The 108,361-nt window shown below is 73.3% G+C and carries 78 protein-coding genes and 8 pseudogenes; 46 read left to right on the plus strand and 40 right to left on the minus strand.

What is annotated here, in order from left to right; translation table 11 throughout:
- From FF36_RS37990 to FF36_RS40375, 4 genes and pseudogenes are all read right to left on the minus strand, one after another.
- Positions 1 to 2,070 (minus strand): polyketide synthase dehydratase domain-containing protein (locus FF36_RS37990; RefSeq protein WP_242422518.1); only part of this gene is annotated, 2,070 nt, incomplete at both ends.
- A gap of 25 nt (positions 2,071 to 2,095) precedes the next feature.
- Positions 2,096 to 4,665 (minus strand): annotated as a pseudogene (locus tag FF36_RS39990) (type I polyketide synthase); the annotation flags it as partial.
- 111 nt (positions 4,666 to 4,776) lie between these two features.
- Positions 4,777 to 15,081 carry a type I polyketide synthase gene (locus tag FF36_RS14950; protein WP_082121929.1) on the minus strand — a complete coding sequence of 3,435 codons (10,305 nt, stop codon included), beginning with the start codon at positions 15,079 to 15,081 and terminating at the stop codon, positions 4,777 to 4,779.
- Positions 15,082 to 15,484: 403 nt separating this feature from the next.
- Positions 15,485 to 16,249, minus strand: coding sequence for a Kelch repeat-containing protein (locus FF36_RS40375; RefSeq protein ID WP_313949839.1), 765 nt, complete (start codon positions 16,247 to 16,249; stop codon positions 15,485 to 15,487).
- Between FF36_RS40375 and FF36_RS40380 the strand changes: the two genes are divergently transcribed.
- From FF36_RS40380 to FF36_RS14965, 3 genes are all read left to right on the plus strand, one after another.
- Positions 16,242 to 16,760 (plus strand): hypothetical protein, encoded by a 519-nt coding sequence (locus FF36_RS40380; RefSeq protein ID WP_313954349.1) that lies wholly within the window; start codon positions 16,242 to 16,244, stop codon positions 16,758 to 16,760. The genes FF36_RS40375 and FF36_RS40380 overlap by 8 nt on opposite strands.
- A gap of 629 nt (positions 16,761 to 17,389) precedes the next feature.
- The gene (locus tag FF36_RS14960; RefSeq protein WP_044885684.1) at positions 17,390 to 19,315 is read left to right on the plus strand and encodes an ABC transporter ATP-binding protein; all 1,926 of its coding nucleotides are present in this window, start codon (positions 17,390 to 17,392) and stop codon (positions 19,313 to 19,315) included.
- A 220-nt stretch (positions 19,316 to 19,535) separates the two neighbouring features.
- On the plus strand, positions 19,536 to 21,383 hold the full coding sequence (locus tag FF36_RS14965; protein WP_052681132.1) for an MDR family MFS transporter: 1,848 nt from the start codon (positions 19,536 to 19,538) through the stop codon (positions 21,381 to 21,383).
- Positions 21,384 to 21,388: 5 nt separating this feature from the next.
- On the opposite strand, the gene FF36_RS14970 is transcribed toward FF36_RS14965, so the two are convergent.
- The 4 genes and pseudogenes from FF36_RS14970 to FF36_RS14980 form a co-directional block, all read right to left on the minus strand.
- Positions 21,389 to 22,510: a lysylphosphatidylglycerol synthase transmembrane domain-containing protein gene (locus FF36_RS14970; protein ID WP_236706441.1), complete on the minus strand. Its 1,122-nt coding sequence runs from the start codon at positions 22,508 to 22,510 to the stop codon at positions 21,389 to 21,391.
- On the minus strand, positions 22,510 to 23,339 hold an 830-nt coding region (locus FF36_RS38010; protein ID WP_242422520.1), incomplete at its 5' end, for a glycosyltransferase family 4 protein. The genes FF36_RS14970 and FF36_RS38010, both read right to left, overlap by 1 nt.
- Positions 23,340 to 23,355: 16 nt before the next feature.
- Positions 23,356 to 23,811 (minus strand): annotated as a pseudogene (locus FF36_RS38015) (glycosyltransferase family 4 protein); the annotation flags it as partial.
- A 352-nt stretch (positions 23,812 to 24,163) separates the two neighbouring features.
- The gene (locus tag FF36_RS14980) at positions 24,164 to 24,979 is read right to left on the minus strand and encodes a mycofactocin-coupled SDR family oxidoreductase (protein ID WP_044885685.1); all 816 of its coding nucleotides are present in this window, start codon (positions 24,977 to 24,979) and stop codon (positions 24,164 to 24,166) included.
- Positions 24,980 to 25,197: 218 nt separating this feature from the next.
- Between FF36_RS14980 and FF36_RS14985 the strand changes: the two genes are divergently transcribed.
- Both FF36_RS14985 and FF36_RS14990 read left to right on the plus strand, forming a co-directional pair.
- Positions 25,198 to 25,833 carry a TetR/AcrR family transcriptional regulator gene (locus FF36_RS14985; RefSeq protein WP_044885686.1) on the plus strand — a complete coding sequence of 212 codons (636 nt, stop codon included), beginning with the start codon at positions 25,198 to 25,200 and terminating at the stop codon, positions 25,831 to 25,833.
- A 278-nt stretch (positions 25,834 to 26,111) separates the two neighbouring features.
- Positions 26,112 to 26,843, plus strand: coding sequence for a TIGR03086 family metal-binding protein (locus FF36_RS14990; protein WP_044885687.1), 732 nt, complete (start codon positions 26,112 to 26,114; stop codon positions 26,841 to 26,843).
- Here the strand turns inward: FF36_RS14990 and FF36_RS14995 are convergent.
- A complete protein-coding gene (locus FF36_RS14995) occupies positions 26,828 to 27,277 on the minus strand; it encodes a hypothetical protein (RefSeq protein ID WP_044885688.1) in 450 nt (149 codons plus the stop codon). The two genes, FF36_RS14990 and FF36_RS14995, sit on opposite strands and share 16 nt — an antisense overlap.
- A 293-nt stretch (positions 27,278 to 27,570) precedes the next feature.
- On the opposite strand from FF36_RS14995, the gene FF36_RS15000 reads away from it, so the two are divergent.
- Entirely contained in the window at positions 27,571 to 27,780 is a 210-nt protein-coding gene (locus FF36_RS15000) for a DUF4236 domain-containing protein (protein ID WP_044885689.1), read from the plus strand.
- 17 nt (positions 27,781 to 27,797) lie between these two features.
- On the opposite strand, the gene FF36_RS15005 is transcribed toward FF36_RS15000, so the two are convergent.
- On the minus strand, positions 27,798 to 28,928 hold the full coding sequence (locus FF36_RS15005; protein WP_044885690.1) for a PP2C family protein-serine/threonine phosphatase: 1,131 nt from the start codon (positions 28,926 to 28,928) through the stop codon (positions 27,798 to 27,800).
- 83 nt (positions 28,929 to 29,011) lie between these two features.
- The gene (locus FF36_RS15010; protein WP_044885691.1) at positions 29,012 to 30,517 is read right to left on the minus strand and encodes an amidase; all 1,506 of its coding nucleotides are present in this window, start codon (positions 30,515 to 30,517) and stop codon (positions 29,012 to 29,014) included.
- 586 nt (positions 30,518 to 31,103) lie between these two features.
- On the opposite strand from FF36_RS15010, the gene FF36_RS15015 reads away from it, so the two are divergent.
- From FF36_RS15015 to FF36_RS39995, 3 genes are all read left to right on the plus strand, one after another.
- On the plus strand, positions 31,104 to 31,766 hold the full coding sequence (locus FF36_RS15015) for a hypothetical protein (RefSeq protein WP_044885692.1): 663 nt from the start codon (positions 31,104 to 31,106) through the stop codon (positions 31,764 to 31,766).
- A gap of 150 nt (positions 31,767 to 31,916) precedes the next feature.
- Positions 31,917 to 32,225, plus strand: a complete 309-nt coding sequence (locus FF36_RS15020) for a GlsB/YeaQ/YmgE family stress response membrane protein (RefSeq protein WP_044885693.1) — start codon at positions 31,917 to 31,919, stop codon at positions 32,223 to 32,225.
- Positions 32,226 to 32,849: 624 nt separating this feature from the next.
- The gene (locus FF36_RS39995; RefSeq protein ID WP_255355822.1) at positions 32,850 to 32,984 is read left to right on the plus strand and encodes a hypothetical protein; all 135 of its coding nucleotides are present in this window, start codon (positions 32,850 to 32,852) and stop codon (positions 32,982 to 32,984) included.
- Positions 32,985 to 33,368: 384 nt separating this feature from the next.
- Here the strand turns inward: FF36_RS39995 and FF36_RS32820 are convergent, their stop codons facing one another.
- Positions 33,369 to 33,794, minus strand: a complete 426-nt coding sequence (locus FF36_RS32820) for a class I SAM-dependent methyltransferase (protein ID WP_236706443.1) — start codon at positions 33,792 to 33,794, stop codon at positions 33,369 to 33,371.
- 248 nt (positions 33,795 to 34,042) lie between these two features.
- A complete protein-coding gene (locus FF36_RS15030) occupies positions 34,043 to 35,638 on the minus strand; it encodes a mechanosensitive ion channel family protein (RefSeq protein WP_044885694.1) in 1,596 nt (531 codons plus the stop codon).
- Between the two features lie 306 nt (positions 35,639 to 35,944).
- Between FF36_RS15030 and FF36_RS15035 the strand changes: the two genes are divergently transcribed.
- The 8 genes and pseudogenes from FF36_RS15035 to FF36_RS15065 all read left to right on the plus strand — a co-directional run bounded on the left by FF36_RS15035 (position 35,945) and on the right by FF36_RS15065 (position 43,636).
- The gene (locus tag FF36_RS15035; RefSeq protein ID WP_242418915.1) at positions 35,945 to 36,508 is read left to right on the plus strand and encodes a GNAT family N-acetyltransferase; all 564 of its coding nucleotides are present in this window, start codon (positions 35,945 to 35,947) and stop codon (positions 36,506 to 36,508) included.
- A 363-nt stretch (positions 36,509 to 36,871) separates the two neighbouring features.
- Complete coding sequence (locus tag FF36_RS15040) at positions 36,872 to 37,714, plus strand: SCO2525 family SAM-dependent methyltransferase (protein ID WP_242422521.1); 843 nt, start codon at positions 36,872 to 36,874, stop codon at positions 37,712 to 37,714.
- Positions 37,715 to 37,746: 32 nt separating this feature from the next.
- Positions 37,747 to 39,188, plus strand: a 1,442-nt coding sequence (locus FF36_RS38020; protein WP_242422523.1) for an SCO2524 family protein, incomplete at its 3' end; no start/stop codon positions are given.
- A 1-nt stretch (position 39,189) separates the two neighbouring features.
- Positions 39,190 to 39,597 (plus strand): annotated as a pseudogene (locus FF36_RS38025) (SCO2524 family protein); the annotation flags it as partial.
- On the plus strand, positions 39,594 to 40,514 hold the full coding sequence (locus FF36_RS15050; RefSeq protein ID WP_044885695.1) for an SCO2523 family variant P-loop protein: 921 nt from the start codon (positions 39,594 to 39,596) through the stop codon (positions 40,512 to 40,514). The pseudogene FF36_RS38025 and the gene FF36_RS15050, both read left to right, overlap by 4 nt.
- A 45-nt stretch (positions 40,515 to 40,559) precedes the next feature.
- Positions 40,560 to 41,558, plus strand: coding sequence for an SCO2522 family protein (locus FF36_RS15055; RefSeq protein WP_052681135.1), 999 nt, complete (start codon positions 40,560 to 40,562; stop codon positions 41,556 to 41,558).
- A gap of 1 nt (position 41,559) precedes the next feature.
- Positions 41,560 to 42,642, plus strand: coding sequence for an SCO2521 family protein (locus FF36_RS15060; protein WP_044885696.1), 1,083 nt, complete (start codon positions 41,560 to 41,562; stop codon positions 42,640 to 42,642).
- Between the two features lie 13 nt (positions 42,643 to 42,655).
- Positions 42,656 to 43,636, plus strand: a complete 981-nt coding sequence (locus tag FF36_RS15065; protein WP_052681136.1) for a hypothetical protein — start codon at positions 42,656 to 42,658, stop codon at positions 43,634 to 43,636.
- A 7-nt stretch (positions 43,637 to 43,643) separates the two neighbouring features.
- On the opposite strand, the gene FF36_RS15070 is transcribed toward FF36_RS15065, so the two are convergent.
- The 4 genes and pseudogenes from FF36_RS15070 to FF36_RS15080 form a co-directional block, all read right to left on the minus strand.
- Complete coding sequence (locus FF36_RS15070; protein WP_044885698.1) at positions 43,644 to 44,285, minus strand: GNAT family N-acetyltransferase; 642 nt, start codon at positions 44,283 to 44,285, stop codon at positions 43,644 to 43,646.
- 63 nt (positions 44,286 to 44,348) lie between these two features.
- Positions 44,349 to 44,751, minus strand: a 403-nt coding sequence (locus tag FF36_RS38030; RefSeq protein ID WP_277912939.1) for an acyl-CoA dehydrogenase family protein, incomplete at its 5' end; no start/stop codon positions are given.
- Position 44,752: 1 nt separating this feature from the next.
- A pseudogene (locus FF36_RS40385) lies at positions 44,753 to 45,551 on the minus strand (acyl-CoA dehydrogenase family protein); the annotation flags it as partial.
- A 98-nt stretch (positions 45,552 to 45,649) separates the two neighbouring features.
- Positions 45,650 to 46,897 (minus strand): acyl-CoA dehydrogenase family protein, encoded by a 1,248-nt coding sequence (locus FF36_RS15080; protein WP_044885700.1) that lies wholly within the window; start codon positions 46,895 to 46,897, stop codon positions 45,650 to 45,652.
- A 500-nt stretch (positions 46,898 to 47,397) separates the two neighbouring features.
- On the opposite strand from FF36_RS15080, the gene FF36_RS15085 reads away from it, so the two are divergent.
- Positions 47,398 to 47,613 (plus strand): hypothetical protein, encoded by a 216-nt coding sequence (locus tag FF36_RS15085; RefSeq protein WP_044885701.1) that lies wholly within the window; start codon positions 47,398 to 47,400, stop codon positions 47,611 to 47,613.
- A gap of 18 nt (positions 47,614 to 47,631) precedes the next feature.
- Here the strand turns inward: FF36_RS15085 and fxsT (FF36_RS38040) are convergent.
- The 4 genes and pseudogenes from fxsT (FF36_RS38040) to FF36_RS15095 form a co-directional block, all read right to left on the minus strand.
- On the minus strand, positions 47,632 to 49,628 hold a 1,997-nt coding region (gene fxsT, locus FF36_RS38040), incomplete at its 5' end, for an FxSxx-COOH system tetratricopeptide repeat protein (RefSeq protein ID WP_242422524.1).
- Position 49,629: 1 nt separating this feature from the next.
- A pseudogene (locus FF36_RS38045) lies at positions 49,630 to 51,316 on the minus strand (TIR domain-containing protein); the annotation flags it as partial.
- Position 51,317: 1 nt separating this feature from the next.
- Positions 51,318 to 51,564 (minus strand): annotated as a pseudogene (locus tag FF36_RS40845) (nucleotide-binding protein); the annotation flags it as partial.
- Between the two features lie 8 nt (positions 51,565 to 51,572).
- Positions 51,573 to 53,171 (minus strand): TIR-like protein FxsC, encoded by a 1,599-nt coding sequence (locus FF36_RS15095; protein WP_052681138.1) that lies wholly within the window; start codon positions 53,169 to 53,171, stop codon positions 51,573 to 51,575.
- A 469-nt stretch (positions 53,172 to 53,640) separates the two neighbouring features.
- Between FF36_RS15095 and fxsA the strand changes: the two genes are divergently transcribed.
- From fxsA to FF36_RS15105, 3 genes are read left to right on the plus strand one after another with little or no spacing between them, the layout of a single operon-like run.
- Positions 53,641 to 53,838 (plus strand): FxSxx-COOH cyclophane-containing RiPP peptide, encoded by a 198-nt coding sequence (fxsA, locus tag FF36_RS32050; protein WP_110431453.1) that lies wholly within the window; start codon positions 53,641 to 53,643, stop codon positions 53,836 to 53,838.
- Between the two features lie 50 nt (positions 53,839 to 53,888).
- Positions 53,889 to 55,091, plus strand: coding sequence for an FxsB family cyclophane-forming radical SAM/SPASM peptide maturase (locus FF36_RS15100; protein ID WP_044885703.1), 1,203 nt, complete (start codon positions 53,889 to 53,891; stop codon positions 55,089 to 55,091).
- 2 nt (positions 55,092 to 55,093) lie between these two features.
- Complete coding sequence (locus FF36_RS15105) at positions 55,094 to 56,941, plus strand: HEXXH motif domain-containing protein (RefSeq protein WP_242418921.1); 1,848 nt, start codon at positions 55,094 to 55,096, stop codon at positions 56,939 to 56,941.
- Here FF36_RS15105 and fxsT (FF36_RS15110) read toward each other — a convergent pair.
- Complete coding sequence (fxsT, locus tag FF36_RS15110) at positions 56,936 to 59,482, minus strand: FxSxx-COOH system tetratricopeptide repeat protein (RefSeq protein ID WP_242422526.1); 2,547 nt, start codon at positions 59,480 to 59,482, stop codon at positions 56,936 to 56,938. The two genes, FF36_RS15105 and fxsT (FF36_RS15110), sit on opposite strands and share 6 nt — an antisense overlap.
- Positions 59,483 to 60,306: 824 nt before the next feature.
- On the opposite strand from fxsT (FF36_RS15110), the gene FF36_RS15115 reads away from it, so the two are divergent.
- Positions 60,307 to 62,406 (plus strand): nSTAND1 domain-containing NTPase, encoded by a 2,100-nt coding sequence (locus FF36_RS15115; protein ID WP_044885706.1) that lies wholly within the window; start codon positions 60,307 to 60,309, stop codon positions 62,404 to 62,406.
- Positions 62,407 to 62,512: 106 nt separating this feature from the next.
- Positions 62,513 to 63,919: a glutamate decarboxylase gene (gene gad / locus FF36_RS15120; protein WP_044885707.1), complete on the plus strand. Its 1,407-nt coding sequence runs from the start codon at positions 62,513 to 62,515 to the stop codon at positions 63,917 to 63,919.
- Between the two features lie 30 nt (positions 63,920 to 63,949).
- On the opposite strand, the gene FF36_RS15125 is transcribed toward gad, so the two are convergent.
- Complete coding sequence (locus tag FF36_RS15125) at positions 63,950 to 65,833, minus strand: AMP-binding protein (protein WP_044885708.1); 1,884 nt, start codon at positions 65,831 to 65,833, stop codon at positions 63,950 to 63,952.
- Positions 65,834 to 66,012: 179 nt separating this feature from the next.
- On the opposite strand from FF36_RS15125, the gene FF36_RS15130 reads away from it, so the two are divergent.
- Positions 66,013 to 67,215: a CaiB/BaiF CoA transferase family protein gene (locus tag FF36_RS15130; RefSeq protein WP_044885709.1), complete on the plus strand. Its 1,203-nt coding sequence runs from the start codon at positions 66,013 to 66,015 to the stop codon at positions 67,213 to 67,215.
- Positions 67,216 to 67,516: 301 nt separating this feature from the next.
- On the plus strand, positions 67,517 to 68,308 hold the full coding sequence (locus FF36_RS15135; protein ID WP_044885710.1) for a VOC family protein: 792 nt from the start codon (positions 67,517 to 67,519) through the stop codon (positions 68,306 to 68,308).
- A 68-nt stretch (positions 68,309 to 68,376) separates the two neighbouring features.
- Here FF36_RS15135 and FF36_RS15140 read toward each other — a convergent pair whose 3' ends face one another.
- From FF36_RS15140 to FF36_RS15150, 3 genes are all read right to left on the minus strand, one after another.
- Positions 68,377 to 69,537 carry a GntG family PLP-dependent aldolase gene (locus FF36_RS15140; RefSeq protein ID WP_199865397.1) on the minus strand — a complete coding sequence of 387 codons (1,161 nt, stop codon included), beginning with the start codon at positions 69,535 to 69,537 and terminating at the stop codon, positions 68,377 to 68,379.
- Positions 69,538 to 69,615: 78 nt separating this feature from the next.
- The coding region (locus FF36_RS15145) for an LLM class flavin-dependent oxidoreductase (RefSeq protein WP_277912940.1) at positions 69,616 to 70,716 on the minus strand (1,101 nt) is incomplete at its 5' end.
- Between the two features lie 70 nt (positions 70,717 to 70,786).
- The gene (locus tag FF36_RS15150) at positions 70,787 to 71,416 is read right to left on the minus strand and encodes an LUD domain-containing protein (protein ID WP_044885746.1); all 630 of its coding nucleotides are present in this window, start codon (positions 71,414 to 71,416) and stop codon (positions 70,787 to 70,789) included.
- Positions 71,417 to 71,532: 116 nt separating this feature from the next.
- Here FF36_RS15150 and FF36_RS15155 point away from each other — a divergent pair, with 116 nt between their 5' ends.
- From FF36_RS15155 to FF36_RS40000, 3 genes and pseudogenes are all read left to right on the plus strand, one after another.
- Positions 71,533 to 72,024, plus strand: coding sequence for a winged helix-turn-helix transcriptional regulator (locus tag FF36_RS15155; protein ID WP_242418924.1), 492 nt, complete (start codon positions 71,533 to 71,535; stop codon positions 72,022 to 72,024).
- A gap of 384 nt (positions 72,025 to 72,408) precedes the next feature.
- Positions 72,409 to 73,561, plus strand: a 1,153-nt coding sequence (locus FF36_RS15160; RefSeq protein ID WP_242422531.1) for an MFS transporter, incomplete at its 3' end; no start/stop codon positions are given.
- 1 nt (position 73,562) lies between these two features.
- Positions 73,563 to 73,896: pseudogene (locus tag FF36_RS40000) on the plus strand (MFS transporter); the annotation flags it as partial.
- Here the strand turns inward: FF36_RS40000 and FF36_RS15165 are convergent.
- From FF36_RS15165 to FF36_RS15175, 3 genes are all read right to left on the minus strand, one after another.
- On the minus strand, positions 73,810 to 74,895 hold the full coding sequence (locus FF36_RS15165; RefSeq protein WP_110431456.1) for an ABC transporter substrate-binding protein: 1,086 nt from the start codon (positions 74,893 to 74,895) through the stop codon (positions 73,810 to 73,812). The pseudogene FF36_RS40000 and the gene FF36_RS15165 overlap by 87 nt on opposite strands.
- A gap of 332 nt (positions 74,896 to 75,227) precedes the next feature.
- A complete protein-coding gene (locus FF36_RS15170; protein WP_044885748.1) occupies positions 75,228 to 75,698 on the minus strand; it encodes an NUDIX domain-containing protein in 471 nt (156 codons plus the stop codon).
- A gap of 137 nt (positions 75,699 to 75,835) precedes the next feature.
- Positions 75,836 to 77,842, minus strand: coding sequence for an ABC transporter ATP-binding protein (locus FF36_RS15175; RefSeq protein ID WP_044885713.1), 2,007 nt, complete (start codon positions 77,840 to 77,842; stop codon positions 75,836 to 75,838).
- Between the two features lie 39 nt (positions 77,843 to 77,881).
- Between FF36_RS15175 and FF36_RS35460 the strand changes: the two genes are divergently transcribed.
- From FF36_RS35460 to nudC, 4 genes are all read left to right on the plus strand, one after another.
- The gene (locus FF36_RS35460) at positions 77,882 to 78,145 is read left to right on the plus strand and encodes a hypothetical protein (protein ID WP_157871718.1); all 264 of its coding nucleotides are present in this window, start codon (positions 77,882 to 77,884) and stop codon (positions 78,143 to 78,145) included.
- A 471-nt stretch (positions 78,146 to 78,616) separates the two neighbouring features.
- On the plus strand, positions 78,617 to 79,402 hold the full coding sequence (locus FF36_RS15180; protein WP_044885714.1) for an enoyl-CoA hydratase/isomerase family protein: 786 nt from the start codon (positions 78,617 to 78,619) through the stop codon (positions 79,400 to 79,402).
- 108 nt (positions 79,403 to 79,510) lie between these two features.
- The gene (locus FF36_RS15185) at positions 79,511 to 81,187 is read left to right on the plus strand and encodes a PQQ-binding-like beta-propeller repeat protein (protein WP_044885715.1); all 1,677 of its coding nucleotides are present in this window, start codon (positions 79,511 to 79,513) and stop codon (positions 81,185 to 81,187) included.
- Positions 81,188 to 81,324: 137 nt separating this feature from the next.
- Entirely contained in the window at positions 81,325 to 82,329 is a 1,005-nt protein-coding gene (gene nudC, locus FF36_RS15190; RefSeq protein WP_044885716.1) for an NAD(+) diphosphatase, read from the plus strand.
- Between the two features lie 84 nt (positions 82,330 to 82,413).
- On the opposite strand, the gene FF36_RS15195 is transcribed toward nudC, so the two are convergent.
- Entirely contained in the window at positions 82,414 to 83,268 is an 855-nt protein-coding gene (locus FF36_RS15195) for an SAM-dependent methyltransferase (protein WP_044885717.1), read from the minus strand.
- Between the two features lie 272 nt (positions 83,269 to 83,540).
- Between FF36_RS15195 and FF36_RS15200 the strand changes: the two genes are divergently transcribed.
- A complete protein-coding gene (locus tag FF36_RS15200; RefSeq protein ID WP_052681139.1) occupies positions 83,541 to 84,212 on the plus strand; it encodes an NIPSNAP family protein in 672 nt (223 codons plus the stop codon).
- Positions 84,213 to 84,259: 47 nt separating this feature from the next.
- On the opposite strand, the gene FF36_RS15205 is transcribed toward FF36_RS15200, so the two are convergent.
- The 6 genes and pseudogenes from FF36_RS15205 to FF36_RS41470 all read right to left on the minus strand — a co-directional run.
- Entirely contained in the window at positions 84,260 to 85,561 is a 1,302-nt protein-coding gene (locus tag FF36_RS15205; protein WP_082121932.1) for a DUF2399 domain-containing protein, read from the minus strand.
- Positions 85,558 to 86,706 carry a TIGR02678 family protein gene (locus FF36_RS15210; protein ID WP_044885718.1) on the minus strand — a complete coding sequence of 383 codons (1,149 nt, stop codon included), beginning with the start codon at positions 86,704 to 86,706 and terminating at the stop codon, positions 85,558 to 85,560. The genes FF36_RS15205 and FF36_RS15210 overlap by 4 nt, the downstream gene beginning before the upstream one ends.
- Positions 86,706 to 88,247, minus strand: coding sequence for a TIGR02677 family protein (locus FF36_RS15215; protein ID WP_044885719.1), 1,542 nt, complete (start codon positions 88,245 to 88,247; stop codon positions 86,706 to 86,708). Before FF36_RS15215 ends, FF36_RS15210 begins: the two co-directional genes overlap by 1 nt.
- Positions 88,244 to 92,422 (minus strand): TIGR02680 family protein, encoded by a 4,179-nt coding sequence (locus FF36_RS15220; RefSeq protein ID WP_157871719.1) that lies wholly within the window; start codon positions 92,420 to 92,422, stop codon positions 88,244 to 88,246. Before FF36_RS15220 ends, FF36_RS15215 begins: the two co-directional genes overlap by 4 nt.
- 134 nt (positions 92,423 to 92,556) lie before the next feature.
- Positions 92,557 to 93,107 (minus strand): nitroreductase family protein (locus FF36_RS15225; RefSeq protein ID WP_277912941.1); only part of this gene is annotated, 551 nt, incomplete at its 5' end.
- Between the two features lies 1 nt (position 93,108).
- Positions 93,109 to 93,207: pseudogene (locus tag FF36_RS41470) on the minus strand (hypothetical protein); the annotation flags it as partial.
- Positions 93,208 to 93,301: 94 nt separating this feature from the next.
- Between FF36_RS41470 and FF36_RS15230 the strand changes: the two are divergent.
- From FF36_RS15230 to FF36_RS15280, 10 genes are all read left to right on the plus strand, one after another.
- Positions 93,302 to 94,024, plus strand: a complete 723-nt coding sequence (locus FF36_RS15230) for a TetR family transcriptional regulator (protein WP_242422529.1) — start codon at positions 93,302 to 93,304, stop codon at positions 94,022 to 94,024.
- 158 nt (positions 94,025 to 94,182) lie between these two features.
- Complete coding sequence (locus tag FF36_RS32825; RefSeq protein WP_052681140.1) at positions 94,183 to 95,058, plus strand: UGSC family (seleno)protein; 876 nt, start codon at positions 94,183 to 94,185, stop codon at positions 95,056 to 95,058.
- Positions 95,055 to 96,170, plus strand: coding sequence for a hypothetical protein (locus FF36_RS15240; RefSeq protein WP_236705859.1), 1,116 nt, complete (start codon positions 95,055 to 95,057; stop codon positions 96,168 to 96,170). The genes FF36_RS32825 and FF36_RS15240 overlap by 4 nt, the downstream gene beginning before the upstream one ends.
- A 142-nt stretch (positions 96,171 to 96,312) precedes the next feature.
- On the plus strand, positions 96,313 to 97,101 hold the full coding sequence (locus tag FF36_RS15245) for a TetR/AcrR family transcriptional regulator (protein ID WP_044885722.1): 789 nt from the start codon (positions 96,313 to 96,315) through the stop codon (positions 97,099 to 97,101).
- Between the two features lie 62 nt (positions 97,102 to 97,163).
- Positions 97,164 to 97,370, plus strand: coding sequence for a ribbon-helix-helix domain-containing protein (locus FF36_RS15250; protein WP_044885723.1), 207 nt, complete (start codon positions 97,164 to 97,166; stop codon positions 97,368 to 97,370).
- Position 97,371: 1 nt separating this feature from the next.
- Positions 97,372 to 97,716 carry a VOC family protein gene (locus FF36_RS15255; RefSeq protein ID WP_044885724.1) on the plus strand — a complete coding sequence of 115 codons (345 nt, stop codon included), beginning with the start codon at positions 97,372 to 97,374 and terminating at the stop codon, positions 97,714 to 97,716.
- Between the two features lie 114 nt (positions 97,717 to 97,830).
- Positions 97,831 to 98,076 (plus strand): AbrB/MazE/SpoVT family DNA-binding domain-containing protein, encoded by a 246-nt coding sequence (locus tag FF36_RS15260; protein WP_044885725.1) that lies wholly within the window; start codon positions 97,831 to 97,833, stop codon positions 98,074 to 98,076.
- Between the two features lie 250 nt (positions 98,077 to 98,326).
- Positions 98,327 to 98,479: a PIN domain-containing protein gene (locus tag FF36_RS35960; RefSeq protein ID WP_199865399.1), complete on the plus strand. Its 153-nt coding sequence runs from the start codon at positions 98,327 to 98,329 to the stop codon at positions 98,477 to 98,479.
- 250 nt (positions 98,480 to 98,729) lie between these two features.
- Positions 98,730 to 99,173 (plus strand): Zn-ribbon domain-containing OB-fold protein, encoded by a 444-nt coding sequence (locus FF36_RS15275; protein WP_044885727.1) that lies wholly within the window; start codon positions 98,730 to 98,732, stop codon positions 99,171 to 99,173.
- Entirely contained in the window at positions 99,170 to 100,300 is a 1,131-nt protein-coding gene (locus tag FF36_RS15280; RefSeq protein WP_044885728.1) for a thiolase family protein, read from the plus strand. The genes FF36_RS15275 and FF36_RS15280 overlap by 4 nt, the downstream gene beginning before the upstream one ends.
- An 81-nt stretch (positions 100,301 to 100,381) precedes the next feature.
- Here FF36_RS15280 and FF36_RS15285 read toward each other — a convergent pair whose 3' ends face one another.
- Positions 100,382 to 102,199, minus strand: a complete 1,818-nt coding sequence (locus FF36_RS15285) for a DEAD/DEAH box helicase (RefSeq protein WP_110431454.1) — start codon at positions 102,197 to 102,199, stop codon at positions 100,382 to 100,384.
- Positions 102,200 to 102,275: 76 nt separating this feature from the next.
- Between FF36_RS15285 and FF36_RS15290 the strand changes: the two genes are divergently transcribed.
- A complete protein-coding gene (locus FF36_RS15290) occupies positions 102,276 to 103,814 on the plus strand; it encodes an acyl-CoA dehydrogenase family protein (RefSeq protein WP_339325606.1) in 1,539 nt (512 codons plus the stop codon).
- Between the two features lie 145 nt (positions 103,815 to 103,959).
- Here FF36_RS15290 and FF36_RS15295 read toward each other — a convergent pair whose 3' ends face one another.
- Both FF36_RS15295 and FF36_RS15300 read right to left on the minus strand, forming a co-directional pair.
- Entirely contained in the window at positions 103,960 to 104,373 is a 414-nt protein-coding gene (locus FF36_RS15295) for a hypothetical protein (RefSeq protein ID WP_044885729.1), read from the minus strand.
- 182 nt (positions 104,374 to 104,555) lie between these two features.
- Positions 104,556 to 105,407 carry a DUF72 domain-containing protein gene (locus FF36_RS15300; protein ID WP_044885730.1) on the minus strand — a complete coding sequence of 284 codons (852 nt, stop codon included), beginning with the start codon at positions 105,405 to 105,407 and terminating at the stop codon, positions 104,556 to 104,558.
- 276 nt (positions 105,408 to 105,683) lie between these two features.
- On the opposite strand from FF36_RS15300, the gene FF36_RS15305 reads away from it, so the two are divergent.
- Both FF36_RS15305 and FF36_RS15310 read left to right on the plus strand, forming a co-directional pair.
- On the plus strand, positions 105,684 to 106,310 hold the full coding sequence (locus FF36_RS15305; RefSeq protein ID WP_044885731.1) for a cysteine hydrolase family protein: 627 nt from the start codon (positions 105,684 to 105,686) through the stop codon (positions 106,308 to 106,310).
- 8 nt (positions 106,311 to 106,318) lie between these two features.
- On the plus strand, positions 106,319 to 106,915 hold the full coding sequence (locus tag FF36_RS15310) for a TetR/AcrR family transcriptional regulator (protein ID WP_044885732.1): 597 nt from the start codon (positions 106,319 to 106,321) through the stop codon (positions 106,913 to 106,915).
- Here the strand turns inward: FF36_RS15310 and FF36_RS32835 are convergent.
- On the minus strand, positions 106,884 to 107,753 hold the full coding sequence (locus FF36_RS32835) for a class I SAM-dependent methyltransferase (RefSeq protein ID WP_236705861.1): 870 nt from the start codon (positions 107,751 to 107,753) through the stop codon (positions 106,884 to 106,886). The two genes, FF36_RS15310 and FF36_RS32835, sit on opposite strands and share 32 nt — an antisense overlap.
- Positions 107,754 to 108,361: the final 608 nt, after the last annotated feature.

Consider the following 108,361-nt stretch of genomic DNA (forward strand, 5'->3'; position numbering starts at 1 on the left):
GTGGGCGAGGGTGCCGAGGCCGCCGGTGATGAGGACGGTGCCGTCGGGGTCGAGATCCCAGCCCGCCGGGTCGGCGTCGTCCGAGGCCGGGGCGGTCGCGGCGCGAGCCAGGCGTGGGGCGTGGATGGTGCCGCGGCGCAGGGCGAGCTGGTTCTCGCCGCTGGCCAGGGCGGTGACGAGCGCGGCCGGGAGGGCGGTGGCGGATCCCGGGTCGCGGTCGGTGTCGAGCAGCAGGATGCGGTCCGGATGCTCGTTCTGCGCGGTGCGCACCAGCCCCCACAGGGGTGCGGTGGTGAGGTCGACGTCCTCGCCGGCGATGCTGACCGCGCCCGAGGTGAGCAGGGCGAGGGGCACCTCGGCCCAGCGGGGCTCGGCGAGCCAGCGTTGCAGGAGCGCGAGGGTGTCCGCGGCGGCGGCCCGCGTCAGCGCCGGAACCGTGGCGGGGTCCGCGGCCGAGTCGGTCGCGGCGGGGGACGCCGCGCGGGGAGCGACGACGACCAGATCGGGCACCGCGGAGCCGGCGTCGATCCGGGCGGTCAGCTCGTCAAGGTCTGCGACGATGTCGACGTTGCGACCGGCCGAGCGTAGCGCCGCCGCGACCGGGGCCAGGTCCGGGTCGGCGACCGGACCGACGAGGGCCCAGGGACCGGCGGCCGACCCGCCCGCCGTCCCCTGGCCGACGCTGCCTGTCTCGGAGCCACCGGTCGGGGAGCCACCGGTCGGGGAGCCACCGGTCGGCACGGCCGGGAGTTCCGGCCAGGTCAGAGCGAACAACGCGTCGTGCCGGGGTCCGGGCGCCGAGCGGATCTGCTCGGCGGTGACCGGACGCAGCGCCAGGCCGGCGACGGACACGACCGGGGCGCCGGTGCCATCCACCGCGGTGAGGGTGATCTGGTCCGGGCCGCTGACCCGCAGGCGGACTCGCAGCCCGCTGGCGCCCGACGCGTGCAGCCGCACTCCGCGCCACACGAAGGGCAGCCGGGTGCGCCCGGCGCCCGTACCGCTGCCGTCCGCGGGTCCCGCGGAGTCCGCCGGGCCGGCGAGGGCCGTCGCGGCGTCCGGCAGGCCGGTCAGGTGCAGTGCCGCGTCCAGCAGCGCGGGGTGCAGACCGAAGGCGCCGGCGCGGTCGAGGGCGTCCGCGGGCAGGGCGACCTCGGCAAGCAGGTCCTCGCCGTCCCGCCACGCCGCTCGCAGACCCTGGAAGGTCGGACCGTAGGCCAGCCCGGCCGCGGCGAACGACGGGTAGAGATCGCCGGTGTCGACCCGGACGGCGCCCGCGGGTGGCCACACCGCCGACGACCCCGCCGATGACCCCGCTGTCGACCCCGCCGGCGATCCTCCGGCGGCGTCCGCCGCGCCGTCCGCCGCCTCCGGGGCGCGTAGCACCCCGTGGGCGTGTCGGTTCCACGGTGCCTCCGCGGGCGCGTCCTCGGCCCGAGTGTGGATGCTGACCGGCCGGCGACCGCCGCCGTCGGGTGCACCCACGGTGAGCTGCACCTGGAGCCCGCCGCGTTCCGGCAGCACCAGCGGCGCCTCGACGATCAGCTCCTCGACGACGGGCACGCCCGTCTCGTCACCCGCCCGCACCGCGAGCTCCACCAGAGCCGTGCCCGGCAGCACGACCGACCCGAACACGACGTGGTCGGCCAGCCACGGGTGAGTGCGCAACGACAGCAGACCGGTGAACACCGCCCCGTCCGAGTCCGCGAGCCGCACGGTGGCGCCGAGCAGGGGATGGCCGGCGGAGCCCAGCCCCAGCCCGGCGGCGTCGCCGCTGGGCGAGGTGGACGAGGCGTCCAGCCAGAACCGCCGCCGCGCGAACGCGTAGGTCGGCAGGTCCACGTGCTCATGGCCGGATCCGGCGTAGACCGTCGCGGCGTCGAGGCCGGCCCCGCGGACGTACGCCTGCGCCAGCGAGGTGTGGATCTTGGTGAGGTCGCCGGTGTCGCGGCGCAGGGTTTCGGTGATGGCGACGGGGCCGGGGAGGTCGGGGGTGGTGTCGAGGGTTTCGGCGAGGGCGGTGGTGAGGACGGGGTGGGGGCTGATCTCGATGAACAGGTCGTGGCCGNCNNNGAGCAGGGCGCGGGTGGCNGNNTCGAACAGGACGGGTTGGCGCAGGTTGGTGTACCAGTAGTCGGCGGTGAGGGTGGTGGGGTCGATCCAGTCGGCGGTGACGGTGGACAGGATGGGGATGGTGGCCGGCTGGGGGCGGATGGGGGCGAGCGCGGTGAGCAGTTCGTCGCGGACCGCCTCGACCCACGCCGAGTGCGAGGCGTAGCCCACCGGGACGTCTCTGGTGCGGATGCCCTCGGCCCGCAGGCCGGCGACGAACTCGGCCAGCGCCTCGTCGCTGCCGGCGATGGCGGTGCTGGTGGGGCTGTTGAGGACGGCGACGGACACCGGGGCGGCCCCGTCGCGGAAGCGGGCGAGCCGCTCGCGGACCTGGTCGGCGGGCAGGTTCACCCACACCACCGCCCCCGGATCGGGCAGCGCGCCGAGGATCTGTCCACGCAGGGCGACCACGCGGGCGGCGTCGTCGAGGGTGAGGGCGCCGGCGATGTGCGCGGCGGCGATCTCGCCCTGGCTGTGCCCGACGACGGCGTGCGGGTGCACCCCGTGGTGCTGCCAGAGCCGGGCCAGGGCGACCAGCACCGCGAACACGGCGGGCTGCGAGACGTCGACGCGGTCGAGGGTGGGCGCGCCGGGCCGCTGCTGCAGGACGTCGAGCAGGTTCCAGTCGATGTACGGGGCCAGGGCGGCGGCGACGGTGTCGAGGTACCCGGCGAAGACCAGGCTGGTGGCGAGCAGCTCACGGGCCATCCCGGGCCACTGGCTGCCCTGGCCGGGGAAGACGAACACGGTGGTGGCGGTGGTGTCGGCGACGCCGCGCACGATGCGCGCGCCGGTGGTCGCGCCGTCCGGCGTCGCCACCCCGGCGATCACCTCCACGCCGGCCGTCCCCGCCGTCCCCGCCGCTCCGGCCGGCCCGCCGGAACCGGCGGCCAGGGCGGTGAGCCCGGCTCGGAACCCGGCCGGATCCTCGGCGACGACCACCGCCCGGTGCTCCAGCGCGGCCCGGGTGGTGGCCAGCGCCCGGCCGACGTCGACCGGGGCGAGCCCGGGATGCGCGTCGACGAACGCCGCCAACCTGCCCGCCTGCCCGCCGAGGGCCTCGGCGGTGCGCGCCGACAGCACCCAGGGCAGTGCCCGACCTCGGACGGCTGGGTCGGGGCCCGCGTCGTCGTCCCCGACCGCCGCGTCCCCGCCCGCCGGGATCGGGCCCTGTTCGAGGATGAGGTGGGCGTTGGTGCCGCTGATGCCGAAGGCGGAGACGGCGGCGCGCCGGGGTCGGTCGGGGGTGGTGGGCCAGTCGGCGGGTTCGGTGAGCAGGGTGACGGTGCCGGGGGACCAGTCGACGTGGGGGGTGGGCGCGTCCACGTGCAGCGTCTTCGGTAGCCGGCCGTGGCTCATCGCGCCGATCAGCTTGATGATGCCGCCGACGCCGGCGGCGGCCTGGGAGTGGCCGATGTTGGATTTGAGGCTGCCGAGCCGGAGGGGGCGGTCGGCGGGGCGGTCGGCGCCGTAGGTGGCGAGGATGGCCTGGGCTTCGATGGGGTCGCCGAGGGTGGTGCCGGTGCCGTGGGCCTCGACGGCGTCGACGTCGGCGGGGGTGAGGCCGGCGGCGGTCAGCGCCGCGCGGATGACCCGCTGCTGGGACGGCCCGTTCGGCGCCGTCAACTGGCTGGACGTTCCGTCGGAGTTCACGGCGCTGCCGCGGATCACCGCGTGGATGCGGTGGCCGAGCCGCTGGGCGTCGGACAGCCGTTCCAGCACGAGCAGGCCGACGCCTTCGGCCCAGGCGGTGCCGTCGGCGGCGGCGGCGAACGGCTTGCACCGCCCGTCCGGGGCCAGCCCGCGCTGGCGGGAGAACTCCACGAACATGCCCGGCGATGACATGACGGTGACGCCGCCCGCCAGGGCCAGGGTGCATTCCCCGCCGCGCAGCGCCTGGGCGGCGAGGTGGATCGCGACCAGCGACGACGAGCAGGCGGTGTCCACCGTCACCGCCGGGCCCTCCAACCCCAGCGCGTAGGCGACCCGGCCCGACGCGACGGAGGTCGTGCTGCCGGTGAGCACGTATCCGTCGACCCGCTCGGGGGTCGGCTGGTGCAGCCGCGGGGTGTACTCCTGGGCGATCACCCCGGCGAACACCCCGGTCGCGGAGCCGCGCAGCGAGATCGGGTCGATCCCGGCCCGCTCCACGGCCTCCCAGGCGGTCTCCAGCAGCAGGCGCTGCTGCGGGTCGGTGGCGAGGGCCTCCCGCGGGGAGATCCCGAAGAAGGCGGCGTCGAACTCCGGGGCGTCGTGGAGGAACCCGCCCGACCGGGCATAGGTCCGCCCGGGCTGGTCGGGGTCGGCGTCGTAGAGCCCGTCGACGTCCCACCCGCGGTTCGTCGGGAACGGGCCGGTGACGTCAAGTCCCTCGTCGACGACGCGCCACAGGTCCTCCGGCGAGCTCACCCCGCCCGGGAAGCGGCAGCTCATCCCGACGATCGCGATCGGCTCGCGGCGGGCCGCCTCCTGCTCGCGTAGCTGCTGGCGGGTCTGGTGCAGATCGGCGGCGACCCGGTTGAGGTAGTCGCGGAGCTTCGCTTCGTTCGCCATGTGCGGTATCAGCCTTCTCGATGCGCGGAGTCGGGGCGGACCGGAGAGCACGTGCTGCCGGGCGCGGTGCGGGGGGCGCCGACGGCGCGCGGCCGGCGGGGGCTGGGCGGGTCAGGAAATGCCGAGCTCTCGGTCGATGAAGTCGAAGATCTCGTCGTCGGTGGCGCCGGAGATCTGCTCGGTCAGCCGGGTCGCGTCGGCCTCGTCGTCGTCCGCCGCGGTGCCGGTCGGCTGTGCGGCGGCCGGCATCGCGGCCAGCAGCGCCCGCAGCCGGGCCACCGCGTCGGCGCCCTGGGGCGTCGACGCCGCCGGGCCGGTCAGCGCCGCCTCCAGCCGGGAGATCTCGGCGTCGAGGTCGACGGGTGCGGGCCGCTCGTCCGAGGGCCGCCCGCCCAGGAGACGCCTGTCTGCAGACAGGGTGTCCCGCAGGTGGGCGGCCAGGATGGCCGGCGTCGGGTGGTCGAACAGCAGCGTTGTCGGCAGGCGCACGCCGGTCTCCCGGGCGAGCCGGTTGCGCAGCTCGATCGCGCTCAGCGAGTCGAAGGCGGACTCCAGGAAGCCGCGATCTGGCCGGATCGCCGCCGCCGAGGCGTGGCCGAGGATCTCGGCCGCGGTGGTCCGGACCAGGGTGAGCAGCGCCCGGCGCTGCTCGTCGGGGCCCTGCCCGCGCAGCCGCTCGACGAGGGCCGCCGCCCGGTCTGCCGCCGGTGTGCCCGCCGCGCCGGCCGGGGTCGCCGCACCGGCCGCGCCGGCGCCCACGGCCCCACCCGCGCCGGCGGTGGAACGCTGCGACGGCACGTGGACCAGCCCGCGCAGCAGCCCGCCGCCAGCCGGGCGGGCGGCGCCGGCCGGGTCCAGCCGCGCCGGGATCAGCAGCGGTTGCGCGCCGGCGGCCGTCCCCGCCCCGGCCGCCCCCGCCCCGTCGAGGGCCAGGTCGAACAGGGCGAGCCCCTGCGCGGTGGACATCGGCGCGATGCCGGTGCGCGCCAGCCGCGCCAGGTCGGCCGGGGCGAGCTGCCCCGCCATCCCCCCGGCCTGCGCCCAGTGGCCCCAGGCCAGCGACACGGCCGGCAGCCCCGCCGCGCGCCGGTGGTGGGCCAGGGCGTCCTCGAACGCGTTCGCCGCGGCGTAGTTGCCCTGCCCGCCGTTGCCGAGCAGCCCGGCGACCGAGGAGAACAGTACGAACGCGGCCAGGTCCAGCCCGGCGGTGGCCCGGTGCAGCAGCCAGGCCCCGTCCACCTTGGGACGCAGCACCCGGTCCAGCGTCGGGTCGTCGAGTGACGTCACCACCCCGTCGGCGAGTACCCCGGCGGTGTGCACGACGGCGGTGAGCGGATGGTCGGTCGGCACCGCCGCGACCAGCCGGCGCACATCGTCGGGGTCGGCGACATCGGCGGCGACGACCGTGGCCGTCGCACCCGCCTCGGCGAGCGCGGCCCGCACGGCCTCGGCGCCCGGGGTGGCCGGGCCGCCGCGGCTGGCCAGGAGCAGGTGCCGCACACCGTGGTGGGTGACCAGCCGGCGGGCGACGAGCGCGGCGAGCGCCCCGGTGCCGGTGATCAGCACCGTTCCCGCCGGGTCGAGCGGCGCGGGCAGCGTCAGCACCAGCTTGCCGGTGTGCCGGGCCAGGCTGAGTTGGCGCAGCGCCTGCGGCGCGTGCCGGACGTCCCAGCTTGTCGTCGGCAGCGGGCGCAGGGCCCCCCGGGTGAACAGGTCCGCGAGGTCGGCGAGCATCTCGCCGATGCGGGCCGGGTCGACCTCGAACAGGTCGAACGCCTGGTAGGAGCCGCCGTCGAGGTCCGCGGCGACGGCCGCTGGGTCCCGCAGGTCGGTCTTACCCATCTCGACGAACCGCCCGCCCGGCGCCAGCAGCCGCAGCGAGGCGTCGGTGAACGGCCCGGCCAGCGAGTTGAGCACGGCGTCGACCCCGCGGCCGCCGGTCGCGGCGCGGATGGCGTCGGCGAAGTCGAGGGTGCGCGACGAGGCGATGTGGGTGTCGTCGAGCCCCTGCCCGCGTAGCACCGGCCACTTCGCCGGGCTTGCCGTGCCGAACACCTCGACGCCCCAGTGCCGGGCGAGCTGCACCGCCGCCTGGCCCACCCCGCCGGTGGCGGCGTGCACCAGCAGCGACTCGCCGCGGCGCAGCCGGGCCAGATCGGCCAGGCCGTGGTAGGCGGTGAGGAAGGCGACGGGGACGCCGGCGGCCTGGCTGAACGACCAGCCCGGCGGGATCGCCGTCAGCAGCCGGCGGTCCGTGACCGCGAGCGGGCCGAGGGTGCCCTGGACCAGGCCCATCACCCGATCTCCGGGCGCCAGGTCCGACACCTGCGCGCCGACCTCGACCACGACGCCGGCGCCCTCCGCGCCGATGCGCGCCCCGCCGGGATACATCCCCAGGCCGATCAGCACGTCCCGGAAGTTCAGCCCGGCGGCGCGCAGCGCGAGGCGGACCTCCCCCGGCGCCAGCGGCCGGTGCGCCGCCGGCTCGGCCAGCAGGGCGAGGTTGTCCAGCGAGCCGGCGGCGGTCACGTCGAGCCGCCAGGCGTCGGTGCCGGCCGGGGGGAGCAGCGCCGGCTGCGTGCCGAGCGGGGCCAGCAGCGGCACGCGGATCTCCCCGTCGCGCACCGCGAGCTCGCTGTGCTCGGCGGGCCGCGCGGCGAGCAGGGTGAGCGCGGCGCGGACGGCCTCCCGTGAGGAGTCGCGGCCGTCGACGTCGAGCAGCGCCACCCGGTCGGGGTTCTCCGTCCGCGCGCTGCGGACGAGCCCCCAGAGGCCGGCCGCGGCGAGGTCGGCGACATCCTCCCCGGGGCCCGTCGCCACGGCCCGCTCGGTGAGGATCACGAGACGGGATCCGGTGAACCGCTCGTCGCGCAGCCAGTCCTGCAGCAGGTGCAGGGCCGCCCGGACCGTGGCGTGCGCCGCCGGGACCGGATCGGCCTCCCCGGCCGCTGCCGCGCCGGCAGGGGTTGAGCCGGCAGGGGTTGAGCCGGCTCGGGGTGCGCCGGCAGGGGTTGCGTCGGCTGGTGCCGACTCGACCGCGGTCGGTCGGTGGATGACCAGGGCGGGCGCCTGGCCGTCGGCGCCGATCGCCGCCCGCAGCGCGGCCAGGTCCGGCAGGAGACGCAGGTCCGCCGGCTCGGGCGGCGCCGCGGTCGGGCCGCGGTCGGGAGCCGCCAGGTCGACGGGTCGCCGCGCCCCGATCACCACCCAGCCGCCGGCGCGGTCGCCGTCGCCGTCGCCGGGGGTGCGGTTCGCGTCGGCGGCAGGGTCGGCCGGGGGCACCGCCTGCCAGTCGAGCCGGAACATCGCGTCGCCCCCGCCGCGGCCGGCGACCGCCCGGCCGGCGTCGGCCAACACCTGCGCGGCCACTGGGCGCAGGGTCAGCCCGCCGATCGTCACCACCGGCTCTCCGGCCGCGTCGGCGACGGCCAGCCGCGCCGTGTCCGGGCCGGTCGGGGAGACCCGTACCCGAAGCGACGCGGCACCGCGCGCGGCGAGCGTCACGTCCTGCCAGGTGAACGGCAGTCGGATGCGGCCCGGGCCGTCGTCGGCCGACCGGTCGCCCTCGCCGGCGGCCTCGGCGCCGGGCAGCAGCCCGACGACGGCGTGCAGCGCCGCGTCCAGCAGGGCGGGATGCACCTCGAACCGATCCCGCCCACCGGCCGCGTCCGGCAGCGTGACCTCGGCGAGCACGTCGTCCCCGTGGCGCCAGGCCGCCCGCAGGCCGCGGAAGGCCGGTCCGTACTGGTATCCGCCGCCGGCCAGCCGCGGGTACAGGCCCGAGACGTCGAGCGCGACCGCGTCCGGCGGCGGCCATGCCCCGCCCCGGTCGCCCGCCGCGGCGCCCACGGCCGGTTCGGCGCTGTCCTGCGCCGTCGCCCCGTCACCCGTGGTGCCGCCGCTATCCGCCGCGGCGCCGTCGTCCGCGCGCAGGAAGCCGGTGGCGTGTCGCTGCCACGGGCCCGGGGGGTCGGTCTGGTCGGCGACCGGACGGGCGTGGATCGTGACCGCCCGGCGCTCGACCCCCTCGGGCGCGCCGCCGCCGGCCGGATCGGCCGGACCGACCAGGACCTGGACGTCGAGCGCCCCGGATGCGGACAGGGCCAGCGGGGCGGTGAGCGCGAGCTCCTCCACCCGGCGGGCGCCGCAGTAGCGGGCCGCGGTCAGTGCGAGGTCCAGCAGCGCGGTTCCCGGCAGCAGCACCGTGTCGCGCACGGCGTGGTCACCCAGCCAGGGCAGCGCGGCCGGGTCCAGCCGGCCGGTCAGCGCCAGGCCGCCGTCGGCCAGTTCGACCGCGCCGGTCAACACCGGGTGCTCCGGGCCGACCCCGCCCGTCTCGAGGCCCGGGCGGCCCGACGTCCCGGTCGGGGCGTCCAGCCAGTAGCGCTGTCGTTGGAAGGGGTAGGTGGGCAGGTCCGTGTGGCGCGGCCGGCGGCCGGTGAACGCCGCCGACCAGTCGACGGCGACCCCGTCGACGTGCAGCCGGGCCAGCGCGGTGGTGAACGAGCGGACCTCCGGGCGGTTCGCGCGCAGCAGCGCGACGACCCTCGGCGCCGGGCCGGCGGCCGCATCCGGGGTCGGCGCCGCGTCGACGACGGACTGTTCCGCGACGGACTGTTCCGCGAGGGCCTGTTCCGCCAGGGCGGAGAGCACCGCGTCCGGGCCCAGCTCCACGTAGGTGGTGACGCCCAGGTCGGCCAGCGTGCGGATCCCGTCGTGGAAGCGGACCGTCCCCCGCAGGTGGCGCACCCAGTAGTCGGGATCGGTCAGCTCGGCGTCGGTCGCCACCCGTCCCGTGACGTTCGAGATGATGGGGATCGTCGGCGGGCGCAGCGTCACCCCGGCGACGACCTCGCGGTACTCGGCGAGGACCGGGTCCAGGTGGCCGGAGTGGAACGCGTGGCTGACCCGCAGGCCGCGCACCCGGTGGCCGGCGTCGCGCCAGCGCCGCCCGATCTCCTCGACGGCGTCACGATCGCCGGAGACGACCACCGAGCGTGGCCCGTTGACCGCCGCGACGCCGATGGTCCCGGCCGCGCCGGCGAGCAGCCGGCCGATCTCCTCCTCGGTGCCCTCCAACGCGGCCATCGCGCCGGTCGCGGGCACGCTCTGCATGAGCCGGCCCCGCGCGGCGACCAGCGTGGCCGCGTCCGGCAGGGACAGCACGCCGGCGAGGTGGGCGGCGGTCAGCTCGCCGACGGAGTGGCCGATGAGGTGGTCGGGCCGCAGCCCGTAGGACTCCGCCAGCCGGTACAGCGCGACCTCGAGGGCGAACAGCGCGGGCTGGGTGAAGGCGGTGGCGTCCAGCTCGTCGGCCGCCGCCGACCCGGGCTCGGCGAACATGAGCTCGCGCACGGACCGGCCGACCGCGCCGTCGAGATGCGCGGTGACCTCGTCGAGCGCGGCGGCGAAGACGTGCGACGCGGCGTACAGCTCCCGCCCCGCGCCGGCGCGCTGGCTGCCCTGCCCGGTGAACAGCAGCGCCGTGCGGCCCGCCGGCCCGGCGACGCCGGAGACGACGTGCGCCGCCGTGTCCCCGGCGGCGAGCGCCAGCAGTCCGGCGCGGTGCTGCTCCGGGCCGTCGCCGACGACGATGGCCCGGTGCGCGAACAGGGTCCGGGTGGTGGCCAGGGCGTGGCCGACGTCCGCCGCCGAGGGGCCGCCCGGCTCCCCGGCCGAGGCGGCGACGTGCTCGGCGAGCTGCGCCGCCCGCGCCCGCAGCGCCGACTCCGAGTGCGCGGAGAGCACCCAGGGCAGTGCGTCGGGACCGGGGCCAGCGCTGGCGGTCTCGGCTGGTTCGCCGTCAGCTGGTTCGCCGTCGGTTGGTTGGCCGTCGGCCGATCCGGCGTCGGCCGGTCGCCCGTCGGCTGGTGGACCGGAGCCGGGCTCGGCGGCGTCCTCGGGGGCCTGTTCGAGAATGAGGTGGGCGTTGGTGCCGCTGATGCCGAAGGCGGAGACGGCGGCGCGCCGGGGTCGGTCGGGGGTGGTGGGCCAGTCGGCGGGTTCGGTGAGCAGGGTGACGGTGCCGGGGGACCAGTCGACGTGGGGGGTGGGCGCGTCCACGTGCAGCGTCGCGGGCAGGCGGCCGTGCCGCAGCGCCTCCAGCAGCTTGATCACGCCGGTGACGCCGGCGGCGGCCTGGGTGTGGCCGATGTTGGATTTGAGGCTGCCGAGCCGGAGGGGGCGGTCGGCGGGGCGATCGGCGCCGTAGGTGGCGAGGATGGCCTGGGCTTCGATGGGGTCGCCGAGGGTGGTGCCGGTGCCGTGGGCCTCGACGGCGTCGACGTCGGCGGGGGTGAGGCCGGCGGCGGCCAGGGCCGCGCGGATGACCCGCTGCTGGGACGGCCCGTTCGGCGCGGTCAGCCCGTTGGAGGCGCCGTCGGAGTTCACCGCGCTGCCGCGGACCACCGCGAGCACGCGGTGACCCAGCCGGCGGGCGTCGGACAACCGCTCGAGCACCACCACGCCGACGCCTTCGGCCCAGGCGGTGCCGTCGGCGGCGGCGGCGAACGGCTTGCACCGCCCGTCCGGGGCCAGCCCGCGCTGGCGGGAGAACTCGGTGAACATGCCCGGCGTCGGCATGACGGTGACGCCGCCCGCCAGGGCCAGGGTGCACTCCCCGCCGCGCAGCGCCTGGGCGGCGAGGTGGATCGAGACCAGCGAGGACGAGCAGGCGGTGTCCACCGTCACCGCCGGGCCCTCCAGCCCCAGGGTGTAGGCGATCCGGCCGGAGACGACCGAGGTCAGGCTGCCGGTGAGCACGTAGCCCCCGTAGCCGTCCGGCGCCTCGACGAGCCGCGGGCCGTAGTCGTGCGGGGTGACGCCCGCGAACACGCCGGTGGCGGTCCCCCGCAGCGTGACCGGGTCGATCCCGGCCCGCTCCAGGGCCTCCCAGGACGTCTCCAGCAGCAGCCGCTGCTGGGGGTCCATCGCGGTCGCCTCCCGCGGGGAGATCCCGAAGAAGTCCGCGTCGAACTCGGCGGCGTCGGGCAGGAACCCGCCGTGGCGGGTGTAGGAGGTGCCCGGCCGGGTGAGGTCCGGATCGTGCAGGGCGGTGAGGTCCCAGCCGCGGTCGGTCGGGAACGGCCCGATCGCGTCCACCCGGGCTTCCAGCAGATCCCAGAGCTGCTCCGGTGAGCGCGCGCCGCCCGGCCAGCGGCCCGCGGCCGCCACGATCGCGATCGGCTCGTCGCCCGATCGGCCCGGACCGTCCGGCCCGGTCGCTCCGACGACCGTGGCCGGCTGGTCGGTGCCGGTCAGCGCCGCGCGCAGGTATCCGGCGAGGCGTCGCGGGGTCGGGTAGTCGAAGGTCAGCGTGGTCGGCAGCGCGACCCCGGTCGCCGCCGCCAGCCGGTCGCGGAACTCCACGGCGCTCACCGAGTCGAACCCGAGGTCGGCGAAGGTCCGGTCCGCCTGCACGCTGCCGGCGGTGTGACCCAGCACGATCGCCAGGCTCGCGCCGATCACGTCGAGCAGCACCCGGTCGGCCTCCGGCGCGGGCAGCCCGGCCAGCCGGCGGGCGAGCGCGGAGCTCGGGGCCGCGCCGCCGGCCGCCGGCGGTGTGCCGGGTCCGGCGTTCGCGTCCGTCGGCCGCGTGCCGGGTCCGGCGTTCGCGTCCGTCGGCCGCTCGGGCACGTCCACCTCGAAGGTCCGACGCTGGAACGGGTAGGTGGGCAACGGGACGCGCCGCGCCCGCGCCGGGTACGCCGCGGCCAGGTCCACCGCGCCCCCGGCGACGTGGACCTCGGCCAGCGAGCGGAGGAACCGGTGCAGCCCACCGTCGTCTCGGCGCAGCGTCCCGACCACCGCGGCCGGTGCCGCGCCGCCGCCCGAGGCCGAACGCGCCGCGTCCTCGACGATCGCCCGGATGCCGCCGGTCAGCACCGGATGCGGGCTGACCTCGACGAACGTCCGGTGGCCGGCGGCCAGCGCGGCGCGCACCGCCGCGTCGAAGCGCACCGTCCCGCGCAGGTTCGCGTACCAGTAGCCGGCGTCGAGCCGAGACGTGTCCACCGCCTCGCCCGTGACCGTCGAGTAGAACGTGACGTCGCCCGATCGCGGCGTGATGCCCGCCAGCAGGTCCAGCAGCGGCGCCTCGACGGCCGCCACCTGCGGCGAGTGCGAGGCATAGTCCACCGGGATGCGCCGCACGTCCACGCCGTCCGCGGCGTAGCCGGCGATGAGTTCGTCCAGCGCGGCCGGGTCGCCGGAGACGACGGTCGACGACGGGCCGTTCACCGCCGCCACCGCCAGCACGGCGTCCGGGCCGCCGAGGCGCTCGAGCACGGCCGCCGCCGGCAGCGGGATCGACGCCATCGCCCCGGTCCCCGCGAGCTCCCCCAGCACCTGGCTGCGCCGGGCCACCACGGCCGCCGCGTCGGCCAGCGTGAGCGCGCCGGCCAGGTGGGCGGCGGCAATCTCGCCCTGGGAGTGCCCGATCACCGCGTCCGGCCGCACCCCGTACGAGCGCCACACCGCCGCCAGCGCCGTCATGACGGCGAACAGCGCCGGCTGCACCACGTCCACCCGGTCCAGCGGCGGCGCGCCCGTGGCCCCGGCGAGCACGTCGGGCAGCGACCAGTCGACGTGGGGGGCGAGCGCCTCGGCGCAGGCGGCGATCCGCTCCGCGAACACCGGCGAGGTGGCGAGCAGCTCGCGGGCCATGCCGGCCCACTGCGACCCCTGCCCGGGCAGGACGAGCACGACCCCGCCGCGGTCGGCGGCGCCGTCGGGCGGGCCCGTGACGAGCGCGGCGTCCTGCTCGCCGTCGCGCAGCCGGCGCAGGGCGGTGAGGAACTCCGCCGGGCTGGTGGCGACCACGACCGCCCGCCGTTCGAAGGCCGTGCGGGTGGTGACCAGGGAGTGGCCGACGTCGACCGGGTCGAACGCCGGCCGCGGCGCGGCGGGGGCGGCACCGTCCGTGCCGTCCACCGGCTCGGACCGGTCGGCCGGCGGCTTGTGGGCGGCTGGCAGTTCGTGGGCGGTCAGCAGGTCGTACAAACGCCCGGCCTGCGCGCGCAGCGCGGCCTCGTCGCGGCCCGACACCGGCCACGGCAGCGCCTGCGCTGCCTCGCCCGGACCCGCCCCGTCCGCGATCTCGGCCGGCGGGGTCTCGGCCGGCGGGGGCTCGGCGACGATGAGGTGGCAGTTCGTCCCGCCCATCCCGAACGAGCTCACGCCGGCGACCAGCGGCCGGTCCCCGGCCGGCCAGGAGCCGTGGTCGGTGTGCACCCGCAGCCGCAGCTCGTCGAACGCGATGTCGGGGTTGGGGGTGGCGAAGTTGAGGCTCGGCGGCAGCTCCCGGTGCGAGATCGCCAGCACCGTCTTGAGCAGGCCGACGATGCCGCTGGCACCTTCGAGATGACCGATGTTCGTCTTTGCCGAGCCGACGTGCAGCGGCGCGTCGGCGGGCCGTCCGGCGCCGAACGCGCGACCCAGCGCGGTGGCCTCGATCGGGTCCCCGACCGGCGTGCCCGTCCCGTGCAGTTCCACGTACTGGATGTCGCGGGGCTCGACGCCCGCCGCCCGCGCGGCCTGGCGCAGGACCCGAGCCTGGCCATCCTCGCTGGGCAGGGTCAGGCCGTCGGTGGCGCCGTCGCTGTTGACCGCGCCGCCGCGGATCACCGCGTGGATCGTGTCACCGTCCGCGAGGGCGGAGGAGAGCCGCTTGAGCAGCACGATGCCGCCGCCCTCGCCGCGCACGTACCCGCTCGCCCGCGCGTCGAAGGTGTAGCAGCGGCCGTCCGGGGACAGCGCACCGAACCGGTCGGCGGCGTCGGTGCTGTCCGGCACGAGGTTGAGCTGTACGCCGCCGGCGAGCGCGAGGTCGCACTCGCCCAGGCGCAGGCTGTCCGCCGCGAGATGCACGGCCACCAGCGACGACGCCTGGGCGGCGTCCACCGTCAGACTCGGGCCGCGCAGGTCCAGGGTGTAGGAGACCCGGTTGGCGATGATCCCCCGGCTCTGCCCGGTGAGGGTGTGCCGGGTGACGGCGCCCGGGCCGGCGCGCAGCACCCGGGTGGCGTAGTCGCTCGTGATCGCGCCGACGAAGACCCCGGTGCGGCTGCCGGCCAGCGTCGCCGGGCGCAGGCCGGCCTCCTCGACCGCCTCCCAGGCGAGCTCCAGCACCAGCCGCTGCTGCGGATCGAGCTGCGCGGCCTCCCGCGGCGCGATGCCGAAGAACTCCGGCTCGAATCCGTAGACGTCGTCGAGGTGAGCGCCGAAGGCGGCGCCGAGCCGGCGGGGAACAGCTGGGCCGCGGTCGACCGCGTCGCCGCCGGCGCGCAGCAGGCGCCAGAACGCCGCCGGGTCGGGCGCCGCGGGCAGTCGGCACGCCAGGCCCACCACCGCAATCGGGTCTCCCGCTCCCCGGGGGGTGTCGTCAGCGTTCGCGGACACGGCTGATCCACTGCTCATCGCTGGGGCGCTCCTCGTCGTGAACGTTCAGACCCCCGACGCGCCGCCCTCGGACGGCACATTTCTCGGGAACGTCTGCCAGCGTAGGAGCACGGACTAACAACTGACTTTAGATCCGCTAAAGGTAATTTCCGTCGTACGGTTACGGGAATTTTCGGGCTACTGAGGGAACGGCTTCCGCGGTGTCGTGACAATCATTCACGGAAGGACCTGTCGGCCGGTTTTCCGGCGGCTTCACGAATACCCGCCCGGCCGCCGCGGAATGCGTCCGTTCCCGCCGCGTCCGTCCCCGTCGTGGAATGCGTCCGTTCCCGCTGCGGCCGACCGGTCGCGCGGCTCGTGGTTGCCGCCGGGTGGGGCGGCCGGCGCCGTGCCGACCGCCCCACCCAGGTGGGTCGGGGACCTACTCGCTCAGGGCCCCCACCGTGTCCAGGACGTCACCGCCGGCCGTGCCGCCCAGCACGTACACCCGGCCGTCACCGCCGGTGGTCGCGGCGGCGTCCGCCCGCTTGGCGGCCGCACCCGTGGGGCCGGCGGTCCACTGGTCGTCGTCCGGGGAGTAGACCTGCACCGCGTCGGTGACGTCGCCACCCGCGTCCCGGCCGCCGACGACGTACACCCGTCCGTCCGGCCCGGTGGCGCCGGCGGCCTGGGTCACCCCGGTCGGCAGGTCGGACACCTGGGTCCAGGATCCGCTGCCACCCGTGCCGGGCGTGTAGGCGTACACGCCGGATGAGGCGCGGCCGGTCGGGCCGCCACCCGCCGCGCTGCCACCGGCGGCGAGGATGCGGCCGTCGGGCAGAGCGGTGAGGACCGGTGCCGTGACGGGGGTCGGCGGCGCATCCGCCGTGGTCCAGCTCGCGGCGTCGGGGTCGTAGATCGCCAGCGTGTCGCCGTCGAGGACGTAGATCTTCCCGTCGGTCGCGCGGGTCGCCCGCGGCTCACCCATCGGCTTGGGCAGCGCCGTCCCGCTCGTCCAGGTGCCGCTGGACGGCGTGTAGACCTCGACGGTGTCCGTCGGGTCGTTCCCGGCACCGGATCGGCCACCGATCGCGTAGATCCGGCCGTCGGTGCCGGTCGCCGCGGCGAGATGCGTCCGCGGGGTCGGCAGGCCGGCCGCGTCCGTCCAGGCCTTCTTGCCCGGATCGAAGACCTGGACGGTGCCCACCGGCGCGGCGGCCGCGCCGGGCGCCGCACTCGGCGAGCCGGTGCCGGTCGGCGACCCGCTCGGCGTGGCCGACGACGGGGTGCTCGGCGTCACCGACGACCCGCCGGTGGGCGAGGAGGTGTCGGTGGGCGAGGAGGTGTCGGTGGACGAGGAGGTGGCGGTGGGCGAGTCGGTGGAGGGCGGTGCGCCGTTGCCGCCGGGCGCGTTCGGCGCGTTGGACAACGGGCCGAACGTCGGTTCTCCGGTCAACGCGCCCGGGATGATCGTCGAGGTGGTGGTCGGACCGCCCGCGGGCGCCGTCGGCGACCCCGTCCGGGTCGAGGTCGGCGTTGAGGTCGGCGTCGAGGTCGACCCAGACGAGGTCGAGGTCGAGGTCGGGGAGGGAGTCGAGGTCGGGGAAGCAGAGGCGCTCGACGGGGAGGCGCTCTGGGTGGGCGAGCCGGTGGCCGAACCCGACGCGCCGCCGGCGCCGCCCGCGACCCCGGCGGTCTCCTGGCCGCCGATCGCATAGATCCGCCCGTCGCAGCCGGTGGTGGCGGCGAGGTGGGCGCGGGGAGCGGGCAGGGCGGTGACGGTCTGCCAGCTACCCAGCGGACCGGCCGTCGACGGGTAGGACGGGCAGCCGCCGCCCGCGGGGCTCGAAGCGGCGGAGCTTGAAGCGGCGGAGCTTGAAGCACCGGGGCTCGTGGTGGCGGCGCTCGCGGTGGCGGGGCTGCCCGTCGGCCCCGGGCCGCCCGGGGCGCCGGTCGGTGTCGCGGCGGCGCCCGTGCCGAGCAGGCCGGGCGAGGCGAGCGCCGCCGTCAGGGTGGCGGCCAGGACGAAGGTGCGTGACGGGCACCGACGTGACGTGCGGGACCAACTCATGGGTTCCCCCTCTTCAAGCCCGCGTCCGCGGACCCGACCGGCGGGTGGATCGCGTGGATGGATGGCGTCGCGGGGCCGGACGGCCCGAGCGACCGGCTGACCGGGCTTGTCGTGGCCGTGGGAACCAGCCGGGTGGGCAGGGGCGTCCGTGCACAGAACAGGCTACGGATTGTGTTCCCTCTGTTTCAGAATGTAAGCTGCCCGTCGCGGGTGGTTGTGGTGAGGCCGCCTCGGGCCGCCCGAGGCCCGCCGCCCGCGGCCGCATAGCCTCTCCCCGTGCCCAGCCAGCCGCCGCCCGTCCCGTCGAGAGTGACTGTCCTGCACGCCCGCGTGCTCGCCCGGCTGACCGGCGCGGCCGAGGCCCGGCGCAGCGAGCGCTTCTTCGCCGACCAGGGGCGGGTCGTGGCCGCTCTCGTCGGCCTGTCCGTGCTCGGGTCGGCGGCGGTCGCCGCGGGGCCGTTCATCCTGCGCCACCTCATCGACACCTCGCTGCCGACCGGCCGGGTGCGCGACCTCGCCGTCCCCGTCCTGCTGCTGTGCGCCGTGCTGGTGTTCGAGTCGACCGTGCTGTCCCTGCGGATGGCGCTCATCGCCCGGCTCGGCGGGGTCGTCTCCGTGCGCATCCGCCAGACCGTCAACGCCCACCTGCAGCGGCTGCCGTTCGCCTTCTTCCCCCGCAGCCAGCAGGGCGAGGTGATGACGGTGATGTCCTCGGATGTCCTGGCCGCCCAGAACGCGATCTCCGCGACCGTGCAGGCGGTCATCTGCCGGCTCGCGGACATCGTCGTCGGCACCGCCGTCGTCTTCGCGCTGGACTGGCGGCTCAGCCTCGCGGTAATGGTGTTCGCCCCGGCCACCCTGGTGATCATCCGGTCCGGGCGGCGCCGCCTGGCCGCGCTGTCGCAGCGCCAGCGGGAACTCGACGGCCAGCTCATGGCGCAGGTGTCCGACACCGCGTCGGTATCCGGGGCGCTGCACGTGCGGCTGTTCGACCGGGTCGACTACGAGTTGCAGCGGTTCGACGCGGCCGGCGCCGAGTTGCTCGCCGCCGCCCGGGAACAGGCCCGGCTCACCTCCCGGGTCCGGTTCCTGGTCAATCTCGGCATCGTCGCGACGATGACCGCCGTGGTCACTCTCGGCGCCTGGCTGGTCTCCTCCGAGCGGACGACGCTCGGCACGGTCGCCGCCCTCGGCGGCGCGTTGCTGGTGTCGTTCGGCCCGCTGTCCTCCGCCGTCGACCTGCGCTCCGAGCTGGCCGGCGCCGGGGCCTCCTTCCGTCGGATCTTCGCCCTGCTCGACGTGCCCGAGGACGAGGCCGCAACGATGCTCGCCGGGCCGCCGACCGCCATCGCCGTGCCCCGGCCGCTGGCCCCGGCCCCGAGCTCGGGCGTGGGTGCGGCCGCGGTACCGGTGGGCCTCGACCTGGCGCTCGACGAGGTGTGGTTCGCCTACGACCAGGCCGTGCCGGAGCCCGCGCGGGCGGCGGACGCCGCGGCGCGCGAGCGCCCCGGCCCCGACGACCCGTCCTGGAACCTGCGGGGGGTGACACTGCGGGTCGCGGCTGGGACGACCACGGCCGTCGTCGGCGCCAGCGGCGCGGGCAAGACGACGATCGCCTACCTCGCCAGCGGGGTGCACCGCCCGCAGCGAGGCCGGGTCCTGCTCGGCGGCGTGCCGCTCGACGCGATCCCGCCGGCCCGGCTGCACGCGGCGATCGGCGTGGTCCCGCAGGATCCGCACCTGTTCCACGACACGATCGCGGCGAACCTCCGCTACGGCCGGCTGGACGCGACCGACGACGAGCTGCGGGCCGCCCTCGACGCGGCCAGCCTGTCCGCCCTGCTCGACCGGCTGCCCGAGGGGCTGGCGACCCGGGTCGGCGCGCGGGGCTACCGGCTGTCCGGCGGCGAGCGCCAGCGGCTCGCCATCGCCCGCGTCCTGCTGCAGTCGCCGCAGGTGCTGGTTCTCGACGAGGCGACGTCCGCGCTGGACACCGTCTCCGAGGCCGCGGTCCGCACGGCGCTGGACCGGCTCGCCGTCGGCCGGACCTGCCTGGTGATCGCCCACCGGCTGTCGACGGTGATCGACGCCGACCGCATCTACGTCATGGACCACGGCCGCGTCGTCGAGGACGGCACCCACCGCGACCTGCTTGCCGACGGCGGTGCCTACGCCCGCCTCTACCGGCCGAGCGCCGTGTGACCGGCCGGGCCGGGATCGACGGTGCGGTCGACGCTGCTGTCCCGTGCCGGGTCGTGGGACGGCGGGCCCCGCGCGGGGCAGGATGGCTTGAAGCGTCGTGGGCGGAACGTGGTTCAACGCCCGCGGGAGGAGCATTCCGGTAGTGGATCCGGTGTGGTCGGCGCCGTCGTGGCACCCGTCGACCCGGACCGCGACCGGCAGGTCGAGAGGAGACACCCGCATGACCTCCACTGCCGGGAAAGCCACTGCCGCCGGTGGCATGGATGCCGCCGGTGGCACGGACGCCGCCGGTGGCATCGACGCCGGTGAAACCAACGCCGCCGGGCCCACCGCGCACGGCGGCTACTCGCACCGCCAGATCATGGTCATCCTCTCCGGCCTGCTGCTGGGGATGTTCCTCGCGGCGCTGGACCAGACGGTCGTCTCCACGGCGATCTACCGGATCGGCGAGAGCCTGCACGGGCTGACCGCGCAGGCGTGGGTCACCACCGCCTTCCTGATCACCTCGACGATCGCCACCCCGCTGTACGGCAAGCTGTCCGACCTGTACGGGCGCAAACCGTTCTTCCTGTTCGCGATCGCCGTGTTCATCACCGGCTCGGCGCTGTGTACCTTCGCGACGTCGATGTACATGCTCGCCGCGTTCCGGGCGGTGCAGGGCATCGGGGCCGGCGGCCTGTTCTCGCTCGCCCTGGCGATCGTCGGCGACATCATCCCGCCGCGGGAGCGGGCGAAGTACCAGGGCTACTTCATGGCGGTGTTCGGCACGTCCAGCGTCCTCGGACCCGTCGTCGGCGGCGCGCTGGCCGGCCAGGACACGCTGCTCGGCGTCGCCGGCTGGCGGTGGATCTTCCTGATCAACGTGCCGATCGGCATCGGCGCGCTCGTCGTCGTCGCGCGGGTCCTGCACATCTCCCACGAGCGCCGCGAGCACCGCATCGACTACCCCGGCGCCCTGACGCTCATCGTCGCCCTGGTGCCGCTGCTCATCGTCGCCGAGCAGGGCCGCGAGTGGGGCTGGGGCGCGGGCTCCTCGCTGGCCTGCTACGCGATCGGGCTGGTCGGCATCGCCGCGTTCGTGGTCGCGGAGCGGCGCGCGAAGGACGATGCCCTGCTGCCGCCCCGGCTGTTCCGCAACGGGGTCTTCGCCGTCGGATCAGCCCAGTCGGCGATCATCGGGATCGGCATGTTCGGCGGGATCACCCTGATCCCCCTCTACCTGCAGCTCGTCAAGGGGAACTCGCCGACCAAGGCCGGCCTGCTCACCCTCCCGCTGGTCCTGGGCATCATGCTGCTCTCGCTCGTGGCGGGACAGATCACCGCGCGGACCGGCCGTTACAAGATCCTGCCCGTGATCGGCTCGGCGCTGCTCGTCGTCGGGATGCTGTTGCTGTGGCGGCTGTCGGCCGACAGCAGCCTCGTCTACGTCGATCTGGCGATGTTCGTCGTCGGCGCCGGGCTGGGCCTGAACATGCAGACGATCGTCCTGGCGATGCAGAACGCCGTGCCGCCGCGGGACATCGGGGTGGCGACCTCCTCGACGACGTTCTTCCGGCAGCTCGGCGGCACCCTCGGCGTGGCGGTGTTCCTGTCGATCGTGTACTCGATCGTCGGCTCCCGGATCACCTCCGCGTACGCGGACGCGCGCGGCACGGCGGCGTTCGACGCGGCCGCGCGCAGCCATCCCGACCAGCTCAAGGTGCTCGGGTCGGCGTCCTCGGGTGGCTCGGGCAGCCTCAACGACACCTCGTTCCTCCACGGACTCGACCCGGTGCTGACCCACCCGTTCAAGGCCGGCTTCACCGAGGCGATCACAGTCGCCTTCCTGGTCGGTGCCGCCGTGCTGGTCCTCGCCTTCGTGCTGTCCCTGCTGCTCAAGGAGGTGCCGCTGCGAGAGACCGGCGCGGCCTTCGCCGACCAGCCGGCCGCGCCGGACGGGACCGCCTCCCCGGCCCCGAGCGGCACCGGTCCCGAGGCCGCGGCGGCCGGTCCCGAAGCTGCGGCGGCCGGTCCTGAGGCCGCGGCGGCTGGTCCCGCGCGGTCCGACGGTCCGCGCGTCGGCGGCTAGCCCGCTTACAAGTGGCCGCGGCGGACCATCAGCGCCAGCACGCAGGCCGAGGGTGCCATCGGTAGCCACACGGTGACCAGCCGGTAGCCCAGGACCGCGGCGAGCGCGACGGCGGGGGACTGCCCGGCGGCGATGATCGCCGCGGTGAGGGCCGCGTCCAGCGAGCCGAAGCCGCCCGGCGAGGGGACCAGGGCCGAGGCGGCGCTGGCGGCGAAGTACAGCGCGAAGACCGCCCCGACGCCGAGCGGGAGGTGCAGCGCGCGCATGATCGCCCACAGGGTCGCGGCGTGTAGCAGGGGGATGGCCGCCGAGCCGCCCCACAGCAGGGCCGCCCGGCTCGGCGAGCGGATCGTGGAGCGCATCGACCGTAGCTGGTCGACGACTCGTGCCCACACCCCGTGCGCCACCCGGCGGGCCGCCGGTACCAGCCAGCCCAGCAGCGCGGCGACGGCGACGGCCGCCGCGGCCACCGCGACGCCCAGGGCCACCGGGCCGCCGTCCGGCAGCCGGGTGGAGTCCACCGGCAGGAATCCGCCGGCCAGCAGGACGGCCAGCACGGCGAGATGGGTGGTGACCCCGGCGGTGGCGTCGAGGCCGACCGCCGTCAGGGACTCCCGCAGGGAGAAGCCGTGCCGGTGCAGGAAACGCAGCTTCACCGCGCCGACCCCGAACCCGGCGGGCAGCACGTGATTGGCCACGCTGCCCGCCACTTGGGCGGCGAGCAGCCGGCGGACCGGCAGCGACCGCGGCACCGTCCCCTGCTGGCAGGCCGCGCCCGCGACCCAGGTGAGCTGGGCGACGGCGACCGCGCCCACCAGCCAGAACGGATGGGCGCTGGCCAGCGCGTCGATGCCGGTCCGCACGGTCGACCACGACCGCACCAGCCACACCGCCGCCACCAGCGGCGCCGCGCAGGCCAGCAGCGGGCGAACCAGCCAGAACCGGCCGCGGCGGGGCGCGACGGCCACCGCCACGGCGCCGCTCGGGCCGGCGAGGACGAGGTCCCCGCCCGGCACCACGGGCGCGGCTGCCCCGGTCCGGGCGATGACCGCCGCTGGGGCGGCGTCGAGGGTCGCCAGGGGCAGCGCCCCGCCGCCCACTGCCGCCGCCTCCGGTGCCTGGCGCATCACGGTCCTCCCGTCCTGGCGTCGGCGTGGCTCTGGCCCATGTCGACCCGGTCTGCCCCGGTGCCGTCCGGGATGACGCCATCCGGAGCGATGCTCCCCGACATGTTCTCGTCGAGGGCTCCGCGACGCGCCCGTGACAGTTCACCCGAGTGTCGCGTGACCGCGTCGAGATCGGAACCCGAGCCGCCCGCGAGCAGCCCGGCGAGGCGTCCGGCGAGCCCGCCCCAGCTCCAGGCCTCGCGCATCCATTCCCGCCCGGCCAGGCCCATCCGAGCGGCCCGGTCGGGGTCGTCGAGCAGCTCCACGACGGCCCGGGCCACGGCGGCGGTGTTCCGGCCGTCGACGACCTCGCCCGTGCGGCCGGGCAGGACGACGTCGGGCGCGCCGCCCTGGGCGCCGGTGATGACGGGCAGCCCGCTGGCCGCCCCCTCCAGGGAGGACAGGCCGAGTCCCTCCAGGTCCAGGCCGAGCCAGCGGGTGCGAGACGGCATGGCGAACACGTCGGCGGCGTCGAGGTAGGCGGGCAGCTCCTCCTCACCGACCGCGCCGGCGAAATGCACCTCGTCGGCCACCCCCACCTGTCCGGCGAGGCGGCGCAGCCGGCCCTCGGCGGGTCCCTGCCCGACGAGCAGCAGCCGGGCCCCCGGATGGCGGCGCCGCACGGTGGTCCAGCCGCGGATGAGGGTGTCCTGCCCCTTGCGCGGCACCATTCGGGCCACGCAGATCACGACCGGGCGGTCCGACCAGCCCAGGGCCCGGCGGATGTCGGCCCCGCCGGCGCCCGGCCGGAAGCGGCGGGTGTCGACGCCGCCGGTCAGCCGCGCGAGGGNGGTGCCCGGCGGGGNGACGGCGACCAGCCGGCGCCGGGTGAACGCGGTGAGGTACGTCAACACGTCGGCGCGGGCGGCGACGGTGCGCACGAGCGACCAGCCCACCGGCAGCCGGGACCAGGCGACCTCGTGCCCGTGGCTGGACGCCACCACCCTGGTGACGCCCGCCTCGCGCAGCGTCGGGCCGAGCACCCCGTACGGCGCGGCGGTGGGGAACCAGACGGCGTCACAGCCCTCGCTGCGCACCAGCGAGCGCAGCAGGCGCCGGGACCGCGGCGAGGTGAGGATCCGCTCACCGGCCCGGACCACGGGGAAGGGCAGTGTGCGGTCGAACTCCTCGGCGCCGGGCGCCGCCGGCGCGACGACGACGACCCGGTCGGCGGGCAGGCCGGCGGTCAGGTGACAGGCGAACGTCTGGATGCCGCCGAGGACCGGGGGGAACTTGTCCGCCACCACCAGCGTCCGCGGCAGGTCGACGGCACCCGCGGGGCCGGTCGACCGGGAGCCGGGCGGCGCCGCGGGTGCGGGCACGATGCCCGCCGGCGGCGCGGACTCGTCCGGCCCCGCCGGGCGGGGAGTCCGCCTCACGCGGCGTCCGGCCAGCGCAGTTGTGCGGCATGCGGCGGGGGGTGGCAGGCGTCGTCCCGTTCGACGGGCAACGACGGCAGTCGGCGACCATCCATGAGGGGAGATGATTGCAGGCGGCCGGTGTGAGCTGGATGAGTGCCGCGAATGGGATGCGCCCCGCGGCGGTGGGCTGGCGGGCTGTGGCGTGGCGTGGCAGGTCGGGCGGTGGTGGACGGGCTCGCGTGGACGGGCTCGCTCAGCGCACCGCGAAGCCGGCGTCGATCGGCAGCGCGACGCCGGTGACGTACTTCGCGGCGTCCGAGACCAGCCAGGCCACCGTGTCGGAGATGTCCTCGGGCTGGAGGATCTCGATGGGCAGCGCGTTCTGCATCGCGGCGGTGGCGTTGTCCGACTCGGCGAGCAGCTTCGCCATCGACTCGTTCATCGTCATTCCGGTGGCGACGCCGGTCGGGTGGATGGTGTTCACCCGGATCCAGTGCTTGGCCAGGTCGTTCGCGAGTACCTGCATGAGCCCGACCAGGCCGCGCTTGGCCGCCGTGTACGCCTGCGGGCCCGCGTCCGGACTGCCCGTCCCCTTCAGGCCCGCGCTGGAACTGGTCAGGACGATCGCCCCACCGCGGCCGCCCTCGATCAACGCCGGTAAGGCGGCCCGCACCGTCTTGAAGACGCCGGTGAGATTCGTGTCGATGACGTCCTGCCACTCGGTGAACGGGTCCTTTTCCGGCGACAGCCGGATGATGCCGGCGTTCGCGATGACGATGTCCACCCGGCCGAACTCGGTGAACCCCTCCTGGAAAGCGGCGGAGAGCCCGGCGAAGTCCCGCACGTCCGCCTGGCGGGCGACGATCCGCCCGCCCAGCTTCTCGACGAGCTCCACGGTTTCGGCGAGATCGGCCGCCGAGGCGTTCGGATAGTCCATCGACGCGATGTCGGCGCAGATGTCCACGCCGATGATGTCGGCCCCTTCGCGGGCCAGCCGCACCGCGTGCGCCCGCCCCTGCCCGCGGGCGACTCCGGTGATGAAGGCGGTCCTGCCGTCGAGTGTGCCCATCCGGCACTCCTTCCGGAAACTGAATTCCTGGCATCGGTGTAGCGCAGGTCACAAACGTTATTGCGGACACTGATCGTCCGCAAGGGCTGCCGCCGGCCGCCGCGCGATGATGGACCCCGGACGGCGGGTGACACCGCTGGCGGACGGCGACACCGCTGGCGGACGGCGACACCGCCGGCGGACGGGGACACCGCCGGCGGACGGGGACGAGGAGACCGATGGTGCAGACGACGACGGGGCAGGCCGTGCGCGGGCGGCCCCGGGATCCGGACCTGCAGGCGCGGGTCCTCGACGCGGCGTTGGCCGAGTACGCTCGGTCCGGCTGGGCGGGCTTCACCATGCACGCCGTCGCCGGGCGCGCCGGGGTCGGCAAGTCGTCGATGTACCTGCGGTGGCCGACCAAGGAACAGCTCCTGGTCGACGCGATCGACGCCTACACTCGCCCGCTCGTCGTTGACCACGACACCGGCTCGCTGCGCGGGGACGTGCTCGCCCTGGCGTCGAGCCTGCTGGCCCACTTCCTCGACCCGATGGGTTGGGTGACGGTGCGCATCGCCGTGGACGCCGCCGTCGAGTCCTTCGATCTGGGCGGCTTCCACGAACGGATCGTCACGAAGCACAACGACGCGGCCCAGCGCATCGTCGACCGGGCGATCGGCCGCGGCGAGCTGCCGGCGGGGGTCGACGGCCGGCCGCTGCTCGAGGGCCTGTTCGGTGGCGTGCTCATGCACGCCCTGGCGATGCCGCCCCACGAGCACGCCGCCGCCCGGGGCGCCCTCGCCGCGCACGTCACGCCGCTGGTCGACCTGCTGCTGCGCGGAGTCGGCCCGGCCGCGACCCCCACGGGCGGCTGACCCGGAACGAGGCCGCGGCGCCGCAACGCGGGCACCAGGCCGTCGGCGATCTCGGCGACCACACGGCGGTGCACCGGCGTGGCGAGCAGGAGCCCGTCCCCGCCGACGCTCCGACCTCACCCCCGGCGGGACCACCTGACCCGGACCGGGCGGTGCCGGTTGTACGGCCGCACCGTCCGGGTAGGCACAGAGACAGGGCAGGACAGGGCGGCGCCAGCCGCGGCCCGGGCGCATCGGCTCGTGGGCTGTCGGCCATGCGGCGCGGAAGGAGCACGACGATGGTGGGCACGCTTACCGTCACGGAACGTCGCAGGTGGCTCGACTGGGCGCTGGACATCTTCGACACGCAGGTGCGGGCCGTGCCACCCGGGTCCTGGGCGGCGCCGACACCGTGCGGACAGTGGGACGTGCGGGCGCTGGTCAACCACCTCACCGTCGAACATCTGTGGGTTCCGCCGCTGCTGGCCGGTCTCACCCGGGAGGACATCGGCACCCGGTTCGACGGGGACCAGCTCGGGGACGATCCGGGCGCGCGCTGGACGGTGACGGCCCGCCGCAGCCGGGACGCCTGGGACCGGCCGGAGGCCTGGGCGTCTATCCCGATGTTGTCGTTCGGACCCACCCCGGCGGACGAATACGCCTTCCAGCTCACCGCCGACCTGCTCATTCATGCCTGGGACCTGGCCCGGGCGATCGACGCCTCGGGCCGGCTGCCCGGCGACACCACGTCGGCGCGGACCGTCGGTAACAACCGCGAGCTCGTGCGCTGGGTCCACGACAGCCTGCGCCGCCAGATCGACGCCTGGCGAGTCGTCGGCATCTTCGCCACACCGGTCTCGGTGCCGGACGACGCCGACGAGTGGACCCGGCTGATCGCCCTCACCGGCCGCTCACCGCACTGGCAGCCCGGCCTCGACGCCGGCCAGCCTCTCGACGCCGGGCAGCCTCTCGACGCCGGGCAGCCTCTCGACGCCGGTCAGCACCTCGACGGTGGTCAGCACAGGGGGTAGATGAGGATCGGTGCTCCCGCCCCGCCGGCCGCAGCGGTGGGCGGAGCCGAACAGCTACGCAGCGGGGCCGGGGTCGTCGGCGTGGGGGAGACGCCGCCGCCGGGCACCGGGTGTTTGACGGCCCCGGACGGTGCCGTCGGCGCCGGTTGCGGCGACGCCGCGAGGTCCGACGCCGCGAGGTCCGACGCCGCGAGGTCCGAGGACGGCCGCGTCGCCACCCCCGCGCCGTCGTCCGCGCCGAGGCGACCGATGGCCGCGGACAACGCCCTCGCCGACCCGGCCGAGCCGCCGCCGTCGCGCCCCCAGCTCACCTGCACACCGGACACCGCGATCAGGCCGCCGACCGCGAACGCGGCCACCGCGCTCATCACGACGACCAGCACGACGAGCAGCCGCAGGGTGCCGCGGTCCGGTGAGCCCGCCGCAGCGCTCATCCGCGCCCCCGGCGACCCGAAGCGCGGGCGGCCCGCGCCGCCGGTCCCGCGCCGGCGGGAAGGCGCCGGCATCGGGTGGCGATCTCGGCGTCCCTGCGCATGGGCCGACCGTAGCGGATCGAGCCGGTTGCGGTGGGACGGTGCGGCGCACGCTGCGGATGTCGGGCGAAAGACGATCCGTCGGATCGGTGCCGATTGATGGTTAGTCCGCGAAATTCGGGGAGACAAAGCCGATATCAGCGCCGCTCGTTCCTCGTCCGCTCCCTGCGACTGCCCCTTTCCGGAGGTATCTGATGGGCCTGCGATACACCCGCCGACCGCGGTACGGACCGTTTCACCTCAACGTCAGCGAGCGGGGGGTGTCCTCGGTCACGCTGAAGCTCGGGCGCGTCTCCTGGCGGGTCTGGTCGCGCAACCGCCGCGGCGGCCTGTCCAGCGTCGACCTGCCGGGGCCGTTCTCCTACCGGCGGGAGGGCCGCAGCCGCCGGCGGGCCGAGGGCTGATCCCGGCGGGCGCACCCTCAGTCGGCGGCGACCCGCGCGGTCGGGGCGGTCTTCGCGGTCGGGGCCACGATCGGGACGGGTTGCCGTTCGGCCAGCAGGATCGCGAGGTCGTCGTGCAGGGCCCCGCCGGCATGGGTTCCCACGGCGGCGATGAGCCGATCCAGAGCCTCGTCCTGGCCGCCGCCCCGTAGCAGGTCCAGGCGATCGTCCAGCGGGAAGAAGCGCCTCTGGGCGTCCCTGGCCTCGATCAGCCCGTCGGTGAACAGCAGTAGCCGGTCACCGATCTCCCAGTGCGCCGTCGTGACGGTGAACCGCTCGGCCAGCCCGAGCGGGGGGCTGGGCGAGCGCAGTTCCAGCGTCGCCGATCCGTCCGCCGAGACGAGCCGCGGCGGGTGATGGCCCGCCGAGCACATACCCAGCCGCCCGTCGGGATGGATGTCCAGGACGAGCGCGGTGACGAAGTCCTCGGGCCCGGCTTCGCGCCCCACCGCCCGGGCGCACGCCGCCGCCACCTGCTCGGGATCCAGCCAGGTCACCGCGGCCTCGCGGAAGGCGCCGAGCACCACCGAGGCCAGCCGGACCGCCGGCAGCCCCTTGCCCCGAACATCTCCGATGATCACTCGGATGCCGTTCGCGGTCGGCACGACCTCGTAGAGATCTCCGCCGACGGACGCCTCCTGCGCCGCCGACAGGTAGCGGGCGGCGAAGCCGGCCCCGTCGAGCTGGCCCGGGACCGCCGGCAGCAGCGCCCGCTGCGCGACCTCGGCGACGGCCTGGACGCGGTGCAGCTTGGAGCGCTGCCGGTCCCGGTACACGCAGATGTAGACCGCGATCGCGGACTGGACCAGGACCAGGATGATCGCGGCGATGTGCGGCTGCGTGCCGAAGCGGTGGTCCCAGAGCCCGGAGAGGATCGCCACGATCACCGTCAGTCCGCCGATGCCGGCGGTGATCAACGGTGGGCAGGCGGCGGCGAGGATCAGCGGCCCCAGGCCGAAGTACCCGGTCAGCGCGACGCCGGGTCCCAGGTCGACGACGAGCGCCAGCGTGAGCACGGCCGCCCCGGCGACGATCAGGCGCAGGTTCTCCGGCCCACCCACCGCATCGGCTCCTGCGGGCGCGGCAGGGTTCGTCCGGGCAGTTCGCATGGCTCATTCTCCCGAGCAGACCAGGCGTTCGACCACACACCCTCGCAACCCGGCCGTCGGGTGACGGAAACCTGCCCAGAAGGTCAGGCGGTAGGGACGGCGCGTTCGCCCGGGTGATGCAGGTGCCAGCGTTCGCTGTCCTCGAGCTGCGCGGCCAGGGAGATCAGCAGGGCCTCGCTGCCCGCGGGCCCCATGAGCTGGGCGCCGACCGGCAGACCGGCGGCGGTGCGCCCGGCGGGCACGTTGACGGCCGGCCAGCCCAGCACGTTCCACGGCCAGGCGAACGGGCAGGCCGCCACGATCGCCTGGTCGGTGGCCCAGTTGGTCTCCCGGTTGAGCTCGCCTACGCGCGGCGGGGGGGTCGCCGTCGTCGGCGCGAGCACCACGTCGATCCGGCGGAAGATCCGGCCGATGTTGAGCCGGGCCAGCGGCTCGGCCGCGCGGGTCAACGCCAGGAACGGGCGCAGCGCCCGGCCGGTCCGGGCGTTGGCCACGGTCCGTGGGTCCAGCAGGGACGGGTCCGGGACCCGTCCGGCCCAGTCGCGGATGCCGTCCATGGACCGCGGCAGGAAGATCGTCCCGAGCAGGCCGTAGGGCGGCTCCACCGGGACGACGTCGTGCCCGAGCCGGGCGAGCACCTCGGCCATCCGTTCCACCGCGGCGCGCACCGCCGGATCGAGGCTCGCCGGCATCCCGCTGTAGGGGCGGTGCAGCGACACCCCGATCCGCAGCCGGGGCGGGGGATGCCCGGCCGCGGACCGGAACGGCTCGACCGGCGCCGGCGCGGAGTCCCGGTCGACGGGCAGGCTGCCGGCCAGGACATCGAGCAGCAGGGCGCCGTCGGCGACGGTCCTGGTCAGCGGGCCGTAGACGGTGAGGCCGTTGAACTGCTCGCGCACGGGCGCGCTGGAGATGCGACCGCGCTGTGGCTTGATCCCGACGAGATGCGTCCAGGCGGCCGGGATGCGCACCGATCCGGCGCCGTCCGAACCGATCGCGCCGGGCACCAGGCCCGCGGCCACCGCCGCCGCCGCGCCGCCGGAGGAGCCGCCGGGGGAGTGGTCCAGATCCCACGGGTTGCGGGTCACCCCGAACGCCGGGCCCTCGGTGAACGGCCACTGCCCGAACTCGGGCGTGTTCGTCTTGCCGACGATGACAGCCCCGGCGGCCTTCAACCGCCGCACCATCTCGCTGTCCCGAGCGGCCGGGGGGAACTCGCCCGCGGCACCGAACGCCGTCGGCAGACCGGCGATGTCCGTGTCGTCCTTGATCGCGATCGGCACGCCGAGCAGGGGGCGGTGCCGGTCGGCCGCCGGTCCGCCGGGGCCGTGGGCCGATCCGCCCCGGCCACCGGTCGACCCGGCGGCGAGCTCCACGTCGGCCGCCGCCGCCTCCGCGAGTGCCTCGCGTACCCGTACCCGGCGGAAGGCGTTGAGCGTGGACTGGGTTGCCTCGATCCGGTCCAGCGCGGCCTCGACGAGCTCGTGGGAGGTCACCTCGCCCCGCGCGAGGCGGGCTGCGAGGGCGGCGACGCCGTCCAGCGGGCCGTCCCGCTCCGGATCGACGAGCATCCCAGGCGCGTCCGACATCAGCCACCCCCCTGCCGCATCGGGCCTTGCTGCCCGCACCGTAACCGACCGCGGNCCGCTCGCCCCGCCTCTCGCGCGATACCTCCCATTGTCCGCCGTCGTTACCGGTTTGGCAGAGGCATGGGGAAGGGAAGGGTTTAGTGCACGTCACGTGAGATTCGGGTCATATCGCGCGTTGTCGGACACGTGATGCGAGGGACGCCGTATCACGCACGCCACATCGTGTTATCAACATCGGGGACGGGGTACCGCCGACGGGAGAACGGATCGTGAACATCTCGCGGCGCTACCACGGGTATCCCGGTGGCCACCACCGGGTTGTCTCCCGCGGCCGCCGCGGCCCACCCGCCGGACCGCCCGACCGGATGGACCGCCCGACCGGATGGACCGCCCGCCGGTCGGCCGAACCATGGCCCGGTAAGGCGGCTCGACCCCTCTCGGGGCCGGCCGGGCCGCGCGGGCGGCGGCGACGGTGCGTCGACGCGGTAACTCGCCGCGCCGAGACCGCCAGGGCCGCGGGGATCCGCAGGCTGTCGAGATCGGAAGACCTCGAGACGAAGTAAGACGATGAGGGAGGAACCACCCGATGTCAGTGGACCCGAACGCGGCCACGCCGGACCCCGCGCCGATCACGCCGCCGAAAGGCGCGGCGCCGTCAGCCCCTGGCGGGGCCCGGCCGTCCTCGCCCGAGCCGGAACGGCCGACCAGCGCGCCCGCGCTGAACGGTCACAGCCCCGCCGCTGCGCCTTCCGCGGCCGCCACGCCTTCCCCCGCCGCCGCGCCTTCCCCCGCGTCCGATGGGGAGGGAGGATCCGGGCCGGGGGAGGCGTCGAGCACCCGGGAGCGGGTGGCGGTGGGCGCGGCCGAGGTGCGCGAGCGCGTCAGCGGCGCGGCCGCGACCCTCGCTCCGCACGTCGCCGCCGCAACCGAGCGGACCCGTGGCGCGGCGGAGAAGGCTGCTGGGACCGTGCGGGAGAAGGTCGCGGAGAACCCCCGGTTGGCCGCCGCGACGGAGCGGACGATCGGCGCTCGCGACCGGGCCGTCGGAACCGTCCGGGAGCGGCTCGCCCAGCACCCGCAGGTGAACGCCACGGCCGAGAAGACCCTCGCCACCAGCGGTAAGGCGGCCCGTTCCGCCGGGCAGCGGGCCCGGAACAACCCGCGGGCCACCGGTGGCGTGCTGGCCGGCACCGCGCTGGTGCTCCTGGTCCGCCGGGCCCGCCGGCGCCGCCGCCGCAGCGCCGACTGAGCACCGCCTGCCCGGGGTGGCTGGGTCGCCCCGTCCCTGCCCTCTTCCTCCGGTCTGTTCCCTCCGGACCGGAAAAGAGTGCGCATACCGGTGTTTATGCCGATCGGGTGCGGGGACACAGGACTCAACCACCTCGGCAGGGAGAATAAAATGGTCACATTCGTCGTCGTCATGATTCTGCTCGGTCTGGTCGCCGGCGCCGTCGCTCGCGTGGTGCTGCCCGGACCCGATCCGATCGGCATTCTCGGCACCATTGTCGTGGGCATCATCGGTTCTTTCGTCGGCGGTTTCCTGGGCTACGTCCTGTTCAACAAGGATGTCGGTGAGGGCGCGCTCCAGCCGTCCGGGATCATCGGCTCCATCATCGGTGCCATCCTGGTGCTGCTGATCTGGCGCAACGTCGGCGGCCACAGCAACAGCCGGTCGCGTGGTCGTAGCCGCCGCTACGCCCGTCGGTGACCGCACTGACCGTCGGTCACGGCGACACCCATCGGTGATCTCCGGGACTGCCGAGAAGCCGACGACCGCGAGGTCGGCCGGCGCGGGCCCAGCCCGCCCCGCGCCGACCTCGCCCGCCGACCTCGCCCGCCGACCTCGCCCGCCGACCTCGCCCGCCGACCTCGCCCCCGACGTCCCTCCCGCGCCAGTGCACAGCCATCCCGACTTCGCCGCCGGCCCCTCGGTCCCGGCGGCTTTTTGCTGTTCCGGGGCCGGCCGGCGCGGGTGACCCGACGCGCGCCTGGGCGCGTCGCGGGTGGACCGGGCGGGATCATCTCGGGATGGCCGGCGGTTTCACGCGCCCGGCAGGGCGAAGATCGCCGCAAGGTGGACCGGCTCCACGAACCTGCCGTCCGGGGAGGATGTGCGCAGCGCCTCGGTGATCTCCTTCTCGAAGGAAGCTCGCCGGTCTCCCAGGAGCCGCCCGATGGGGAAGGACGTCGAGTACAGATACTGATCTTTAATTCACCGGGTCGGACTGGAGCGGATCCCGCCCGGTTCCGGTTCCGCGGAATCCGAAAATGACCGTACCCCGTGGCCGTGGTGGTGATCACAGATCGTGACGGCGGCTGTGGGGTGTTCAGGGTGGATGCAGGGGAGAGCGCCTACCTGGTCGCTCTGGTGGGTTCCGCGTCCGATCTGTCCCTACACAAGGACCGGATGGCACCGTTCCCCTGCACACCCCTGCCCCCGGCCCCCCTCGCCGGCCACGCGACGTGAGCGTTGACCCGACCCGGACCCGGACCCGGACCGGACCGGACCGGCAAAGAACCGTGCGAACGCGACAGCGGCGACCGTGACGGTCGCGTCCCGGCAGCACACGAGGACAGCACCAGCACCAGCGGAAGCGCAGCCGAACCGTGCGCCCGCCCGGTGACGGAAGCGTGATGACCGTGGCGCGGTTCCGCGGAACACCTCGATCATCAGCCGAGGGCGGGTCGAGGGCGGGTCGAGGGCGGGTCAGGGGCGGGATTGTGCGCCGGCCGGCAGCCGTCCGCGGGCCGGTCTGGCACCATCCTGATCTGCCCGGAGGGCACGTCGCCGTCACCGGATCGACTGCGGAGCCATCATCATGATCCATCCACCGGCACCGCACGTTAAAGATCAGTAGCCGACGATCTGGTCAGCCGTCCACTTTCGCTCGAACTCGAAGACGATCCTTTCCACGTGCCGGAACGGGGATCGGCGCAGGACGCTCTCGTGGGACTCCGCGGGTGGCACGAAGACGCCGCTGCCGGCGCGACGCACGGTCCCGAGAAACCTCGCCTGGACCTCCTCGATCGCCCGCTGCCAGTCGGTGGCGGGCCGGACGAGGCAGTTGTCGTTGACGATGACGAGTCCGCCGCCCGGGGTGACGATGTCGGCGAGCGTTGCCAGAACACGGTCCCGGTCCATCCAGTGGAATGACCGGCCCATGGTGACGAGGCGAAACCGGCCGATTTCCGGGGGAAGGTTCTCTGCGCGCGCTTCCACCCATCTCGCGTTACGGACGTCCGCCAGGCTCGCCGCTCGTGCCGCCTCCGCGAGCATTTCGGGCTCGGGATCGACACCGAAAAGCCTGCGGGTAGCCAGGTCGGTGGCGAGCGTAGTACGCGGCGGTTCCAGTAAAAAGATCGCCGATCAGGCCGCCAACCTAGCGGCCGTCCGCGGGTACGTCTTTCCCTTCCACGAGGTTCCGCGGAAACCGCGCCACCGGCCCCGTGCCCGGCCCTGGCCCCGTGCCCGGGTCCGCGGTCGCCGGTGGTGGTGTCCGGTGGCAGCGGCTTACCGCGAGCAGATCACCGATCGTCTGCGTCCCTCCCGGGGCCGGGGTCGTCGCCGGGGTGGTCCGGGTCGGGCGTGTGGTCGGTGGTCTCACTGAAGTCGCGAGCCCGCTGGGCGGAGTCCGCGCTCGCGCCGGAGAACAGCCGCGCGTCGTCGGCGGCGTCGGCGCGCGGGGGCTGGGGGCCGTCCGGGGCGTCGCCGGCCTCACCCGGGCCGGTCGAGCCGTCGGGGGTGCGGGGCGTCGGGGGGAGATGACTGCCGTCGCCGTCCCTGGTGGACAGGGTGATCGTGGTGATCGGCTCCCAGCCGCGGCGGGCGCCGTCGCGCTTGCGGAGCCGGTCGCGGGGCATCCCGTCGCGGTCCTCCCGCTCGCGCACCAGGGTGCCGATGGCGCCCCCGTCGCGGTCGCCGGCTCCGTTCTGGTGGCTGTTGGCACCGTAAGGGCCGGCACCATTGTGCTGGTCTGCGCTGTACCGGCTGGCGTCGCGGCGGTCGTCGGTGAGGTGGCCAGGGTCGGCGAGGGGGCCGGAGCCTGGACCGGTGAGGTGGGCGGTGGCGTCGAACTCGATGCGGGTTCGCGGCAGTGCCCGGTGATGGTTGCGCTGCAGCCACAGCACGAGGGCCTCCCGCACGTGGCAGCGCAGATCGAAGGTGGTCGGGCCGTCCTTGCCGCTGACCAGCACCCGGATCCGGATGTGGTCGCCGACGGCGTCGGTCACCTGCAGCACGCAGACCCGCTGGTCCCACAGGTCGGTGGCCGCCAGGACCCGGTGCATCTCGGCGCGCATCTCCTCGAGCGGGACCTCCCAGTCGAGATCCAGCTCCACCGCGCCGAGCACGGCGGACTCCTTGCGGGTCCAGTTCTGGAACGGCGTCGTGGTGAAGTACGTCGACGGCAGGATCATCCGCCGGTCGTCCCAGATGTGGACGACGACGTAGGTCAGCGTGATCTCCTCGATCCGGCCCCACTCCTCCTCGACGACGACCACGTCGTCGACCCGGATGGCGTCGGTGAACGCGAGCTGCAGGCCCGCGAAGACGTTGGCCAGCGAGGTCTGGGCCGCCAGGCCCGCGACGATGCCGACGACGCCGGCGCTGGCGAAGATGCTGGCCCCGGCTACGCGCACGCTCGGGATCGTCATGAGCATCGACGCACCGGCGATGATCGAGATGATGGCGACGGTGATCCGCCGCATCAGCGTGACCTGGGTGCGCACCCGCCGGGCGTGCCGGTTGTCGACGACGTCCACCCGGTAGCGGGCGAGCGCGAGCTCCTCGAAGACGAACGCGAGGACGGCGACGCACCAACCGATCCCGGCGATCAGCAGGATGTCGCAGACGTGGATCGCCGGCTGCGTCCAGTCCTGTTCGTGGGTGGCGTTGAGGCCGATGAGCAGCGCGAGCAGGATCAGGGTCAGCCGGACGGGCCGCCGGCCGCGGTGCGCGAGATCGGCGACGATCTGGGAATGCCGGCCGATACGCAGCGCGACCCGGTGCAGCAGTATGGCGGCGGCCGCGGCGACGATGACCGCACCGACCAGGACCGTCAGCACGGCGATCGTCGACTGCATGTTGGAGAAGGACAGATCGGGCGCGGCGCTTACACGCACAGGCAGGCTCCTCGTCCCTGGGGGGCATGGTTCCCCGGGTGCCCTGCCCCTGATCCGGCGGCTCATGAAGTGATCCGCGCCATAGTCAGGCGGAGGTGTTAACCGCCCGAGGGCATTCGCGTCGGTCCAGGCACCCCGGGATACCACTTCGAGGTAACGGATCGCGGATCGTGTGCGGCTGTGTGCGCTGCGGACGATGATGGAGGCGGAGCGCACGGATCACACGGATCGTGGACGCGATGGAGCCAGGCCGGCGACCGCGCCGGCGGACGGCGCCGGGCCGCGCCACGCTCACCGGAGGCGGGCATGGGTTCCTTCCCGACCATCATCAGGCAGGTACAGGAAAAGGATCTGGCGGCCCTCGCCGCGCTGGATGAGATGATCTTCGGCCATCTTGCCTATCCCTACTTCGTCCTGAGACAGATCTTCGACGTGCACCGCGGCGAACTGCTCGTGCTGGAACAGGCGGGCGGGATGCGCGGGTACTCCGTCGCGGTCCGCTCGACGACCCGCGGCCTGGCCTGGTTCCTGGGGCTGGGGGTCGAACCGGACAGTCGGGGTCGGGGTTTCGGCCGGCGGCTCGCCGACGCCTCTCTCGACCGCCTGCGTGCGCAGGGTCTCGATCGCGTCCGGCTCACCGTGGACGGCGAGAACGCCGCCGCGGTGCGTCTCTACCGCCGGCTGGGCTTCGTGCGGCTCGGCGAGATCGCCGACTACCTCGGTCCCGACGAACCCCGCCAACTCCTGGAACTGGCGCTCAACCCCGTGGACCGGGACAGGCACACGGCACCCGCGGTGGGAGGTCAACGCGACCCACTCGATCCGCGAGCCGAGAAGTTCCGGAGCAATGCAGAACCGATAGCCGAGTAAGTCGCCCGGCAGATCGCTACCGATAGTCGCGCGGAGCGCGCCCGCCGCCCGCCGTGAGCAGTGCGGCATAGGTGTGGGGTTGACCGGAGCTGGGGGTGGTTGTGGTTGTCGCCCGCGCAATCGGGAAAAATATCCTCCTGATCGGATCCGGGCATCGTGGCCGACCTCGCGTGCTGGTGTGTCGGTCGCCGTCGCGTCCGTTCGGAGTGGGACCGTCCGACCGTGGGATGTGACGGGGAGCAGGTATGTCCGCCACCGGCGCGAACTGGGCGGGTCGCCACCCCGTCAACCTTCGGACCTTTTCGGCCGTGCTCGTTCGGCCGTGCTCGGTATTTGATAGCTTGAATCCAAGAGGTGTATATCATGTCGGAGCCGCAGATGGCCCAGGTCGATTCCCGTCACCGGCTCGGTACTCGGCCGACCGGTCGCGGCGCCGGCGGGGAGGCGCTTGAGCGGCTGCCCGCCTCCGTCGGTGCGCCGCGTAACGCCGACTTCCCCTGGGACGAGTTCGACACGGCCTCCTACCTGCGCCACAACTATCGCAGCCTCCGTTCGGACGACCGGCAGATCCTCGAACTGGTCCGGGACTTCTTCGCGGACTCGCTGCCGGCCGGCGGGGCCCGCGGGCTCGACGTGGGATCCGGACCGAACCTGTACCCGGCGCTGGCCATGCTGCCGTTGTGTCGCACGATCACGCTGTTTGAGCCGTCCGCCAGCAACGTGGCCTGGTTGCGGGACGAGATCGGCGACTACGGGCGCTCGTGGGATCCGTTCTGGGAGTTGCTGTGTGAACGGTCGCGCTACCAGGAGGTGGGCGATCCGCGCCAGGCGCTCGCCGACCGCGTGTCGGTGCAGCAGGGCAGCGTGTTCAAGCTGCCCAGGCGCGGGTGGGACGTCGGCACCATGTTCTTCGTCGCCGAGTCCATCTCGGAGCGACCGGAGGAGTTCGAGGACGCGGTGCGGCGGTTCGTCGGGGCATTGCGGGTAGGCGCCCCGTTCGCCGCGGCCTTCATGGAGAACTCGGACGGATACGACGTCGGCGGACGCCGCTTTCCGGCCGTCGCCGTCGAGGAGGGCTACATCCGGAGGATTCTCGAGACGGCGGCCACCGACCTGCGACTGGAGCGGATCGGCATCGGCAGCGACGTCCTGCGGGCCGGGTACACCGGGATGATCGTAGCCTGCGGCCGGGTGCGTGCCGCATGAGCCGGGGCCGGCGGTCCCGGGACCGGAGGTGAATGGTGCGCATCCGACCTCGGCAGTCGCTTCTCGAGCTGTGGCGGGCGACGGTCGACTATTCCTACCGCGACGGGGTGTGGACACCCGCCGGGCGGGCCGAGCCGAATTCGACCAGTGATGCCGAGCAACTGCTGTGCCTGATGTATCCGGCCTCCCAGATCGCCGCCTTCAAACTCGACCGGCCGGACGAGACGGCCCGGGACCTGCGTGAGGCACTCGCCCAGCTCGGGGACGCGGTCGAGATTCCGCGTCGGCTGATCATGGCGATGCGCGCCTACATGGAGCGGTACACGGCCGGCGCCAACACGCCGGTCTTCGCGGGCGGCAGCTACCTGGAGCCGCGGGTGGAAGGCGAACTACTCACCCCGGAGCAGCGGCGGCTGGATGTCGTCGACTCCTTCTCGATGTCCATCACTCTTTCGCTGGCCACGCTGGGCTTTCTCAACGTGTTCGAGAAGGTCGTGCGGCGCCCGGCGCTGCTGGCCCAGATCGCCGAGCTGGAGGAGATGGCCAGCCGTCGGCTCACGGCGGCGATGGTCGGTCTGCTGCGCAGCTTCACGGTGCACTCGTTCGCGCCGGACTCGCCCGCGGGCCGCGTGCTGTGCCAGACGGTCAACCAGCGCGGACTGCCGCCCAAGAAGATCGTCGCCGAGCTGCACGAGGCGCTCGCCCAGGTCCGCGCGGGCCTCGCCGAGGTCACCCTCGGTTCCGGCGGCGCCGAGGAGCTCGACAACGAGGAGCATCTGTTCGAGTGCGGCTGGTCCTGGGGGATCATCAGGGACGCGCCGGAGGTGCCCACCGCGGAGCCGCTGGACCAGCCGGTCGGTGTCGCCGTCCGGCGACCGTTCCTGTACTTCACGGTCGTCGCGCTCGACGGCATCCTCGATCTGTTCTCCGAACGGACCCGCATCCTCGACCTGCTGACCGAGGAGCAGCAGGGGTTCATGCGCGCCCTGCAGATCCGCTGGGACCTGACCCAGCAGTACTGGTCCATCCTCGCCGGGTTCGGCGGGGAGCGTTGGCCGCTGGAGGACATCCCCTGGCGGACGACCGACGGGCGTGAGTCGGACTACTACAGCCTGCTCGTCACCTCCGTCACGGTCGAGGCGCTCGTCCAACGCCGGGCCGTCGACCTCGACCTGGCCCGGGTGGGCCGGGTGCTCGAGGAGCTGTCGGCCCGGGGCCGCGTCACGCGCCGCGCGCTCGAGGAGGACCCGGCGGTCGAGATGCACGTCCCGGGGGTGCGGCTGAACCTCTACGGCGCCGAGGACCTCCCCTCCGGACAGCGGGGCCCCGAGGTCGTCTGGCCGGTGGCCGACTTCGCCACGGCCCTGCTGAAGCGGACCATCCGCGTCGCCTCGCTCGCGGGCGGGACGGAGCTGCGGGATCGGCTGCTGCGCCTGACGGACGACGTCTGGGACCATCTGCATCTGCGCCGGCTNACCAGCGGCCCCGCGGCCGGGCTCTGGGACGACGCGAGCGCCGCCTTCCCGCAGCTCAAGCCGGAGGATCAGGCACCCTCGTGGTACCTCACCGAGCGGGTGATGGAGTGCCTCGTGGTCGCGGCCACCATGATCAACGAGGCGCCGCTGCGCAACGACCGACTGATGGTCATGGCCCAGGATCTCGCCATCGAGGCCGATCACCTCTACAGCCAGGAACTGCTGCGCGGCGCCACGGACGCGGGCCCCGTGGGCAGGCGGCTCGACCACCTGGGTCGGCGTCTCGAACGGGCCCGCGCCGTCGCCGACAGCAGGCCCGGGACGGCGATCGCGATCCTGTTCGAGGTGCTGGGCGAGCTCGACGAGCTCGTCGCGGCGCGCCGATCCAGGCAGGGCGATCCCGAATGATCCTGTTCGCGACCTCGGACAAGGGCGGCACCGGTCGATCGGTGACGAGCTGCAACGTGGCGCTGCGCTGCGCGTTGCAGGGCAGCGACGTCTGCTATCTCGACTTCGACTTCGGCTCGCCGACCGCGGGCGCGATCCTGCATGTGGACTCGGCCACCCGCGGCATCACCGGCGGCCGCGGCCTGCACAGCTATCTGGAGGGCTCGGTCGCCGCACCGGCCGAGCTCGATCTGTGGCGGCACATCGAACGGGCCGAGCTGCGGCCCCGGCCGGCGGGCGCGGGACGGCTGGTGCTGCTGCCCGGAGACGAGGGCGGCGGCGAGTTCCCGACCGACGACGAGATGACGGACCGATGCCAGCGGCTGCTGCGGCGCCTGGCGGAGGAGTTCGAACTCGTCATCGTCGATCTCAGCGCCGGGCGTTCCTACGCGCTGCAGCTCGTCCTCGAGGTCACCGCACGGCCCGCCCTGCAGGCGGTCGTCACCCGCTGGCTGGTCTTCCACCGCTGGACCCGGCAGCACATCGTCGCGGCTGCGGGCCTCGCCTACGGTGAGCACGGCATCGTGGACACCGGCGCGGCCAAGGGGCATCACCGAGACCGGCTGCACGACTCCGTCCGGTTCGTCCGTACCGCCGTTCCCGACCCTGATTCGTCGCAGTTCGCCGGTCTGCTGCCCACCCAGGCGGCATGGTTGCAGGAGACCGATGCGGAGCTGCAGAAGCTCGCCGCGCGACGACGGATCGGGCGCAGCGTCCTGCTCGGCTCGGTCCCGCTGGATCCCGTCCTGCAGTGGCGTGAACAGCTCATCCTCGACAGTGATGTCTGGACGCTGCGGATCGCGAACCCGGAGACCAGCACGGCCCTCGACGACCTCGCCAAGAACGTCCTGGACGACGAGTCCTGGGAAGGGCTGTGACGGGCGTGGGGCGTGACGGGCGTGGGGCGTGACGGGCGTGGGGGCGTGACGGGCGTGGAGGTTGTCGTCGGGGAGACGAGCGCCACCGATCGGACGGTGGAGATACCCCTGTCCCACCTGTCCGTCGAACTCGGCCACCTGTACATGGAGGAACTGGTCGACGGCAGCGTCGACCTGCCCGCCTACTTCGGCCGGATAGCGACGTGGACCGGCCCGGACCAGTTGGCGGACCTCGCCCGCGTCCCGCGGTCCCGGCTGCGGGCGAGCACCTGCGTCCTCGTCGACGACTACGCCGCCGCGCCGCTCGGGCCCGACGTCGTGGTGCCCCGGCTGATCGCGGCCGCCCGCTGCGCGGGACTGACCATCGACTACATCGCGCGTGAATCGGGCTGCGCCGCGCCGATGGACGGTGCCGCTGCGCTGGCCGGGCCCCGGCCGGCCGCCTCCCTCGCCGATCTGGTCGAGGGTCTGATCGTGGCCGACCCGGCGGCGGGCTTCAACGGCAACCGGCCGCCCGTGCACGAGAACGGCTGGCTGTGCAACGGCGTCCGATCGCCGGCCGGGGGCGCCCGGCAGGCCATGCGGGCACCCGTGGCCTGGCAGCCGCCGGTGGAGAACCGGGCGCACCGGCATTCGATCTTCCTCGACGTGGAGATCTGGCGGGAGCAGGGGGCCGGCCGGCGGTGGTCGTGCCCGTTCCTCGCCACCGTGTGGCAGCTTCTCCGACTCGGCCAGCTACGCGTCCTCGGTCGACCCGCCGCGACCCCGGTCGGCATCGATCCGGACGACCTGCCGGCCACTTGGGCGCAGTTCCCGACGATCGCCCAGTTACCGGGCCACGCGGCCCCGTTTACCGCGTACCGCACCCTGTCCGTGCTCGACGGCCGGTTCCTCCCCGTCGAGCACGCGGTCCGGATGACCCTCGGCCAGGTCGCCGTCGACCCGATCGTGGCCGAACAGACCCTGCGCCGGGCCGGGCGGGAGAACGTGCCGCTGCCGGCGGAGCTGCCCGACCGGGTCGGCCATGTCTTCCTCGGCGGATGAGATGGCGGATGAGAGAGCGGAGGGGGCCATCCCGCCCGCCGGCGTCGCCCACGACGGGTCGCGTGTTCTCGTGGGCGAGGTGCGCACAGGCCTGCTCGCCCAGTCCCGGGCGCTCACGGAGCCGGAGGCCACGGCGGTCGTGGCCCTGCGGCCCGGGTCCCAGGTGCGGGTCTCGGCGCGGCCCGTGCCCCACTGCGTCTCGCCGGACCTGACCCTTGGGGTGCACTGCCCCGTGCCCAGTGCCTCCGGGGCCCGCCGCGACGGCCTCGGCACGGTGCTCAGCCGAGCCTCGGTGACCAGCGGCCGGCTGGTGCAGGCCAGCACCCACGTCCGGATCGTCCTGGGCGGTGCGCGGCCGGCCGGGCGCCGCCGGCCCTGGGCCTACCATCTCGCCCACCCCGGGACGATCGAGGTGGGTGGCCGGCTGTCCGCCGACGACCTGGCCGACGGCTTCCTGCTGACCGAGACCGGCGACGGGCCCGGGACCACCCTCGATCTGGGGGCGGTCTGCGGCCGGCTGCTCGACCAGGTGCAGGAAAGCCCGATTCTCGACCAGAAGCCTCCTTTTCGGGCGCGGCGGACGCGGTTCAGGTTCGCGCTCCTCCCGTGCGGCCATCCCGCGGTCGGCGAATCGGCCTGGAGTTCAGGATCCGCCGCCGCCGACACCACTTCTGGCCGTTCACCGGCGTCCGGTCACGTCTGCCGCATCGGATTCGTCGTCGCGGACGAAACCGTACGCACACTGCGTATTCATGGATCCGGGCTGGACCTTGTGAGCATCGTCGGACTATGCGAGGATCTCGCTCTCCACGATTGGCTTCTCACCACAGTCCAGCATGTCGTCGCCGGCAGCCGGGTTCGGGCAGGCGGAGGAGGTCGGTTGCCATCACAGTTGACGCCGGTAATAGATCATCTGCTGCATGTGTGGATGCCAGGCGCGCGGATCGGCGAGGAGCTGCTTCCGGTCTGGACAGGTCTGGAACAACGGCTCGGCTTCTCCCGTCAGTGGGAAAGTCTGGTCGGCTGGATCCGCGATCAGCTTGCTCTCTCGCTCCTCGCCAGCCTGGGCGATGGAGCCCGCTAGGTTCGGGGGAACCGTGAACGACCAGATCCGGGTCGGTACGACATCCGAGGTGTTGCGGAAGTCGACGATCAGCGTCCTCACCGGCGGTCTCACCTGGGTGATCGCCAATCTGACCGGGCAGCAGAAGGAATGGGCACTGCTGTTCTCCGCCTTCGTCGGGTCCGTCGTCCTCATCGTGCAGTTCCTCGTCGACTTCGAGCGACGCATCAAGCTGGTCGAAACCTCGATCGCGGCGCATCATTCAAGCATGGAATCCATCGTGCAGCGCCGTTTCGCCGAGATCAGCGAGATTACTGAGCTGTTCAGTCTGGTCGAGACGTCGGCGATGCGCACCGATGTCGTCGTCCAGTTCCTTCGAAACGCGGTCGCGATCGGGGAGTCACCGCGGCTGCGCTACGAATTTGCCCATGCGGAGATCCATCGGATGTCCGAGTTCCTGCGGGAACTGGAGAGCGGGACCGCGACCTACTTCGGCGAGGACCGGGACTGGCTGCTCGGCCTGACCCGGGAGGCCAGCACATCCATCGACGCCATCAGCCTGCCCTCGGTCGACGGCGGCGTGCACGGCTTCGCCGACGGTTTCTGGGAGAGCGACCTCGGTCATCGCTACCTGGAATGTCAGCGCGAGGCGGCCGAACGACGTGGCGTGCGGATCCGGCGCATCCTCGTGCTGGAGCGGGAGAACGTGCTGGCCGAGGAGAACCTGCACAGCCTGTGCTCCCGCCATTCCAACCACGGCATCGAGGTGCGCACCCTGCACCCGGAGTCGATCCCGCTGCGTGCCAGCCGCGCCCTGCTCGACTTCATCGTCTTCGACGACGTCATCGGATACGAGGTCACGCCCGGAGCCCATGCGGGCACCGCCATGCCGCCGACGATCGTCAACACCCGACTCGTGCTGCGGGCGGACGTCGTGCAGGCCCACCGGCTCCATTTCGACGAGCTGTGGAAGGTCGCCGAACCGTTCGACCCATCCGCCCCGCGAGCCGCCTGAGCCGGCGTCAGCGCTCGCGCGGAGGCAGGAAGCGGTACATCACGTACAGGTCGACGTTGCCGAGCCAGGGGTGGCGGTACGCGGCGGGCAGCGTGCCGACCTGGCGGAACGCCAGCGACCGCCACAGCGAGACCAGCTTCGGGTTGGCGGCGACGACGTGCACCTGCAGTGCCTGGTAGCCCAGGTCCGTGGCGTAGTCGATCATCTCTTCGGCGGCCTGGCGGCTGACGCTCTCCCAGTGACCGCCGGCACGCCCACGGGTGGGGGATGCCGGGCCACCGTAGGGCCCGTGATCCTCGTACGGACCGGCGCCGGCGCGAGGCCCCCCCTGGTCGACCCGCTTCGGATCGACCAGCAGCATCGCCTGCGCCACGTGGTTGCCGAGGCCCGGCAGGCTCGGCGTCAGCAGCGCGGTCGCCACGACGGCCACCGCGCCCGGGAGCCCGTCCGCCGCCTCGTCCGCCTCGGCCTCTTCCTCGATCTCCTCCATGACCAGCACCTCGGCCGGCGGCGGGAGCATCCAGACGGCTCGAGCGGTCTCCTCACCGGTGTCCGGCTCCCAGGGGCAGGTTTCGCCCTCGATCACGACGGCCCGCCAGATTGGCCAGATCCTGTCCCAGTCCTCCTCGGACGCCCGCCGTATGCGCACCTGTCCGATCCTGCCCGTTCACCGCATCGCGCGGGTAACGGCGTTGCGACACTGACGGGCGGGTCAGCCGCGAGGGACGTCCCGCCAGGGCTTGCCGGTGTCGACGCGGACGTCGCCGGGCAGCCGGAGCACCCGTTCGCCCAGCACGTTGCGCAGGATCTGCGATGTCCCGCCCTCGATCGTGTTGGCCCGGGCCCGCAGGAATCGGCGCTGCAGGCTGTCGGCGGGGTCGTCGTAGGAGTCGTAGAGGGTGCCCTCCGGGCCGAGCACGTCCATGCAGAAGTCGTAGATCTTCTGGTTGAGTTCGGCGCCGACGAGCTTGCCGATGGACGCCTCCGGTCCGGGCGGTCCGGCGGTGCGGGCGACCCGGGCACGCTCCCCGGTGAGCCGGTAGGCCTCGGCCTGCGTCCACAGATCGGCCAGCCGCAGCCGCAGCGCCGGGCTGTGCAGGTCGGGCCGGTCCCGCNACAGCTCCAGCGCGTCGGCGATCGTGCCGGAGCCGCGGCCGAGCGCGGAGTCGCCGATCGCGGAGCGCTCGTTCATCAGCGTGGTCATCGCGACGTTCCAGCCCTGGCCGACGTCGCCCAGGCGGTGGGCGTCCGGGACGCGCACGCCGGTCAGGTAGACCTCGTTGAACTCGGCCTGGCCGGTGGCCTGCCGCAGCGGCCGGACCTCGACGCCGGGGGCGTGCATGTCGACGATGAAGTACGTCAGCCCGCGGTGCTTGGGCAGGTCCGGGTCGGTCCGGGCCAGCAGCAGCGCCCAGCTCGCCAGGTGCGCGAGGCTCGTCCACACCTTCTGCCCGTCGACGACCCAGTCGTCGCCGTCGCGCACCGCGCGGGTCGACAGTCCGGCGAGGTCGGAGCCTGCGCCCGGCTCGCTGAACAACTGGGCCCACATCTGCTCGCCGGTGTACAGCGGGCGCAGCAGCCTCGCCCGGAGTTCCTCGTCGGCGTGGCCGTGCAGGGTCGGGCCGGCCATGCCGACGCCGATCGGGTTGTTCAGGAACGGGTCGGGCCGCCCGCCGGCGGCCAGGATCGCGTCGGCGACCGCCTGCAGCCCGGCGGGCAGGCCGAGGCCGCCGAAGCCGACGGGGAAGTGCACCCAGGCCAGGCCCGCGTCGTAGCAGGCGCCGAGGTACTCCGCCGTCGTCGCGGTGGCCGGGTCGAGGCCGGCGACCACCCCGTGGGCGGCCCGCTCGACGCGCGTCCGGTCGTCCTGCGAAGCCCCCGCCGCAGCCAGGGCGTCGGCCGTCTCGGCGCTCATCGCCGTCTCCCGCCTGTCGTCGTCACGTCGTGCCGTAGGTCGCTGGTGCCTGCGTGGATTGCCGGTGCCTGCGTGGGCCGTGGGTTGCGCCGGCCGGGCTAGTGGCCGTCGGCGTCGTCAAGGACGAGCTGGGCCAGCCGCTCCTGGTGCGCCTCGGCGCCACCGAACAGGGCCGCGTCGGTATAGGCGCGCTTGAGGTACAGGTGCGCGGGATGCTCCCAGGTGAAGCCGATCCCGCCGTGCACCTGCACGGCCATCGCCGCGACCTGCGTGAACGCCGTCGAGCACACCGACTGCGCGAGGCTCGCCGCGATCCGCGGGTCGTCGGTGCCCTCGTCGAGCGCCCATGCCCCGTGGTAGGCCACCGAACGGGCCTGCTCGACCAGCACCAGCATGTCGGCACACAGGTGCTTGACCGCCTGGAACGACCCGATCGGCCGGCCGAACTGCAGCCGGGTCCTGGCGTACTCGACGGAGAGATCAAGCAGGTACTGGGCGGCGCCGACCTGCTCGGCGGCCAGCAGCACGGCGGCGGTCTCCGCGGTGGTGGCGAGGACGGCCGCGGCCTCCGGCGCCGCGGCGAGCAGCCGGGCCGGGACGTCGTTGAAGCTGACGGTGGCCTGCCGGCGGGTGAGGTCCATCGTCGCCGCGGACTGCCGGACCAGGCCGGTGGCGTCGGCGCTCACCGCGAACAGCCCGACGGCGTCCCCGTCTCCGTCGCCGTCCCCGTCGGTGCCCGCGCCCGCGCCGCCGATCGTCGCGGCGACCAGCAGCAGGTCCGCCGCGGCGCCGTCCAGCACGTGCGCGACCGAACCACGCAGCGTGTACCCGGCGGTCGCGGTGCCGCCCGGCGAGGGGGTTCCGTCCGGCGAGGGGGTGCCGTCCGAGGCGGAGGCGCCGCTGTGGCGGGCGGTGGCGGTCACGGTGACGGCGGCCGGGTCGAACCCGCCCCGGTGCAGCGGCGCCGCCAGCGCGGCAGTGGTTCGGCCCGCGACGAGCCCCGGCAGCAGTTCCGCTCGGGCCGCCTTGTCGCTCAGGCCCCCCAGCACCGTGGCACCGAGGATGATCGAACCGAGCAGCGGCCCGCACACGAGCGCCCGGCCCAACTCCTCGATCACCACCGCCTGGGAGACCAGCCCGTCGCCGACGCCGTCGTACTCCTCGTCCGTGGCGAGGCCGAGCACACCGAGTTCCTCGCCGAGCCGGGACCAGACGGCGGGATCGTGGCCGAGCGGCGACGCCATCAGCCGCCGGACCTCCTCCTGCGGACTGACCTGCGCGGCGAACGCGCGTACCGTCCGGCGCAGCTCGACCTGCTCAGCGGACCAGGCGAACTCCGAGCTCATGGGCCACTCCCCGCATGGACGACAGGACACCTCGGATGCCGACGCGACCCCGCCACCGATCCTGCGATCGCCTCCGCGCCCACCGTGCACCCGACCGGCCCCCGACCCTTCGGCGGGGCCCGGAGCCGACGGACGGTCGGGCACCAGGATGACGTGCGGAGTGTGAGCTATGCCGCATCTCGCCATCCGACCTAAACAGGTCGTCCAGACCGCAGTCAACAAGTGCGCGAGATCATCGACTGGGTCCGGTCACCTGTGGATTGATCCTCCGTTGAGGAGAGGTGTCGCCCCGCGGCCGCCGCACCCCGTGGCAGTTACCCGGATGACGCGCTCGACCACGGAATGCTGTCGGAGGTCCAGGCTGTCGGGCCGGATCGACGGTAGGACGACCGACTCGCCCGTTCTACGGCGCCGTTGTCGGTGGGCTGACTGCCGGCCCGTACGCTGCAGTCTGACCGTCGGCCGCGCGGGTCGTCGAACGGGACGGGAGCGAGCAGCGCATGATCGACCGGGACGAGGCGTTCGAGTCGGCTCTGCCCGATCTGTCCGAGATCGATCTTGCCGATCTCGCCGATCTCGGTGATTTCGGCGACCTCGGCGACCGCTCCCATCCGCGGCTGCGCGACGCCCTGGCGAGGCTCCGCCAGGAGGCCGTGCGCCCCGCCGACGCCATGTCCGGCTTCACCTCGAGCATCCGGCCCGGCAGCGGTCCCTGACCGTACGGGCTCGTTCCGCTACGGTGGGGGCGGATCGATCTCAAGGTCCACCCGCTCGCCGTCGCGTGCTCGAACACTGACCGGATGGTTGGCGCCGAGTCCCGCCTCAAGATTTTCGAGAATGTCCACCTGCAGACCCCGGGTCAAGGTCGCCGGGTCGGTTCTCGAGAGGCTGGTGGCATGGTTGAGGGACGCAATCATGGTGAGGGGATGGCTGTCGCCGAGCTTCGCCCGCAGGCCGGCCTCGACCTCCTGATCGAGTCCTTGGGCGAGGATGAAGTTGTTCGTGTCGTAGTAGCAGTTGGCCAGATTTTCCAGGCAGTAGAAGATGAACGGGTGATCCTGGGGTAGTGACGTCCTCAGCAATTCGACGGTCTGTTTCGCGAGTTGGGTGGCGGCGGCCGCGCTCCCTTCCGACCGGAGGGCCGTGATCAACGCGTTCGCGGCGGCGAGAGTGTAGAGACTGTCCGGTCCGAGCCGACCGCGGGCGCGCCGGAATGTAGCCTCCGCCAGGCTGCGGGCCGCTGAGGTCTCCCTGGCCAGGCACAGGTCGAAGACCAGGCTGACGGCCGTCGCCAGCGCCTCCGGATGGTCCTGTCCTACCAGGTTGTCAATCTTGCCGAGCGTGTAGGCCGACTCCTGACGAGCGCGGTCGCTCTGGCCGCACCACCGCATGGAGATCGCGCGGTTCCGCAACGATCTGAGGGTGTCGGCATGACCCTCGCCCAGGTCCTCGCGGCAGCGTTCCACGGTTTCCTCCAGGAGCGTGAGCGATTCCTGGTAGTGGCCGCACTCGCGGAGATCGCGGGCATGGTTGTCCGCGAGCTGCAGGGTGTAGACGGCTTTCTTGCTGTTCAGCCGAAGCGCCCGTTCATAGATGTCTCGGCTCATGTCGAGGGCGGTGGCAAAATCACCCACGAAGCGCAGGGAAACCGCGAGATTGTTGGCACTCAGGATCCCGTCGGGGTGATCGAGCCAGCCGCGCATCCGGCACCGCTCGTAGGTCTCCTCGTCGAGCGTGCGGGCATCCTGGTACCTGCGGATCCGGCGGAGGTCGCCGCCCAGCGCCATCGCCGCCCGCAGCGTGAGGGGAGCATCCGGCCCGAGAACGCGTTGTAGCCGTTCCCGGGCCGACTGGTCCAGCTGGCGGGCCCGTTCCGGCTCGTCCAGGTCCCGCAGGCTGTCAGCGAGATTCAGGGTGAGTTCCAAGGTCCGCTGGTCGTTCTCGCCCAGGCTGACGTTCCAGGCGCGCAACGTGTCGTCGGCGAGGTCCCGGCAGCCGCTGTGGTCACGCTGCATGTACAGGCTGCGGACGATGTTGAGGACCAGCTTGGAGACGTCCCGTGAGGTGGAATCGGCGGCTCCCGCCGGCCCGAGATGGGGGCGTAGCAAGGCATAGCGAGGCCAGGTATGCGGCTCGTCGGGATCGCCGGGATCCGCCGCCGCCAGCAACGCCTGCACCCGCTGACGGACGCCCGCCTGCTGGTCCGGAGAGAAGTCGTCGCGGATCGCCGCCTGCACGAGCCGGTGCATCTCCAGGCTCTGATCCCGCTCGTCGACCCGGGCCAGCGCGTGCTCGGTCATGTTTCGGACGGCGGTGGCCAGCGTGAGTGGATCCCGGAACTCCTGGTCCCGGGGGTCCTCCAGGCCGCGCAGTTGCTCACCGGCGAAGAGCCGCAGGCTGATCGGTTCCGGGCCGAAGAAGGCACACAGCTCGGCGAGCCGCGCCGCGAGGGGGGCCTGCGTGCGTAGCCGGTCGACGGACAGCAGCCAGGTCCGGGCGATGGGGCCCGGATAGCTGGGAATCTCGCCCTTCAGCAGCAGTGGACCGGGACTGCTGTCGAGGAGCTGCAGGTAGCTCTCGGCGCTCATCCCGGTCTCGGCATGCCAGGCGGCCGCATGCTCGAGGGCCAGCGGCAGGTGGCCCAGCGCGTCGGCGAGCCTGGTCGCGACCTCCACCGCCAGCGTCGGAGCTCGACGGCGCAGCAGGGCGACGCTCTCTTCCTGACCAAAAANCCCGATCTCCATCCGTTCCTGACGGCCCTGCCAGCGCTGGTTACGGGAGGTGATAAGCACATGCCCCGGCCCGAGGGGAATCAGCGGGGTGATGTCGTCCGGGCTGTCGGCGTTGTCGAAGACGAGCAGCCATCGCCGGTACGGATCGCCGCGGCGCAGGGCGTTCAACACGTCGTCGACCGGCTCGTGCCGCGGGCGGGCCGGCAACCCGAGCTGCCGGGCGAGGGCCGCCAGCCCACTGCGCAGCAGCGTGGACTGGTCACAGCGGATCCAGCAGACCAGATCGTACGAAGTCGCGAAGCGGTGTACGTACTCCGTGGCGAGCTGGGTCTTGCCCACGCCGCCGAGGCCCTGCAACACCTGGGTGTGGGCCGGGACGGTGCCGACGCCGACGAAACGGTTCCGAAGCTCGGTGAGGAGCTCCTTCCGGCCCACGAACGCGAGGTTGCGGGCGGGCACTCCCGCCCAGACCTGCGGTGGGTCGCCGGGGAAGCGGACCGCGGTGTCCGCGCCGGTCCTGGTGCGCAGGGGTGCGGTACGGCGGTCGGGCCGCCCCACCGCGGCGAGCAGCGCCCGCCGCGCGGTGGTCTCGCTCAGGCCGGCGAGGTCGGTGTAGTCCTGCTCGCCGAACTGGGCGGGGAGCGGAAACTCCTCGATACGTACGGGCAGGAACAGGCGGGCGAGGCCATTCGGATCGCGGGCGGTCGCCTGACGCCAGCGCTCCTGCCCGGAGGAGCGGAGATAGGCCCGGGACAGGACGGCCACCGTCCGGGAGCCTCCGCCGGGTGCGGTTGCGGCCGGGCCATCGCCGGTCCAGCCTGGTGGCACGCCGGTGGTCGTCTCCAGTGTCACGGCGAAGCCGACCGCCGCCAGCTCCACGGCGATCCAGTCGGCCCAGGTGCGATCCTCGGCGGCATAGTTGACGAGGATCTCCGTCGGGATGGGGATCTGGGTGCGTTCGAACAGCGCGAGAATGCGTCGGCGCTCCCGCTCGTCCTGCGGGGCAAGAGCGCTTACCTTGCCGTCGGAAAGACAGGACGCGAGCCGCTCGTACGCCGCCAGCAACGTCCCCTCCTGCTGGGGGCGGTCACCGAAGACGGCCAGGATCTCCTCGTACGCGTAGTAGGGCTTGTACGGTATCTCGACATCACCCCAGTAGCGTTCCCGCCCGCGGCCGTCCATGCCGTGCAGGAAGGTGTCGAAGGTCGCTCGGGCGAGGTCGCGGCCCAGCTCCAGCTTCTTCTGTTCGCCGTCCTCGACCCGCATCGGAACCGGGAGGATACGGATTCTATGGGCATCGTCCGCCCCGTCGATCGATCGAGCGGCGGCAGCCGCCCCCTCGATGCTCTGCGTGCTGAGGGTGAAGCAGTTGACGACGATGTCGGGTAGCTGGACGGTGCAGATCCCGGCGGTGTCACTCAGCCCGGTCCGGCTGTCGACGAGTATCCACTCATAGGACGCGCGCATGTTCCTGGCAACGGCGTCGATGAAGTCTGCGCCGCCGTGCGCATCGTAGAAGGTGCTCCAGTCGAAGGTGCTCAGGCGCTGGGAGTACGCCGGATCGTGGCGGCCGGAACAGACGAAGTCGATCGTTCCGTCGTCCGGAAATATCGTGTCCAGTGATTCCGCGTAGGGTGTGATCGCGGTGGCGCGCTCGAACCAGTCCTCGTCACCGGGGACCGGTGGGNACATCACCGTTGCGGTGAAATCCCAGATCATGTCCATCACGCCACGGGTCGAGCGCAGCTCGGGGTCGTGGAGAAAAGGGTGAAAGTATCGCTGCAGACCGGGCGCCTCCAGATCCCAGTCCACGACGAGGACGCGCCGGCCGTTGCTGGCGAGCAACCAGGCGATGTTGGCCAGCGCCATCGAGCGGCCCGTTCCGCCCTTGTACGAGTAGAACGTGACGATGGTGCCCGGCGGTGTTCCTGCCACCGAACCTCCTACGGGCTCTGGAGGAACGGTCGGCGGCGGGGCTGGGCGTCACGGGTACGCAACGATGCATGAGAGGAGAAGATGCGAGCCTGCAGGTCTGCGAGCACCTGGACGAGGGTCCTCCCGAACTCGTCGTGTGAGCTGACGTTCATGCGAAGGAAGTCGTCCTGCCGAAGCACGTTGTTGCGCAGTGCCTGGGCCAGGCTGGCCCTCAGCTCGGCGGCGTTCTCGATCGTCTCGGCATCGTGCGGATTCCAGGGTACCAGGACACCCGTGGTGGGCTCGTTTCGTCCGTCATACTCGATGAGCGCGGTATGAAAGGGCTCCAGCATCGCGGTCCACACATCGATGATGAAGACGACGACCTCGTTGCGTTCCTTGGAGGTCTCGAGCAACCCGCCGATGCCGGTGTGCAGCTTGACGATGTTCGAGACCATGTCCTGGCTCGCGGCGACGGACTGCGCCAGAACGCAGACCCGCTGGCGGAAGTGCGGGTGAAACGGCGTCCACTCATCGAACTGACCGCCGTAGTAGTCCAGCCGCCGGCGCAGTGCCGCCAGCTCGTTCGCCGAGGTCACGGCGAGGACGAAGGTAACCCGTTTGGGACCGCCGCCGGGATCGCCGACGGCCGCGCGGGCCGCCGACGCGGCCATCCGGTGGGGAGCGCCGGGCTTCTGGGAAGCCCAGGCGTTGCCGGCCGATCCGTCGGCCGTGGATGCGGGTGCGGTGAACTCCTGCGCGCGCGGCGAGTCCGGCTCCTGTGGGGTGGCCAGCTCGGTGCCGCGAGCCAGGCCCGGTGACGGTTCCCGCCCTGCGGGCGGCTCACGTCCCGGTGATGGCTCACGTCCCGGTGATGGTTCAGGCCCTGAGGACGGTTGAGGTCGTGGGGGTGGCTCGGCTCGACCTTCCGTCGGTGGCGCCGTACTCGTCCGCTCGCGGCCGGTCAGGATGACCACACCGTTGCCTTCGGTGGGCCGGGGTGCGGAGGCGGACGAGTGGGCCGCGATCTCCGCCGGCTCGAAAGCGTTGCGGACCGCATCGAAGTCGGGGACGGCTGCCATGGACGGGAGGGGGGACTCTTCGGCCAGAAATATGATCCGGTTGGCCAGCGCCACCAGGAACTCCTGGTACTCGTCATAGTTCCGCTTCAGTTGCAGGAGATATCGCAGGCCGTGTGTGGCGTAGCCCTCCCCGAGATCCCTATGACTGTACTGCAACCCGGAGAGGATTGCGGGCGTTGGCCGCAATGGCGTCCAGATCACGGGGAGCAACGCCGGCGGGCGGATCGCCCCGTTGGCTTCCTGTGCCCGGAGCCGGTCGTCGAAGACCTGCCACTCCCGGCCACAGTTTTCGCTGGCGAAGAGGCTGCGTGAGCAGATCGCCACGAAGGTCCGGCATCGCCGGAGGGCGTCGCTCAGCTCATTCGGCCAGGCCGCACCCGGCCGGATGTTCGAGGTGTCGAGAAAGCCGACGTCATCCAGGCTGGGATGGCCGCAGCGGGCCCGGACCTCCCGTCGAAGATCCAGAAAGAATCTGTTGAGAAACGGGCCGTCCTTGATGTCAAGCCGCGCGTAACTGAGGAAGAAGTACAACGGAAGCGCAGTCATCGGGCCGGGGGACGTCCGAAGCGGCGGGCGCTGGCGTGGGCCTGGGTCGCCCACCGGATTCGGGCCGCGATGCGGCCCGGTGCGGGTGGGCGTTCTCGGCCGGCTATCTGGCACTGTGTCGACTGGCTGACCCATGACCCACGGACGATCTCCCCCGGTTCCACTGGTCCCCTCGTTTCCTACCTGACCGGCACCGCACCCGCCGGTCCAGCCGGTGTCGGGTATCGATGAGTGAGAAGAGAGTCTACGTCGTGGGAGGTGGCAGGAGACCTGGCACCGGTACGCCGGAAACCAGGTAAGTACGGTTTCCGAAGGGCCCGGCGGCGGTATACGGCCCGTCGGCCGCGCGCCGTCGGCTTGTCGCCGCGACGCCGGTTCCCGCCGGCCGGCGCCTACTGTGTTGCTTTACAGGCGCCGGCTCGCCGGTCAGGCTAGATTGGAAGACCGGGGCCCCTTGAGGAGGGCGCGGATGGATCGGTCGTTGACAGATTTCGAGTCATGGCTACCCGACATGACCGGGGTGGCGCTTGACACGATCGGGGCGGTGGACAGCCCTGGACTCCGGCGGGCACTGGCGCGCCTGGATCGCGAGGCGGCGCAGGTCTCCGCACCGCCGACCGGCTTCAACTCGAGTCTGGCTTTCACCTCTGCCCTGTCGGCGCTTTAGACAGGGGCAGGGTGCAGATCTCTGACGCCGACGCGAGGCGACCGCGGCGGATGGAGTGGCCGTATGGCTCGCTTCCCGACAAAGAGCTGGAAGGCTCGGGTTGGCGACCCGAGCCCTTCTCGCAGTTCGTTCTCAAGGTGCACAGCCGCTGCAACCTTTCGTGCACCTATTGTTACGTCTACCATCAGGTTGATCAGAGCTGGCGCAGTCAGCCCGCGGCGATGAGCCACCGGACGGTTGCCGCGACGGCCGGGCGAGTGGCGCAGCATGCTCGGCGGCACGCTCTGAGCGCCGTCCACGTCGTCCTGCACGGCGGCGAGCCGCTCCTGGCCGGGGCCGACCTGCTCGACCACGTGGTCACGGCTTTTCGGGATGCGGTGCCCGCCGGAACGCGCGTCGTGTTCAGCCTCCAGACGAACGCCGTGCTGCTGACCGAGCGCATGCTCGATCTCTGCCTGGGCCACGGCATCCGCGTGGGCGTCAGCGTGGACGGCGGCGTCGACCACCACAACCGACGGCGGATCCGACGGGACGGGTCGGAAAGCCTCGCGGACACGCAGGCCGGACTCGCCCGGCTGACCGGGCAGCGGTTCCGTGACATCTTCGGCGGTCTGCTCTGCGTCATAGATCTGGCAAGCGACCCGGTGGAGGTGTATGAAAGCCTGCTCGCCTGGGACCCGCCGGCGGTCGACTTTCTGCTGCCTCATGGAAACTGGCTGGTCCGACCGCCCGGGCGGGGGGCGGACGAGCGGGACACGCCGTACGCGGACTGGCTCGAGTCGTTGTTCGACCGCTGGTATTCCGCCTCGGAACACGAGACGGAACTCCGCCTCTTCGACGAGATCATCGCTCTGCTGCTCGGCGGCCGCAGCCGGGTCGAGACCGTGGGGCTGACCCCGTCGACGGTGGTCGTGGTCGAGACAGACGGCTCGATCGAGCAGGTTGACGCGCTGAAGTCCGCCTACCAGGGAGCCGCGTCAACCGGGTTGCACGTCGACCGGGACGACTTCGATGCCGCTCTGCGGCATCCGGGCATCGTCGCCAGACAGATCGGTGCCGCGGCGCTCGGCGAGGAATGCGCCGGTTGCCCGATCCATCGGGTCTGCGGTGGTGGGTACTACCCCCATCGATACCGGCCGGGTACCGGCTTCCGGAACCGCTCGGTGTACTGTCCGGATCTGTTCCACCTGATCTCGCATATCGGAACCCGGATCGGCGCGGATCTCGAGCGCGCCCGACGCCGCACAGAGTGAGCGTGAAACTTCATCGGCTGGCCGCCGCTGATTTCGATGAGCTGGCGGTGGGGGGCGGCGGGGCGGAGGTTGTCCACCGCCTCCGGGCGACGCAGCTCAGCAAGCGGCTGTTGACTCTGCGTGCGGTCATGGACGACGCCGCCCGCCTGGCGCCGACGGCCGGCGGCCGGCTCGCACGCAGCTTCGAGGTGCTTGTCGCCGCGCAGCGCGCCGCGCCGGACATGGTGGACGAGCTGTTGCTCTCGCCGGGCTTCGGGCTGTGGGCGATGCACTGCCTGCGGCGGATGCGCGGCGCCGTGTCCTCACCCATCCCGCTCGAGGACGATCTGGCCGGGCTCGGTGCGCTGGCCGTCGCCGCGGCCCTGCGGGCCGGGCTGGAGGCCGAGGTCCCGGTACTGATCCGAGACGACGAGCTGGTTCTGCCCACCCTTGGCCGTTACCGTGGCGCGTCTTCCGGCTGGGCCCAGGCGCGGACCGCCGGTGGCACACTGACGTTGCGCACAGCCGGCTCACCGCAGGAGCACCCGGTCCTGATCGCCCGGGCAGCGGGGGCGGCCGAGCGCAACCTGATCCGCGACGCCGGTTCCGACTGGGAGCCGATTCCCACTCTCGACGCGCAGGCGGCGGGCGAGCGGATCGAGCTGCGCCTGGACTTCGTCGATCCCGCCCGCCTGCTGCTCGACCTGCCCATGACGTCCGAGATCGTCCCGGAGGCGCTCGACCTGTGGCGCCAGCGGCTTGCCGAGGGCTGGCGGATCCTGTGCCGGTGCGACCCACGCGCGGCGCGGGCGATCGCCGCCGGGCTCACGACGGTCTTCCCGTTGCGGCCGACGAGCGGCGCGACCGAGCTCAGCGCCTCCGTCGGCGAGGCGTTCGGGGCGGTCGCGATGACGCTGCCCAAGGACGGCCTGTCGTGCGCGGCCGCCCTCGTCCACGAGTTTCAGCACAACAAGCTGTCCGCACTGCTCGATCTCGTCACCCTGGTCGAGCCCGTCGAGGGACGGCTGCTCTACGCGCCCTGGCGCGCCGATCCCCGCCCCCTGCCCGGCCTCCTCCAGGGTGCCTACGCCTACCTCGGCCTCACCGGATTCTGGGACTTCCAGCGGCGGGTGCTCCCCGAGCCGGCCTACGCGCATTTCGAGTTCGCCCGGTGGCGGGAGGAGGTGTGGCGGGTCCTCGTCGCGATCCGACTGTCCGGTGCGCTGACCCCGCCTGGACTGCGTTTCCTCGACGGCATGCGGACGGTGGTCTGGCGCCACCGGCAGGCCGCGGTGCCAGCGGAGCCGCGGATGCTGGCCCGGCGGATCAGCGCCGACACCTGGACGGCCTGGCGGCTGCGCAACGCCGAACCCGCCGCCGACCGGGTGGCGGCCCTCGTCCGGGCCTGGGCCGCCGGCCGCCCGGCGCCGACCGGGATGCGGGTGCCCACAAGCATCCGGGCCGGCAACCGCGGCCTGGTCGACAGCACCCGGCTCAGTCTGGCGCATCTCCGGCTGCATGAGCCGAAGCTCTTCGCAGCCGTGCGTGAGGGCGTTCCCGGTGTGCTCGAGGAGAACTTCTCGTTGGCCGATCGGGCGTATGCCTGCGGCGACTTCCCGGCCGCCGCGGCCGCCTACAAGCAGCAGATCGCCGACGATCCGGATCACCTCGGGGCCTGGGCCGGTCTCGCGCTGTGCCGCCGGGAGACCGGCCGACACGGCAGCCGGGTGCTCATCGCCCACCCCGAGCTCGTCCGCGCGGTGCACCGGGGGGTCGAGGAGCTGAGCGGGGACCGCGTCGACCCGGATGATCTCGCGGCCTGGCTACCCGAGCCGGCCCCCGACGGGACCCCTGGGGGAACGGGGTTATAGCGGCGGCGGCTCGAAGTCGAAGTCCAGCCGCTCGCCGCGCAGGCCGGCCCGCACGTCCGGATGCTCTTCACCGAGGACCCGCCGGTAGCGGCGCACCGTGTCCTCGGTGAGGGCCTGGCCCTCCTCCGTCCGGCCGACGGTGGCGAGGTCCAGCGCGACGTTGGTCGCGCAGACGAGCGTGTGCGGATGATCACGACCGAGGAGTTCCCGGAACCGGGGGAGGGCCGCCTCTCCCATCTTCACCGCCTCGTCGGTCCGCCCCAGCGCGGAACGTGCCGTCGCCAGGTTCGCCACACAGGTCAGGGTGAAGTGGTGGTCGGCGCCCAGCCTGGCCTCCAGACCAGCGAGCGACTCGGCCAGCAGGGTCTCGGCCTCCTCGATCCGGCCGAGCTGCCGGTGGACGAGGGCGAGGTTCAGGCCGCAGCCGTAGGTGTAGGGATGGTCGGGGCCGAGCACGTCGCGGTAGCGACGGACGGTCTTCTCGATCCGGACGGTCGCCTCGTCCGGATCGCCCGCCACTCGCTGCGCGTTGCCGAGGTTGATCCCGGCGGCGAGGGTGTCCGGGTGCTCGGAGCCGTACTGCGGGCTGTTGGTGTACCGGGCGTGCACCTCCCGTGCCAACTCCAGCGCGGCGGCGAAGTCTCCGGCCTTGCGGCGCGCAACCGAGAGCTCCTTGGCGTGCTGGAGCACGTGCCAGTGCCCGGCCGGCAGGATCCGACGCTGCACCAGGTCGAGGTAGATCAGGTACGCCTGCTCGGCCAGCTCCCGGGCCTCCAGGTACTGCCCGGCATGGCGGAGATCGCGGGCGAGGGCTGCCATGGAGAACACCACCCACACCGCGTCGTCGCGGGTGTACGCGGCGCGCCGGTCGGCGAGGTTGCGCTGATCTGCTTCGAGGGCCCGGACATACGAGCTGGTGAGGGTGTAGTCGACGGCGAGGTTGTTGGCGGCGAACAGGGTGGCCTGGTGTTCCTCGCCGAAGACCGCCCGGTGCCGGGCGAGGGAGTCCTCGTCGAGCTCGCGGGCGGCCTGGAACTCGCCGAGGGAACGCAGGTCCGCACCGTAACCGTTCAGGACGAGCAGCGTCTCCTCGTGCTCCGCCCCGAGCACGTCCGTGATCGCCTCCAGGGTGGGGCGCCGCAGCTCGTAGGCCTCGCGATACCGGCCGAGTGCCCACAGGATGTCGGCCTTGATCCCCTGCAGGATAAGGACGTCGGGATCACGATCGCCGGAGTCGGTGACCCAGCCGGCCAGCGCCCGATCCGCCTCGACGAGGCCGGTGGAGAAGTCACCGATCTGGTAGAGGTACCGCACGACGTGTTCGATCAGCTGACGCGCCGGCGGCTGCGGGGCCCGGTAGACCTCGGAGGGCACGATGTGCGGCAGCAGCCGGCTGAACAGCGGCCAGTTGTCCTCCTCCGCCTCGCCCGGGTCCGCCCCGATGAGCAGCTGGTGCACCTCGTCGCGCACCCGACGCTGGTCCTCGGCCGGCAGATCGTCGCGGATGAGCTTCTGGACGAGCCGGTGGACCTGCAGCGTCTTGTTGGTGGTGTCGAGGCGGGCCAGGGCGTAGCGGCCGAGCTCCCGGATCGCGCGGCTGACGACCAGCCGATCCTGCATGGCAACGCCGAACTCGGACTTCAGGATGTACTTGCCGCGGTCGAGGATCTCCAACGAGATCGGTTCCGGGCTGAAGAACGCGCAGCGGCGGAGCAGCTCCAGGGCGAACGGCGCCTGCTCCTGCAACTTGCTCACCGACAGACTCCAGGCCGCGGCGACCGGCCGGGAGTAGTCGGCGGGCGCGTTCTCGGCGAGCAGCCGGCCGCCGGCCTCGCGCAGCAGCTCCAGGTACTCCTGGGCGCCCATGCCCGTCTCGGCCTGCAGGGCGCCCGCCTGCTCCAGGGCGAGTGGCAGGTCACCGAGCGCGTCGGCGAGTTCGTCGGCGTCGGCTCGTGAAATACCCTCAACCCGGCGGGTGAGGAACTCCAGGCTTTCCCGGCGGTCGAAGACGTTCACCTCGAGCGTGTCGACGTGACTGAGCCAACTCCGGTTGCGCGAGGTCACGATGACATGGCCTGGACCGTGCGGAATGCTGGGACGGATCAGTTCTGGCTGCTCAGCGTTGTCGAAGATCAGCAGCCAGCGGCGGTAGGGTTCCCCGCGGCGCAGCGCGTCCAGCACCTGGGTGACGGCGTCGTCGACCCGCAACGGGGCGGTGTCCGCCAGCCCCAACCGGGGTGCGAGGGTGGCGAGGGTGGACCGGACCAGCGAGGGCTGGTCGGCGGGCACCCACCACACGAGGTCGTAGTCGGTCTGGAAACGGTGGGCGTACTCGATCGCCAGATGGGTCTTGCCCACCCCGCCGAGCCCCTGTAGCGCGTGCGGCAGGACCGCGGTGACGTCGCGTGTGTCCGAGGTGATGCGGGCGCGCAGATCGGCGAGCAGGCCTTCCCGGCCGGTGAAGTTCTTGTTCCGTTGCGGCACGTTGCCCCACACGGCCGGCACTCGCCGACCGGTGTCCTGCACCGGAACCGACTTCACCACCGAATCCACCATTCCCCCGCGTTGTTCGACGCGAGGTGGTTCGTTTGTCGACGTCATACCTCGCCCATACAAACAATCTTCAGCTTACCGAGCGCCTGGATCTTACCTCTGGAAGGGGCTGGGCGGGCACCCCTGGCCGGGCTGCGTGTCGCTCCGCGCACTCCCCGAACTTTTCTACCATATAGTGATGAAAAAGACGGTTGTCCGGTTCTTGCCAGGCGACATCTGGACGACTGGGGAAAGTCCAGGTCAAGGGCCGGCTGCCGGTGTGCGTTGCGGCGGGAGCCGCCCTGGCGATGCTGGCTGCGCTGTCTGAGCGATGTCCAGGGTGTGTGCCTGGGGTGAGTGTTCGGGGTGAGTGTCCGGGGGGTGAACGTCGAAGCGGGCGGATGCGGAGCCCCGGGGGCGACTGCCGCGGCGGCGGCCCTGGTCGCCGCGGTGTCAGCCTGGCCGCAGCCCAGGCCGCCACAGCGCGGGTGCCCGCGCCGGAGGGCCCTATTCCCGGCAGGCGGCGAATATGGCCGGTGTGGTCCACCGGGCCGTTGTCCACCGCCGCCGATCCGGGGTCGGATAGTATTCACCGAGGTCACCGGGTTGGCAGCGAGGGGCTCTACCACATTGGCTACTGAAGCGGTCGCGGCGGGCGGCGTAAATGCGATTTTCTCGGGCGAGCTCGTCGCGGGGACGGTTCGCCCTTTGCTGGGCGGAGCTGCCAGGGCCGGGCGGAGTTCATGGCTGCCGGCCGAATCTTCTGTGTGCAGTGCGTCGTCCCGGCCGAACGAGGCGCGCAGCTCCCGGCGCTGTAGTGGACGAGTCGCGCGATGACGGTTGTCCCGGGCGCCTCGCCGTTTCCCGGTCTGCGGCCTTTCACGGAGATCGACTCCGCCCGGTTCTTCGGGCGGACCGCCGCCGCCCACGCCCTGTTGGCGAAATGGCTTGAGAACCGCCTGGTGGTCGTGTACGGACCACCAGGCGTGGGAAAAAGCTCGCTGTTGCGGGCGGGAGTGCTTCCACACCTTTCGCCGGAGGTCGCCCACGTGCTGCCGGTGGGTCGGATCACCCCGCTGCCGGGCGCCACCGGCGCCGGTGTTCCCTCGCTCGGCCGGGTGGCCAACCCGTTCGCCGAGACGTTGTTGCGGACCTGGTCCGGCCCGCGGGGGACGTCGACGCTGCCGCCCGCCCTGCGCGACCGGCTGGGCGGAGATGGGCCGAGCCTGCAGGGCCGTCGGCGGCCCGCCGACCCGGACCGGCCGATCCTCGCTGCGGTGGATCAGTTCGAGGATTTCTTCGCGCCGTGCACCCCCTACCTTGATCCGTTGCGGGAGCAGTTCATCACGCTGCTGGGCGAGGCGGTCGCGGCGCTGCCCAACCTGCGCCTGCTCCTGGTGATCCGGCACAATGCCCGGTCCCGTCTCGCCCCCTACGAGACGACGCTCGCCGGCGGCGAGGATGCCGCCGGAGTCCGGGTCGGGGGGCTGGACCGGCACTCCGCGATCGCCGCGTGCGCCGAGCCGATGCGGCGGGCCGGTCGGCCGCTGCCGCCGGAGGTCGTGGCGGCCTGTATCGACGAACTCCTCAACAGCCGGGTGGTGGACGCCGCCGGAACCGTGTCGGTCCTGACCGCGGACGCCGTCCCGCCGGCCTACCTCCAGCTCGTGGCCGCGTCGCTGTGGCGGGACACGGCCGACCGCGGCGCCTCGCTCGGGCCGGACCTCATGGAATCCGCCGCTCGGGTCGACGCGGTCCTGGGGGCCCACCTCACGCAGGTCATCGTGACGGAGGCGGGGCGGCACCACCTCGACGCCGGGGACGTGCGCCGGTGGCTGATCCGTACCTTCGTCACCGAACGCGGGCGTCGGGCGACGGTCGACGAGGGCCTCGTCGCGACCGCCGGGATGCCCAACGCGCTGCTGGCGGCGCTGGCCGAGCGGTACGTCCTGGCCAGCGAGTGGCGTTCGGGCTCCCGCCGGTTCGAGCTCTTCGACGACCGGCTCATCCCCCCGCTGCAGGCAGCGGTGCCGGACTGGCCGGCGGCCGACGCGCCGGCGGCGGAGATCGGTGCGATCGACTACCTTCAGGCGGCCCTGATCAGCCTCGCGGACGGCGATCTTGCGGCCGCCCGGGTACATGCCGACGAGGTGCTGCGGCGCGACGCCGAGGATCCGCGCATCCGGGCACAGGCAGTGATGCTGCGCGCCGATCTCGACGAGGCCCAGGGGCGGATCGAGCAGGCCGAGCGCGGCTACCGGGAGGCCGCGCAGCTCTACGAGTCGCTGCCGGACGCCGAATCGTCGGGCCGGGCGCTGGCCGCGGCCGGGCGGCTGCTGCTGCGGGCCGGGCGGCTCGGCTCCGCGGTCGAGGATCTTCAGTCGGCGTCGGCCCGGCTGCCGGCCGAACTCGACGTGCAGATCGATCTTGCTCGGGCCCTGTGGTACTCGGGCCAGCGCTGGGCCGCCGCCGCGATCTTCTCGACGGTGCTGACCATCGCGCCGCTGACGCCGGCGGCCCTGGCTGGGCGCGGTCAGCTACGGGTCGAGCTGGGGGACGACGCGGCGGCCCTGGACGACCTCGACCGAGCGGTCCGGCTGGGCCCGGGCGGCCCGGACACCGCCGACACCGCCGACCTCGCAGGCCCTGCCGGTGCTGGGGACTCCGCCGAGACCCGGGCCGCTCGTGCGCTGGCGCTGGCGCGGCTCGGACGCTCGGCCACCGCGGCCACGGAGACGTCGGCGGTGCTCGACGACGCCCCGGACAGCGGGCCGGTCCTCTGGCGTGCGGCGGGTGTGCTCCAGACCATCGGAGACGACTCGCGGGCGGCCGACCTCCTCGAGCGGGCTCTGCAGGCGCGCGCGCCGGCGTTGCTCGCCCACCAGCGGGAGCAGGTTCACCGGATGCTGCGCCGCCCGGGAGCGATGGCCTGACCGACCGGCTTCCCGGGTGTCGGGCGGTCGGGCGCCGGGCGGTCGGGTGTTTACCGGGAGCGTGTAGACGGAGACGTCGGCGGCAGGTGACGGGAGGTGGACCTGGATGGCGCTGCACGGGAAGGCGAGTGGGTCGCAGGCGGAGCAGACGGTCGACGTGCGGCCGCAGCTGGTCCGGTCGGGGGAGGACGTCGCCGTCCCGCGGTTCCGGATCCCGCGGGAGTCGATCTCGCCCGAGACCGCCTATCAGATCGTCCATGACGAGCTGATGCTCGACGGCAACGCGCGGCTGAACCTGGCGACGTTCGTGACCACCTGGATGGACCCCCAGGCCGATCGGCTGATGGCCGAGTGCGCGCCGAAGAACATGATCGACAAGGACGAGTACCCGCAGACGGCGGAGCTGGAAAAGCGTTGCGTCAACATCCTCGCGGACCTGTGGCACGCCCCCGACTCGGAGCATGCGGTCGGCTGCTCGACCACCGGCTCCTCCGAGGCGGGCATGCTCGCCGGCCTGGCGCTGCTGCGGCGCTGGCGGGCCCGGCGGCGGACGGCGGGTGCCCCGGCCGACCGGCCCAACCTCGTCATGGGCGTCAACGTCCAGGTGTGCTGGGACAAGTTCGCCCGCTACTGGGACGTGGAACCACGCCTGGTTCCGATGGCGCCGGGCCGCACGCACCTGACCGCCGACGAGGCCGCCGCGCGCTGCGACGAGAACACGATCGGCGTCGTGGCGATCCTCGGCTCGACGTTCGACGGCAGCTACGAGCCGGTCGCCGAGATCGCCGCCGGGCTCGACCGCCTGGCCGCCGGAGGTGGCCCGGACGTGCCGGTGCACGTCGACGGCGCGTCCGGAGGGTTCATCGCCCCGTTCTGCGACCCCGAACTGGTCTGGGACTTCCAGCTCGACCGGGTCGTGTCGATCAACGCGTCGGGGCACAAGTACGGGCTGGTCTACCCGGGGGTCGGCTGGGTGGTGTGGCGCGACCGCGCCCACCTGCCGGACGAGCTCGTGTTCGAGGTGGACTACCTCGGCGGGAAGATGCCGACGTTCTCGCTGAACTTCTCCCGCCCGGGGGCTCAGGTCGTCGCGCAGTACTACACGCTGCTCCAGTTGGGCTTCGCCGGCTACCGCCGGGTGGCCCAGGCGTGCCGGGACAATGCCCGCTGGCTCGCCGACGAGGTGGCCCGGATGGGTCCCTTCGAACTCGTCTCGGACGGCAGCGGGATCCCCGCGTTCGCGTTCCGGCTGCGCGACGAGATCACCGACTACACCGTCTTTGACGTCTCCGAGCTGCTGCGCACCCGCGGCTGGTTGGTGCCCGCCTACCGGTTCCCGCCGGACCTGACCGACCTCGCCGTGCTGCGGATCGTGGTGCGTCACGAGTTCAGCCGCGATCTCGCCGGGCTGCTCGTCGCCGACCTGCGCCGGGTCGTGGACAGGCTGTCCGGCGCCGCGCGGCGCCTCCCGCCGCCCCCACCGGACGGCGAGGCGGCGTCCTTCCACCACTGACCCCGCCCGGCTCGCCGGGCGGGGTCGGGGTCAGTGGGAGGCGGTGAGGACCGGGCGCAGCGCGTCGAGGACGGTGGCGTCCTCGATGGTCGGCGGGACGGCGGGGGAGCGGCCGTCGGCGATCTCGCGCATGGTCCGGCGAAGGATCTTGCCGGACCGGGTCTTGGGCAGGGCCGCCACCACGTCGACCCGCTGGAACGCCGCCACCGGCCCGATCTCCGCGCGGACGCGGGCGACGAGTTCCGCGGCGAGCGTGTCCGGCCCGATCTCGACGCCGGTCTTCACCACCACCAGCCCGCGCGGTACCTGGCCCTTCAACGCGTCCGCGACGCCGACGACGGCACACTCGGCCACGGCCGGGTGGGCGGCGAGGACGGCCTCCATCGACCCGGTGGACAGCCGGTGCCCGGCCACGTTGATCACGTCGTCGGTGCGGCCCAGCACGAACAGGTACCCATCGGCGTCGAGGTAGCCGCCGTCGCCGGTCAGGTAGTACCCGTCGAAGGCGGACAGGTAGGACGCGGCGTACCGGTCGTCGTCCTCCCACAGGGTCGGCAGAGCGCCGGGCGGCAGCGGCAGGCGCAGGCAGATCGCGCCCTCCGTGCCGGTGGGGACGGGTTGGCCCGCCGGGTCCAGCACTCGCACGTCGTAGCCCGGCATCGGCACGGTGGGGGAGCCCGCACGGGCGGGCAGCGACTCCAGACCGATCGGATTTGCGCAGATGGGCCAACCCGTTTCGGTCTGCCAGTAGTTGTCGACCACCGGGATGCCCAGGGTGGTGACGGCCCAGTCGTAGGTGGCCGGGTCGAGGCGCTCGCCGGCCAGGAACAGCGCGCGCAGCGACGAGCGGTCGTACTCGCGTACCAGGGCGCCCGCCGGGTCCTCTTTCTTGATCGCCCGGATCGCCGTCGGCGCGGTGAACAGCACGTTCACCCCGTGCTCGGTGACCACCCGCCAGAAGGCGCCGGCGTCCGGCGTGCCCACCGGCTTGCCCTCGTAGAGCACGGTCGTCGCGCCGGCGAGCAACGGGGCGTAGACCGTGTACGAGTGCCCGACCGCCCAGCCCACGTCGGAGGCCGCCCACATGACGTCCCCCGCCCGGATCCCGTAGATGTTGCCCATCGACCAGGTCAGGGCGACGGCGTGGCCGCCGTTGTCGCGCACGATCCCCTTCGGCCGGCCGGTGGTGCCCGACGTGTAGAGGATGTAGAGCGGGTCGGTGGCGGCGACCGGCACCGGTGACAGCGGCGCGGCCGCGGCCAGCGCGGCGTCCCAGTCATGGTCCCGGCCGGCGATCATCGAGCAGCGCTGCCGGTCCCGCTGGACGATGAGGGTCGCGGCGGGAGCATGCGCGGCCAGCGCGATCGCCTCGTCGAGGATCGGCTTGTACGGGACCAGCCGCGTCGGCTCGATGCCGCAGGAGGCGCTGACGACGACCTTCGCCCGGGCGTCGTCCATCCGGGCGGCGAGTTCGGCCGCGGCGAACCCGCCGAACACCACGGAGTGCACCGCGCCGAGACGGGCGCAGGCGAGCATGCTCACCACCGCCGCGGGGATCATGGGCAGGTAGATGATGACCCGGTCGCCGCGGCCGACCCCGAGCGCGGCCAGTGCCCCGGCGGCGCGCGCCACCTCGTCGGTCAGCTCGGCGAAGGTGAAGCGGCGGACCGTGCCGGTGACCGGCGAGTCGTAGATCAGCGCGAGCGCGTCGCCCCGACCGGCGGCGACGTGCCGGTCGAGGGCGTTGGCGCAGGTGTTGAGCGCGGCGTCGGGGAACCAGCGGGTGAACGGCGCCTGGTCGGCGTCGAGTATCCGCCGCGGCGGCCGGGTCCAGTCGAGGGCCTGAGCGGCGGCCGCCCAGAATTCCTCGGGATCGTTCGCGGCCCGTTCGTACTCCCGCTGGTATGCGCCCATAGCCGTCATCCTCCCGCGCCCGGCGACCGCCGGGGCGCATTCCCGCCCCCCGAGCGCTGCCGTGCGTGGCACCACCGGACGGGTCACCGCGGTCTGGCCTGACGCCGCTGACCACGACTTCGACCCGGGCCGTGGTGTTACGTTCCGCGCCAAAGTGCATCGAGACAGGGAGAGCAGCCATGACCAGACCGTTGGAGGGCGTCCGGGTCCTCGACTTCTCCGAGCACGGCTTCGTGCCGTCGGCCGCCGCGGCGCTGGGCGACTTCGGCGCCGACGTGGTCAAGATCGAGCGGCTGGCCGGCGACGCCATGCGCCGGATCATCGCCAGCGGCCTGGTGGCCACGAAGGACGGCTACGACTTCCAGTTCGAGCTGTTCAACCGCAACAAGCGCGGCATCGCGTTAGACGTCGAGCAGCCCGCGGGCCGCGAGATCTTCGAGAAACTCGTGCGCTGGGCCGAGGTGTACATCACCAACCAGCTTCCCCGGGTCCGGCGCAAGCTGCGCACGGAGCCGGCCGACGTCTTCGCGCTCAACCCGACCATCGTGTACGCGCGTGGGCACGGCCAGGGGCAGCGCGGACCCGACGCCGAGGCCGGCGGTTTCGACGGGGTCTCGTACTGGGCGCGCGGGGGCGTGGCCCACGTCCTGACCGACGCGGACGCGACGCGTCCGACCAGGCAGCGCCCGGCCCTCGGCGACGGCCCCAGCGGAATGTTCCTGGCCGGCGGCATCTGCGCCGGGCTCGTCCACGTGGGGCGGACCGGTAAGGGCATCGTGGTCGACACCTCCCTGCTCGGCTCGGCGGCGTGGACACTCGGGCCCGACCTGGCCTACACCACCCTGGCCGGCGAGCAGATGCCGATGGCGGCCGACGAGCAGGTGTCGCCGCTCGTGCGCCAGTACCGGACGGTCGACGGCCGGTGGGTGTCCCTGATGATGATCGACGAGGCTCGCTACTGGGAGCAGGCCTGCCGGGCGCTCGGCCTGGACGATCTCGTCACCCGTTACCCCGACCCGGCCGCGCGCCGGGCCGGCTGGCCGGTGATCCATGAGCGGATCAACGCGGTCATCACCACGCTCGACCACGCCGAGCTGGAGGCGAAGCTGCGCGCCCAGGGCTGCATCTTCTCGTTCTTCGCGACCCCGATGGAGGTCGTCGCCGATCCGGCGGTGGTCGAGAACGGCTACCTCATGCAGCACCCCGAGCATCCCGACGTCCGGCTCGCGGCCGCTCCGGTGCAGTTCGACGACGAACTGCCGTCGGCCCGGCGCCCGGGACCGACCCTGGGCCAGCACTCCCGCGAGGTCCTCACCGAACTCGGCTACGGCGAGACGGAGATCCTCCGCCTGCTCGACGACAAGGTCATCGCCGAGCCCTGAGCGCGGAATCCTCAGCGTCGAATCCTCAGCGCGGAATCCTGCGTGCCGGGACGTGATCGGCGGCCGCCACCGGCGATCGGTGCCGCGTGGCCCATGCCGGGATGCGCCGATCCGGGCGTGGGTACGCCCAGGTCACAGGCGTTCCGTGCCACCGGTGCCGTCCGGGTCGGCAAGTCCGTCCCGGGTCCGCATCGTGTCTCCGTCGTGGCCTCCGGATGGCGTCCCGCCAGGCGACGACGAAAAACTGTCGGTGGTGGGGTCCAGGGTGGTGGCACGGTTCGCAGCACTCGAAGGAGTCACCATGCCCACGCGAGACACCATCCCGGCCGGCGCCCCCTGTTGGGTCGACCTGATGACCTCCGACGCCGCCGGCGCCAAGGCGTTCTACGGCGAGCTGTTCGGTTGGGGGGCCGAGGAGCCCGCCGCCGAGTTCGGCGGCTACACCAACCTCACGAAGGACGGCGTCCGCGTCGGCGGTCTCATGCCCAAGCAGCCGGGGATGGACGCCCCCGACGGCTGGTCGATCTACCTGTCCACGCCCGACGCGGAGAAGACCGTCACCGCCGCGACCGAGCACGGGGGCGGAGTGATCGTCGGGTCGATGGCCGTGGCCGACCTCGGTGTCATGGCCGTGGTGACCGACCCGGGCGGCGCGGCCGTCGGCCTGTGGCAGCCCGGCCTGCACACCGGCTTCGGCGTCACCGCCGAGCCGGGCGCGCCGGCCTGGTTCGAGCTGCTGACCCGGGACTACAACGCCGCGGTCCCCTTCTACCGCGACGTCTTCGGCTGGGACGTCCACGTCGCCGCCGACACCCCGGAGTTCCGCTACTCGACCTACGGGCCGGGCGACGCCGCGCACGCCGGGATCATGGACGCGAGCGGTTTCCTGCCGGACGGCGTGCCGGCGCACTGGTCGGTGTACTTCGCCACGGCGGACACGGACGCGACGCTGGAGCGGGTCGCCGCGCTCGGCGGCTCGGTCGTCCTGCCGGCGGAGGACACCCCGTACGGCCGCCTCGCCGCGGCCGCCGACCCCACCGGCGCCGTGTTCAAGCTGGTCGGGCCGAACGTCTCCACGCCCGCGGCGAGCTGAGCCTGTTCCGAGCTGGGCCCGCTGCGAGCTGGGTTCCCGGGTTCGGCGTCCCCCGGGGCCGGTCGGTTCTAGGCGGTGGCCGGCTCGGCGCGCAGCAGGCCGGCGAGGACCGAGCCGGCGTGGCGGATGCCCGCGTCGTCGACGTCGAGGTGGGTGACGATCCGCAGGGTGGTCGGGCTGATCGCGCCGATCAGGACGCCCTGCTCCGCTGCGCTGCGGGAGAACCGCCCGGCGTCGGCGACCTTGACGAGCACCATGTTGGTCTCGACCTGCTTGGGGTCCACGTGACCGGGCGCGGCGTCGGCGAGCAGCGCGGCGAGCTCGTCCGCCCGCCGGTGATCCTCGGCGAGGCGTTCGATGTGGTGGTGCAGCGCGTGCAGGCCCGCCGCGGCCAGCACGCCGGACTGGCGCATCGCCCCGCCGAGCCGCCGGCGCCAGTTCCGGACCTCGTCGACCCGACCGGCGTCGCAGATCACCAGCGACCCGACCGGGGCGCCGAGCCCCTTGGACAGGCAGACGGACAGGGTCGTGAACGGCGCCGCGAGCCGGCGTGGTTCGACGGCGCCGGCCACGGCCGCGTTCCACAGCCGGGCGCCGTCGCAGTGCAGGGCGATGCCGGCGGCGGTGGCGAGGTCGCGGAACTGGTCCAGCCGGGCCGGCGCCCAGACCCGCCCGCCGGCCCGGGCGGCGGTGTTCTCCACGGCCAGCACGCTTGTGCGGATCATGTTGTAGTTGCCGCCGACGCTGTGCGAGCGGATCGCCGCGGCGACGTCCGCCAGGTCCGCGGTGTCGGCGAGGCCGGGCAGCGTGCGCGTCTGGATTCCGCCGAGCGCGGCCAGGCCACCCATCTCGTAGGTCACGATGTGGGCCTCGGTGTCGGCGATGATCTCGGTGCCGATCTGGGCGCTGGCGCGCAGGGCGACGAAGTTGGCCATGGTCCCGCTCGGCACGAACACGGCCGCATCGTGGCCGAGCAGGTCCGCGGCGTACCCCTCCAGGGCCCGCACCGACGGGTCCTCGCCGTAGTGGTCGTCGCCGACCTCGGCCTGCGCCATCGCCCGGCGCATCGCCGCAGTCGGCCGGGTCACCGTGTCGCTGCGCAGATCGACCGGCCCGGCCGGCCTGGCCGCAGGTCGACCCGCCGACCGTGAGGCCGCCGCGGCGATCCGGTCGCCACTGCCCGCCGCGTCGTCCGTGGGGATGCCGTCAGGGGAAGCGTCGATGGTCACGGATGGCGATGGTAGTGGCCCATGCACACCGTCTCGCGGGGGCGGGGCCGCCAGGTGCGGGCAGGCCGTGGCCGCTGATCAGTGAGCAGGTCGAGCGGCGCCGCGGCCCTGACGTTCCGGCGGATCGGGGGCCCAGACGGGGGCGGGGAGCTCGGCGCGCAGGGTGGGGGCGACCTCGGCGAAGAAGCGTTCCAGGTGGGCGCGGGTGGTGGCGGGGTCGGTGAGGAAGAAGCCCTCCACCCCGACGCCGAGGACCTGGTTGCCGAAGCGCCGGTGCAGGTCGAGCAGTTTTTCGGTGATCTGGTCGGCGGTGCCGACGAGGGCCGAGCCGTTGTCGATGAAGTCCTCCAACGAGTCGAACGGGAAGTGGTTCTGCCGGGCCACCGGGAGGTCGCGGAACGCGGCGAAGGCGGGGCGGGCGAGCGCGAGGGCGTCCTGCGAGCGGTCCGTGATGATCGGGGAGTGCACGCCGAGAGCGAGCGGCGTGGCGGCCGGGTCGTGACCGTGGTGGGCGAGCCGATCGCGGTAGCGCTGGACGAGCGCGAGGTAGTGGTCGGTGCGGCGGAAGCCGTTCGCCGAGTACAACGGGTCGCCCCAGCGGGCGGCGAGGTCGGTCGACCGCTCGCTGGACGCCGAGCCGTGCCAGACGCGCGGCGCTGGCTGCTGCAACGGCCGCGGGCGGGTGGTCGCCCCGTGCAGCGGCGGGCGGAAGCGGCCTGTCCAGGTCACGTTCTCCTCCCGCCACAGCCGGCGGAACAGCTCGTAGTTCTCCGCCAGCCGATCCCAGAGCTCGGCGGCGTCGACGCCGAACATGCCCGGTGAGACCGGATCGTTGCCCTTGCCGATGATCAGGTCGAGGCGCCCGTCGCTGAGATGGTCGAGGGTGGCGTACTCCTCGGCGGCGCGGACCGGGTCGGCCAGGGAGAGCACGGCGACGGTGGTGACCAGCCGGATCCGGCTGGTCCGAGCGGCGATGTGGGCGAGCAGGACGGCGGGGGCGGACGACAGGAACGCGGGATTGTGCCGCTCGCCGACGCCGAACGCGTCGTAACCCACGCCCTCGGCCCAGGCCGCGAGGTCGACCAGAGCCCGCAGCCGCTCCCGCTCGTACTCCGCCGCCGGCGAGGACCGCGCTGTCGTCGAGGCGGGCGTCGTCATCGTCACGGCGGGGCCGCTATCNCGCGCCGCCAGCGTGCTGGCCAGGAATTTCACGCCGCTTCGCCACCGGCGCGCGCGTCGGGCGACACGGTCAGAAGCCCAGCGTCTCGCGGACCAGGACGATGGTGGCGCGTTCCGGGAGGGCCTCCCGTTCCACGATGAGGATCTTGCCGATGAACGAGCTCTGGCCGTAGAGATCCCGCAACCGCTGCCACTCCCGGGGCAGGCTGTAGGCATGGACGCGGCGGATCCCGGTCGCCAGGTCCGGCACCACCTTCTGCGCCCCGACCACCCAGATCACCCGGCGGGCGCCCGAGGCGTACGGCGCGAGCTGGCTGCCGCTGGCCGAGCCGACGACGAGCTGGCCATCCTCCGTCATCGCGTGCACGCTGCCAACGACCACGTCGGGCAGGGCCCCGAGCCGGATCTGGGCGACCACGTCGGCCCCCGGCGACGGAGCGCCACGCCGGACCGACCGGAACTCGCCGGACTCGTCGATGTCCGCCGCGATGCCGGACAGGCGCAGCGTCTCGCTGGCGGCGGTGAAGATCTCCTCGTCCCGAGGGAGCAGCTCCCGGACGAGTTGGCGGGCCTGCTCGGCGGTGTCCACGAGGTGGACGAGATAGCCGCGCTCGCGGAGGTTCGCGGCCGCCCGGTCGAGCCGCGCCGCGTCGGCCGGGACCGCGAACGCCTCGTCGAGCGGGGGTGTCAGGGTGGTCATGGTGGTCACTCCGATGCGGGTTGATGGTTCCTTCTGGTAACTGGACCGATTCTGCGGAACCATCGAGTGCCTCGGAAGACGGCACTATTTTCTGCCTCGGTGACGTGGAGGTAACCATGCGCGCGAAGTCCGCCGTCGGCGACGAGGGTGGCCCGAGCGGCGATGGGGATGGCCGGAACGACGGTGTGGTCGGCCGGAACGGCGGTGTGGTCGGCCGGAACGGCGGCGGGCCGGCCGACACGCGGGCGGCGGCGGTCCTGGCGGTCCGCGACGATGCGACGTGCCGGGTCCGCGAGATCCTCGACCGGGTCGGCGACAAGTGGACGCTGGCGGTGGTCAGCGAGCTCGGTCGGGGCAGCCACCGGTTCACCGAGCTGCGGCGGGCCGTGCCGGGCATCAGCCAACGCATGCTGACCTCGACCCTGCGCGGGCTTGAACGCGACGGACTGGTCCGCCGGACCGTGCATCCGGTCGTCCCGCCGCGGGTCGACTACGAGCTGACCGAGCTCGGCCGGACGCTGCTTGACACGGCCTGGGCGCTGATGAGCTGGGCCCTGGAACACCTGGACCAGATCGACGACGCGCGCCGGGAGTACGACGGGCGTTGACCTCAGGCGCCGGACAGCAGCGGGGCCAGCCGTTCGAGCTGGTCGACGGCGGCCGGCAGGCCGACGCCGAGCGGTAGGCACCCGAGGCCCCTCGGCCTCCTCATCCCCTTCCGCCGCCCGGCCCCGCAAGGTCCCGCCCGACGGTGCGGCATTACCTCGCGCGTCATCGACGGGATGTGCGGGTGGCCGGAGGATCGGCGCGGCGGGGNGGNTCCCTCGCCGCCACCGATCCGATTCCGTTCTCGGCACCGATCGGCCGGCCGCTCGCGTGGGCGGCGCCGCCGTGGGGATGCCGGCTGCTCTGGGAGATCCGTGACCTCGTTTACGCAAGCTCCGCCGCGGACCGACGGTGCGCAAACGGCCGGCTGGCTGCCACTGGTCGTGGTGCTCGCCGGCACGTTCGTCACCTTCCTCGACTTCTTCATCGTCAACGTCGCGCTGCCGTCGATCGAGACGGACCTGGCCGCCGGGTCGGCGACGCTGTCGCTCGTCGTCGCCGGCTACGGGCTCACCTTCGCGGTCGGAATGATCACCGGCGGGCGGCTGGGCGATCTCTACGGCCGACGCCGGATGTTCCTGGTGGGGCTCGGGCTGTTCACCCTCACGTCGGCGGCCTGCGGCCTCGCTCCGAACGCCGAGGTGCTCGTGGTTGCCCGGTTCCTGCAGGGCGCCGCCGGCGCGCTGCTCACCCCGCAGGTGCTGGCCATCCTCGGCACCCTGTACGCCGGGCGGCGCCGGGGGCCGGCGTTCGCGGCCTACGGGTTCGCGATGGGGATCGCCGGGGTCCTCGGCCAGCTCATCGGCGGCGCGCTCATCGAGGCGGACCTCGCCGGCTCGGGCTGGCGGGCCGTGTTCCTCATCAACGTGCCGGTCGGCCTGCTCGCCCTGCCCGCCGCCCGGCGCGTCCTGCCGGAGTCGCGCGGCCCCCGGGCGCGGCTGGACCTGGCCGGCGTCGCGCTCGTGACCGTGGCCGCGACCCTGCTCGTCCTGCCGCTGGTGGAGGGGCGCGAACACGGCTGGCCGGGATGGGTGTGGTGCTGCCTGGCCGCCGCGCCGGTCGTGGCCGGCGGGTTCGTCGCCCGCCAGCGCCGGCTCGCCGCCCGCGGCGGGGCGCCGCTGATCGACCTCGGCCTGTTCCGGCATCGCGCCTTCGCGGCCGGCACGTGCGTCGCGCTGGGGTTCGCCCTGATCCCGAGTTCGTTCTTCTTCGTCCTCGCGCTCCACCTCCAGCAGGGACGCGGCTACGGTGCGCTGTTCTCCGGGATCGTCTTCGCCGCCGTCGGCGCCGGCTACATGCTGGCGATGTTCCTGGCCGGGCCGCTCGGCGACCGGCTTGGTCACCGGGTCCTCGCGGTGGGCGCCCTCGGCGTCGCCGCCGGCTGCGCGCTGCTCGTGGTCACCGCGTCGGCGGCGAGCGCCCTCGCGATGGTCCCCGGGCTCGCGGTGACCGGGCTCGGCATCGGCCTGGTGCTCGTCCCGCTGTCCTCGACGGTGCTGGCGGGCATCGACCCGCGCCATGCGGGCGCCGCGGCGGGGGNGCTGTCCATGGCGCAGCAGACCGGCGGCGCGCTGGGGGTCGCCGTGATCGGCGTGGTGTTCTTCGGCGCGGGGTCGGCCGAGGGCGCGTTCACGGCGAGCCTGCGGGTGCTGGTCGGGGTCGCCATCGCCGTGGCTGCTCTCACCCGGCTGCTGCGTCCGAGCGCAGCAGCCGGGCGGACCAGCCGGGTGGGGGTGCCGGGGGCGGCGTCGGATTCGGCGCCGACGGGACGGATGACGGGTGCGGGATCAGTCGCCGAACAGGCTGGCCGAGTCCGCGGTCCGGTAGTCGGTCGCCTTGGTGCCCTTGACCGTGGCGACGACCGAGCCCGTTGAACACAGCGCCTTCAGGCTCGGGACGGCGGTGCCGTCGCAGGTGAACGTCAGCCCGTCGCCGGCCGGTAGCACGACGTCCTTGGCGGCCTTGAGCGTGCTGGTCACGGAGGCGGGGGTGACGTCTCCGGTGAGGCCCTTGAGGGCGCGGACGAGGCCCAGCAGGTTCTGGTAGCCGGTCACCGCGTAGCCGTCGAGGGCTGTCTTCGGCGCGTACCTGCCCATCACCGTCCGGTAGAGCCGGGACTCGGCGTTGTCACTCTCGGTGTCACCCGGGGTGAACAGCGTCGCGCCGTCCAGCGCGCCGGGGGCGGCGTCCTCGACGGTCTTCGACAGGCACGGCTGGATGACGAACTTCGGCTGGGTGGCGTTGACCGCGACCAGGCCCTTGAGCACGGTGCTGCAGAAGGTCCCCTCCCCGACGAGGATCACGGCGCCGGGCTTCTTGCCGATCGCCGCGGTGACCTGGGAGGTGGCATCCGGCGTGCCGAGCGGGATCGGGACGATGTCGAGGCCGACGCCGGCCTTGGCGAACACCGGCTTGCCCAATGCGTTCGCGCCCGCGGTCACGGCGGGGGCGTCCGTGACGAACAGGGAGACGCTCTTGTAGCCCTTGTCCTTGGCGGTCTGCGCCATGACGCCGAGCGTCGCCGGGAAGCCACCGGTCCAGGAGAAGGCGCCGTCGGTGACGAACTCGGTGCCGCTGGCCGCCACGCCCGTCGTGTAGGGGATCCTGGCGCCGGTGATGACCGGGACCATCGAGTCGGCGAAGGCCGTGGTGCCGATGTTCACGGCGGTGACCTTCTGTTCGACCATCTCGTTGGCGCAGGTGCGGGCGGAGGCCGCGTCCTCCTGCGACTTGCAGACGACGAGCTGGATGGGCCGCCCGCCGATGCCGCCGAGGTAGTCGTTGGCGTAGGCGGTGGCCGCCTGGGCGCCCTCGCGGACCTCGGGCAGGGACACCGCGCTGCCGCCCTCCGCGGTGATGAAACCGATCTTCACCGGCGCACCCGCCGCCTTCGTGCCCGGGGGGAGCGTCGCGGTCGACCCGGCCGCCGGGGTCGCGCCCCCGGCGCCTCCGCCGCCCCCGCTGCCTCCGTCGCTGCCGCACGCGGCCGGTAACAGGCCCAGGCCGACGGCCAGGAGCGCCGCTCCCACCCGTGCCCGGCGCGGACGCCTCCCCCACATACCTGTGCTGCCCACAGCCCCTCCATCTCGTCCACTCGGCCCGTCGGAAGGGCTCGGCGGCGAGAGCCGGGTATGTTACCCAGCTCACATGGTGAGCTATGTTATCCAGGTGATAGATCCGGTCAAGGGGGTCGGCCGTCGACGGATCACCCGGCAGGGGCGCCGTCCTCCAGGTAGACGGGCAGGAGCGAGGCTGCCAGGCACGCGGCGATCCGACGGGACAGGCGCGCCGCCGCCCGCTCGGCGACCTCGGCGGGAGTGCAGTACCGGGCCGAGCGGATCTCCGCGGCCTGCAGGACGAGCGCGTCCACCGGGATCGGCGGACCGTCCACGGCGAACAGGAACCGCAGCGCGTCCGCCCGGCGCGGGGTGGCGGCGAGGTGGTCGACGCAGATCAGCCGCCCGACCGGCAGGTCGAGCCCGAGCTCCTCGCCCAGCTCGCGCTGCGCGGTCTGCCGCGGGGACTCGCCGGGCTCGGCGATCCCGCCGGGGACCTCCCAGTTCGGCTTGTACGTCGGCTCCACCAGCAGCACCCGCCCGGCGTCGTCGAGCAGCAGACAGCCGGCCGCCACCGCCTTCCTCGACCGGGCCACGTAGTCGTCGAGCAACGCCGTCATGGCCGGCACGCTACCGCTCGTTGATCGGGTCTCCGGCCCGAACGCCGCACCTGACGTGCCGGAAAGTCGCCGGCAGTCCTGCCCGAGCGGCGTGCGACGGCCTTTTCCGGTGGCTCTTTCGGGTTACCGCCTTCGGGTTACCGCCGCGCCGGCGTCGCCCGGCGGGTGGAACGGCCCGGGGAGGTGGAACGGCCCGGGGAGGTGGAACGGCCCGGGGAGGTAGCCGGCACAGTTCCGATCCGGATGCCGGTGGTGTGCGTCCGGTCCCGCAGCGGGCGGCCGGGCTGCTCGCAGGACTCGTTCCCGGTGTGGGCCTCCCCGGTGCGGGCCTCCCCGGTGTGCGGCTCCCCGGTATGCGTCCGTTCCCAGGCTCCGCTGCCCGCGCGTGGCCTGTGGCCGGCCCTCGGGTCGAGGACCCCGCCCCGGTCGAGGACCCCGCCCCGGTCGAGCACGATGAGCGCGTCGGCCTGGGCCACCAGGCGCGTGTCATGGGTGATCACCAGGACGGTCCGGCGGGCGGCGAGCCGGCGCAGGGAGTGCACCACGAGCCCGGCGACGTCGTCGTCGAGCCCCGCGGTCGGCTCGTCGAGGATGAGGACGGGCGAGTCGCGCAGCAGTGCCCGCGCGATCGCGACCCGTCGCCGCTGCCCCCCGGACAGTCGTCGGCCGCTCTGACCGAGCGGCGTCTCGTAGCCGTCGGGCAGCCGGAGCGCGAAGCCGTGCACCCCGGCGGCGCGCGCGGCCGCGACGACCCGGTCGGGGTCGGCGTCCGGGATGCTCCAGGTGAGGTTCTGCCACAGCGTGCCGTCGACGAGCTGGCTGTCCTGGGCCACCACCGTCACCGCCCGGCGCAGCGACGCCAGGGTGATGTCACGCAGGTCCTGCCCGTCGAGCAGCACGCGCCCCGCCGACGGGTCGTGCAGCCGCACCATGAGTTTCGTCAACGTCGACTTCCCCACGCCGCTGGGGCCGGTGAGCACGGACAGCTCGCCGGGACGCAGAGTGAACGAGACGTCGTCGAGGGTCGGGCGGGTCGCCTCCGGGTAGGCCAGGCTGACCCGTTCGAAGCGGAGGTGCCCGCGCACCCGCTGCAGCGGCCGGGCGTCAGGGTGATCCTCGACCTCCGCGGGATGGTCGAGCAGCTCGATGATCCGCTCGCCGGAGCTCACCGCGGTGCCGACCGACACGACGAGTTCGCCGAGCTCCTGCACCGGGCCGTACAGGTAGCCGAGGAAGCCGGCGAAGGACAGCAGGCCACCGACGGTCAGCCGGCCCGCGGAGATCTCCCAGGTGCCCATGTACAGCACGGCCAGCACGAAGACCGTCTCCAGCAGCGTGGCCAGCACGGCGTTCGCCGTCGCCATCCGGTAGGCGACCAGCCGGGCCTCGAACCAGGCCATGCCGTGCTGGCGCAGCCGCCGCCGTTCGTGCTTCGCCATCCCGTGCGTCTGGATGAGGGAGTTGGCGGTGATGTTCTCCTCGACCACGGCGGCGATGCGGCCCTCGGCGGCCCGCTCCTCCTGCGCGACCTCGTGCACCCGGCCCGCGAGCCGGCGGGTGAGCAGCCAGTACAACGGTGCCGCGGCGCAGGCCAGCAGCGCCAGGTCCCAGCGCAGTACGAAGGCGGCCGCGGTGAAGCACACCGCGCCGCAGGCGGCCGTGGTCGCTCCCACCAGCCCGCTGGCGGCGAGCTCGTCGACGGCGTCGACGTCCGAACCGAACCGGGTCATCAGATCACCGGCCGGCCGCTCGGCGAAGAAGGCCGGTGACATGGTGTGCAGGCGGTCGAGCATCAGCTCGCGCAGCCGGGTCAGCAGCCGGCCCGACGCCTTCGCCTGCAGGCAGTGGCCCACGTAGGAGCAGGCGCCGCCGGCGACGGCGACGGCGAGCCACAGGACCGCCGGCATGAGGAAGGCCTGCGGCGAGGCCTGGACGAGCGCGGAGTCGGTGAGCCGGCCGAACAGCCAGACTGTCACGGTCTCGCCGGCCGTGCTGGCCAGGACCAGTGCCGTCGCCGCGAGGAGCAGGCCGCGCTCGGGTCGGACAAGCGGGAGCAGCCGCCGCAGCACCCGGCGGGCCGCAGCGGTTCCGCTTTCGTCCGCGGCCGCGCCGGCCGCGGTACGCGCCGCGTGTCGCGCGGACATCTGTGCCGCCCTTCCCGGCGGACCCGGGGTGCGGCGACCATGGTCGCCGCACCCCGAGCTGTCACCGCTGAATCGCTCTTACCGCTGAATCGTTCTTACCCGTGGAACGGCTTCTTCGGCAGCGGAGGAGGCAGCGGCTTCTTGTGCTTCTTCGGCTTCGGCGGCGGCGGAAGAATCTTCTTGAGTGGCATTGTCGAATTCCCTTCTGATTTGTCGACGGTATTGCCGACCGGAATCCACGATAGTGCGCCGGAGGGGATTTCTCCTGTGGATTGCCTGGGTGTTCCTGTGGCTTCGCTGTGATGGTGGAAATCACAGCGATGATTTTCGAGAGGATTTCGATCCGGTGTTCATGGAGGGCCCCTGTTTGCGCTGGGTGGGATTTCTGATGCCGAGTGTCGCGAGATCCGCACGGTGTGCGGTCGATTGGTTTCGGATCGTGAGAGGGGTGGCGGTGGCGATCGGCGGTGGCGATCGGCGGCGAAGGATCGGCGCAGGCGGCGGCGAAGGTCGGAAAGCCTGCGCGGCGGCGCCGGGGGGACGGGACCCGAGGGGGGTGGCCCGAACCGGGGATGGGGAGGGAGCGGACGGAGTCCGGGCGGGCCGGCATGAGACGGGCGGCGAGGGTCGGTTGCTGGTAGGTCTGTCAGGACAAGTCCGGCGCGGCCGGCGGAGACCGGCGTCCGTGGGCCGCGTGCCCACGAGTTCCGGTGAAGGCAGGACCTGCGGACGCAGGCAACCCATGAAGGCTCGACCCGTGGAACGGAGACACCGATGAGCCCGCAGTTCCGGACGCTGAAGTTCGAGCGTGACGGCGGAGTGGCCCGGATCACCCTGGACCGCCCCGACGCCGCGAACGGCGTCAATCAGGAGATGGCCGCGGAGCTGGCGCGGGCGGCGGCCGTCTGCGACGGCGACCCGTCGGTCCGGGCCGTGCTGCTGACCGCGACCGGCCGTTTCTTCACCGCCGGCGGCGACGTGAAGGAGATGGCGGACCACGGCGACCGCATCGGCGTGGAAATCAAGAAGCTCGCCGACGACCTGCACCGGGCCGTGTCGATCTTCACGCGGATGAACGCGCCGCTGATCGTCGCCGTCAACGGCGTCGCCGCGGGTGCGGGGGTCAGCATCGTGGCCGCCGGCGACCTGGTCCTCGCGGCCGACTCCGCCACCTTCACCATGGCCTACACCAACGTGGGGCTCAGCCCGGACGGCAGTTCCTCCTACGCGCTGCCCCGGTTGATGGGGTTGCGCCGCACGCAGGAGTTCATGTTCCTCAACCGCCGGCTGTCCGCCGCCGAGGCGCTCGAATGGGGGCTGGTCACCCGGGTCGTGCCGGCCGAGGAGCTCGCCGGTGAGGCGACGGCGCTGGCGCAGCGGATCGCGGCGGGTCCGGCCGACTCACACGGGGCCATCAAGCGCCTGCTGGTGCAGACGTTCGCCAACGGCCTGGAGACGCAGATGGAGCTGGAGGCGCGCGAGATCGCGCGCAGCGCGGTCGGCGACGGCCGGGAGGGCATCACGGCCTTCGTCGAGAAGCGCGCCCCGAAGTTCACCTGACCGCAGCGTCGCCGCGGCCGTCCGGCCCATACAGCTCCGCGCACGTCCTGATATGACTTCTCCACCCGAAATCACCGCCGGTGGGCGGTCGGATGCGAGGAGCGCACCTTGGAGAGCCTGCGGCGGTGCGCCGGAGAGCAGGTCGAAGCGTCCGGTCGCACCCGTGGGCAACGGCGACGCCGGCTGCGGCGGATCGCGGCCGCCGCCGGCCTGGCCGGTCTCGTCCTCGGCGCCTGCTCCAACGGTGCCGGCCTCGGCGAGGCTCCCGATACGACCGGCGCTGGAGCCAGCGCCGACGCCGGGGACGGGTCGTGGCACGGCGCCACAGAGGTCGCCGGGCGGTGGCGCAGCGGCATCCGCGCGGTGGAGTCGCCGCTCGCCGCCGACGACTCCGTCGTCTTCCACGCGCTGACAGCGGCGGGCGACTTCGAGATGGTGAGCCTCGATCCAGGCTCGGGCCGGCGGCGGTGGACGGCCCCGGCAAGCCCGTCGCGGGTGCCGCCGGGGGTGGGGCTGCGCACCATGACGCTGTCCGGCGGCAGGGTCGTCGTCTGGATGGAACCCGGGCAACCGGTCTCGGCCGGCACGGTGACGGCGGGCGGCGTGTCCGTGGTCGCCGCGGAGGCCAGATCCGGCCGCCGACTGTGGTCCTATGGCGACGGGCGCCTCGAGCTGCCGTCCGCGCCGGAGATCTGCGGGGAAGGTGACGTCTGCGTGCCAGCCGGCAACGGGTCGGGTCCGATCATCCTGGACGGTCGCACCGGTGCGCCACGCAACTCCACGGCGGAACCCGCGAACCTCGCGGGCCCCGGCCAGATCCAGCGCCCGCTCCACCATCCCGATCCGGCGACCCCGACCAGGCCCACGATCATGACGGCCTCGATCGTGACGGCGTCCACCGTGACGGCGTCCACCGTCGAGGTCGAGACCGCGCCGAACCCGAGATACTTCCGCTCCATCGGCGCCGGGCTCTACGACAACGGACGGGACCTGATCGCCTACACCGAGGCCGGGGCCGAGCGTTGGCGGCGGCCCTACGCGACCCTGTTCCGAGGCCTGAACGTGAGCCCCGGCTACGGTTGGAAGGTCGGCCTGAGCAACGACCTCTACGTCGTGTCGCTGGGTTACGTCCCGTCGCCCGAGCAGCTCGCTGCGGACCGGTCCGGCGCCCCGCTGACCCGGGACGCAGCCAGGCTGTGGGCAACCGCCGCCTTCGACGCGCAGACCGGCGAGACACTGTGGGTCGCGCCGACGGCCACGACGTACTGCGGCGGCCTGGACACCGACATCCGCAATCCGATCCGGTGCACGTACGCAGGCACCGTTCGGTACGGCGCGCAGGATTCCTCGGTCGAGGGCGTGCAGGTCACGGTGGAGGGATTCGGGGTCGAGAGCGGGCGGACGACCTGGCGGTGGGTGGCCGGGGCGGTTCCGGGCCTCGTCTTCGGCACCGCGACGGGCTCGCCGGACATCCTGCGGGTCGACGACACCCGCTACGCCGTCCGGACCCCGCAGCGGACGATTCTGCTCGACGTCGCGAACGGCCCGCTGGACGACCCGCCCCCGGCATCCGGGTGGTGTTTCACGGGCGCCCTGGCGAAGCCCGGCTTCACCATCAAGGGAACCGGCGATGCCCAGTACAAGGACGAGCGCTGGTATCCGTGCGCCGGGGGCGGAGCAGTCGATGTTCCCAGCACGACCCCGCGGTTCGCCGGCGCGCTCGTCGGCAACATGTACGCCTGGCGTGACGCCGACGGCCAGGTCCGCGGCGGCCACGTGGGCTGACTGTCGTCGGCGTCCCGTGAATCCCCGGGCCGACGAGGTCTACTCCCAGCGGTCGACCGGCCAGCCGACTCGGGTGAGGGGGTGCCGGGGGCGGCATACCGTTTACCTGCGCGCGGGTTCTACTGGAGGATGCCACTGTGACTGACTTCGGGCTGGTTCGGCCGCCTGTCCTGGCGGGGGCCGCCCTGCTGCGGGACGAGCCTCTGCGGCAGGACACCGGGCGGCAGAAGGAGGCCTGGGCGACGGCCCGGGTCGTCCTCGTCGACGAGGAGGGCCGCAGCCCCGTGCGGTGGGGGCCGCCGGTCGACGGGTCCGGCGCCGACGCGGTGCCCGGCGTCGACGACGCGGGCGCCAACCCCAGGCTGTGGATGCCGCCGGCGACCGAGGTCGCTGGTTCCCCGCCGCCGGACGCGCTGCTGCTCGGCGAGGCCGACGGGGTCGCGTACTGGGCGGTGCGCGGCGGCGCGGAGCAGACCGCGGCCGGCGACGAGGTCCGGTGGCTCAACCTGTTCTCGGTCGGCGCCGAGCTCGGCGAACGCGACGCTGCGCTGCTGGCCGCGGGGGTTGCCCTGCTGAACTGGCACGGCCGGGCCCAGTTCTGCGCCCATGACGGTTCGCCGACCCGGCTGGCCAACGCCGGCTGGGCGCGCGTCTGCGAGGCGCAGCACCACGAGGAGTACCCGCGGACGGACCCGGCGGTGATCTGCCTGGTGCACGACGGCGCGGATCGGATGCTGCTCGGCCGCCATCGGGCCTGGCCGGCGGGCCGCTTCTCGGTGCTCGCCGGCTTCGTCGAGGCGGGCGAGTCGCTGGAGGCGTGCGTGGCGCGCGAGATCGGCGAGGAGGTGGGGCTCGACGTCACCGACATCCGCTACCTCGGCAGCCAGGCCTGGCCGTTCCCGCGGTCCCTGATGCTCGGCTTCCACGCGGTGGCCGATCCCGCCCAGCCGCTGCGCCTGGACGAGACGGAGATCAGTGAGGCGCTGTGGGTGACCCGCGACGAGGTGCGCGAGGCCCTGGCCCGCGGCGACGGCTGGGCCACCGCGGACGATTCACCCGCGACCGCCACCCCGCCGATCCGCCTGCCCGGCCGGATGTCCATCGCCCGCACCATGATCGACTCCTGGTCTGCCGCCGGCTGACCGATCCGGCAGCCCCGCAACCACGATGCGGTCCATCGGGTTGCGGCCGGCCACCGCGGTCAGCGCATCATGGCGGTCGGCGCATCATGGCTTGCGCGCGATGCCGCCGTAGACGCTGACCTGCGCGTCGGTGAGGTCCTCGGTGGTGGGGTCGGGGCGCCAGCGGTGGACGACCTGGACGCCCGGGTCGATGAGCTCCAGGCCGTCGAAGAAGCGCTCCACCTCGGCGCGGTGGCGCAGGCGCATCGTGACGCCGCGGCTGCGGTAGGTCTCCGCGGCCGGTTCGAACGTCGGGTCGTGGTCGCCGGTCGCGTTCGTCAGTGCGAGGTAACTACCGGACGGGAGTGCGTCGACGAGCCGGCGGACGATGCCGTACGGGTCGTCCGCGTCGTCGATGAAGTGGAAGATCGCGATGAGGGAGAGCGCGACCGGCTTCGTCAGGTCGAGGGTGCCGCGCAGCTCGGGGGAGGCGAGGATGCGCTCGGGGTCGCGGATGTCGGCGTCGAGGTAGGCGGTGCGGCCCTGCGCGGTGCTGGTCAGCAGCGCCCGGGCGTGGGCGAGGACGATCGGGTCGTTGTCGGCGTAGACGACGCGGGTGTCCGGCGCGATGCCCTGCGCGACCTCGTGCAGGTTCGGCGAGGTGGGGATGCCGGTGCCGATGTCGAGGAACTGGCGGACGCCGACCTCACCGACGAGGTGGCGCACGGCCCGGATCAGGAACGCGCGGTTCTGCCGGGCGGCGTTGCGGGTGTTCGGGAACGCGGCGATGGCCTGCTCGGCGGTCTCCCGGTCGGCGGGGAAGTTGTCCTTCCCGCCGAGGTAGTAGTCGTACATCCGGGCCGGATGGGGAACCCCGGTGTTCAGGTCCGCCGGCTGGACGTCCGCCGCCACCGGCGTGAACCAGCCCGTCCCGGTCGTGCCCGCCCCGGCCTCGCTCATCGCCGTCGACCCCCTACGTTTCGGCGCGATCGTCCCGAATCACCTTAGACGGGAGGGGACGCCGGAGGGACCGGCGGTCCGCGTGCACCGCCCGCCGCCGCGTCCGGACCGGCGCCGTCCGGTGCCGGCGGTGGACGGCCCGCCGATGGGCGCGGCGGCGAGCCGGCGGGTCAGGTATAGGTCAGTAAGTCAGGTAGTCGATAGGTCAGGTAGTCGACTCGGCGGTTGGGATGCCGCCGGCGCGACCGACCGATCGTGACCGAAGGAGCCGCATGACCGAGCCCGCCGCCATCACCGGAGCCGACCTGGGCGCCGCCGAGCAGGCCGTCCGCTACGAGCTGGCGACGTTGCACTTCGGCCTGGCCGACGGCGGGCGGGCCGCCGAGGGGGTGCTGCCCTGGGTGGAGGGCGAGGGCGCGCGGGGTCGCCTGCTCGGCTGCTGGCAGACCGAGCACGGCCCACTCGGCCGGCTGTTCGTCCTGCGGTCGTTCGACGATGACGGCGAGCTCGCGGCCGAGCGAACCCGAGCCCGCCTGTCCGCCGCCCCGTTCGGCGCCGGGCCCGGCAGCGTCGTCACCGACCTCTCCCTGGCGAGCTTCGCGCCGTTCCCGTTCGTCCCCCCGGTCCGACCCGGCGAGTTCGGCAGGGTCTACGAGATCCGCGACTACCACCTGCGCCCCGGCGGCCTGTCGCCGACCATCGAGGCCTGGCGCGGGGCGTTGCCCGCCCGCCACGTCATCGACCCGCTGACCGTCGCCATGTACGCGCTCGACGGCCCGACGCGCATCATCCACATCTGGCCGTTCGGCGGCCTGGACGAGCGGGTCGAGATCCGCCGCGACCTCGCCGCCCGCGGCATCTGGCCCCCGGCCGGCGCCCCGGAACAGATCCTCGACGCCCAGTCGATCATGGCCTGGCCGACCGCCTTCTCCCCGCTGCACTGATTCCGCCCCACCTGGGTCGGGGCAGGGTCGGACCTCGCGCGGTCGGGTCACCGCGGGAATGTGCCGCCGTGGGCGGTGAGTACCTCGTCCATCACCCGCTCCTCGTGCACGATCGCCCGGGTGTCGTCGAACGCCGTCGCGAGATCGGGATCCCACGGGGTGGGTGGGGCCGGGGCCGAGTCGCGGGGGAGGTCGACGTTTTCGGCGCGGGCCGCGGCGAGGGCCGCGGTGTAGTCGGCGGCCGACATGTGGAACGGTGTGCAGCCGGCCGCCCGGGCCCGCGCCGTCATCGCCAGGCCGGCGGCGTCGAAGTCGCCGTGGTAGCGCAGCTGTGCGCCGCTCGCCCGCAGCCGCGCGATCGCCTCCGACGGGGCGGTCGCCGGGTTGCCGCCCGTGCACAGCACCGCCGCGGGCAGCCGGCGGCGGGCCGCGGCCTCGACCAGGCGTGGGTTCTCGACCACGAGCACGGGCGTGCCCGCGACGACGGCGATCGGCGCCGCGCGCAGCGCCAGCACGGTCAGGTGCACAGGCAGCCCGGCGGCGGTCATCGCGCGGGCGGCCAAGGCCGCGGCCGAGTCGCCGAGTAGCGGCAGTGCCCAGGTCAGGACCGGCGCGGAGACGAGGTCGAGCGGGATGCCGGCGCGCTCCCAGGCGGCCCGCTCGCCCGCCGGGCCGTCCCGGGCCACCAGGGCCCGAGTGACCAGGGCGGTCAGCCGGGTGGAGCTGTCCAGCGCGTGGGCGTCGCCGCATTCCCTGGCGGCGATCTCCCCACGGCTCAGCCCCGAGCCGGTGTGCGCGAGCACCGCCGCCACCGTGCGGACCAGGGCCGCGACCTCGTCCGGCGCGCGGCCGGCGAACAACCCGTCGGACCAGGCCGCGTCCCGCCAGCCGGTCGCCCAGCCGGTCGCCGAACCGGTATCCCGGTCCGGCCGCGGGAGGGCCGCGAGATGGGTCTCGACCGCCATGTCGAGGGCGGCCCGGCGTCGCCGGGACTCCTCGCGCCGTACCAGCGCCGCCTCGTGGCGCCCTCGCGGCGCGTAGCCAAGGGCGGTGAGCGCCTCGACGAGCCCGGTCCCGGTCAGCCGTTCGACCGCGGCGGCCACGTCGGTGAGCGGCAGCGCCCGGCGTCCCGCGGGCACGGGCCGTTCCACCATGACCCCGAGGCGGCGGCGTCCCTCGGCCGGCAGAGCGGGCAGCGCGAGCCGGCCGCGCCAGTCCAGGCCGTTGCGGTCCAGCGCCGCCGCGACGGACTGCCACAGCGGGCGCAGCGCCGGATCGGCCAGGAACGGGTGCGCGTCGGAGGTCTGGGCGCCGGTCTCGGCATTGCCCGGAACCGTCGGTGGCCTCACAGCAGCATTGCCTGCTCGGGCTCGTCCGCCGGCGGCTCGCTTCGAGGTTCGCTGACCGTGACGCGCGCGGCGAACCGCGCGGCGGCGGGACGGGGGCACAACCGGCCGTCGGGCTCCCACCGGACCAGCCCCATCGAGGCGAGCAGCGCCACGGCCTCGTCGCGCAGCCGCGCCGGCTCGGCCACGGCGTCCTTGCGCCAGTACCGGCCGTAACGTTCGAGCAGATCGTCGAGCTCGTCGTCGACGTCGTCCGTGGTGGCGCCGCCGCGGTGGCGGGCGACGAGCGCCTCGACGAGCAGCAGCGCCGCGTGCGCCGTCGTCCCGCCCGCGGGGAACACCACGTCGCTGCATCCCCCGTCGATATCGATGGCGGCGACCCCTTCGGCCCGGGCCTCGACGAGCAGACCGAACATCTCCTCGCAGTAGCGGGCCTCCTCGCCGAAGCGGCGGCGCAGCTCCGCCCAGTCCTCGGGCGCCACGTCGTCGGCGTACAACACCGGGTCCTCCACCAGCCGCCGGCGCAGCGCCGCCCGACCGCGCCCCTCGCCCCCGGCCCGTTCCAGCAGGTCGGCGGCCGATCGTGCCCCCACCAGCGCCGGCGCGGGCAGCATCGCCAACCGGTCGTTGCGGATCTCCAGCAGGGCGTCCGCACCCTCGTCCGTCTCGTAGCCGCTGACCGACCGGTCCAGCTCACGCACCACGCCGTGCTCGATGAGGAACCGCAACGCGGTGACGAGGGCCCGCCGTTCCCCCGCGGCACCGTCCAGGGTGATCTCCGCGTCGGCCGCCGCGGATCGCACCTGCAGCACGAGGTCGCGCAGGCTGATCCGGTCGGGGCCCGCCGCCGTCGCGGCCAGGACCAGGGCGAGCACGACGTACTGGCGGGTGGTGAACGGATGGTCGGTGTGGGTGCGCAGCGGCCGGTCGGGCGGAACGTAGCCGGACTTGACCAGCCGCGCCGTGTCGGCGCCGACGACGAGCCGGTAGCCCAGCCGCTGGGTGAACCAGCGGTCGAGCACGTCGGCATGCCGGCGGATCAGGACGAACAGCGACCGGTCGGCCTCGGCCGGGCGCCAGGGCCGGGCGAGCAGCGCCCGTGCGGCGGCCGTCAGCTCGCCGGGCCGCTGCGGATCGTCGCGCGTCATCACGCCTCCCGCAGCGGGAGCAGGGTCAGGGCCAGGTCGTGCACCGTCAGGGTGCCCACCGGGGTGCGTAGCGTGGTCGGCTGCCCCGGTCGACGTTCGACGACGCAGCGCAACCCGTCGGCCTCGGACTCGCCCTTCGACCGGCTCGGCCCCATCGCCGCGACGGCCGGTCCCAGCAGGCGTTGCAGGCGGGCCAGCGCCGCCTCGGACAGCGGGGTGCCGTCGCCGAGGGCGCCGTCGGGGCCGGCGGCGGCCAGCAGCTCCTGGCGCGCCGCGGCCTCCCGCTCCTGCGCCGCCCGGCGTCGGGCCAGCAGGTGCGCCCGTTCCCGCGAACGGTCGAGGATCTGCCCGGAGCGGCCCCGGTTGGTGGTGTCGCCGCGCTGGCGCAGGCTGACCGGCACCCGCGCCACCGGTGCGTTCCACCACGACGTGGCGGACGGGACGGGATCGGTCTCGTCGCCGGCCGCCGCGGCGAGGTGCCGGGCGCCGAACAGGCCGAAGGCGGCCGCCGCGAGCCGGTGCGACTCCTGCGGGCTGTCGCGGCCGGCCTGCTCGAACCAGGCGGCGAGGCGCAGGTAGTCGGCCCGCCGGGAGGTGCCGCCGACGCCGGAGCGGGACAGCCGGGTGAGATTCTGGGTCAGGGTGCGCACCGCGTTCACCGCATCGTGGCCGAGGGTCGCGACCCGGCTCGGAGTGCCCGGCCGTCCGAGGAACCAGGCGGTGAGGTTCTCCCAGTCCGCCGCGCTGCTGCCATGCTCGGCGCGAACCCGCACCCCGGTCAGCCCCGCCTCGGCGACCCGCGCGGCCAGGCCGTCCCGGGCCCGGGCCACCAGCACACCCACGTCCGGGGCCAGCACCGCGAGCAGCGCGGCGATTGGCCGGGCCCGGCGTTCCAGCGCCTCCAGCCGCTCGCCGACATAGCCGACGAGCACCTCGGAGAAGAACGCGAACTCGGTCTCGTCGAGGTCGAACCGCGACTGCCACTGGTTGATCGCGGCGAAGAACTGGGTGATCTCGGCGGAGAAGGCGCGGTGCGGGTCGAAGACGGCCCGCACGTGGTCGGCGAGCACCGCCGGGTCGGCACGTTCGAGGTCAAGCCGCAGCAACGCGTCCAGCGCGGCGGCGAGCGCGTCGAGCCGGCCGAGGGAGACGTCGCGGACGTCGTCGACCTGGGCGAGTACGCCCTCGACGAGTTCGTGCACCTCCTGCCCGATCCGGGTGATGAGATACCGGTTGCGGCGCCGGTAGTAGTCGGCGACGGTGCCGACCGTGCCGACCGACGCCGACACGTCGAGGTTGCCCCACTCGCGCAGCTTCTCCAGCCGACCGGTGACCGTCTCGATCGGGAGGATCACGCCCGCCTCGGCGAGCCGGGCGGTGATGTCGTCCGGGGTGAGCTCGGCGAAGAAGGTTCCCGCGAAGATTCCGAGGATCACCCGGTAGTCCGGGCTCTCGGTCACGTAGGCGAACACCGAGGCGTGCACCTCGCCTCGGCTCGCGCCCGTGGTACTGCTCGACCCGGCGGTCCCGGCGTCGCTCATCGGGACGCGACCGCCAGCTCGGTGCGCGCCCGGCCGTCCCAGTGGTAGTGGACCAGCGCGATCGTGCGCAGGTCCGGGTCGCGCAGCACCTCGATGATCGACAGTTCGGGTACGTCCGCGTGGGTGCCGAACAATCGCTCGCTCGTCACGACGAAGTCGAGATCCAGGCTCACCAGCAGGCCGAACAACCGAGCGTGGTTGTCCTCCGACACCTTCGCGAAGGCATCGTCGAGCAGGATCAGTCGCGGCGCGCCGACGCCGTGGGGATCGTGGGCGGCCGCCGACGCGGAGGCCGCCGCCGCCATCGGCAGGTAGGTGACGAGCTTCTTCTCTCCCTCCGACAGCCGGGTCCGCCGGCCGAGCAGCTCGTCGGCGCGCCCCGGCCGGCACAGGTAGATCCGCAGTTCGTACCAGTTCCGGTAATCGAGCACCACGCCGATGACGTCTCGGTAGGACGCCTCGGGACGCTCGGCGCGGGCCTCGTCGACGAGGCCGGCGACCGCGGCGCGCACGGCGGCGTCCTCCTCGGCGGTGCGCGCGTCCGGGTCCTTGGCCAGCAGCCGCAGCGCGGTGGCGGTGGCCGGGTCGAGATCGCCGCGGGTTCGCCAGTCGAGCCGGACGCCGATGCCCTGGCTGGTCGTCACCGCTGTGAGGACCGCGTTCATCCGGTCGATCAGCTCCCGCGCGTCGAACAGCGCGCGGGCGACCTCCTGGGCGACCCGGCCGTGCAGCAGGTTGCGCAGCGCCTGATCCTGCTGGGCGGTGAGCAGCCCGCGGGCGCGGCGCAGGTCGGCCGCGACCTGGATGGTGGCGTCGGGCAGCACGCGGCGGCCGTAGGGGCCGGACACCTCCACGGCCAGCGGCGCGCCGTCCGCGCCGCGGCGGGACTCGGCGTCCCAGCCGGCGCCCAGGCCGTCCCGGATGGCGCGCAGCGAGCGGTGCAGTGCGTCCTCGTTGACGTCGCGCTCCGGCTCCGGCACGCGTTCGCGCAGCCAGGAGACCAGCCGGGACGTCCCCTCGATGGTGTCCGGCGTGGACGGCGGTCGCACCTGCCCGTCCTGTGCAGCCTGTTCGTCCTGGTCTGCCGGTCCGCTGTGGTCCTCGGCGTCGCTGTGGTTCTCGGTGCCGCTCGGACGTTCCCGGGCGGACGCCGCGAGCAGGCCGTCGACCGTGGCCACGGCGAGCAGCTCCGTCCGCTGGTCGCGGCATGCCCGCTCGGCCCGGTCCGCGGCGTCCGCGGCGCTGTCCGCCCTCTCCCGCGCCGACACCGACAGGCCGAACGCCTCGGTGTGGGCGCGGCGGGCGGCAGCCAGCTCACCGTCGATCCGGCCACACCTGGCCTCCAGCTGGATGATCTGCTCGGCAACCCGGCGCGGTTCCTCACCGAGCGCCGCGCGGGCCGCGGCCAGCTCCTCGGTGGCCGTCTCGGCGGCCAGCCCCGTCTCGGCGGCCTCCTCGGCGGCCCTGGTCAGGGTGTCGGACTCCGCGACAAAGGCCGCGACGGCCGCCGCCCAGTCGTCGAGGGAACGCCTGGCAGCCTCCACTCGCCCCGGCATCCGGTCCAGCTCCGCCTGGGCGTCGGTGACCGCGGCTGCGGCGCTGGTCAGTGCGTCGTCGTCGAGGGGGAGCCGGGCGGCCGCCGCGCCGGTCTGGGCCCGTGCCCAGGTCTGCTCGGCCGCGCGTTCGGCGCTGACCGCAGCCTCGCGCGCCTCGGCGGCCCGGCCGGCGGCGCGCCGGGCGTCACCGGTGGCGCCGAGGGCGGCCGCCGCCGCGTCGTCGACCGGCGCGGTGGACGGCACGGTGCGGGCGTGGGTGCGCAGCGCCTCGGCGTGCCGCCGCAGCGTGCCGTGCGTCTCCCGCTGGACGTCGCGGCGCCGCTCGGCGACGTCCAGCGCCGCGGCGAGCTCGGCGATCCGGCGCTGCCGGGCCGCGGCCCGCGCGCCCGCGCCGACATGCTCGGCACCGGTCTTGGCGTGCCGGCCGCGCAGCGGTCCCGCGGCGAAGGCGCCGTCGACGTCCACCCACAGCGCGGTCCCGGCCGCGGCGCCCAGCCCGACATGCTCGAGGACGCGGCGCACGGCGTCCGCGCCGACCGCCGCCCCGACCGGCAACGCCGGGACGAGCGCGGCGGCGAGGTTCGGCGCCACCGCGGGTCCCGGGACGACGAGCAGCTCGCCCGTCGCCGCCAACACGCTGCCGTCGTCGAGCACCCGTGCCGTCAGCAGCCCGACCGCCTCGCACGCCGCCTCCAGACCGGCCCGGGCGGCGTCGTCGAGACCGGGGGCAAAGTCGACGAGCGAGGCGAACAGGGCGGCGTCCGCCGGTTCCGCGGCGCGCCAACCACCCCGCGGCAGCGGTAGCTCGGCGGCGGCCCGCACCGCGGCCAGCTCCGCGGCCAGCCCAGTGGCCTCGAACGTGGCCGCCTCGACGCGGACCCCCGCCGCCGCCACGGCCGCGGCCAGCGCCTCCGTGGCATCGGCGGCAAGGGCGGCCGCGGCGTCGACGCGGGCGCGGGCGACGGCCCGCAGCTCGTCGCCGCCGGGGTCAGGCGCGGGTGGCACGGGCAGCCAGCCCGCGGGGCCGGCCGGCTCGGCCGGCGGCACCGCCCGCAGCAGCTCGGCGAAGCGCCCGGCCCAGTCCAGCACGGCGGCGCGATGGCGCTCTCCGGCCGTCGCGGCCTCGTCACGGGCCTTCGCCGCGTGCTCGCGCGCCCGGTCGGCGTCGACGCCAGCCGTCTCGGCGACGCCGTTCGCCGTCGCGGCCGCGCTGTCGGCCCTTTCCGCGCCCCGTAGCAGGTCGCTCACCTCGCGCACGTCCTGGCGGCGTCGACGCAGCGCGTCTGCGGCGGACCGCAGGGAGAGTTCGGCCAGCGGGTCGACGCCCGACCGCGGTCCCTCCACCCCACCGGCGTGGGGCTCGACCCGCAGCACCGGTGGGTCCGGCAGGCGCAGCGGGACGGCCGCGGGCAGAGCCCGCCGAGCGACCTCGGCCAACCCGAGTCGGATCCGGTCCAGATCGCCATCGACGCGGGCCCGCCGGGCGGTCACCGTCGTCGCGGCCACGCCGACGCGACGCTGGGCGTCCGTTCGCTGCGCCGCCATCCGCGTCGCCTGCGTGCGCAGGTCCGCCACGTGCTGCTCGCGGGCGAGCAGGGCCTGGTGGTCGCGGTAGGCGGCGGAGTTGCGCAGCCCGGTCAGGCGCGCCTGCGTCGTGGACTGCTCCTTCACCAGTGCGTCGACCTGGGCACCGAGCCGGCGCTCGGTCTCGACCGCCGTCTCGGCAGCGGTGCGTAGCCGCCCCCGCTGCTGGGCCGCCGAGCGGGCCGCGCTGACCACGGTCACCGCCTGCGTCGCCGCGGCGAGCAGCACCCGGCGACCGTAGTGCCGGTAGGTGTCGAGCAGGCTGCCCAGGGCGCGGTCGGTCTGCTCCAGCGCGGTGACGTTGCGCCGGTGGTCCTCGAGGTCCTCCAGCGGCTGGGCGGCGTCGGCGATGGCGTCCTGGGGCACCGGCGGGAGCGCCTCCCGCAGGCGTTGCGGCAGGTCGGCGTCGATGCGGTCACCGACCCGTGGGTTGCGGATCTGGTGGAGCAGCGCGAGGTAGCCGGCCGGGTTCGCGCCACCGAACAGCCGCCGGGACACCTCGTCCTGGTAGTCCGCGGCCCTGGCGAACACGGCCTCCGCCCCGAGTTCCGCGCGCAGCGCATCGATGGTGAGGGGGGTCCGGTCGGCGGTGAGGGAGAAGTCGATCCGGGCACGTCGGGGGGTGGAGAACCACCAGGAGGTGACCCGGTCGGTGCTGCGGTTCGCCCGGATGCCGCAGCCGAAGCAGTGGTAGCGCACCCCGCCGGGGACCTCGTCGTCCGGCCGGGCGAACTCGATCCACAGGTAACCGGTGCGCTGCGTTTCCTCGGTGTCGGCGAGCATCCACGAACGCAGGACGCCGGTCTGCTCCCCGGCAGCATCGATCCGGCGAGTGTCGGCCTCCAGCAGGAACGGCAGCAACATGTTCATCGCTGTCGACTTGCCGGAACCGTTGACCCCCCGCAGCAGCAGGCGCCCGCCCGCGAAGTGCAGCGTCTCATCGCCGTACTGGTAGACGTTGAGGATTCCCGCCCGCGACGGCCGCCACCGCGCGGCGGCGACCGGTGCCTGAGTCGGGCCCGGGGCCAAGGTCAACAGGCTCCTCTTCTCTCAACGGGTCCGTGTCCGGCGTGCCCTACCTACCGATTGTTACACGTCGCGGACAGTCGTCATCCCCTGTGACGGAGCCTTCTCTGCGCTGCGCCGACTCTCGGTCGCGGGCCCGCGGGCTAGGCCAGGTGGCCCCAGCCGTCGTGGTAGGTGATGTCCTCGACCGGGGGCCAGACAGCGGGGTGGAAGGTGTCGGTGGTCGTGTAGGCGACGGCCAGCATCGAGATCTGGGTGACGTCGGCGGGAATGCCGAGAATGCCGGCAACCTCCTGCTCGCGGCCGATCAGGTGGTAGCCGACCATGGTGCTGCCGAGGCCGCGGGCGCGCAGGGCGAGCTGGAAGCTCCAGATCGCCGGGTAGACCGAGCCGTAGAAGGCGGACAGTTCCCCGTTGTCGCCGGCGGGGCGGCCCTGCATGCACGGCACGACCAGCACCGGGACGCGGTGCAGCGTGTCGAGCAGGTGCTTCCCGGAGGCGAGCGTCCGGGCGTCGACCAGGTGCCCGTACTTCGCCTGGGATTCGCGGCCCACCTCGCGGATCGGCGCTGCGATCTTCTCGCGCAGAGCCTGGTCGCGAACCACGATCCAGCGCAGGTTCGAGCGCAGCATGCCGGCGGCCGGGGCCTGCTGGGCGATACGCAGGCAGTCGGTGAGGACCTCGGGTTCCACCGNCCGGTCCAGATCGAGCTTGCGGCGGACCGAACGGGTGGTGGTGAGCAGGGTCTCGGCGTCCACGGGATCCTCCACTGAAGCCAGCGTTGAAGCCGGCACTGGACCAACACTTATGCCGTAAGCTTACAAGGTAAGTATCGTAATATCACGCCCGCCGACCCCTGCTCTGCCCAGCTGTTTTCGGAGGCGATCCGTGCCGCGTCAGACCCTGAGCCGGCGGACGGTTCTCGACGCCGGGCTGCGGCTCGCCGACGAGCGTGGCCTGGCCGGTCTGACGATGCGCCGGCTCGCGGCCGAGCTCGGGGTGGAGGCGATGTCGCTGTACAACCACGTCGCGAACAAGCGTGACCTGCTCGACGGCATCGCGGCGCGCGTGTACGAGTCGATCCCGTTGCCCGATCCCGCACTCGCCTGGGACGAACGGCTGCGGTTGCTGGGCAACAGCGCGTTCGCGGCGTTCGCGGCCCATCCGGTCGTGGCCCGAGCGGTGGTCGCGGGCCAGGCCGACCCGCGTTCGGTCCGCGCGCTGCGCGTCGTCGACGAGTTCTTCGGGGCGCTTCTCGACGCCGGGCTCGACGGGTCGAGCGCCGTACGCCGCTACCGGTCGCTGGTCGGGCTGCTGTTCGGCGCGGTCCTGGTCCAGACGGCGAGCCCGGCCGGAGCGCAGACGCACCAGGCCGACCTGCTCGACGACTGGTCGCGCACGGCGGCGCGCAGCGAGGAGCTACCGCACCTGCGGCTCATCCTGCCCGTCATGGCCGCCGACGAATGCCGGCCGGACTTCGGCCCCGAGCTCGACCTCTTCATCGACGGCCTGCGCCCCGCGCGCCCGGGCGTCCCCGCCTCTGCCCCCGCCTCTGCCTCTGCCCCCGCCTCTGCCTCTGCCCCCGCCTCTGCCTCCGCGCCCAGGCTCTGACGCGGCCTGCCGCCGTCGACCGATGCCCCTGGACGACCCTTAGCGTAAGGCTTACGCTAATCGCCTCCACTCCCCGGACGACGATGGGATGACGCCATGTACGGATCGGTAATGACGCCGGCCGCCGGCCGCCGGCCGCCCCGCGATCGGGTCGCGGCATGACGGGCCTGGTGCAGGGTGTGCGGCACGCCACGGTTGCGCGGACCGTCGCCGAGCTCGCCGCGCTGCTGGGCAGCGAGGGCGGCACGCTCGCGCTCAGCGCGGTCGACGAGCGCACCGGCGCGGTGGACCTGTCGTTCCGCCTCGACGACGCGGACTGCGGGGACAACTGCGCCCTGCCGCCCGACCAGTTACGGCAGGTGGTCGAGACCCGGTTGCGCAGCGCCCTGCCCGGCCTCACAGCGGTGCGCATCGACGACTCCCGCCGGCCGGTCCCCGCCGGTGACGGCGTCGCCGGCGATGGCCGCGTCGCGCCCGCCGGCCCGGGGCCTTCGTCGATCACCGTGCTGGACCCCACCGGCGGCGTCGTGCCCGGTGACGCCGATCCGGGGCCGGATCTCGGCTCGCTGCGGGGCCGGCGCATCGGGGTGCGGGTCGACGTCCTGTGGCAGGCGTGGGACCAGACCGTCGACGAGTGGATCGCCGAGCTGGAGCGGGCCGGCGCGATCGTGACGACGTGGCGGCGTGCCCAGGGGCTCAAGGGCGCCGAGGGCGAGCGCAGGCAGGCGGAGTACGACGCCTTCGTCGGCGGGGTCGACGCCGTGATCTCGGGCCTGGCGAACTGCGGTTCGTGTACCTCATGGAGCGTCAAGGACGGCCTGAACGCCCTCAACCGCGGGCTGCCCACGGTCGTCGCGGCCACCGAGCACTTCGTCGGCCTCGCGCGTACCCTCGCCGCCGACAACGGCCGGCCGGGCCTGCGCCTGGTCGAGCTGCCCTCGTCGCTGAACACCCTGCCCGAGCAACAGGTGCGCGCGCACGCCCGCTCCTCGTTCCCGGCGCTGCTCGACGCCATCGGGGCGGTCGTCCGATGACCACCGTGACCACCGCGGGCACCGCCACCACCGCGGGCACGGCGACCGTGGGCACCCCGACGTCCGCGCCCCCGGCGCTGGCGAGCGTGGTCCACGAGGTGCCCGCCGACCAGGAGGCCTTCGACGCCCTCGCGCGCGAACGCGGCTGGAGCGACGGGCTGCCGCTGGTGCCGCCCACGCCCGAGCGGGTGGCGCGCTACCTCGCCGAGTGGGGGACGCCGCCGGACGAGGTGATCGGCGCGCTGCCGCCGTCGAGGGCCCCCGTCACCGCGGAGAAGCTCGCCGTCAACGCGGTGATGGCCGGCGCGCCGGCGGCCGCGCTGCCGCTGCTGCGCGCCGCGGTGGAGGCCGTCGCCGACCCCGGCTACGAGCTGCACGCCCTGAACGCCACGACCGGCTCGGTGACGACCGCCCTGATCGTCAACGGCGCGCAGCGGCATGCGCTGGGCATCCCGTTCGGCGCCGGTTGCCTCGGGGGAGCGGACGGGCGGGCGGCGTCGATCGGGCGGGCGTTGCAGTTGGTCATGCGCAACGTCGCCGGTCAGCGGGTCGGCGTCACCTCGCAGAGCACGTTCGGTCAGCCCGGCCGGGTCAGCGGCATCGTCTTCGGGGAGTGGGAGGAACGCTCGCCGTGGGCGCCGCTCGCCGAGCGCCGCGGTGTGCCAGGCGACGCGGTGACGGCGTTCGGCACGATGGGGACGGCCAACATCTGCGAGGTGGTGGCCACCGACGCCGACGTGCTGCTCGAGTTCGTCGGGCGCGCGCTGGCCCATCCCGGGGCCAACGGCTACCTCGTCCAGCTCTCGTTCGCCGAGGTCGTCATCGCGCTCAACCCGGTCTGGGCCGCGCTCGTCGGCAAGGCGTACCCGGACGTTGACGACGTGCGCCGCATCCTGTGGGAGCACGCCTCCATCCCGCTGTCGGAGTTCCCCCGCCAGCATCAGCGCCAGTACTCCGACATCGGGTGGGTGGACGCGCGCGGCCGGGTCCCGCTCACCCGCCGGCCCGAGGACGTCCTCGTGATGGTCGCGGGCGGTCTCGGCGGCCTGCACGGGGCCGCGCTGCACAGCTGGGGCACGACGATCACCCAGACCCGGCCCGTCCGTCCGTGACGCCCGGCCCCGCCCGCAGCGCGCCCGCCCGACGCGGCTGTCGGGCGCGGCTGTCGGGCGCGGCGCAGCCTTCGGGCGGGGCCGTGACAGGGCAGCTTCGGGCGGGGCCGCGACAGCGCAGCCAACGGGTGGAGCCCCGACAATGGCGGGCGTGCGTGAATCTGCCGAAGGCACCCAGTCGTCGGCCGTCGGGCGACGCCGGCGGGCGCGCGGCTCGCTGAGCAGTGGCGAGATCCTCGCGGCCGCGCGGGATCTCGCCGCGCAGGACGGCCTCGCCCGGCTGAGCATGCCGGCGCTGGCCCGGCGGCTCGGCTGCGGCGTGATGAGCGTCTACCGGTACTTCGACACCAAGGACGACCTGCTCGGGGCTCTGGCCGACCAGGTGATGTCCGACCTGCACCGCCAGTTGCCGCCCGCCGGGGGCGGCCCCTGGCGCGACGAGCTCATCACCTACTTCACCGCCTACCGGGATCTGATGGAGAGCTTCCCGGTGTACCGCGAGGTGGTGCTCTACGCCCCCACGTTCGTGATCCGCGCGGCCCTCACCCCCGCCCAGCTCCGCCGGCTCGACACCGGCATCGGGCTGCTGCTGCGCGCCGGCCTGCCCCTGGCCGACGCCGCCGCGGTCTACAACGTCTGCTTCAACTACACCCGCTCCTTCGTCGCCTTCGAGCACGCGGCGCGGGCCACCGCCGCTACCGCCACCACTGCCACCATCACCGCGGCCGGCGGGGCCATCGCGGCCGGCGGGGTCGGCGCGCCGGCCGCGGGGCCGGCCTCCGGCAGGCGGCTTCCGGCCGACGAGTACCCCCAGCTCAGCCGGCTGGCCGACATCGACGGCGTGCTGGGAGTCGACGAGCGGGGTTTCCGGCTGGGCCTGGAGCTGCTCGCCACCGGGATCGCCGGCAGATACCACGTGGCCGAGCGCTGAGCCGTCGTCGGCGCCGCGGCACCCGTGGCGAAGCTCGTGGCTAGAATGCTAGCATCGAGCCCGTGGGGGATGAGGACGTCAAGCAGTTCAACGTGTACCTGCCGATCGGGCTGATCAAGCGGGTGAAGCATCGCGCCATCGAGTCGGAGCTGTCCCTGTCGGCCCTGGTCGCCGACGCGCTGCGGACCTACCTCGACGACCTCGACGCACACGGCGACCACGACACCCTCCGCGACCAGCGCGGGCAGGCGTCCGGGAAGGGGATCTGACATGGCGACCGAGGGCGTCGAGGGCATGGTCGTGGAGACCCACAACTGGGGCCGGGCGGCCAGGTTCTTCCAGTCGCTGGGGTTCACCCTGGAGTTCGAGACCGACCACGGCTCGGGGCTGCTGCGAGCCGGCGACGGCCCCTACGTCTTCCTTCGCGAGGTTCCCGCCGACGAGGTGCCCCGGATCCAGCCCGTGCTGACGGTGGCCGACGCGGACGCGTTCCGCCTCGACCCCGCCGTCGAGGTGGTCACGCCGTTCGAGGAGACCCACTACGGCACCCGCGAGATGACCGTCCGCGACCCCGACGGACGCACCTGGAGCCTCCAGGCCCCGACCAGGGGCTGACACCACAACCCGCGTCGCCGCCGCCCCTCCCGCCGCCCTACAGGGAGGCGATGCTGCGAGGAACAGCGAGTGACTGATGGTTGCTCGGTGTGATCTGAATGGTAGATTATTGGTATGCGAACTGCCATCGATGCTGCCGGGCGGGTCGTGATCCCGAAGGTATTGCGCGACGCGCTCGGCCTCACGGCGGGCCAGCCTCTGGAGATTGCCGAACGGGACGGACGGTTGGAGATCGTGCCGGCACCCACGCCGATGCGACTCGTCGACGACGGCGACGGCGTGGTCGCCGTGGCGGACGCCGACATGCCAGTCCTGACCGCCGACCAGGTCCGGGAGACACTGGAACGGACCCGGCGGTGAACGCGGTCTACTCCAGCGTGGTGGTGGCGGCCTTTGCGACCTGGCACGAGCATCACGACCTCGCTCGCAAGGCTCTTGCGAGGCGGCCACGCCTGATCGCTCATGCGGCGGTTGAGTCCTACTCCGTCCTGACCCGACTGCCTCCGCCGCACCGGGCTCAGCCGTCGCTGGTGCACGCGTTCCTCGCCGAGCGGTTTCCCGCCCGTTCCTGCCCCTGTCGGACGCCGGCTACCGGGACCTTCTCGCCAGGTTGGCGACCAGTCAGATCCTCGGCGGCCCGGCCTACGACGCCCTCATCGCCTTCACCGCCACCGAGCATGACGCGACCCTGCTGAGCCTTGATCAGCGTGCCGCGGTGACCTACGAGGCCGTCGGGGCCAGCGTGGAGCAGCTCGCGCTCTGACGCCGGTGCGTCGGAAGGTCCGCGCCGCGCCAACCCCCTGCTCGGGACGACGCGTCTTGCTCGGGGACGAGGCGTCGAACTACGGTGCTGGTGGGAGCAAGTGCCGGACGACGCCGTTGTCGGTCATGATCGGCGTGGGCGGTCGTCGGTGCGCGGACGGGGCGGTTGCTGCCGTGGTCTCCTGGTCCCAGGCCGAGCCGCCCCCGGCGCCCGAGGATGGGCTGTTCCAGCCCGAGAGGACGAAGCCGGCATGACGCAGCAGGCAGACTTAGCGAGGCCCGCGCCCCCCGAAATGGTGATCGACGCGCTGAGCGCGCCGTTCTGGGCCGCGGCGCGGGAGCGCAGGCTGGAGCTCCAGCGCTGCCAGGACTGCGGTCTTTTCATCCACCTCCCGCGACCGGTCTGCCGGCGCTGCGGCTCCTTCCGCCTCGAGTTCGAGCCGGTGTCCGGGCGGGGATCGGTGTACAGCTTCACCGAGACGCGCCGGGTGTTCCACCCGTTCTTCGCCGACCGAGTCCCCTACCTGCTCGCGTCGATCGAGCTCGCGGAGCAGACCGACCTGCGGATGCTGTCCAACCTGGTGGGGATCGCCGAGCCCGACGTCCGGTTCGGGATGCCGGTCGAGGTCACCTTCGAGGACCTCTCCGCGGACCTCACGATCCCGGTGTTCGCGCCCGCGGGGAGCCTCGCGTGAGGGGCGGGCGCCGGGTCGCCATCGTCGGCGTCGGCTACTCCGACGCCGGGCGGCGCACCGGGCTGAGCGAACGCCACCACGCCGCCCAGGCGGCGCGGGCGGCCCTCGCGGACGCCGGTCTCGAATCCGCCGACATCGACGGGCTGACCACCTGGGGTGGCAACCCGATCGACTTCGCGCACATGCTCGGCTTCTCGCCGCTGCGCTGGCACCTCGACGTCGGCATCTCGCCGGCCTTCATCAGCCCGGCCATCCACGCCGCGCACGCGGTCGCCAGCGGCCAGGCCGACGTGGTGGTGGCCATGCGGGTGATCCTGCAGCAGCCGAGCCGGGCCAACCTGTGGGCCGGCGGGACCGGGATGGCCTTCGACGCGCAGTTCCAGCACCCGTTCGGCGACCTGATGCCGGCGCAGTGGGCGGGCCTGCTGACCAACCGCTACCTGCACGAGTCCGACGCGACGGAGGAGGACTTCGCGAACTTCGCCGTCACCCAGCGCGGCTACGCCGCGAACAATCCCGAGGCGCTGTTGCGGGAGCCGCTGACGGCCGAGGACTACCTCGCCGCGCCCTACATCAGCAAGCCGCTGCGGCTGCTCGACTGCGACTATCCCTGCGACTCGGGTGCGGCCGTCATCTTCACCACCGAACAGCGGGCCCGCGACCTGCGCCAGAAGCCGGTGTTCGTCGAGGCGACCGCGCTCTCGGCGATCCACGACATGACCTTCGAGCTGCTGCCCGACATGGTCCGGACGTCGCCGGTGCACTGCCTGCAGGAGCTGTGGTCCAACACCGACCTGACCGCCGCCGACCTCGACTGCGCCCAGCTCTACGACGGTTTCAGCGTCATCACCCTGCAGTGGTTGGAGGCGTTGGGGGTCTGCGAGCCGGGGCAGGCCGGTCCGTTCGTCAGCAGCGGCGGGACGAGCCTCACCGGCGCGCTGCCCACGAACACCGACGGCGGCGCGTGCAACGTGGGCCGCCGCCACGGCGCGAACTTCTGCATCGAGGCCACCCGGCAACTGCGCGGCGGCCAGTCGGGCGAACGCCAGGTCGCCGACGCCGAGGTCGCGCTGTGGGCCAACGCGGTCGGCCCCTTCACCGGCGCGATGCTGCTCACCGGGTCGTAAGCGGCCCCCCGGGTCGTCAGCGGCTCACCGCGACCCGGTAAGCGGCGGGTCCGCCGGGCCCGCGCGCACCCGCCGCGGGCGCTAGCGACTGTCCTGGCGCTCGCGGCGGACGGCGACCCGGCGACCCTTGATGGTGCTTCCCCGCAGTGAGGCGATCACCTCGTCGGCCGCGCCGTCGGGCACCTCGACGAGCGAGAACCGCTGCGCGATCTCGATGGCGCCGATGTCGCGGCCCGACAACCGGGTCTCCCCGGTGATCGCGCCGACGAGGTCCTGCGGCCGGACGCCGGCGCCACGGCCCGCACCGACGAACAGCCGAGCCATGCCCCCGCTGGCCGGTCGGGGTCGCCGCTCCCGGCGGCCGGCGCCGTCGCGTCCTGCCCGTTCGCCGCGCGCGTCGGCCACCGGCGGCAGGTCGGGGATGTCGTCTGCGTCGTCCGGCACGAAGCTGGCGTCGTGGGCGAGCTTCACCGCGGCCAGCGCGATCTCGATGGGGTCGAACTCGTCGGTGAGCGTCTCGACGACGACGCGGAACCGCTCCAGGTCGTCCTCGAGCAGGCTCTCCTGCAACGCGGCACGGGTCAGTTCCAGCCGCCGGGCGTGCAGATCGGCGACGGTGGGCACCTTCTCGACGGCGATCCGCTGCCGGGTGACCCGCTCGATCGTCTTGAGCATCCGGTGCTCGCGCGGCTCCGCCAGGGTGATGGCCACCCCCTCGCGGCCGGCCCGCCCGACCCGGCCGATCCGGTGGACGTAGGAGTCGGGCGCCGACGGGACGCTGTAGTTCACCACGTGGGTGAGCTGCTCGAAGTCCAGTCCGCGGGCGGCGACGTCGGTCGCGACGAGCAGGTCGGCCGTCGCCGTGCGCAGGCGCTCCATCACCCGCTCCCGCTGCTCCTGGCTCATCCCGCCGTGCAGCGATTCCGCCCGGTAGCCGCGCCCGTTGAGCGAGTCGGCGAGCTGGTCGACCTCCTCCCGGGTGCGGCAGAACACGATCGCCGATCGGGGCGACTCGACGTCGAGGATGCGGCCCAGCGCCGCCGTCTTGTATGCCCGGGGGACGACGTAGGAGACCTGCCGGACGAGCGGTGCCGCGCCTGGCTCCGGCGCCGCGCGGCCGATCTGGATGCGGACCGGATCGCGCAGGTGACGGCGGGCGATCTGGTCCATCCGAGGCGGTAACGTCGCCGAGAACAGCACGGTCTGGCGATCCTGCGGCGCCTGCTCCAGGATCGTGTCGATGTCCTCGGCGAAGCCCATGTCGAGCATCTCGTCGGCCTCGTCGAGGACGACGGTGTGCAGGCCGTCGAGGCGGAGCGTCCCGCGACCCATGTGATCGAGCGCGCGGCCGGGCGTGGCGACCACGACGTCGATCCCCTGCACCAGCGCGCGGACCTGCCGGCCGATCGGAGCCCCGCCGTACACCGGCAGGACCCGGGCGCCGAGATCACGACCGTACCGGTGGATCGCCTCGGACACCTGGACGGCGAGCTCCCGGGTCGGGACCAGCACAAGGGCCTGCGGGCCGCGGTCGCCGGTGCGGTCATCCGTCAGGCGGTGCAACAGGGGGAGCGCGAACGCGGCCGTCTTCCCGGTGCCGGTTGCCGCCTGGCCGAGCAGGTCACGGCCCGCGAGCAGGGGCGGAACGGCCTCCCGCTGGATCGGCGTCGGCTCCTCGTACCCGAGGGCGGCGAGGCTGCGCAGCAGCTCGGGCCGCAGCGCCAGCTCGGCGAAGCCGGCCACGTCGTCAGCCGGCTTGACGTCCCCTGCCGGCTTGACGTCCCCTGCCGGGTCGACGTCTCGTGCCGGGTCGACGTCTCGTGCCGGGCCGACGTCCCTGGCCTGGCCTACGTCTCTCGTCGGGTCCGGATCCGGGTCCGGGTCGGTGGTCAAGCTCATGCGCATCCCCCAGTCGCGACTCGTGTGATCCGGGCATCCGCGCTGGTGCCGGCAGGTCTGCTCCGAAGGTAGTCGCTTGCCGCGCGCAGGTGCTGCGGACCGCCCGGGGAACGCCCCACCAGCGGCGTCGCCACCGAGTGCCCGCCGCATCCGGCTGGCATCACACTCCGTCACCGAACACCGGAATGGAACCTGTGAGCGGCTGGCGCGTGCCCCGGGTTGCGATCAAGGAGGGCTTGCCCGCACTCATGATCGCTGGAGCTGGAGCTGGAGCTGGAGCTGGAGCTGGGGCTGGGGTTGGGATCCGTCGCCCGGTTCCGCGGCGCTCTCCTGCGGCAGGCGTAGTGCTGGTGTATTACTTGGTCAGCTATCACTGTCGCGGATGGAGATCGCCTTCGGTTCCCGGTGGCGTCGCGTCGGCGCGGGCCCGCGGCCGGCGGCGCCCGGACAGGTGAGGAGGTCGGACGTGGAACGCACGCTCTACGGGGATGATCATGAACTGTTCCGGGAGTCGGTGCGCGCGTTCGTCGAGCGGTTCGTCAGTCCCGGCTACAGCCAGTTCATCGCGGATCGGGTCATCACCCGGGACGTGTGGCACGAGGCGGGCCGCGCGGGCTTCCTCGGCCTCGGTGTCGACGAGGAGCATGGCGGCAGCGGTGTGCACGACTACCGATTCAACGCCGTCTGGGTCGAGGAGCTGTCCAAGGTCAGCGCCGGGGTCGCGTCGTCGTTCAGCGTCCACACCGACATCGTCGCGCCCTATCTGGCGGACCTGACCACGCAGGAGCAGAAGAAGCGCTGGCTGCCCGCGTTCTGCTCGGGCGAGGTGGTCGCCGCGATCGGGATGACGGAGCCGGCGGCCGGCTCCGACCTGGCCGCGTTGCGGACGACCGCGGTCCCGGCCGGCTCGGACTGGATCATCAACGGATCGAAGACCTTCATCACCAACGGCTACTCCGCCGATTTCGTGGTGCTGGCCGCGCGGACCGATCCGGGGGCGAAGGCCGCCCGCGGCATCACGCTGTTCGGTGTCACGGCGGATACCCCGGGGTTCTCTCGGGGCCGCAAACTACACAAGGTCGGCCAGCCGGAATCCGACACGGCCGAGCTCTTCTTCACCGATATGCGGGTGCCGGGGGACGCGGTGATCGGCGAGGTCAACCGCGGATTCCCGCTCATGATGGAGCGGCTGCCGCAGGAGCGCATCAGCGTCGCCGTCTCCAGCATAGCCCATGCCACCCAGATCCTCGGCGAGACGCTCGAGTACGTTGCCGAGCGCAAGGCGTTCGGCGCCGCCATCGGCAGCTTTCAGCACAACAAGTTTCTGTTGGCGGAGCTTGTCACGAAGATCGATGTTACCCGGGCTTTCGTCGACTCGTGCGTCGCGGCCCACAGTCGTGGACAGCTGTCCGCCGTCGACGCGGCGAAGGCGAAATGGTGGTCCTCCGAAGTCCAGAATGCCGTCCTGGACGCCTGCGTGCAGCTTCACGGCGGATACGGCTACATGACCGAATACCGCGCCGCGCAGGCCTGGATGGACGGCCGGGTCACGAAGATCTGGGCCGGCACCAACGAGATCATGAAGGAGATCATCGGGCGCAGCCTCGGCCTCTGAGCCCCGCGGCGACCCCTCCCGCTCGTTTCCCACAAGCTGGGAGGGGCGTCGCACGCACACGGCCGCGCCCGGGTCGGGGCCGACGGCCGCGTGTCCGCCTCGAGCGGCCCGCGGACTTTCGCGCAGTGCTCGGCGAGGTGAATCCTCAGGCGTTCCGGTACACCAGGTAGACGTACTTGCCGCCGGCGCCCTTGTTCAGGTCGACATCGATGCGTCGCCACGGCGCCTGCGGCTGGATCCCGCTGTTGTCGCCGAGAATGACATCCAGATCCTCGATCGGGCTGCCCAGGTGGGCTTCGCGGGTGAAGGCGGTGTAGATGTAGGCGCCGCCGGCGCCCTTGTTCAGGTCGACATCGATGCGGTGATAGCTCGGCGGCGCCGACTCGTCCTTGCTCAGCAGGAAGATGATGTTTGTGATAGGTGCACCGGAACCCTGCTCGTAGGCGAAATAGAGGTAGGCGCCCCCAGCGCCGGCGTTGAGATCCTTGCCTATCTTGATCCAGCCATCCGGTGTCGGCTCGTCGTCGACGAGTACGGTCAGATTCGTGACACCACTCATGTGAACATCCCCCACGCTGGTCGGCTGCTGCTGGTCGGCAGACCTGGTATCAGCATCGTTGCACGGAGAATCGGGCCTCGTCCGCGGAAAAAGGGAATGTCGAGGGCTGGTGGCAGCAGTCCGGCCGCGGTATTTCATGGCCGGGCAACAATGGCGTCGTGCGACCGTGGAGGTGGCTCGCGTCAGAAGAGGGTCGCGGGCGCGGTCGGTATCGGCTGCGGCAGGGGCGCCAACGCGGGCACGCGTGCCCGTACCTCGTCGTGGAAGCGGCGGGCGAGTTCCGGGGCGTCGGCGTTGTCCGGGGTGTGGATGAAGACGGTGGGGGAGCGGCCCTCGCGCAGCCAGTCGACCACGACGTCGACCCAACGCTGCCAGCCTTCGACCGTCCGGGCGGAATCGTCGCGGCCGAGGTAGCGGACGATCGGCCGGTCGGTCAGCGCGACCGATCGCAGCGGCACGCGCGGCTTCTTGGTCCAGGCGTCCCGTTCGGCATCGCTGGTCGGCGGGCTGCGGAAGAGGGCGGTGGTGTCGAAGGGAATCCATTCGGCGGCCGCGACGGCGAGTGCCGCCTCCAGCGTGCGCATCGCCCGGGGATCGTCGAAGAACGCCCGGTGGCGGACCTCGACGGCGTACCGGTGGGACCGGGGAAGCCGGCCCAGGAAGCGGGCGAGCGCGGGGACGTCGGCGGGCGCGAACGATCCCGGTAGCTGAATCCAGACCGCATGGGCCCGCGGGCCGAGTGGCTCGATCGCCGCCAGGAAGGCGTGCAGGGCCTCGTCGACGTCGGTGAGTCGGCGTTCGTGCGTGATGACCTTCGGCAGCTTGAGCACGAAGCGGAAGTCGGCATCGGTCTGCTGCGCCCACGAGGCCACGGTGTCCCGGGTCGGAGTCGCATAGAAGGTGGTGTTCCCTTCGACCGCGTTGCACCAGCCGGCGTAGTGCCGCAGGCGTTCGTGCGGCGCAAGCGGATGCGGGAGGAATCGCCCCTGCCACGACTTGTGCGTCCACATCGCGCATCCCACCTGCAGTCGCATGGTCCCCCCTTCGTGCCTCACCCGTACCCGTGGCGGACGGGCCCGAGCGCGCTCGCCAGGTTCCGACCGCCTCGCCTGCGACTGACCCGTCTGCGACTGACCCGTCTGCACTGTATTCCGGCGTCGCGTCCGCCCCGGCTTGCCCAGAACGCCGCGCCACCGTTTTGACATTCTGGATGATGATTATCATCCTGTTCTGGATGATCGTGGTCATCCACCAAGTGGCGAGTGGTCGGAGCGTGGGGCCTCGCCACGAGATGCGGAAGGCGTGGGGCAGTGACCAACGTCGAATACGACCGTGCCCGGACCGGGCTGGTGTTGATCGATCCGTACAACGAGTTCCTCGCCGAGGGGGGCAAGATCTGGCAGGTGGTGCGGGAGATCGCCGGCGCCGTCGACCTGCACCGGCATCTGGCCGAGGTGCTGGCCGCGGTGCGGGCCGCGCGCATTCAGGTCTTCGTGGCGCCGCACCGGCGGCGGCAGCCCGGCGACTTCGACAACTGGAAGCACCTCACGTCGGGACAGCGGGCGATCCAGAGCGGCGCGATGCTCGCGGCGGGAAGCTGGGGGGCGCAGTGGTACCCCGAGTTCGGCCCGAGGCCGGGCGACGTCGTCGTGCACGAACACTGGGTTTCCGGCGGCTTCGCCAACACCGACCTGGACTTCCAGCTCAAGCAGCACGGAATCGAGAAGATCATCCTGGTGGGTCTGGTGGCGCACACCTGCGTGGAGTCGACGGGCCGGTTCGGTGCGGAACTGGGCTACCACGTGACGCTGGTCAAGGACGCGACCGCGGCCGGCAGCGCGGAGGCGATGCACGCCGCGCACGACATCAACGGCCCCACCTACGCCCACTCCATCGTGTCGACGAGAGAACTCCTCCCCGCACTGCCCACCGGATAGGCGGACCCATGGGACATTCCCAGCAGGACAAGGCGGCGAGCCACGACCGGGTCGTCCGCGTCGCCGCGGCCCGGTTCCGCGAGGCGGGGCTCGACGGCCCCGCGGTGGCCGAACTCATGCAGGAGGCCGGGCTGACGCACGGCGGCTTCTACCGTCATTTCCGCTCCCGCGAGGACCTCGTCGCCGAGGCGGTGGAGCACATGAGAACGCAGTTCGAGCACGGCATGGCGGCGGCCGCCGAGAACGGGTTCACCGGCCTGATCAACCAGTACCTGACCGAGGCCCACCGTGACTCCCCGGCAACCGGCTGCGCGGTGGTCGCGGTGGGCGGCGACGTGGCGAGGAGCGGCGAGCGGGCTCGCGCCGCGTATACCCACCAGGTGGAGCTCTATCTCGAGCTCATCGGCGAGCTCATCGGCGAACCCGTCGGCGGAGTCGGCGGCACCGCTGATCCGGCCGCCCGGCAACGAGCCGTCACGACCCTCAGCACCATGGTGGGCGCGATGCTGATCGCTCGAGCGGTCAACAGCAGCGAGCTGTCGCAGGAATTCCTCGACACGGTTCGAGGCCATCTCACCGGGCAGGCGGGGGAGCGACCAGCCTGACCGTCACCGTCGGCCGTCTCGCGACCGCCGCGACGACGTCGTCTTCTACAACGCCCGCCGCGGCGCCGCCACGACCACCTGACGGGTCGCGAGAGCCAGGAAACGGTGCGGTGGGTCGTCGTGGCTGTCCAGCCGCCAGCCGGAGGCGGCGAGCATCGGTCCGAGCCGGGCGGCGGACAGCGGCGAGCATCTCCGGAGTCACGTCCAGGCCGAGCACCCTGCCGGTGGGACCGACGGCGTCCCGCAACGCCGGCAGCGCGCGTCCGGTGCCGCACCCGGCGTCGAGGACCACCGCCCCGGGACGAAGACCGATCTCGCGGACGGCGGCAGCGTAGGCGGGCAGGTCGTCGCCGAACTTCGTGTCCCACGTCGCGGCGCGCACGCCGAAGAACGCCTGGCTCTCCCGGACGTGCCAGCCGCCGTCGCCCGCCAGCCGGTCCGCGACCCGACGGATCACCGGCCAGGCCGGGTCATCCACATCCACGACGACGTCGGCGCGACGCCCACCGTCGTCGCCGCGGACCCGCCTGCTGCGCAGCCGGACGACGACATCCCACCCACCCGCCGGCGCGTCCGCCCGCCACGACGCAGCATCAGTGACCGCCACCCCACCGTCCTCACCCATCGACGCGGCGCCCACGAGCCGATCGCAGTCCCGACCCGTCGCCCGCACCTCGTCGGCGATCCAGCCGGCGACGAGCCCGGTCATGCCTCCGTCGTCGGCACCGTCGACCAGCACCCGCACCCCGCCGGCCGGCAGCATCCCGACGATCGTGCGCAGCACCGTCTCCCACCGACGGGCCTGCTCCCCGGCCATCGCCCGCCCCTCCGCCGACACCGCGGCTTCTCCGGCGCCCCACATAGCCCATGATGGCGAACCGGGCGGCCCGCCCCGGCTCATCGCGACGCGTCGAGCTGGTCGAGCCACGCGTGGAACACCAGGCGGGCACGCGCGGCCAGCCGCGCACCAGGTCCGCGTCCGCGAGCGCGGCGTCCACCGCGCCGACGGACGTGTCGTCGCTGTCGCCCGCGTCGCTGTCGCCCGCGTCGAGGTACCGCACGCGGTAGCCGCGTTCGGACAGCAGGGGTTCGAGGATGCCGAGATCCTCGAACGGGACGTGCCGAACGGCTATCGCGGTGCGAGGAATGACCACAGCTACCGCCTACCACCCTGAGTCGACGCCACGCCAGCGCCTTCCTGTGGTCGCGGATACCGACCGGACCCATCGAGTGGGCGATCGCGCGGCTATACCAGGAGACCGGTGCGCGTCAAGGGAAGCCATCACCGACTTCGCAACCCCGACCCTCACGGGCATGACGTCACCGTTCCCGTCCACGCGGGAGTGGGTCTCTAGGAGACCACTGAAAATCTTGCGGGTCCGGGTTCTGGTGTGGTGGTCGACGCCAGTGTTGTGATCATGCAGGGTGAGTGGGTGGGCGAGCTGA

The organism is Frankia torreyi, from assembly GCF_000948395.1.
Classification (GTDB): Bacteria; Actinomycetota; Actinomycetes; order Frankiales; family Frankiaceae; genus Frankia; species Frankia torreyi.

Coding starts and splice junctions, on each gene's coding strand:
- FF36_RS15245 (WP_044885722.1), top strand. CDS start 96,313: ATGGCGGGCGTGCGTGAATCTGCCGAAGGCACCCAGTCGTCGGCCGTC.
- FF36_RS15180 (WP_044885714.1), top strand. CDS start 78,617: ATGAGCCCGCAGTTCCGGACGCTGAAGTTCGAGCGTGACGGCGGAGTG.
- FF36_RS15295 (WP_044885729.1), bottom strand. CDS start 104,373: ATGAGTGGTGTCACGAATCTGACCGTACTCGTCGACGACGAGCCGACA.
- FF36_RS15215 (WP_044885719.1), bottom strand. CDS start 88,247: ATGAGCGACGCCGGGACCGCCGGGTCGAGCAGTACCACGGGCGCGAGC.
- FF36_RS15125 (WP_044885708.1), bottom strand. CDS start 65,833: ATGGGCGCATACCAGCGGGAGTACGAACGGGCCGCGAACGATCCCGAG.
- FF36_RS15300 (WP_044885730.1), bottom strand. CDS start 105,407: ATGCGACTGCAGGTGGGATGCGCGATGTGGACGCACAAGTCGTGGCAG.
- FF36_RS15200 (WP_052681139.1), top strand. CDS start 83,541: ATGACCGAGCCCGCCGCCATCACCGGAGCCGACCTGGGCGCCGCCGAG.
- FF36_RS32825 (WP_052681140.1), top strand. CDS start 94,183: ATGACGGGCCTGGTGCAGGGTGTGCGGCACGCCACGGTTGCGCGGACC.
- FF36_RS14970 (WP_236706441.1), bottom strand. CDS start 22,510: ATGCGCCAGGCACCGGAGGCGGCGGCAGTGGGCGGCGGGGCGCTGCCC.
- FF36_RS15100 (WP_044885703.1), top strand. CDS start 53,889: ATGGAGTGGCCGTATGGCTCGCTTCCCGACAAAGAGCTGGAAGGCTCG.
- FF36_RS15240 (WP_236705859.1), top strand. CDS start 95,055: ATGACCACCGTGACCACCGCGGGCACCGCCACCACCGCGGGCACGGCG.
- FF36_RS15010 (WP_044885691.1), bottom strand. CDS start 30,517: ATGTCGGACGCGCCTGGGATGCTCGTCGATCCGGAGCGGGACGGCCCG.
- FF36_RS15020 (WP_044885693.1), top strand. CDS start 31,917: ATGGTCACATTCGTCGTCGTCATGATTCTGCTCGGTCTGGTCGCCGGC.
- FF36_RS15210 (WP_044885718.1), bottom strand. CDS start 86,706: ATGACGCGCGACGATCCGCAGCGGCCCGGCGAGCTGACGGCCGCCGCA.
- FF36_RS14990 (WP_044885687.1), top strand. CDS start 26,112: ATGGTGGGCACGCTTACCGTCACGGAACGTCGCAGGTGGCTCGACTGG.
- FF36_RS15085 (WP_044885701.1), top strand. CDS start 47,398: ATGATCGACCGGGACGAGGCGTTCGAGTCGGCTCTGCCCGATCTGTCC.
- FF36_RS15260 (WP_044885725.1), top strand. CDS start 97,831: ATGCGAACTGCCATCGATGCTGCCGGGCGGGTCGTGATCCCGAAGGTA.
- FF36_RS15170 (WP_044885748.1), bottom strand. CDS start 75,698: ATGACGGCGTTGCTCGACGACTACGTGGCCCGGTCGAGGAAGGCGGTG.
- gad (WP_044885707.1), top strand. CDS start 62,513: ATGGCGCTGCACGGGAAGGCGAGTGGGTCGCAGGCGGAGCAGACGGTC.
- FF36_RS14995 (WP_044885688.1), bottom strand. CDS start 27,277: ATGAGCGCTGCGGCGGGCTCACCGGACCGCGGCACCCTGCGGCTGCTC.
- fxsA (WP_110431453.1), top strand. CDS start 53,641: ATGGATCGGTCGTTGACAGATTTCGAGTCATGGCTACCCGACATGACC.
- FF36_RS15175 (WP_044885713.1), bottom strand. CDS start 77,842: ATGTCCGCGCGACACGCGGCGCGTACCGCGGCCGGCGCGGCCGCGGAC.
- FF36_RS15050 (WP_044885695.1), top strand. CDS start 39,594: ATGATCCTGTTCGCGACCTCGGACAAGGGCGGCACCGGTCGATCGGTG.
- FF36_RS15310 (WP_044885732.1), top strand. CDS start 106,319: ATGGGACATTCCCAGCAGGACAAGGCGGCGAGCCACGACCGGGTCGTC.
- FF36_RS15000 (WP_044885689.1), top strand. CDS start 27,571: ATGGGCCTGCGATACACCCGCCGACCGCGGTACGGACCGTTTCACCTC.
- FF36_RS35460 (WP_157871718.1), top strand. CDS start 77,882: ATGGTCGCCGCACCCCGAGCTGTCACCGCTGAATCGCTCTTACCGCTG.
- FF36_RS15095 (WP_052681138.1), bottom strand. CDS start 53,171: ATGACTGCGCTTCCGTTGTACTTCTTCCTCAGTTACGCGCGGCTTGAC.
- FF36_RS15040 (WP_242422521.1), top strand. CDS start 36,872: ATGTCGGAGCCGCAGATGGCCCAGGTCGATTCCCGTCACCGGCTCGGT.
- FF36_RS15060 (WP_044885696.1), top strand. CDS start 41,560: ATGGCGGATGAGAGAGCGGAGGGGGCCATCCCGCCCGCCGGCGTCGCC.
- FF36_RS15155 (WP_242418924.1), top strand. CDS start 71,533: ATGCGCGCGAAGTCCGCCGTCGGCGACGAGGGTGGCCCGAGCGGCGAT.
- FF36_RS15285 (WP_110431454.1), bottom strand. CDS start 102,199: ATGAGCTTGACCACCGACCCGGACCCGGATCCGGACCCGACGAGAGAC.
- FF36_RS15255 (WP_044885724.1), top strand. CDS start 97,372: ATGGCGACCGAGGGCGTCGAGGGCATGGTCGTGGAGACCCACAACTGG.
- FF36_RS15135 (WP_044885710.1), top strand. CDS start 67,517: ATGCCCACGCGAGACACCATCCCGGCCGGCGCCCCCTGTTGGGTCGAC.
- FF36_RS15115 (WP_044885706.1), top strand. CDS start 60,307: ATGACGGTTGTCCCGGGCGCCTCGCCGTTTCCCGGTCTGCGGCCTTTC.
- FF36_RS15080 (WP_044885700.1), bottom strand. CDS start 46,897: ATGAGCTCGGAGTTCGCCTGGTCCGCTGAGCAGGTCGAGCTGCGCCGG.
- FF36_RS15150 (WP_044885746.1), bottom strand. CDS start 71,416: ATGACCACCCTGACACCCCCGCTCGACGAGGCGTTCGCGGTCCCGGCC.
- FF36_RS32820 (WP_236706443.1), bottom strand. CDS start 33,794: ATGCTCGCGGAGGCGGCACGAGCGGCGAGCCTGGCGGACGTCCGTAAC.
- FF36_RS14950 (WP_082121929.1), bottom strand. CDS start 15,081: ATGAGCAGTGGATCAGCCGTGTCCGCGAACGCTGACGACACCCCCCGG.
- FF36_RS14965 (WP_052681132.1), top strand. CDS start 19,536: ATGACCTCCACTGCCGGGAAAGCCACTGCCGCCGGTGGCATGGATGCC.
- FF36_RS15275 (WP_044885727.1), top strand. CDS start 98,730: ATGACGCAGCAGGCAGACTTAGCGAGGCCCGCGCCCCCCGAAATGGTG.
- FF36_RS15035 (WP_242418915.1), top strand. CDS start 35,945: ATGGGTTCCTTCCCGACCATCATCAGGCAGGTACAGGAAAAGGATCTG.
- FF36_RS14985 (WP_044885686.1), top strand. CDS start 25,198: ATGGTGCAGACGACGACGGGGCAGGCCGTGCGCGGGCGGCCCCGGGAT.
- FF36_RS15130 (WP_044885709.1), top strand. CDS start 66,013: ATGACCAGACCGTTGGAGGGCGTCCGGGTCCTCGACTTCTCCGAGCAC.
- FF36_RS14980 (WP_044885685.1), bottom strand. CDS start 24,979: ATGGGCACACTCGACGGCAGGACCGCCTTCATCACCGGAGTCGCCCGC.
- FF36_RS15195 (WP_044885717.1), bottom strand. CDS start 83,268: ATGAGCGAGGCCGGGGCGGGCACGACCGGGACGGGCTGGTTCACGCCG.
- FF36_RS15015 (WP_044885692.1), top strand. CDS start 31,104: ATGTCAGTGGACCCGAACGCGGCCACGCCGGACCCCGCGCCGATCACG.
- FF36_RS15005 (WP_044885690.1), bottom strand. CDS start 28,928: ATGCGAACTGCCCGGACGAACCCTGCCGCGCCCGCAGGAGCCGATGCG.